Origin of the sequence: Streptomyces sp. NPDC021562 (assembly GCF_040640875.1) — a bacterium.
Lineage (GTDB): Bacteria > Actinomycetota > Actinomycetes > Streptomycetales > Streptomycetaceae > Streptomyces.
This window is the reverse complement of the sequence record NZ_JBFACN010000003.1, coordinates 420,227-509,859: the sequence shown is the minus strand read 5'-3', so window position 1 is coordinate 509,859 and position 89,633 is coordinate 420,227. Positions and strand designations below refer to the sequence as shown.

Below are 89,633 nucleotides of genomic sequence, written 5' to 3'. Positions count from 1 at the left end.
GGCCCGGCGGGGCCGGGCCGGGGGTTACGGCTGGGGGTGGTGTGGGGGGATGGGGGGGAGGGTGCCGGTGTTTTCGTACTCCGCCAGCATGTCGATGCGGCGGGTGTGGCGCTCCTCCTCGGAGAACGGCGTGTTCAGGAACGTCTCGACGAACTTCGTCGCCTCGTCCTGCGTGTGCATGCGCGCGCCCACCGCGACGACGTTCGCGTTGTTGTGCTGCCGGCCGAGCGACGCGGTCTCCTCGCTCCAGGCGAGGGCCGCGCGAACGCCCTTGACCTTGTTCGCGGCGATCTGCTCCCCGTTGCCGGAGCCGCCGATCACGACGCCGAGGGACTCGGGGTCCGCCGCCGTCCGCTCGGCCGCGCGGAGGCAGAACGGCGGGTAGTCGTCCTGGGCGTCGTAGATGTGGGGGCCGCAGTCCACGGGGTCGTGGCCCGCCGCCTTCAGCCACTCGACGAGGTGGTTCTTGAGTTCGAAGCCCGCATGGTCGGAGCCGAGATACACGCGCATGGGACGAGTGTGACATGGCGCCGAACGCGGGGCAGTGCGGGGGCCGGGCCCCACGAGGAGCGGGGCCCGGGGTGCCTGCGCACCCCGGGCCCCGCCGCGTCGAAGGCGTGTCAGCGCTTGTCGGCCAGCTTCCATGCCGTGGGCAGCGCACCCATCGCCAGGGCCGCCTTGAGCGCGTCGCCGATCAGGAACGGGGTGAGGCCGGCCGCGATCGCCGCGGACGCGGAGATACCGGCGGCGTAGGCCAGGTACGGCACGCCGATCGCGTAGATGACCGCCTCGCCGAGCACCATCGTGCCCGCCATGCGCAGCACGCCGCGGTCGGCGCCGCGCCGGGCCAGGGCGCCGACGATCGCGGAGGCGAGGATCATGCCCAGGATGTAGCCGAAGGAGACGGAGAGGCCGGAGGTGCCGCCCGCGAACCACGGCACGCCCACCAGGCCGGCGGCCGCGTACAGCGCGAGGGAGGCCACCCCGCGGCGGGCGCCCAGGCCGGTGCCGACCAGCAGGGCGGCGAAGGTCTGGCCGGTCACCGGGACCGGGGAGCCCGGGACCGGCACGGCGAGCTGCGCGGCGAGGCCGGTGAGCGCGGCGCCGCCGACCACGAGGGCGGCGTCGCGCACCCGGGACGCGGGCAGGAGGTCGGCGAGGACGGTGCCGGTACGGGCGGACGCGGCGGCGGTGCTCATGGGGTCTCCGCGGGGGTGAGGTCGGCGAGGACGGGGCAGGTCAGGGACGGACACCGTGACGCTATCCCGGCCCCGTCCGGGCCGAACACGTCAGCGGTCGACAAAGGCCGGAAGTGACGCTTGGTGGGCTCCCCACAAAGGGTGTGGGTTACACCGGGTACGGGGTGACGCCGATCACTGAGGCAGAGATGTTTCAGTCACGTCAACGGCGTTGAACAGCCCTGTGGAGTTCCCCTAATCGAACCCCAGCGGTCTGGTGGGATTCCCGCTCTCTGCCCTACTCTTCGGGACATGGTCGCCCAGTCCCTGAACCTCACGTCGCGTCGCTACGTCGACCTGCGACGGCAAGGGGCTGCCACCTGTCGCCGTCCGGCCTGAGGCCGCGCCGCGGGAGACCGGTCCGGCGCGCCTCGCACCCCGAGACGTGTCGGCCCCGTTCCCGAGGACGGTTTCCCCATGCCCCGTACCGCTCTGCCCCCGCCTGCCTCCCCGCCCCGTGACCGCCGGCGCAGCAGCGCCAGTGTGGTGCTCAGGTCGGTCCTGGAGCACGGGCCGGTCGCCCGCTCCACCATCGCCCGGCTGACCGGGCTGTCCCCGGCCTCCGTCACCGACTACTGCGCCCGTTTCACCGAACTCGGCCTGATCCGGGAGACGGAGGCACCGCAGCGCGTCAGGGGGGTGGGCCGGCCGCACGTCCCGGTCGACCTGGACGACTCGCGGTTCGTGGTCGGCGGGGTGCACGTGGCCGTGCCGTACACCACGGTCGCGCTGCTCGACCTGCGCGGCCGGGTCGTCGTACGGCGGGAGTTGAAGCACGCGGGCCGCACCGAGCCGCGGGCCGTGCTGGCGCGGGCCGCCACCGGGCTGGCCGCGCTCCTCGACGAGGTGCCCGGCAGCAGGCCGCTGGGCGTCGGGGTCGCCGTCGGCGGCTGGGTGGACCGGGACTCCGGGACCGTGGTCGAGCACCCGCTGCTGGGCTGGCGGGAGGTACCGGTGCGCGAACTGCTCGGCGCGGGCACCGGGCTGCCGGTCCATGTGGACGGGCACGCGCGGGCGTTGGTCAACGGCGAGCGGCTGTTCGGGCGGGCCCGGGGCAGCCGGAGCGTGCTGCACCTGTTCGTCGGGAACGTGGTCGACGCGGCGTTCGCCACCGGCGACGAGGTGCACCACGGCCCGCGCTCGCAGGCGGGCACGATCGCCCACCTCCCGGTGCCGGGCGGCACCGAACCCTGCGCCTGCGGACGCACCGGCTGTCTCCAGGTGGAGCTGGGCGAGCGGACGCTGGTCCGGCGGGCGCGGGCCGCCGGGATCGTCGACGCCGGCAATCCGATGGACGTCCTGGCGGCGGCGCGGGCCGGCGACCCGGTGGCGGTACGGCTGCTGGTGGAGCGGGCGCGGCTGACCGGGCGGGCGGCGGCGCTGCTGCTCGACGTCCTCAACCCGGAGAGCGTGGTCGTCACCGAGGTGGGCGCGCTGTACCGGGAGGACTGTCTGGCCGCGCTGCGGGAGGCGGTCGGGCCGCGGCGGGCGCCCGTGGCGCCGACCAGTTTCGGGGCCGGGGTGCTGGCGGTCGCGGGCGGTTCGGTGGTCCTCGACGTGCTGTACCGGGACCCGTTGAACGCGTCACCAGAGCTTATTTAATTCAGAAACTCGGAATATTGACAGTCGTCGCGCACGGCAAGGAACATCTTTCTCATGACCTGTCGCACTCTTTGTTGCTGACGTCCTGGCGCGCCCAAGGCGCGCGTTTCTCCGCGTGACACCTCTGTTTCCGGCCCTTCGTCGCCGGTCATTCACGCTGCCTTTCTCCCCCGCTTTTCTCCCCGGAGTACTCCCATGCCTTCTGCGTCCCCGTCCGGCGTCGACCGCCGGGTCTTCCTCACCTCACTGCTCGGCGCCTCGGCGGCCGTGGCCGGGCTGAGCGGCTGCGCGGGCGGCAGTGCCGCCGCCGACACCAAGGGCGCCGCCACCGCTCCGCTGGCCGCCAAGGTGCCGGCCGGCACCAGTCTGAAGATCGCCTCCTACCTGGGCCAGCAGCAGCTGCAGTTGAAGCTGGCGAAGTTGCCGAAGCTGCCGTTCACGGTGTCGAGCTGGCTGAACATCGGGGCCGGTCCCGATGTCATCAACGCGTTTCGCGCGAAGTCGCTGGACCTCGCGAACAACGCCGGCATTCCGCCGATCCAGGCGCAGTTCCAGGGTTTCGCGGCGAAGATCGTGGCGATCGACATCACCCGCAAGCCGAACTACCTGTTCGCCACCAAGCCCGGCAGCGACATCCGCACGGTCGCCGATTTCAAGGGCAGGAAACTCGCGTTCTCGCAGGGGCAGGCCCAGGGCGTCGTCCTGCTGCGGGCGTTGAAGGAGGCCGGGCTCTCCTACGACGACGTGCGGCTGGTGCCGCTGACCAGCAACCAGTTCCTCACCGCCCTGCAGTCAGGTCAGGTGGACGTGGCGCCGCTGGCCAACACCCAGGTGCCCGCCTACCTCCAGCAGTACGGCTCGAAGGGCGCCCGCACGATCACCACGGACGTCGTCGACCTGCTGAACCTGCTCTGGGCACCGCAGGCGGTCCTCGACGACCCGGCGAAGGCCGCCGCGATCGCCGCGTACATCCCGCAGTGGGCCAAGGGCCTGGTCTGGCAGTGGGAGCACCCGGACGTCTGGAACGAGGAGTTCTACGTCAGGACCCAGAACCTGACGCTCGCCCAGGCCCGGGGCATCACCAAGCTCGCCAACAAGCCGCTGTTCCCGCCGAGCTGGGACGAGGCGATCAAGTGGGAGCAGGAGACCGCCGACCTGCTGGCCCAGGGCGGCTTCGTGAAGAAGACCGACGTCTCCTCGCTCTTCGACCACCGCTTCGAGGGCCTCGCCGCGCAGGCCGTACCGGAGGAGTACCGCAAATGACCGCCGTGACCACCGGCACCGTGCCGGTTCCCGTCGCCGAGGACGACGAGACCCACCGGGTCCGCCCGCGGCGCCGCCTGTCCCCCGGCAAACGGCTGCCCGCCGCCCGGCTGGCCGGGCCCCTGGTCCTGCTGGCCGCGTGGGCGATCGCCTCCGCCGCCGGCCGACTGGACACGAGCGCGATCCCGGCGCCCTGGACGGTCCTGGACACCGCCGTCCGCCTGTGGACCGGCGGGACGCTGCGCACCGACATCCTGACCTCGGTCGAGCGCGCCGGGTACGGCTTCGTGATCGGGCTGGCCGCCGGGGTGCTGCTGGCCCTGGTCTCCGGGCTCACCCGGACCGGCGAGGCGCTGATCGACGGGACCGTGCAGATCAACCGGGCGATCCCCACCCTCGGACTCATCCCGCTGTTCATCCTCTGGCTCGGCATCGGCGAGACCTTCAAGATCGCCATCATCGCGATCGTCGTCTACATCCCGGTCTACCTGAACACCCATGCCGCGCTCTCCGCCATCGACAGCCGCTACGTCGAACTCGCCGAGGTGCTGGGCCTGTCCAGGTTCCGGTTCGTGCGGCAGATCGTGATCCCCGGCGCGCTGCCCGGATTCTTCGTGGGACTCCGGCTCGGCGTCACCGGCTCCTGGCTGGGTCTGGTCGTCCTGGAGCAGATCAACGCCACCAGCGGCCTCGGCTACATGATGTTCCAGGCCCAGAACTACGGGCGCAGCGACATCATCCTCGTCGGTCTGCTGATCTACGGCGTCTTCGGCCTGGTCTCCGACACCGTGGTCCGGCTCGTCGAACGGAGGGTGCTGTCATGGCGCCGCACACTGAGCAGCTGACCCGCCCCGCGGTCCGGCTGCGGGGACTGAGCAGGTCGTTCGGCGACCGTACGGTCCTGGACGGCATCGATCTGGACGTGCCGGCCGGGCAGTTCACCGCGCTGCTGGGGCACAGCGGCTCCGGCAAGAGCACCCTGCTGCGGGCGGTCGCCGGACTCGACCACGGGGTCACCGGCGGCGGCCGGCTCACCGCCCCCGACCGGGTCTCGGTGGTCTTCCAGGACTCCCGGCTGCTGCCCTGGCGCCGGGTGCTGGACAACGTGGTCCTGGGTCTCGACGGCAGGGACGCGTACGACAAGGGGCGCGCCGCGCTGGCGGAGGTCGGCCTCGGCGGCCGGGAGCGGGCCTGGCCGGGCGAGCTGTCCGGCGGTGAGGCGCAGCGGGCCGCGCTCGCCCGCTCGCTGGTCCGCGAGCCGGAACTGCTCCTCGCCGACGAGCCGTTCGGGGCGCTGGACGCGCTCACCCGGATCAGGATGCACCACCTGCTGCGCGAGCTGTGGAAACGGCACCGCCCGTCGGTCCTGCTCGTCACCCACGACGTCGACGAGGCGATCGTCCTCGCCGACCGCGTCCTGGTCCTGGAGAAGGGCCGGATCGGCGTCGACCTGACCATCGATCACACCCGCCCGCGGGACGAGTACCGCACCCGCCTGCTCGCCGCCCTCGGTGTCACGGAGGACCCCGCATGACCCGCACGCTCCACCTCAACGCCTTCCTCATGAACACCGGTCACCACGAGGCCTCCTGGCGCCTGCCGGAGAGCGACCCGCACGCGCACGTCGACCTCGCGCACTACGTGCGGCTGGCCCGGACCGCCGAACGCGGCACCTTCGACTCGCTCTTCCTCGCCGACGGACCGCATCTGTGGGGCAGCGTCGCCCAGCGGCCGGCCGGGGCCCTGGAACCGCTGACCCTGCTCACCGCGCTGGCGACGGCCACCGAGCACATCGGCCTGATCGCCACCGCCTCCACCTCCTACAACTCCCCCTACAACCTGGCCCGCAGGTTCGCCTCCCTCGACATCATCAGCGGCGGCCGGGCGGGCTGGAACATCGTCACCACGGCGGGCGCCGAGGCGGCCCGCAACTTCGGGATCACCGAGGAGCCCGCGCACGCGCAGCGGTACGCGCGGGCCGCCGAGTTCCTCGACGTCGCGCTGAAGCTCTGGGACAGCTGGGAGGACGACGCGATCGTCGCCGACAAGGCCTCCGGGGTCTGGGGTGACGACGCGAAGATCCACCCGCCCCGGCACCGGGGGCCGTACTTCGGTGTCGAGGGCGCCCTGAACGTGCCGCGTTCCCCGCAGGGCTACCCGCTGCTCGTGCAGGCGGGGTCCAGCGAGGACGGCAAGGCGTTCGCGGCCCGGTACGCGGAGGCGGTGTTCACCGCGCAGCAGACCATCGAGGACGCGCGCGCCTTCTCCAGCGACCTGAAGGCCCGGACGGCCGCGGCCGGCCGCGACCCCGGCCACCTCAAGGTGCTGCCCGGCATCGTCCCGGTGATCGGCTCGACGGAGGCCGAGGCGCGGGAGCTAGAACAGCTCCTGGAGGACCACATCGTGCACCGGCACGGCGTGGCCAACCTGGAGCGGCTGCTGCACCTGCCCGCCGGAACCCTGGAACTGGACCGGGAGCTGCCCGCCGAACTGCCGCCCGAGGACGCCATCGAGGGAGCCAAGAGCCGGTACACCCTGGTGGTCGAGCTGGCCCGGCGCGAGCGGCTCACCGTGCGGCGGCTGATCGGCCGGCTCGGCGGCGGCCGCGGCCATCTGACCTTCGCCGGGACACCGGACCAGGTCGCCGACGCCATCGAGACCTGGTTCACCCAGGGGGCCGCCGACGGCTTCAACATCATGCCGCCGGTGCTGCCCTCCGGCCTGGAGACCTTCGTGGACCACGTCGTACCGGTCCTGCGCGCCCGCGGCCTGCTGCGCGAGGAGTACGGACCGCGCCGCACCCTGCGGGAGCGCTACGGCCTCCCGCGCCCCGCCAACCAGTACACCACCAGCCCCGCGCTCGTCTGAAAGGAACCGTCATGTCCCTGGAGATCACCAAGATCACCGCGAACATCGGCGCCCGGGTCTCCGGCGTCGACATCTCCCGGCCCCTCGACGCGAAGACCGCGGCGGCCGTCCGCGAGGCCCTCAGCACCCACAAGGCGCTCGTCTTCGACGACGTGAACCTCGACGACGACAGCCACCAGGCGTTCGTCCGCACCTTCGGCGAGGTCACCACCGCCCACCCGACGGTGTCCTCCGTCGACGGCGTCCCGAACGTGCTGCCGGTGGACAGCGAACGCGGCCGGGCCGCCAACCACTGGCACACCGACGTGACCTTCGTCCTCAACCCGCCCCAGGCCACCACCCTGCGGTCGATCAGGGTCCCGCCGTACGGCGGCGAGACCCTGATCGCCAGCTCGGCCGCCGCCTACCGGGACCTGCCCGAGCCGCTGCGCCGGCTGGCGGACGGCCTGTGGGCGGAGCACACGAACGACTACGACTACGCCGTCGCCGACGAGGAGATCGACGAGCGGCAGGCCGCCCAGCGCGCCCAGTTCACGTCGATCACCTACCGCACGGTCCACCCGGTGGTCCGCGTGCACCCGCTGACCGGGGAACGCGGCCTGTTCATCGGCGGGTTCGCGCAGCGCCTGGTCGGCCTCCCGCCGTCCGACTCCCGCCGGATCCTCGACCTGCTCCAGGCGTACGTCACCCGTCCGGAGAACATCCTGCGGCACCGCTGGTCGCCGAACCAGCTCGTCATCTTCGACAACCGGATCACCCAGCACTACGCCGTCGACAACTACGACGGCCTGCCGCGCCGGCTGCACCGGGTGACCCTCGCCGGGGACGTCCCGGTCGGCGTCGAGGGCAAGGAGAGCTACTCGATCCAGGGCGACGCCTCGCACTACACGCCCGTAGCGGCGTAAGCACGCTCGGTGACCGGCCGGTCCGGATGGTGGGCGGCCTCCCCCCGCGGCGGGGAGGCCGCCCAGACTGTGGGCGTTTTTGCCCATCTCACGCATTGGACGAGCCGCGCCCATGCCGCACCGCAGCACCCCGGTCACCGCACCGCCGCGCACCCGGAACGACGACGACGTCACGCTCTCCCACGGCCTCAGACGGCGCCACCTGTCGATGATCGCCCTGGGCGGTGTCATCGGGGCGGGCCTGTTCGTGGGTTCCGGGTCCGCCATCGCCGCCGCGGGCCCGTCGGTGGTCGTCGCCTACGCCGTCTCCGGGCTCCTCGTGATGCTGGTGATGCGGATGCTGGGCGAGATGTCGGCCGCGTACCCGTCGTCCGGGTCCTTCTCGGCGCACGCGGAGCGGGCGATCGGGCCGTGGGCCGGGTTCACGGCGGGCTGGTCGTTCTGGGTGCTGCTGTGCACGGCGGTGGGCCTGGAGGGCATCGGCGCCGCGAAGATCGTGACGGGCTGGCTGCCGGGCACCCCGGAGTGGGCCTGGGTGGCCCTGTTCATGGTGGTCTTCTGCGTGACGAACCTGGCCGCGGTGCGCAGCTTCGGCGAGTTCGAGTTCTGGTTCGCGGCCCTGAAGGTCGGCGCGATCGTCCTCTTCCTCGTCCTCGGGGTGCTGGCCGTGGCCGGCGCCCTGCCCGGCACGCACTCCCCCGGCGCCTCGAACCTCACCGACTTCCTCCCGCACGGCGGCGAGGGCCTGGTCGTCGGCCTGCTCGCCTCGGTCTTCGCGTACGGCGGCCTGGAGACGGTCACCATCGCGGCCGCCGAGTCCGAGGACCCGGTGCGGGGCGTGGCGAGCGCGGTCCGCACCGCCATGTGGCGCATCGGCCTCTTCTACGTCGGCTCGATGGCCGTCGTCGTCACCCTGGTCCCCTGGGACGCGAAGGAGGTCGTGGCGAAGGGCCCGTACGTCGCCGCCCTCGACCACCTGGGCATCCCGGGCGCCGGCCAGGTGATGAACGTGGTGGTGCTGGTCGCCCTGCTCTCCGCGATGAACGCCAACGTCTACGGCTCCTCGCGGATCGCCCACTCGCTGGTGCGGCGGGGCCAGGGCCCGCGGGCGCTGGCGCGGGTGTCGTCGGGCGTGCCGCGGGTCGCCGTGCTGACCTCCTGCGTCTTCGGGTTCGTCTGCGTGGTGCTCAGCTACTGGCGCCCCGACGACGTCTTCCCCTGGCTGCTGAACATGATCGGCGGGGTGATCCTGGTCGTCTGGGTCTTCATCGCCGTCTCCCAGCTGCTGCTGCGCCGCCGGCTGGCCCGTACGGCCCCGGAGAAGCTGGTCGTGCGCATGTGGGCGTTCCCGTACCTGACCTGGCTGGCCCTGGCGGGCATGGCGGCGGTCTTCGTCCTGATGGCCCGCGAGCCCGGCACCCGCGTGCAGCTGTACTACACGGGCGGCATGACGGCCGTGCTGGCGGCGGTGGGAGCGCTGCGGCAGCGCCGGCGCGCGGAGCGCTGAATCCCGCCACCACGAGGCCCCCGCGTGCGACACGTGGGGGCCTTCCTGTTGCCCGGAGCAGGCTTCTTGTTGCTAACGTGTAGTTGCAAGCTCTTTGCAATAAGAACCCCGGAGGGGATCCACGCCCATGCCCGTCTACACGCTGCCGGAACTGCCCTACGACTACTCCGCGCTGGCGCCCGTGATCAGCCCCGAGATCATCGAGCTCCACCACGACAAGCACCACGCGGCCTATGTGAAGGGCGCCAACGACACGCTGGAGCAGCTGGCCGAGGCACGGGACAAGGGAAGCTGGGGGGCTGTCAACGGCCTGGAGAAGAACCTGGCCTTCCACCTCTCCGGGCACATCCTGCACTCGATCTACTGGCGGAACATGACGGGTGACGGCGGCGGGGGCGAGCCGCTGGCCGCGGACGGCGTCGGGGAACTCGCCGACGCGATCACCGAGTCCTTCGGTTCCTTCGCCGCGTTCCGGGCGCAGCTGTCCAAGGCGGCGGCCACCACCCAGGGCTCCGGCTGGGGCGTCCTCGCGTACGAGCCGCTGAGCGGCCGGCTGATCGTCGAGCAGGTCTACGACCACCAGGGCAACGTCGGCCAGGGATCGGTGCCGATCCTGGTCTTCGACGCCTGGGAGCACGCCTTCTATCTCCAGTACCGGAACCAGAAGGTCGACTTCATCGAGGCCATGTGGGCCGTGGTCGACTGGCAGGACGTGGCCCGCCGGCACGCGGCGGCGCGGTCGCGGGCGGATGTGCTGCTGCTCGCTCCCTGAGCGGCCGGACGTCCTGCCTCGTGATCGTCTTCTCACCGTTCACCGGGGCGGGCGGCACAAAGGGGGGAGCCCCCGCGAGGACGTGACTCGCGGGGGCTCCCCTTCGTTCCGGGACGTCAGACCAGGTTGCTGAAGTCGGGGCCCTTGGTGCGGGTCCGCTTGATCTCGTAGAAGCCGGGGACGGAGGCGACCGCGACGGTGCCGTCCCACAGGCGGGCCGCCTCCTCGCCCTTGGGGGCGGGGGTGACGACCGGGCCGAAGAAGGCGATCTGCTCGCCGTCGGGGCCGGGGACCGCGATCACCGGGGTGCCGACGTCCTGGCCGACCTTGTCGATGCCCTCCTTGTGGGAGGCGCGCAGCTGCGCGTCGAACTCGAAGTCCTCCTGGTCGGCGTAGTCGATCAGGTCGGCGGGCAGGCCGACGTCCGCGAGGGCGCCCGCGATGGCCTCCAGCGTCGGGCCCTCGCCGTTGTTGTGGATGCGGGTGCCGAGCGCGGTGTAGAGCGGGCCGAGGACGTCGTCACCGTGCTTCTGCCAGGCGGCGGTGACCACCCGGATCGGCTTCCAGGCCTTGGTCTCCAGCAGCTCGCGGTACTCCTCCGGCAGCTCGTCCAGCTTGGGCTCGTTGAGGACCGCGAGGCTCATGATGTGCCAGCGGACCTCGATGTCGCGGACCTTCTCCACCTCCAGCACCCAGCGGGAGGTCATCCAGGCCCAGGGGCAGAGCGGGTCGAACCAGAAGTCGACGGGGGTCTTGCCTGAGCTGGTCACGGTCTCGGACATGGCTCTCCTCGGAATGCAGTCCTTTTCCATCGGCAACACCGGCACCGGCGACCCCATTCCCGGGTGCCCGCCGTCAGGTGCTCATGGCAGGATCGGTGCTGTTCCGGCGTGCCGACAACGCCGTGTACCGACGACGAGGGAGTGCCGCCCGTGCCCGGTGAGAATCTGTCCCGCGACGAGGCCCGGGAGCGGGCCGCCCTGCTGTCGGTCGACGGCTACGACGTGTCGCTGGACGTGCGGTCCGCCGTCGGCGGGGACCCGGGCGAGCCGCGGACCTTCCGCTCGGTCACCACGATCCGCTTCCGCTGCAACGAGCCGGGCGCGGCCAGCTTCGCCGACCTGATCGCGCCGAGCGTGACCGCCGTGACCCTGAACGGCAAGGACCTGGACCCGGGCGAGGTCTTCGACGGCACCCGGATCGCCCTGGAGGACCTGGCCGAGGAGAACGAGCTGGTGGTGGACGCGCAGTGCGCCTACTCGCGGACCGGCGAGGGCCTGCACCGCTTCGTCGACCCCGAGGACGGCGAGGTCTACCTCTACACGCAGTACGAGCCGGCCGACTCCCGCCGGGTCTTCGCCAACTTCGAGCAGCCGGACCTCAAGGCGCCGTTCCGCTTCGAGGTGCGGGCGCCCGAGGGGTGGCCGGTGTGGAGCAACGGCGCCGGTGAACTGGCCGACGGGGTCTGGCGGTTCGCGGAGACCAAGCCGATCTCGACGTACATCACGTGCGTGGTGGCGGGCCCGTACCACTACGTGACGGACGCGTACACGCGCACGCTGCCCGACGGCACCGTGCTCGACATCCCGCTGGGCGCCCTGTGCCGCAAGGGGCTCGCCCCCTACTTCGACACCGACGACGTCTTCCTGGTCACCAAGCAGGGCCTGGACTTCTTCCACGACCACTTCGACTTCCCGTACCCCTTCGGGAAGTACGACCAGGCGTTCGTGCCCGAGTACAACCTGGGCGCGATGGAGAACCCGGGTCTGGTGACCTTCCGGGAGGAGTACATCTTCCGGGGCAAGGTGACCCAGGCGTCGTACGAGGCCCGCGCCAACGTGATCCTGCACGAGATGGCGCACATGTGGTTCGGCGACCTGGTCACCATGGCGTGGTGGGACGACCTGTGGCTGAAGGAGTCCTTCGCGGACTTCATGGGCACCTTCGCGAACGTCGGCGCGACCCGCTTCACGAACGCCTGGACCACCTTCGCCAACCGCCGCAAGGCCTGGGCGTACCGCGCCGACCAGCTGCCCTCCACGCACCCGGTCACGGCCGACATCCGCGACCTCCAGGACGCCAAGCTCAACTTCGACGGCATCACGTACGCGAAGGGGGCGAGCGTGCTGAAGCAGCTCGTCGCGTACGCCGGCCAGGACGCGTTCCTGGAGGGCGCCCGCCGCTACTTCAAGCGCCACGCGTACGGCAACACCCGGCTCGGCGACCTGCTGGCGGTGCTGGAGGAGACCAGCGGCCGGGACATGACCGCCTGGGCGGCCAAGTGGCTGCAGACGGCGGGCGTGAACGCGCTGACCCCGCAGGTGCTGCTGGCCCCCGACGGGCGGATCGACGAGCTGGCGGTGGTGCAGGAGGCGGCGGAGTCGCACCCCGAGCTGCGTCCGCACCGGGTGGCGATCGGCCTGTACCGCGTGACGGACGGCTCCCTGGTGAGGTACGCGCGCGCCGAGGCGGACGTCGACGGCCCGCGCACGGTGATCGCCGAGCTGGCCGGGGCCGAGGCACCGGAGCTGGTCCTGGTCAACGACGACGACCTGACGTACTGCAAGATCCGCTTCGACGCCACCTCGCTGGCCACCCTCCGGGACCGGCTGGGCGCCCTGACCGACCCGCTGGCGCGGGCCCTGTGCTGGTCGGCGCTGTGGAACCTGACCCGGGACGGGCTGCTGCCCGCGCGGGACTTCGTCGACCTGGTGCTGCGGTTCGCGGGCCGCGAGTCGGACATCGGGGTGCTCCAGATGCTCCAGGCGTGGGCCGAGTCCGCGCTGGTGCACTACGTGGCGCCGCGGTGGCGGGAGGCGGCCGGGCGGCGGCTCGCCGAGGGCGCCCTGCGGGAGCTGCGGCAGGCGGCGCCGGGCAGCGAGCACCAGCTGGCCTGGGCGCGGTTCTTCGCGTCGACCGCGGCGGACCCGGCCGACCTGCGTCTGCTCCAGGAGCTGCTGGCCGGCACGTCGACGATCGAAGGTCTCGACGTCGACCAGGAGCTGCGCTGGGCGTTCCTCGAACCCCTCGCCGCGCACGGACTGGCCGACGAGTCGGTGCTGGCCGCGGAACTGGCCCGGGACGACACCGCGTCCGGCAAGCGCCACCAGGTGCGCTGCCTGGCCGCCCGCCCCTCGGCGGCCGTCAAGGCGCAGGCCTGGGCGCAGGTCGTGGAGTCGCAGGCGCTGTCCAACGCGCTGGTGGAGGCGACCATCACGGGCTTCGCCCAGCCGTCCCGGCGGGACCTGCTGGCGCCGTACGCCGAGAAGTACTTCGAGGCGATCGCGCGGGTCTGGGAGGACCGTTCGATCCAGATCGGCATGGACGTGGTGCGCGGCCTGTACCCCTCGCTCCAGGACCGCCCGGAGACGCTGGAGGCGACGGACGCCTGGCTCGCGGCGCACGCGGACGCGCCCCCGGCGCTGCGCCGGCTGGTCCTGGAGGCCCGGGACGACCTGGCGCGCGCACTGCGCGGACAGGAGTGCGACGCACGGGCCGCGGACGCCTTCGAGAGCTGACCCTTGGCCAAGGGTTGCCCGCCAGGTGACCGTTACGCAATTCAGTCAATCATGCCCGTAACCCCTGGTCCCCACCCATCCGGACCAGGGGCTTTCGCCGCCTCTTCGGCATCCGAACACCCGTCCTTTAGTCCCGTGTTGTCCGCATTCATCGACGAACGTGTAACACCGGTTAGGGACGGGTCCGGCCCCGGGAATCCCGAGGCCATGACGCACAACACCCCGCTCTCCCCCCGCCCCCTGCGCCACCTCTCCGACGTCCACCGCCGGGTGCTCACCACGGCCCAGCTCCGCTCCCACGGCGTCCCGGCCACCGAGATCGCCGAACAGTGCCGGCCCGGCGGCCCCTGGCAACAACTCCTGCCGGGCGTGGTCATGCTCCACCCCGGCCCCCCGACCAGCGAGGAACGCCTGCACGGGGCCCTGCTGTTCGCGGCGCGCGAGCCCGCCCCCGGCGTCCCCGCCCAGCCGACCCCCGACTCCCCCCACCGCCCCGTCTACGCGGACACGATGATCACCGGCCTGGCGGCGCTGACCCTGCACGGCTTCTCCGCCACCCCGCCCCTGCTCTCCCTGGACCACATCGACGTGCTGGTCCCGCGCATGCGCCGGCTGCGCTCCACCTCCTACGTCCGGGTGCTGCGGACGCCGGCCCTCCCGGCCCCCGAGCCGGTGACGGGGCTGCCGGTCGCCCCGGTCCCGCGCGCCCTCGCGGACGCGGTCGCGGACCTGACCGACGCCGACTCCGTACGCCGGCTGCTGACCGAGGCGGTACGCGGCCGGCACTGCGAACCGGCGGCGGTGGTACGGGAACTGACCCGGGCGAAGCTGCTCTCCCGGCCCCACGTGGCCGACGCGGTGGACTCGCTCGTCGCCGAGGGACGGGCCATCGCGGAGGACCGCCTCTACCGGATGGTCCAGGAGCACGGCCTCCCCGACCCGGTCTGGAACGTGGACCTGCGGCTGCCCGGCGGCCCGCACCTCGGCGGCCTCGACGCCTACTGGCCCGAGCAGGCGGTCGCCGTCGAACTGGACATGCGCGCCCCGCGCCAGGACGAGGACGCCCTGTGGTCCGAGTACGCCCGCAAGCGCGAGCACCTGGAGCGGCTCGGGATCACGGTGGTGCACGTGACCCCGCGCAAGCTCCGCGAGTCGGCGGAGCAGCAGGCGGCGGTGATCCGCACGGCCCTGATGGCGGCGAACGACCGCGATCCGGCGGCGTACGTGGTGGTGCTGCCACGGTAACCGGGAGGGACGGGGGGCAGGGCGCCGGAGAAGGCCGTCGGTTCGGAGGGGGACCGACGGCCTTCTGCGGCGCCCGGGGCACGTCAGGAGCGGGGCGCACCGGGCGGGTCACTCGGGACGGGTCACTCGGGGTGGGTCGGCCCCGGGCCGTGGGCGGCCAGGCGGGTGTCGATCTCGTGGACGCCGCCCGACCACCCGCGTTCCCCTGTCCCGTCGTTCGGCAGGCTCGCGTACATCTTCCGTAAGGACAGGGCAAGTTCACTCGTCACCGGGTCGTCGGGCAGGCTCCGCCACTCGGTGCGGGCGCGTTCCAGGCAGAGCCGGGTCCGTACCGCGTCGAACCGCGGCGGATCGGCGTGGAAGCGGGCCGCGCTCAGCCACAGGCGCGCGGCGAGGCAGCCGTCGCCGGTGAGGTGGGCGACATGGGCGCGTACCTCGATCCAGTGAGTCGCCTCGGCCGACTTGGCGCCGTGCACCCGGACGGCGTGGTTCTCCAGGCGCCGGATGGCGGTCTCCGCCTCGGCGAGCCTGCCCAGCCGGGCGTCGCGCCAGATCCCGTCGTGGACGTCGTCGCCCGGAGCCGTCGTCAGCACCGGGTGCCGCAGCAGCGGATGCGGGCCTGGCGTGCGCTGTCCCGGCAGGTCCGGCACGGAGGGGGCCCGCCGCGCGTCCCCGACCACGACCACGGCCACCCCGAGCATGATCATGCAGAGTCCGGGCCAGGCGGCCCCCGTCGGCAGCTGCCCCAGCCAGAACCAGGCGACCAGCGCCGCCACCGGCGCCTCCAGCAGGAGCAGCACGCTGACCGCGGTGGCCGGGGCCCGGCCGAGGGCGAAGTTCAGCGAGAACAGGCCGAGGAGCTGCGGCAGCAGGAGCAGGCCCAGCAGGGCGAACCAGGCGTGCGCGGTGAAGGCGACCGGCGCGGTCCCGGTGACCAGGCACAGCAGCAGCGTCTCGACGGTGCACACCGAGAAGCACAGCACCGAGTACATCGGCGTGCTGACGTCGGGCCGGGCCTCCTCGCTCAGGGCGGTGTAGCCGGCCAGCGCGACGGCGCCGACGAGGGCGAGCACGTCCCCGGTCACCGCTCGCGCGCCGGTGCCGAGGTCCGCGCCGCTCGCGATCACGGCGCCGGTCACCGACACCGCCAGCCCCGCCCACGCGGCCCGGGAAGGGCGCCGGCCCTGCGCGGTCGCGATGAGGGCCTGCCACACCGGCTGGGTGGCCACCAGCCCGGTCGCCATCGCCACGCTCGTCAGCTGGGCGCCGGTCATGAAGGTGGCGAAGTGGGCGGCCAGTGCCGTCCCCGCGGCCAGTGCGAACCGGACCGCCCGGCGCTGCTCCCTGCGGACCAGGGCGCGTTCCCCGCTGCACACCCGCCGCACCTCACGGCGCCGGGCCAGCAGGAAGGCGGGGCCCAGGGTGAACAGGCCGAGGGCGTTGCGGCCGAACGCCAGCGCGAGCGCGGGAGCCGCGGCGTAGGCGGTGAGGGGGGCGGTGGCGGAGAAGGCGAGGACGGTGATCAGGACGGCGGCACCGGAGGCCGCGTCCAGCTTCGTGCGCATGGTGATGGGAGAACCTCGGGTGGGGCGGCGGTGGCTGATGCGATGTCAGCACACCGGGACGGCACCCGTGGATCATTGCCGCATACACCCCGAAACCGGGTGCGGCGGTCTGTATCATGACCGGCGCCCGAGGGGGCGCGCAACGCGCTCCCGGGTCAGGCCCGCACCCCGCCGGGGCGGCGCCCCGTTCGCTGCACGGACCCGCGCCCGTCCGCCCGCGACCGGCTCGCCACCCGCCCGGTACGCCCGGTACTACTGCCCGGTGACGCCCGGGCGCAGTTCGTCGCGTACGTCGGCGGCGACGTGGGCGAGGAGGTCGGCGTAGGCGGCGATCATGCGGGTGCGACTGAAGCGCTCGCGGCTCGCGGCCAGTGCCGGTGCGAAGGTCTCCCGGTCGGCCACCGCCGCCGACCAGGCGAAGGCGATCGCGTCGGGGTCGAAGGGGGTCACGAAGCCGTGGCCCTCGACGATCGAGGCGCTGTCGCCGACGTCCGTGGTGACCGGTACGGCGCCGCACATCATGCCCTCGATGAGGCAGAGCGGCGCCGCCTCGCCGGAGACGGAGGTGAGGGCGACCACGTCGGAACCGGCGTAGACCGCCTCCATGTCGTGCCGCACGCCGAGCAGGTGGACGCGGTCGCCGAGGGCGGCCCGGTCGGCGCCGAAGGCGATCTCCATGTCGGCCCAGAGCGCGGGGTTGTCGTCGGTCATCCCGGCCCCGCACATCACGACGTGCCCGCCGCCCTCGCGGGCCAGCCACGCCCGCGCCGCCCGCAGGAACAGCGGGACGTTCTTCATACCGGCGTAGCGGGCGGCGAAGACGACCACGGGGGCGCCGGCGGGGATGCCGAGGGACTCGCGGAAGGCGAGCCGTACCGCCGCGTCCGGGCGGAAGCGGAGCAGGTCGACGCCGTTCGGGATGACGTGCAGCAGCTCACCGGGGATCCCGGCGGCCTCGTAGGCGTCCCGGGTGGACTCGGCGCAGCACACGCAGGCCACGACCTTGCCTTCGGCGATGGCCGTCCTGAGCTCGTCCAGCGCCGGGCCCTGGTTCTCCGGGTCGGACCGGTGCAGGCAGACCACGACAGGGCGCCGGGGCAGGCCGCCCTGGTTGAGGAGCGCCAACGGCTGCTCCTTCAACGACAGGATGACGTCCGCGCCGGCCATGGCCCGGGCGGTGTCGGCCAGCTCCGGCCCGCTGAAGGCGGACGCCGCGACCGCGCCGTCCACGAGGCCCGCGGTACGGCCCAGGGAGGTGACGTCGACGCCGCCGGCCGTGAGGGCGCGGTAGCAGGCGTCGTCCTCCATGCGTTGCGTGGTGGCTTCCCGGTGGACCTCACCGTGCAGACTCAGCACGCGGTGCCACTGCTGTCCGCCCTCGACCAGGCCCAGCAGCACATCACTGTGCACGATCCGGGCGCCCCCGGAGAAGAATCCCTCGTAGACCGAGAGCACGCGAAGTCCGAGCCGAGAGCCCACACGATCACCAGCCTTGCACCACATCGAGCCAATCCCCGGGAACCGCGGGTTAGCCGTTATGAGGCGGTACGGATGTTTCATCCGGATGAACGGAACGTCTCGCCCCGGAGTCGTCTGCGTTTACACGCCGAGTGCCGGAACCGCTACCGCGCACACCTCTCCGAAACCCCGGCAGGCACCCCTCTGACCTGCTGTTTCACCGTCCGTACGGAGACGGTGACAGGGGCGGCGGGGACCGGTCCGTGGGCAAAGAATCGGCAAGCGCGGCGCCGGAACGTACGACGGTGCCGCGGTCGTCACCCCTTCTTGAGGACCAGCTCGGTGTTGCGGTCGGCCGCGGCGCCGCCCAGGGCCTTGCTGGAGCCGGGGGCGTTGAAGGCCAGCTCGCGGTAGAGGGCGGCCAGGCCGGTCTGGGAGAGGTCGCCGAAGTCGGTGCGGTGCGGGGCCGCCGACTCGATCAGCGTGGTGAACAGCGAGACCGTGCCGTCCTTGTTGTCCACCAGCTCGACCACCCGGGCGAGCTGCGGGTGGTCCACGTGCGAGGCGGTGGTGACCTCCCAGAAGGAGTTGCCGTTCGACGCCTTGTGCGGGGTGATGAGGTTGCGGTGGATGTGGCCGTTGACCCAGGCCAGGACGTTGGCGTGGCGGTTGAGCAGGGTGACCAGCTCGGCGCCGGTGTGGCGGCGGTCGCCCGGGTGGGCCGGGTCGGGGCGGGTGTTGGTCATCGTCTGGCTGGTGTGGTGGCTGAAGACGACCGCGTAGGAGTCCTTGTTCTCCTTCAGGGTGCGCTCCAGCCAGTTCAGCTGGGTCGTCCCGATGGAGCCGTCGTAGTGGCCGCCGGCGTCCGTCGTGTCCAGGCTGATGCCGATCACGTCCTCGGAGATGCGGAAGGCGTAGTACTGGGTGCCCGCCGCGAGGTTCGCCGAGGAGTAGCCGTGCCCGACCGGGCCGACCCCCTGGTAGGCGGGGTCCAGATGGGCCTTGAGGTAGTCCGCGGACGTGTACGGGGCGCGCTTCTCGTCCGCCGTCACCGACCGCGCCGACCTGGCGTGGGCCTTCAGAAAGTCGCGGTAGCCGCTGCCCTTGGGGTCCTGTGCCGTGCGGATGGAGTCCTGGAGCTTCTTGGCCTCGGCGTCGGTCACCGTCATCAGCTTCCTGCCGCCGATGGCCGCCTCCGCGAGGTACGGGTCGGCGTGCGAGCCGAAGCAGCCGAGCGGCAGGGCGTCGTGGTTGCCGACGGTGGAGTACCAGGGCAGGTCGAGGCCGGGGCTCTTCACCTCGCGGATCGCGGCGGCGAGGAAGCCCGCGAGGTGCGGGAAGCCGGCCGCCTTGTCGGAGTCGCGGACGGTGGAGTCGGCCTGCCAGTACATCTTCAGACCGGAGTTCTGCACCCCCTCGTAGTGCCGGGGGTCCCCGCTGTTGGGGGTCATCCGGCCGCCGCTCATCACCTTCATGAACCACTCCAGTTCGGAGTGGGCGTTGTTGTCGGTGTTGTCGCCGGTCGTCATCACGAAGTGCAGCGGGGAGCCGGTGACCGGGGCGCCGCGCAGCGCGTTGACCCGCTCCACCAGCGAGATCGCGCCGGGCACGGTGAGCGCCTCGTGCGGGCGCCAGGCGTGCCGGTCGTGGGCGCGCAGGTACTCGAGGCGCAGCGGGTGCTGGACGTCCATCAGGTGCAGGTCGGTGAACTGCACGAACGCGGCCAGTGCGGTACGGCGGCCGGCCCGGCCGCTCCTGGCGGCGGCGAGGTCGGAGCGCACCACCCGCGACCAGCCGGCGCCGTCCCCGAGCCGCCGGTAGCCGGAGCTGGTGCGGGGCGCGGCGACGGAGGCGAGCGTGGTGCCCTTGGTGTACGGCGCGAGGGGCGCCGCGGCGGCCTTGCGGCCCTCGGCGACCGGCTGCTGCTCCTCGGTGACGGCGGGGCGGGCCGCGCTGTCGGTGGGGTGCAGGGCGAGGCCGACGCCCGCGGAGAGCGAGACGGCTCCGGCGGCGGCGAGGACGGTACGGCGGTTGATCTCCAGTGCCTCGCGGCCCGTGCGGGCCGCGGAGGTGGCGACAGAGCGTATGCGCGACATGGCGCGATCTCCCCGAGTACGAACGCGTCGGCAGTGGTCGCGGGTGATCGCTTCCGCGAACTTCCCGCTCAATGTGGATCGTTGGCACCGGGAATGACCTGCGCGTAAACACGGCGGCAACGCGCAGCGCCGATCACCGTACGTGGATCAGGGGAGGTGGGGACCGGTCATGGGCCGGATCGCGGGTGGCCGGGGTCCGGCTACTCGGTGTTCATCTGGCGGGGTAGGGGACGGGCCCCGGCGCTCACGACTGCTCTTCTGCGAACCGGCCCGCCGCCGGCCTCTCCCGCCACAGCCGCAGGGCCACGTCGACCAGCCGGACGTGCCTCAGGTCCGGTACGGCGTCCAGGTCGTGCCAGGCGGCCATGTCGGTGGAGCCGTTCACCTCGTGCGTGAGCTGGCCGCCGACGATCTCGCCGGTGTAGATGATCCGCACGCCGTGGTGGTCGGTGGCGCGGGACAGCGGGGTGCCGGAGACGATGCGCTGGCGGAGGGAGTCGATGCCGAGCAGGCCGGTCACCTCGATGCGGTAGCCGGTCTCCTCCAGGAGTTCCCGGCGGACGGTGTCGTAGGGGTCCTCGCCGTGGTCCATGCCGCCGCCGGGCAGCACCCATTCGGGGGTGCCGTCGGCGGCGGGCGACCGGGCGAGCAGGATCTGTCCGTCACGGACGCACACGGCGTAGGCCGCCACCCTCAACTTCTCGCGCACACCGGCACGGTAGGGCCCGCGTCCGGCGGTGGCCACCGGGTTTCCCCGTACGGCGGGATCCTCACCGGGGCCTGTCGCAGGACAGGGTGCGCGACGCGGGCAGGTCGCGCAGGATCCGGGCCCGCTCCGGTGCGATCTGCGCCTCCCCCACGGCGTACCGGTCGGGCGCCTGCTGTCCGGCGCTGATGCCGACGAGGAGGCGGACCCCCGGGCGGATCCGGGTGCCGGTGCCGGGCGCGAGCGGGAACTCCACCTCCCCGGCGGTCTTCGCCGGCTTGTACGCGCGGGTCACGCGCAGGGTGACGCGTTCCCCGCCGGAGTGCGGGATCCCGTGCACGGCGGTCACCGTGCCCTCGACGACCAGGCGGGCGCAGGCGAGGTAGCCGGCGCCGGTGGTGTGCTCCGGGCTGCCCGCAGGACCGGGCGCGGTGCCGGTCGCCTGGTCGCCGGCGGCGGCCCCGTTCGACGTCGCGCCCGAGCCGCCGTGCGCCGCGAGCCAGCCGATGCCGAACACGGCCGAGGCGAACGCGGCGGCGAGGGCACCGGCGAGACCGAGGGCGCGGACGCCGGGGTGCCGCAGCGGACGGCGGCGCCCGGCCGCCGGGCGTGCCCGCACCCGTACGGGTGGCGGCCCGGCGAGCGCGTCGCCCACGATCCCGAGCTGCGCGCGCAGCAGGGCCACATCGGCGGCGGCGGCCCGGTACTCGTCCAGGAACCCGGGATCGGCCCGCTGAGCCTCGCTGAGCGGCTCCCCCAGCAGAACGGCGGACAACGCATCCCCCTCCACCCCCGACTCTCCCCGCCCGAAGCCCAACCCCTGCTCACCCCGACCGCCGTCCCCGTCCCGGCCGCCCCCGCCGTCGCCCCCGGCCCGGTCGTCCCGGCCCCCGGCCCCGGCCCGGTCGCTCCGGTCGTCGCACCGGTTTCGGTAATCGCTGCCCTTGCACCGGGCTCGGTCGGCGTCTTCGTCCTGGTCCCCACTCGCGGCATATCGGTCCCCGTCGTGCCGATGGCGGTCGTCGCTGCCCTCGGTCCCGGTGCGGGCGTCGTCCCGGGGGCGGGTGTCCGGGCCGGTGGGCCGGGGGCGGTTGTGGTTCCGGTCGCCGGGGCGGGTCCGCGGGGGCGTGTCGTCGGGGACGTCGCCTCCGGGGTGGGCTCCGTGTCGTTCCGGGCCGTCGTGTTCGGCGGACATGGTCACACCACCTCGTCCTCGTGCAGGCGGGCGCGCAGGGCCCGTACCGCCGTGTGCAGGCGGCTCTTGACCGTGCCCTCGGGGATGCCGAGCTCCTCGGCTATCCCGCGCACCGGCAGGTCGGCGTAGAAACGCAGGACGAGGATCTGGCGCTGGGCGTCCGGCAGTTCGTCCAGACCACGGGCGACGGCGACGGACAGCACGCTGCTGTCCTCCCCCACGGCGGGGTCGGGCCGGCGCAGGGCGGCCAGCCGTTCGCCGAGGCGTTCCTGGCGGCGCTTGGCGCGGTGCCAGTCCATGGCGAGGTGGGAGGCGACCACGGCCGCCCACGCCGAGACGTCCCGCGGTGCCTCCTGACCGCTCGCGGCCCGCTCCAGCAACCGCAGCCGTACCTGCTGTACCCCGTCCGGCAGGTCCGCCTGCGGCACCCCGCCCAGCGCGAGCACCGCCCGCACCCGGCGTTCCTGGTCCGCGTCCAGGGGATCACCGTGCCCGCCCCCCTGGCCGCGCCGGGCCCTTCCGCGCAGCACAACCCACCCCCTCACCGCGTTTCCCCTACGACGCCACGGCCCCCGGAAACGTTCGGCCGGACCGCGGATTTCTTCTTCCGAGGCGTACGTCACACCCCCGCGCGGCGCAGCACAGCTTGCGGCACGTCGGCCACGCGAAGGTAATTTCTGCAGCTCAGCGTGGGTGCGAGCGAGAGTTCCACAGGCCGGGCGGTCCGCTTCGCGGGCATGGCGCGCAAAGAATTGGACAGGCTGACCCGGGTCGGCCGCATGATGGAAAGGCCGCAGACACACGTCAACGCAGTCAAGGGAGTCACCGTGAGGGTCGGAATCGTCGGAGCCACCGGTCAGGTCGGCACGGTCATGCGCAGGATCCTCACGGAGCGCGCCTTCCCGGTGACCGAGCTGCGCCTGTTCGCCTCGGCCCGCTCCGCCGGGACCGTGCTCGACGGTGTGACGGTGGAGGACGCGGCGACCGCCGACTACACCGGCCTCGACATCGTGCTGTTCTCCGCGGGCGGGGCCACCTCGAAGGCGCTGGCCGAAAAGGTCGCCTCGCAGGGCGCCGTCGTGATCGACAACTCCTCCGCCTGGCGCAAGGACCCCGACGTCCCGCTGGTCGTCTCCGAGGTCAACCCGCACGCGATCGCGGACCGCCCCAAGGGCATCATCGCCAACCCGAACTGCACCACGATGGCCGCGATGCCGGTCCTGAAGGTGCTGGACCGGGAGGCGGGCCTGGAGGCGCTGGTCGCCACCACCTACCAGGCGGTGTCCGGCTCCGGTCTCGCGGGCGTCGCCGAGCTGCACGGCCAGGTGCAGAAGGTGGCCGCCGACGCGGAGAAGCTGACGCACGACGGCGCGGCGGTCGACTTCCCCGAGCCGCAGGTCTACAAGCGTCCCATCGCCTTCAACGTGCTGCCCTTCGCCGGCAACCTCGTCGACGACGGTCTGAACGAGACCGACGAGGAGCAGAAGCTGCGCAACGAGTCCCGCAAGATCCTGGAGCTCCCGGAGCTGAAGGTCTCCGGCACCTGCGTGCGCGTCCCGGTCTTCTCCGGGCACTCCCTCCAGATCAACGCGCGGTTCGCCCGGCCGATCTCGCCCGAGCGGGCGACCGAGCTGCTGTCCGACGCGCCCGGGGTCGAGCTGTCCGACATCCCGACCCCGCTGCAGGCCGCCGGCCAGGACCCCTCGTACGTGGGCCGGATCCGCCGCGACGAGACCGTGGAGAACGGGCTCGCGCTGTTCGTCTCCAACGACAACCTCCGCAAGGGGGCCGCGCTGAACGCCGTGCAGATCGCGGAGCTGGTGGCGGCGGAGCTGTCCGGGCGGTGAGACCGCCCGAAAGGGTGCCGCGGCCGGCCGTCGTGCGACCGCGGCACCGTGCCCGGCGAGGCGCTGACGAGCAATCTCTCGGGTTTTCCCTCGACGCCCCGGGCACTGTCCCGTGGAAGGATGGCGCAACCCACACATAACGAGGAGATGACCGCGTGCCTGGCACAAACCTGACTCGCGAAGAGGCGCAGCAGCGGGCGAAGCTGCTCACCGTTGACTCGTACGAGATCGATCTCGACCTCTCCGGCGCGCAGGAGGGCGGAACCTACAGGTCCGTGACCACGGTGCGCTTCGACGTCGCCGAGAGCGGCGCCGCTTCCTTCATCGACCTGGTGGCCCCGGCGGTCCACGAGGTCACCCTCAACGGTGACGCGCTCGACCCCGCGGAGGTCTTCGCGGACTCCCGGATCGCCCTGCCGGGCCTGCTGGAGGGCCGCAACGTCCTGCGGGTGGTCGCGGACTGCGCGTACACCAACACGGGCGAGGGCCTGCACCGGTTCGTCGACCCGGTCGACGAGCAGGCGTACCTCTACACCCAGTTCGAGGTGCCGGACGCCCGCCGGGTCTTCGCCTCCTTCGAGCAGCCGGACCTCAAGGCCACCTTCCAGTTCACCGTGAAGGCGCCGGCCGGCTGGACCGTGATCTCCAACTCGCCGACGCCCGAGCCCAAGGACGACACCTGGGTCTTCGAGCCGACGCCGCGCATCTCGTCGTACATCACGGCGCTGATCGTCGGCCCGTACCACTCGGTGCACAGCGCCTACGAGAAGGACGGCCAGAGCGTGCCGCTGGGCATCTACTGCCGTCCGTCGCTGGCCGAGTTCCTCGACGCGGACGCGATCTTCGAGGTGACCCGGCAGGGCTTCGACTGGTTCCAGGAGAAGTTCGACTACGCGTACCCCTTCAAGAAGTACGACCAGCTGTTCGTACCGGAGTTCAACGCGGGCGCGATGGAGAACGCGGGCGCGGTGACCATCCGCGACCAGTACGTCTTCCGGTCCAAGGTGACCGACGCTGCGTACGAGACGCGTGCCGAGACCATCCTGCACGAGCTGGCCCACATGTGGTTCGGCGACCTGGTCACCATGGAGTGGTGGAACGACCTGTGGCTGAACGAGTCGTTCGCCACCTACACGTCCATCGCCTGCCAGGCGTACGCGCCCGAGTCGCGCTGGCCGCACTCGTGGACCACCTTCGCCAACTCCATGAAGACCTGGGCCTACCGGCAGGACCAGCTGCCCTCCACGCACCCGATCATGGCCGAGATCCGGGACCTCGACGACGTCCTGGTGAACTTCGACGGCATCACGTACGCCAAGGGCGCCTCCGTCCTCAAGCAGCTCGTCGCCTACGTCGGCATGGACGAGTTCTTCCAGGGCGTGCAGGCGTACTTCAAGCGGCACGCGTACGGCAACACGCGCCTGTCCGACCTGCTGGGCGCCCTGGAGGAGACCTCCGGGCGCGACCTGAGCACCTGGTCGCGGAAGTGGCTCCAGACGGCGGGGATCAACGTCCTGCGCCCGGAGGTCGAGACGGACGCCGACGGTGTCGTCACCTCGTTCGCCGTCCGCCAGGAGGCCCCGGCGCTGCCGGCCGGCGCCAAGGGCGAGCCGACGCTGCGTCCGCACCGGATCGCGATCGGCCTGTACGAACGCGACGAGGAGACCGGCAAGCTGGTCCGCGAGGACCGCGTCGAGCTGGACGTGGACGGCGAGCTGACCGCCGTACCGCAGCTGGTCGGCCGGCGCCGCCCCGCGGTGTTCCTGCTCAACGACGACGACCTGTCGTACGCCAAGGTCCGCCTCGACGAGGAGTCCCTGCGTTTCGTCACCGAGCACCTCGGCGACTTCGAGTCCTCGCTGCCCCGCGCGCTGTGCTGGGCGTCGGCCTGGGACATGACCCGGGACGCCGAACTGCCCGCCCGTGACTACCTGTCCCTGGTGCTGTCGGGCATCGGCAAGGAGTCCGACATCGGTGTCGTCCAGTCGCTGCACCGGCAGGTGAAGCTGGCCGTCGAGCTGTACGCCGACCCGACGGCCCGCGAGGCGCTGCTCACCCGCTGGACCGACGCCACGCTGGCCCACCTGCGGTCCGCCGCGCCGGGCAGCGACCACCAGCTGGCCTGGGCCCGCGCGTTCGCGGCCACCGCCCGGACGCCGGAGCAGGTGGACCTGCTGGACGCCCTGCTGGACGGTGCGACCACGATCGAGGGCCTGGCCGTCGACACGGAGCTGCGCTGGGCGTTCGTGGAGCGGCTGGCGGCCGTCGGCCGCTTCGACGAGGAGGACATCGCGGCCGAGTACGAGCGGGACCGGACCGCCGCCGGCGAGCGCCACGCGGCCACCGCCCGCGCCGCCCGGCCGACCGAGGAGGCGAAGGCCGAGGCGTGGGCGTCGGTCATCGACTCCGACAAGCTGCCGAACGCCGTCCAGGAGGCGGTGATCAACGGCTTCGTCCAGACCGACCAGCGTGAGCTGCTGGCCCCGTACACCGACAAGTACTTCGAGGTCCTGAAGTCGGTGTGGGACTCCCGCTCGCACGAGATCGCCCAGCAGATCGCGATCGGTCTCTACCCGGCCCTCCAGGTCTCCCAGGAGACCCTCGCCAAGACGGACGCCTGGCTGGCCTCGGCCCAGCCGAACGCGGCCCTGGCCCGGCTGGTCTCGGAGTCCCGCGCGGGCGTCGAGCGCGCCCTGAAGGCCCAGGCGGCGGACGCGGCCGCGCAGTAGGCGGCACGGCGGCGGGGCACCCGGCGGTGACACCACCGGGTGCCCCGCCTCACTCGTGAAGTACGCATCCCCCATGGTGGGTTGAGTATCCGTGCTCACGTCCGGGGCGGCCGCCCGTTGCGAGGATCGACGCAACGGCGCGGCAGCGAGCGCCGGATCCGTTCGGCCCGGACAGCCCGGGCCGGCCCGAGCCAGTCACGGAGAACTCGCCATGTCCCGTCGTATCGCCCTGTCCGTCGTCGCCGGTGCCGTCGTGCTCGCGGGAGCCGGGGCCTTCGCCCTCGCCTACGCCGGCGACCGGGACCCCGTGCCCGCCCTGGCGCACAGCGCCGTCCACTACACCGCTCCCAGCAGCGGCCGGGACGGCTCGCTCTCCTTCACCACCGAGGTCAGCGCGCCCTCCGGGGTCAGCAGCCTGAAGGTGCTGGCCTGGCCGGAGCGGTCCGGGTTCGCCAAGAAGCAGCTGACCGCCGAGGAGATGGCCGCGGTGGAGTCGGCGACCTGCACGCCGGCCGGCGGTCACACCGTCCGCTGCGTGTACCGGGCTCCGGTGTCCGCCGCCGACGCGTCCTCCGCGCACGGCGCCTGGCACATCGCGGTGCTCGCCACGGCGAAGGACGGCCACACCGCCTTCGACACCAAGGCCGCCGGCTTCACCCTCGCCTGAGCCGGGCGGAACCTGCTCAGCCCACGTGGGCGGCCAGTGCCCTCTCGATGTCCGCCTGCCCGGCGTGCTCGGCCGCCCAGGCCGCGTAGCCGTCGGGGCGCACCAGGAGGGCCGTCCGGCGGCCGCTCCTCCAGCGGGCGGCGGCCAGGCGGTCCGCGCGCGCCGGGGCCACGTCGTACGGACCCGGGGTGACCAGGACGAACCGGCCGCCGCGCAGGGCCTCGTACAGACGCCCGCCGCCGGCCAGCGCGAGGTCGGGGACCCGGGCGCCGGTGAGGGGGTGGGCGCCCCTCGGCGCCGGGTACCGGTAGCCGATGCCGGTGACCTGGCCGATCGCCCGGCGGCGGACCGGGCCGAGGCGGCTCAGGGCGGTCGCGAGCGCGGCGCGCACCGGCAGCTGCCAGCCCTTGGCCATCGCGAGCCGGACGATCGCGCCGCTGCTGCGCAGGACCGTCCTGCCGACGGGGTGGCGTTCGCTCTGGTAGGTGTCGAGCAGGCCGGGGGCCGCGTGGCCGTGCAGGACGGCGGCGAGCTTCCAGCTCAGGTTGGCCGCGTCCTGGAGGCCCGTGTTCATGCCCTGGCCGCCCGCCGGGGTGTGCACGTGCGCGGCGTCGCCCGCCAGGAAGACCCGGCCGACCCGGTACCGGGGGACCTGGCGCTCGTCGCTGTGGAAGCGGGACATCCAGCGGGGGTCGTGCATCCCGTAGTCCCGGCCCAGCGCCAGCCTGGTGATCTCCTTGATCTCGTCGAGGTCGACCGGCTCGTGGTCGGGGACGTCGCGGCCGCGGTGCCAGCAGATGACCCGGTGGTAGCCGTCGCCGAAGGGCGCGAGGAACGCGAACGCGTCGCCCACCGCGCCGGCCGTGAGCACCGTCTCGGGCCGCTCGGCGAGCAGCACGTCGGCGAGGACCACGGACCGGATCGCCGACCGCCCCGGGAACGGCATCCCGACCGCCTCCCGCACCGCGCTGCGCATCCCGTCGGCACCGACGACGTACGCGGCGCGCAGGCCCTCGGCGCCCTTGATGTGCACGGTGACCCCGTCGGCGTCCTGGGTCAGCCCGGTCACCTCGGACTCGTGGCGGAAGTCGACTCCCGCCGCCACCGCCCGGCGCTCCAGCGCCTTCTCGACCTCGTACTGCGGGAGGACGAGGACGTGGCCGAAGCGGGAGGGGAGGGTGCCGAGGTCGAGGGTGAGGCCGTCGAAGAGGTCGAGGCGGGTGAGGGGGCGGCCGACCGCCTCCAGTTCGTCGGCGAGTCCGCGGGCGTCGAGCTGCTCCAGGGCGCGGGCGTGCAGGGCGAAGGCGCGGGAGAGGTTGCTGATGCCGTGGGGGCGCTTTTCGAGGAGAGTGACCGGGACGCCGGCGGTGGCGAGGTCACCGGCCAGGAGGAGGCCGGTGGGGCCGGAGCCGACGACGATCACGCGGGCGGTGCCACTGGTGCCGTGCATGGGGGCCTCCTTGATGCCGACGCTTGTGGGCCTACGGACGTTGGGCCCACGGGCGTTTGCCTACGCATGTTGGCCAACGGATGTTGGCCTGTGAGTGTTGGTCAACGCTTGTTGGCAAGCCTAGGCCGAGCCGGAGAGCGTAGTCAACACTTGTTGGCCCACAGCTGTTGGCCTACGATCGTTGGCATGACCGGCACTCCCAGTAAAAGCACAGAACCCGCCAGCGGCCCGCCGACGCGTCGCTCCGACGCCAGCCGCTCCGCGATCCTGGCCGCCGCGCGCGAGCGCTTCGCCACCGACGGCTACGAGCGCGCCACCATCCGCGCCATCGCCAGGGACGCCCGCATCGACCCCTCCATGGTCATGCGCTACTTCGGCACCAAGGACGGCCTGTTCGCCGCGGCCGTCACGCTCGACCTGCGGATGCCGGACCTCTCCGGGGTGCCGCGCGACGAGGTCGGGCACGCGCTGGTGGGCCACTTCCTGACCCTCTGGGAGGCGAACGAGGAACTCACCGCGGTGTTGCGGGTCGGCGTCACCAACGAGGCGGGGGCCGAGCGGCTGCAGGGCATCTTCCGGGAGCAGGTGGTGCCGGTGGCCCAGCGGGTGTGCCCGGACCCGGAGCAGGTGCGGACCCGGGCGGGGCTGTGCGCCGCGCAGCTGCTGGGGCTCGCCCTCACCCGCTACGTGCTGCGGCTGCCCCCGGTCGTGGAACTCGACCGGTCGGAGATCCTGGCGTGGCTCGGGCCGACCGTGCAGCGCTATCTGACCGCGCCGAGCCCCTGAGGAACGCGCCGAGGGCGCCGGTCGGCCCCCGTACGCCCCGTTGCGGTCCGTACGGAGGGCGACCGGCGCCCTCGGTGAAGAAGCGGAGAAGTGGTGCGGCGGAGGTCAGCCCTTCGCCTTGGCCTTCGTCGAGCCGGGCTTGACGACCCGGACCGTGGACTTGTCCAGCACCATCACCAGGCCGGCGATGATCCCGAACAGCACGAGCGGGGTCAGGACGTAGAGGCCCAGCGTCTCGATGACGCTCAGGCCCTTGCCGGGGTCGTCGCCGTCGTCACGCGTGAGCGCGAGGGCAGGGGACGACATGAGCAGCATCATCAGCGTCGTACCGGCAGCCAGGGCGCCGGCGCGCAGGGCGTTCTTCTTGTCCACGGTCCCCAAGTTAGCTGGCCGCCTTCGGGGACGCGCGCCCGGGGTCCCCCTAGCCGGCTCCGGGCGCCGTGCCGACCGCCCAGGGACCCGCCGCCACCCGCCGCCACCCGTCGCCGCGCCCCCCGAAGCGGTCCCCCGGTCAAGCGCCGGAAGCGCCGGAAGCGTCGACGGCGCCGGAAGCGTCGACGGCGGCGTCGTCCTCCCGGAGCACCTCCAGCAGCGCCCGTACCCGCTCCGACCCCTGGAGCTCCTCCAGGGTCACCGGGCGGCCCTTCGGGTCGGCGATGGGCAGGCGCCAGTTCGGGTACTGGTCCCAGGTGCCGGGGAGGTTCTGCGGTCGCCGGTCACCGATGGCGTCCGGGAGCCAGACGCCGACCATGCGGGCCGGGGTCCGGAGCAGGAAGCGGTGGACGGCACGGATCTCGGCCTCCTCGTCACCGACGTCGGTCCCGGCGAGCAGGCCGAGGCTGATCAGCAGCGCCAGCCACTCCGCCGTGTCGGCCTTGGCGTCCGCCCGTTCCTGGGCCAGCGGACGGGTCGACAGGCCGAGCCGGTCGCGGAGTTCGACGTGTTCGCCGGTGAGGCGGGCGGCGGTGGGGGGCAGGTCGTGGGTGGTGGCGGTGGCGAGGCAGTCGGCGCGCCAGCGTTCCGGGGGCAGGGGGCGGCCGTCGCCGTCCCAGTCCCGTTCGAACCAGAGGACGGACGTGCCGAGCACCCCGTGTCGCTGGAGCGTCTCGCGGACGCCCGGTTCCACGGTCCCCAGGTCCTCGCCGATCACCACGGCACCCGCCCGGGTCGCCTCCAGGGCCAGCAGGGCGAGCATGGCCTCGGCGTCGTACCGGACGTAGGTGCCTTCGGTGGGCGGGCTGCCCGCCGGGACCCACCACAGCCGGAACAGGCCCATCACGTGGTCGATGCGCAGGGCGCCCGCGTACCGGAAGAGGGCGCGCAGGAGGTCCCGGTACGGTGCGTACCCGGAGGCGGCCAGCCGGTCGGGGCGCCAGGGCGGCAGACCCCAGTCCTGTCCGCGGGCGTTGAACGCGTCGGGCGGGGCGCCCACGGACATCCCGGCGGCGAAGAAGTCGCGCTGCGCCCAGGCGTCGGCGCCCTGCGGGTGCACGCCGACGGCGAGGTCGTGCACGATCCCGACGGGCATCCCGGCCTCGCGGGCGGCGCGCTGGGCGGCGGTGAGCTGGGTGTCGGTGAGCCAGGCCAGCCGGGAGTGGAGGGCGACGCGGTCGGCGAGCCGGTCGCGAGCGCTCGCGGTCTCGGCCGAGCGGGGGTCGCGCAGCGGTTCGGGCCAGCGGTGCCAGTCGGGGCCGTGCCGTTCGGCGAGCGCGTACCAGGTGGCGTGGTCCTCCAGGGCCTGGCCCTGTTCGGTGCGGAAGGCGTCGTAGGCGGCCTGCCGTGCGGGGCTGAGCGGTACGGCGGCCACCGCTTCCAGTGCCTCGCGCTTCAGTTCCCACACCGCGTCCCGGTCGATGAGGGCGCCCTGGTCGAGGACGGCGGAGCGCAGCTGCCGGGCGCGTTCCGCGAAGGCGTCCTGCCGGTCGTACTCGGGGACCGACTCCAGCCGCAGGTGGACCGGGTCGGGGAAGCGGCGGGAGGAGGGGCGGTAGGGGGAGGGGTCGGTGGGGGCGCCGGGTACGGCCGCGTGCAGCGGGTTGACCTGCACGAAACCGGCGCCGGCGGTGCGTGCGGCCCAGTCGGCCAGGTCGGCGAGGTCGCCGAGGTCGCCCATGCCCCAGGAGTGCCGGGAGAGCAGCGAGTAGAGCTGGACGAGGAGTCCGTACGAGCGGGCGGCGGGGGTGGGCAGCCGGTCGGGGGCGACGACGAGGTGGCAGCGGGCGGTGCGGCCGTCGGGCGCGGTGGCGGTCACCTCGTGCACCCCGGGCGGCAGGTCCCGGGTGTCGCCGCGCGGCTGCCCGTCCTCCGTGCGCACCTCGACACGGGTGCCGGCGGGCAGGCCGAGGTCGATCGCGCCGGTGCCGGCCCAGTGGACGGCGGTCGGCGGCAGCAGCCGTTCGGCGAGGTGGCGTTCGCGGTCGGCGAGGGCGGCGCGGACGGCTTGCGGGCCGCTCGCGTCGACGCCCAGGGCGCCGAGCACGGCGATCACGGCGGACGGAGAGGCGGGGACCGTACGGCCGGGGGACGGGCTGTAGGAGGTGGCGACACCGTGCAGCTCCGCCAGCCGGGACAGCTCCCCGTCGAGGGGAGTGCCGAGGGCTTCGCTCATCTACAACCCCGGCTCGCTGGTCAGGGGGGCGGCGTCCGCGAGCGGCGGTTCACTGGTGAGGGGCTCGGCGTCGGGCAGCGGCGGCTCGCTGGTCAGCGGCGCCTGGACCCGGGCGGCCTCGGCGCTGAACACGCACCAGCAGGGTTCCTCCACGGTCCCCACCGGGGGTTTGAACTGGGCCGGGATCGGATGATGAACCGTTGCGGCCACGGTGGCCTCCTTGTCCTCACGTCGGGTGGCGCGGCGTGCGCCGCGTCAGGGCAGGCCTACCCCGTCGCCGCGGAGCCACTCCCGATGCCCCTCCCCCGCCACGCGAACCGTCCGCGTCCAGGTGATCGATAAAGAGGGTGTGAGACTGTTCCGCCCCATGGGGGGCCACCGGGAGGACGCCGGTCCGGCGACCGGCGACGCGGCGCTGCTGCGGGCCGTCGCGGCCGGGGACGCCGCCGCGCTCGCCGACCTGTACGACCGGCACGCGGGCTGGCTGCACGCGCGGCTGGCCCGGCGCTGCGCCGACCCCGAAGTGGTGCGGGAGGTGCTCCAGGACACCTTCGTCACGGTGTGGCGGTCGGCCGCCGGGCACCGCGGGCAGGAGGCCGGCGGCTGGCTGTGGACGATCGCCGCCCGCCGGCTGGTGGACGCCCGGCGGGCGCAGGAACGGGCGGCGCGGGCGGCGGCGGCCGAGACCCTGCCCGCTCCCGCCCCGGCGCCCTCCGCGGAGGAGCGGGTCCTGGCCGCCCTCGAGTACGGAGACGTGGGCACCGCCCTGGACCGGATCTCCCCCGAACTCCGCGAGGTGCTGCGGGCGACGGTCGTGGACGGCCTGACCACCCGCGAGACGGCCCGCCTGCTCGGCATACCCGAGGGCACGGTCAAGTCCCGGGCGGCCCGCGCCCGGGCGGAACTGCGCACGGCCCTGGACCGGCTGAACCCCGCACCGGCCGGAGGCCCCGCATGAAGCACACCTGGCGCCCCTCACCCGGCACGAAGCACACCTGGCACGCCGAGCCGGACACGAAACGCACCTGGCACGCCGAGCCAGGCGGGAAACGCACCTGGCACACCTCGCCGGGCACGGAACGCACCTGGCGCACCCCGTCCCGCACGGAGCACACCTGGCACGCCTCGGCCGACCTGGCGGCCCGCTACGCCGACGGCACCCTCCCGGAGGCGGACGCCTGGTCCCTGGAGAAGCACCTGGAAGGGTGCGGCGCGTGCGCGGCACGGGTGTCCGCGGCGGTGCGCGGGACACCGGCGGGGGCGGTCCTGGCGGACGTACGGGACTCGATCCTCACGACAGCCGCCAGGCGCCCACCGGGGACGCGACCGGCCCCCGCCGGCCCACGGTGGACGACCCGTCTGCGCCCCGCCCTCTGGTCCCTCGGCCCCGCCCTGCGAGGCACCTGGCTCGTCGCCCTCCTCTCCGTGACGCTCGGCGCCCTCCTGCTGAGCAGGGCCGCGGACTACGGTGCGACCCGCACTCTCCTGCTCGCCCTCGCCCCGGTCGTCCCCGTGGCGGGCGTCGCCCTCTCCTACGGCCGTCACACCGACCCCCTGCACGAGATCGCCACGGCCACCCCGTCCGGCGGCCTGCGCCTCGCCCTCACCCGCACCGCCGCCGTCCTCGGCGTCAGCCTCCCCGTCCTGACACTCACCGGCGCCGCGCTGCCCGCATCGGGCGCCCCCGGCGCCGCCGCCTGGCTGCTGCCGGGCCTCACGCTGACCCTCGGCGCCCTGACGCTCGCGTCGTTCGTCGGCTGCCGTACCGCGACCGCGGTGACCGGCGGCGGCTGGCTGGCCGCCGTCCTCGTCCCGGCCGTCGCCGCCCACGGGGGGCCGTTCACCACCCGGCTGGCGGGACAGCTGTCCGCCCGCTTCGACGGCGACCGGACCGGCTGGGCCGCCGCCGCCGTCGTGTGCGCCGCGCTGCTGGCGGCGCGCCGCAGCGCCTACGACCACATGGAGAACCGTTGAGCATCCGAGTGACCGGACTGCGCGTCCGGCATCGCAGAACCGTCGCCCTGGACTCGGTCGACCTCGCCCTCGGCACCGGGGTGCACGGGCTGCTGGGCCCGAACGGCGCCGGGAAGACCTCGCTGATCAGGGTGCTGGCCACGGTCGCCCGCCCGGCCGCCGGGACGGTGGAGCTGCTGGGCCGCGACACCGCCGGGCACCGCGCCCTCGGTGAGGTCCGGGCCCGGCTGGGCTATCTGCCCCAGGATTTCGGCTACTACCCGGGCTTCACGGTGCGGGAGTTCGTGGCGTACGTGGCCTGGCTGAAGCAGATGCCCGCGGCGGGTACCGACGCCGCGGTGGACCGGGCGGTGGCCCGGGTCGGGCTCGCCGACCGGGCCGACGCGCGGATCCGGACGCTGTCCGGGGGCATGGTCCGCCGGGTCGGCATCGCGCAGGCGATCGTCAACGACCCGGAGGTCCTGCTGCTCGACGAGCCGACGGCCGGACTCGATCCCGAACAGCGGGTGGAGTTCCGGGAGTTGCTGCGGGCGCTGGGTGCCTCGGCGACCGTGGTCGTCTCGACGCACCTGGTGGAGGACGTGGCGGCGGCCTGCACGGAGGTCACACTGCTGGACGCGGGCCGGGTCGCCTACCGGGGCACGCCCGAGGCGCTGGCCGCGCTCGGCGAGGTGTCCGACGGACCCGGCGACCATCCGATCGAGCGCGGCTACACGGCCGCGCTGCGGGCCCACCGCACGTCGGGGGCGCCGCGATGAGCGTCGTGGCGGGGACGAGGGGCCCGCTGCTCGCCGAGGCCCGCCGGGGTTTCGCCCCCTGGGCCGGGCTCACCGTGCTGCTGACGCTGGGGGTGGTGCTCGCGGCGTCGGCCGACCGGTGGCAGGGCGGCTGGGCGGCGACCGTCGCGGAGGTGCACCGGGCCCTGCTGATCGTGGTTCCGGCGGCGGCCGCGGCGGGCTGCTGGCAGGGCGGCCGGGAGCGGCGGCGCGGCACGGAGGAGCTGTGGGGGACGGCCGTCCGTCCGCCGCTGGCGCGTCTGCTGCTGTCGGCGCTGCCGACGGCGCTGTGGGTGGCCGCCGGGTACGCGGCCGCGGCGGCCGCGGCGCTGCTCGCCACCTGGCCGTACGCCCAGGGGGACGGTCCGCGCCCGGCCCTGCTCTGCGCGGACGCGTTCGTGTCGGGGGCGGCGGCAATCGTCGGTCATGTGGTGGGGCGGCTGGTGCCCTCGCGGCTCGCGGCTCCGCTGCTCGCGATGGCCGGGTATGTGGGGCTGGGGATGACGGCGACCGCGCACGGAGGGTCCGGGCGGTATCTCAATCCCGCGTTGCAGGTGCTGGATTCCTGGGCCCCGGTGTGGTGGCAGCCGCCGGTGACGGCGCTGTGGGCCGGAGGTCTGGCGGGGACGGCCGTGACGGCGTACGCGGCCCGGCGCCGGTGGGCGGCCCTGCTGCCGCTGACCGCGGCGGCCGCCGCGGGCATGCTGCTGGCGGGGACCGGGGCGGGACTGTGGCACACCGACCCGACGGCCGCCCGGCAGGTGTGCGACACGTCCGTCACCCCGGCGGTGTGCGTGAACGCCCGGTTCGCCGACGCGCTGCCGGAGATCCGCGAGGCGCTGTCCGGCGTCACGGGAAAGCTGAAAGGGGTCCGGAACCTGCCGGTGCGCTGGGAGGACCGGGACGGCGGGCCGCGCGGGGACGAGGCGTCGCTGCCGTCGCTGACACCGCTCGGCCGGTCGTTCGTGCGGGGGCGGCTGACCGACCCGGCGAGGTTCGCGTGGGAGGCCGCCCGGGCGCTGCAACTGCGCGGCGACTGCCCCGACGCGGTCGGCGCGGCCGACGACGCCGTCGTGAACTACCTGGCGCCCTTGCCTGCCCGGCGGCAGCACTTCGACGGCCTGGACGCCGGGGCCGGCCCGGAGCGCCGCGCGGAACTCGCCGGGCGCCGCGCCGCCCGGGCCCGCCTGACGGCGATGGGCGAGGGGGAGCGGCGGGAGTGGCTCTCGGCGTACTTCGCGGCGCGGGCGGCCTGCGACCCGAAGGGGGTGCCGGCGCTGTGACCGCGAGCCCGCTGGTGCTGTACGCCCGCTCCCGCACGCTCCCCACCACTGTCGCCGCGCTCACCGGGACAGCGGCGTTCGCCGTCTGGGCGGCGGCCTCGCTGGACGGCTACCTGGACCCGGACCGCCGGGTGCCGGTCGTCGCGCTGGCCCCGCTGCTGGCGGCCGCGGTGATCGGGGTGAGCCTGCACTCGCCCTGCGAAGAGCTGGACCGGACGGCCGTACGGCCGTGGTGGCCGCGGCGGCTGGCGCAGCTGGCCGGGCTGACCGCGCTCGCATCCGTCCTGCTGCCCCTGGCGGTGCTGGGTCATCCGGAGGTGTTCGGGCCGCCGGCCGTGCTCCGCAACACCCTCGGCTCCACGGGGCTGGTCGCGGCGGCGGCCGTGCTGCTCGGCGCCCGGCTGAGCTGGCTGCCCGCCTTCGGTTACGTCACTGCGGTGTACCTGGGCTCGGCGGGGGCGCACGGAAGCGCGGTGCCGGTGTGGGCGTGGCCGGTGCAACCGGGGTCGCAACCGGGCGCCTGGGCGGCGGCGCTGGGCGCCTTCGCGGTGGGCGGCGCGCTCTACGTCGTGCGCGGCGCACGTGCCGAAGGGCCCCGTGGCTGAGGCCGCCGCCACGGGGGATGCGAAAGCCCGGATCGTCAGGCGGAGATGCCGTCGATCCGGGCCAGGGCGTCGTCCGCGCCGTACGGCTGCAAGTAGGGCAGCCAGCGCGGGTCCCTGTGGCCGGTGCCGATGATGCGCCAGGCCAGGCCGGTGGGTGGGGCCGGCTTGTGCCGCAGCCGCCAGCCGATCTCGACGAGATGGCGGTCGGCCTTGACGTGGTTGCAGCGGCGGCACGATGCCACCACGTTGTCCCAGACGTGCTGACCCCCGCGACTGCGCGGGATGACGTGGTCGACGCTGGTTGCGACGCCACCGCAGTACATGCACCGGCCCCCGTCGCGGGCGAAGAGCGCCCTTCGGGTGAGAGGAACGGGCCCCCGGTAGGGAACCCGTACGAATCGCTTGAGCCGGACCACGCTGGGTGCGGGGACTGTGACGGTCGCGCTGTGCATATAGGCGCCGGAGTCCTCCAAGGCGACTGCCTTGTTCTCCAGGACGAGGACGAGCGCGCGGCGGAGCGGTACGACGCCGAGCGGCTCGTACGACGCGTTGAGGACCAGGACATGCGGCACGGGTGCCTCCTTGGGCGTCGGCGGCGCGTGGCTCGCGCCGGGACGATCTGTGGCCAGTCTCCCCTCTGGGCTGGTGGCCGCGCCACCATGTCCGCGTAACGGGCTGGGAGTGTTTTCGACCACATCGCATTCATCCCCCGGTCGACGCCCTGTTCAAGCGGGAGTGAGCGCGGTCTCTCCTTCGCGTATCGGTCCGGGCTCCACACGATGCCCCGTTAGTGTGGTGTTCCTGCTCGTCCGGTGACCTTTTCGTGACCTTGAACCGCCGTACCTGACCGTGATCGCCGCGCCGGAGGGCAGCACCGCACCGCCTGGAGGTACCCGCCGTGTCCTTGCCCGCCGTCCTACTGGTCGCCGGTACGTCGCCGTCGCCGTCCCCCTCGGGATCGTCGACCCCGGTGGTGCCCACGCTCCAGGACGCCCAGGAGAGCGCCACCAACGCGGCCAGCTGGGTCGAGCAGAACTGGTCGACCTGGCTGGCGATCGGTCTGAAGGTGCTGCTGATCCTGGTGATCGCGGTGGTGCTCAGAAGGGTCGTGCTGCGGGCGATCACCAAGCTCATCGACCGGATGAACCGGACGGCCGAGTCCGCGGAGGGCACCACCCTCGGCGGGCTGCTGGTCAACGCCGAGCGGCGGCGGCAGCGGTCGCAGGCGATCGGGTCGGTGCTGCGGTCGGTGGCGAGCTTCGTGATCCTGGGCACCGCGGCGCTGACGGTGCTGTCCGCCTTCCAGATCAACCTCGCGCCGCTGCTGGCCTCGGCCGGTGTCGCCGGTGTCGCGATCGGTTTCGGCGCCCGCAACCTGGTCACGGACTTCCTGTCCGGCGTCTTCATGATCCTGGAGGACCAGTACGGCGTCGGGGACACGATCGACGCGGGGGTGGCCTCCGGCGAGGTGATCGAGGTGGGCCTGCGGGTGACCAAGCTGCGCGGCGACAACGGTGAGATCTGGTACGTCCGCAACGGCGAGGTCAAGCGCATCGGCAACCTCTCGCAGGGCTGGGCGACCGCCGGGGTCGACGTCACGCTGCGGCCCAGCGAGGACCTGGACCGGGTCCGGGCCACGCTCGGCGAGGTCGCCGAGAAGATGGCGAAGGAGGAGCCCTGGAACGAGCTGCTGTGGAGCCCGATCCAGATCCTCGGCCTGGACTCCGTGCTGATCGACTCGATGGTGGTGCGGCTCTCCGCCAAGACCATGCCGGGCAAGGCGCTGACCGTGGAGCGGGAGCTGCGCTGGCGGATCAAGCGGGCCTTCGACGCGGCGGACATCCGGATCGTCGGCGGCGCCCCGACCGCCCTCTCCGAGGACGAGGCCGCGGATCCGGTGGCGGCGGTGGCGGCCCCGGCCGCCTTCGCGGACGCGGACTCCCCGCAGGTGGCGGCGACGACGCCGATACCTCCCCAGCGCTCGACGGCCCCCGGGAAGTAACGGAGCGGATCCCCCGCGGCCCCGCGCCCGACGGCCCGTCCGGTCCCCCGGACGGGCCTTTCGCATGTGCGCGACCCTCCCGCCCCAGGTAACGACTGGATTGCCGCACCCATGGTCTCTTGACGGCCCCCGTCCGGCGCCCTACGTTTCCAGCCAACAGGAAACTTTCCTAACAGTGATCAAGGGCGGCCGCCCGGACGCGTCACCCGGCTGGACGATCACCCTGGTCACTGGGAAACTGAGCGGCTGGAAAGGCAGGTGTCGAACCACATGGCAGGAACCGCCGGCACGCCGGGCACCCCTCGCGTGCTGCGCGCCATGAACGACCGCGCCGCACTCGACCTGCTGCTGGAGCACGGCCCGCTGTCCCGCACCCGGATCGGCAAGCTCACCGGCCTCTCCAAGCCGACCGCCTCCCAGCTGCTGGCCCGCCTGGAGGCGGCCGGGCTGGTCCTGGCCACCGGCACCAGCGAGGGCCGCCCCGGCCCCAACGCCCAGCTGTACGCGGTGAACCCGGCCGCCGCCCACGCCGCGGGACTCGACGTCACCCCGGAGCGGATCCGGGCCGCCGTCGCCGACATCACCGGCCGCACCGTCGGCGAGTACGCGCTTCCCACCCCGGGGCGCCGCTCCGCCCAGTCCGTCGTACGGCAGGTCACCGACGCCCTCGACGGCGCGGTGAAGGCGGCCGGGCTGGCCCGGGACGACATCCGCCGGCTGGTCATCGGCACCCCGGGCGCCTTCGACCCGAACACCGGCCGGCTGCGCTACGCCTCGCACCTGCCCGGCTGGCACTCCCCCACGCTGCTCGACGAGCTCGCCGCCGCGCTCCCGATGCCGGTCGAGTACGAGAACGACGTCAACCTCGTCGCCATCGCCGAACAGCGGCTCGGCGCGGCCCGCGGCCACGGCGACTTCGTGCTGCTGTGGAACGAGGAGGGCCTCGGCGCCGCCCTGGTCCTCGGCGGCCGGCTGCACCGCGGCTGGACCGGCGGCGCCGGCGAGGTCGGCTTCCTGCCGGTGCCCGGCACCCCGCTGGTGCGCCAGGTCACCAAGGCCAACAGCGGCGGCTACCAGGCCCTCGCCGGATCCCAGGTGCTGCCCGGACTCGCCGCGGAACTCGGCATCGAGGACCTGCCCACCGGGTCGCGCGCCGAGGCCGGTGCCGCGCTCGTCGCCCGTGCCGCCGACCACAGCACCGGACCGCACCGCGAACTCCTGAAGACCTACGCGACCCGGCTCGCCACCGGTCTCGCCTCCCTCGTCTCCGTCCTCGACCCCGAACTCGTCGTCCTCAGCGGCACCGTGCTCACCGCCGGCGGCGAGGTGCTGCGCGCCCTCGTCCAGGCCGAGCTGGACGAGCTGGCGGCCGCCCGGCCGCGGCTCGTCGTCGGCGACGTCCGTGAACACCCCGTGCTGCGCGGCGCGCTGGAGAGCGCGCTCGCGACCACCCGCGACGAGGTCTTCGACACCTCTCGCTGACCGGCCCCCGGTTCCCCCGCTTCCTCGTCCCGCCGCCCGCCCCTGGGAGACCCCGTCATGCCCACACGCACACCCTCGCCCGCCCGAAAGACGGCTTTCGCCCTCACTGTCCTGACCAGTTCGCTGGCCCTGCTCACCACCGCCTGCACCGGGCAGTCCTCCTCCGGTGCCTCCGACGACGCCTCCGCGACCACCACGATCAACTTCTGGCACGCCTGGAGCGCACCGAACGAGGTGAAGGCGGTCGACGCGCTGATCGCCGGCTTCGAGAAGGCGCACCCCAACATCCACGTCAAGGTCGTCAGCAACATGACCGACGACAAGATCAACCAGGCGCTGCGCTCCGGCGGCGACCAGGCCCCGGACGTCATCTCGTCCTTCACGACCAACAACGTGGGCAAGTTCTGCTCCTCGGGCGCGCTGGTCGACCTCAACCCCTTCTTCAAGAAGTCGGGCATCGATCCGCGGACGACGTTCCCGAAGGCGATGAACGAGTACACCCAGTTCGAGGGCGACCGCTGTTCGGTGCCGCTGCTCGGGGACGCGTACGGCCTCTACTACAACAAGACGGCGTTCAAGGCGGCCGGCATCACCAGCCCGCCGAAGACCTGGTCCGAATTCCAGACCGACGCCAAGAAGCTGACGATCACCCAGGGCGACAGTTACAAGCAGCTCGGATTCATGCCGGACTACCACGGTTGGGAGACCACGACCGAGCACTACCTCGGGCAGTTCTCGCCGACGTACTTCGACAGCAAGGGCACGTCGCAGGTGGCGAAGGACCCGGCCTTCGAGAAGGCGTTCACGCTCCAGAAGCAGCTGGTCGACCAACTCGGCGGCTACCAGAAGCTGGAGCGGTTCCGGGCCACCCTGGGCGACGAGTGGGGCCCCAAGCACCCCTTCCAGACCGGCCAGGTCGCCATGCAGCTCGACGGTGAGTGGCGGCTCGGCATGGCGCTGGACGCCAAGCCGAAGTTCGACATAGGGGTCGCCCCGCTGCCGGTCCCGGACGACCAGGCGGCCCAGTACGGCAAGGGCTACATCACCGGCACCATCGCCGGCATCGCCGCCACCAGCAAGAAGCAGAACGCGGCCTGGGAGTTCGTGAAGTACATCAGCACCGACACGGACGCGGTGGTGAACTTCTCCAACGCCATCCACAACGTGCCCTCCACGCTGGCCGCCCTCAAGTCGCCGAAGCTGACGTACGACCCGCGGTTCAAGACGTTCCTGGACATCGCCGCGAACCCGGACTCCACCACGGCGCCCGCCTCCGTCAACGGCGGCGTCTACCTGACGACCCTCCAGCAGCTCGGCTACGACTACGAGAGCGGCAAGGTCACCGACCTGAAGGCGGGCCTGAAGCAGGCCGCCGCGCAGATCGACACGGACATCGCGCAGGCGAAGTAGCGATGAGCACCCTCACGTTGGCGTCGAAGCGCAGGAGGCACGCCCTGCGCACGGCCGCTTTCATGTCGCCCTGGCTGATCGGCTTCGCGGTCTTCTTCGCGTATCCGCTGATCTCGACGGTCTACTTCTCGTTCATGCACTACGACGGTTTCAGACCGCCGACGTGGAGCGGGACGAAGAACTGGACCTACGTCTTCGAGCACTATCCCTACTTCTGGCCCGCGATGCGCAACACCCTGTGGCTCGTGGTCGTGATGGTCTCGCTGCGGGTCGTCTTCGGCCTCGGCATCGGCATGCTCATCACGAGGATCAAGACAGGTACGGGAGTCTTCCGCACCCTCTTCTACCTGCCCTACCTGGCGCCGCCGGTGGCCGCCACCATGGCCTTCGCGTTCCTCCTCAACCCCGGCACCGGGCCGGTCAACTCGATCCTGGAGAAGGTCGGCGTCCCGGCGCCGGGCTGGTTCAACGACCCCACCTGGTCGAAGCCGGCGCTGACCCTGCTGGCGCTGTGGGGCATCGGCGACCTGATGGTCATCTTCATGGCCGCGCTGCTCGACGTACCCGCCGAGCAGTACGAGGCGGCGGAACTGGACGGCGCGTCGGCCTGGCAGCGGTTCCGGTTCGTCACGCTCCCGAACATCTCGCCGATCGTGATGTTCGCGGTCGTCACGGGTGTCATCCAGACGATGCAGTACTACACGCAGCCGCTGATCGCCGGGAAGGTCGCCTCCGGCGTCATCCAGGGCGCGGGCACGCAGTTCGAGCCCGGGTATCCGGAGAAGTCGACGCTCACCCTTCCCCAGCTCGTCTACAACCTCGGTTTCCAGCGCTTCGACTACGGCTCCGCGTGCGTCGTCGCCCTCGTCCTCTTCGCCCTGTCCATGGCGTTCACCGCACTGCTGATGCGGCGCCGGGGCGGTCTCATCCAGGCAGGTGACTGACGATGACCCAAGTGCTGGAACGCCCCGCGGACCTGTCCCGCGAGCCGGTCTCCGCGGCCGCGCGCACCGCCCGCCGCAAGGCCCTGCTGAACTGGGTGGCGGTGCACTCGCTCGGCGTGGCCGCCGCCCTGTTCTTCACGCTCCCCTTCGTGTTCGTGTTCCTGACCTCGCTGATGAGCGACAGCCAGGCACTCAGCCGGGACCTGATCCCGCACACCTGGGAGTGGGGCAACTACCGGAAGGTCTTCGCCACCCCGGGCTTTGCGACCTGGTGGAAGAACACCCTGATCTACGCCGGCCTCGGCACCGTCCTGACCGTGGTCTCCTCGCTCCCCGTGGCGTACGCGCTCGCCAAGTTCCGGTTCCGGGGCCGCAACCTCTCCCTGATGCTGGTGATCTCGATGATGATGCTGCCGCCGCAGGTGGTCATCATCCCGATGTACCTCTTCTGGGCGAAGCAGCTGGACCTGTCCGGCACCCTGTGGCCGCTGATCGTGCCGATGGCCTTCGGTGACGCGTTCTCCATCTTCCTGCTGCGCCAGTTCCTGACGACGATCCCGAACGAGTACCTGGACGCGGCCAAGGTGGACGGCTGCGGGGATCTCAGGACCCTGCTCAGGGTGGTGGTCCCGATGGCGAGACCGGGCATCGCCGCCGTGGCGTTGTTCCAGTTCTTCTACGCCTGGAACGACTACTTCGGCCCCCAGATCTACGCCTCGGAGAACCCGGGCGCCTGGACCCTCTCCTACGGCCTGGAGTCGTTCAAGGGCATGCACCACACCGACTGGAACCTCACCATGGCCGCGACCGTACTGGTCATGGCTCCCGTGATCCTCGTGTTCTTCTTCGCCCAGAAGGCGTTCGTCGAGGGCGTCACGCTCACCGGAGTGAAGGGTTGACCAAGCATGCGGCATCTCCCCGGGGGACAACCCCCGGACCCCCGGCCGATCGATGCGATCGCCGGCACTCGGAAGCGGAGGATTCCCCGGTGAAACTCACTGTGGTCGGCGGAGGCTCGACCTACACCCCCGAACTCGTCGACGGCTTCGCACGCCTGCGGGACACCCTGCCGATCGAGGAACTGGTCCTGGTGGACCCGGCCGCCGAACGCCTGGAACTGGTGGGCGGACTGGCCCGGCGCATCTTCGCCAAGCAGGGACACGGCGGCCGCGTCGTCACCACCCCGGACCTGGACGCGGGCGTCGACGGCGCCGACGCGGTGCTGCTCCAGCTGCGCGTCGGCGGGCAGGCGGCCCGGCAGCAGGACGAGACCTGGCCGCTGGAGTGCGGCTGCATCGGCCAGGAGACCACCGGCGCCGGCGGCCTGGCCAAGGCCCTGCGCACGGTCCCGGTCGTCCTGGACATCGCCGAGCGCGTCCGCCGTGCCAACCCGAACGCCTGGATCATCGACTTCACCAACCCGGTGGGGATCGTGACCCGCGCCCTGCTCCAGGCCGGGCACCGGGCGGTCGGGCTGTGCAACGTGGCGATCGGCTTCCAGCGGAAGTTCGCACAGCTGCTCGGGGTCACGCCGTCCGAGATCCACCTCGACCACCTCGGTCTCAACCACCTCACCTGGGAGACGGCGGTCCGCCTCGGCGGCCCCGAGGGCGAGAACGTCCTGCCCAAGCTGCTCGCGGAACACGGCGAGACCATCGCCGCGGACCTGCGACTGCCGCCGGGCCTGCTCGACCGCCTGGGCGGCGTCATCCCCTCGTACTACCTGCGCTACTACTACGCGCACGACGAGGTGGTGCGGGAACTGCGCACCAAGCCGTCCCGGGCCTCCGAAGTCGCCGCGATGGAGCAGCGGTTGCTGGAGATGTACGGCGACCCGGCCCTGGACGAGAAGCCGGAGCTGCTCGCCAAGCGGGGCGGCGCCTACTACTCGGAGGCGGCGGTCGACCTGGCCGCGGCCCTGCTCGGCAGCGCCGGGAACCCCTACCAGGTGGTGAACACCTACAACGGCGGCACGCTGCCCTTCCTGCCCGACGACGCGGTGATCGAGGTGCAGGCGGCGGTCGGCCCGTCCGGCCCGAGGCCGCTGCCGGTCCCGGACGTCGACCCGCTGTTCGCCGGGCTCGTGGCGAACGTGACGGCCTACGAGGAGCTCGCCCTGGAGGCGGCCCTGCGCGGCGGCCGGGACCGTGTCCTGCGGGCCCTGCTCGCCCACCCCCTGGTCGGCCAGTACGAGTACGCCGACGCCCTGACCGACCGACTGATCGCGCACAACCGGGAGCACCTCGCGTGGGCCTGACCGCAAGTGTCCTCGCCATCGACGCGGGCAACAGCAAGACCGACGTCGCCGTGGTGGCGGCGGACGGCGAGGTCCTCGCCACGGCCCGCGCCGGGGGCTTCCGGCCGCCGGTGGTGGGCGTGAAGCAGGCCGTGGACGAGGTGGCCGCTGCGGTCGCCGAGGCGTACGCGGCCGCCGGGGTCAGCTCGGCCGCGCATGTCTCCGCCTGCCTCGCCAACGCCGATCTGCCGGTGGAGGAGGAACAGCTGGCCGCGGCGCTGGCCGCCCGTGGCTGGGGCGGCTCGGTGACCGTCCGCAACGACACCTTCGCGATCCTGCGGGCCGGCGTCGCCGAGCCCCGTGGCGTCGCCGTGGTGTGCGGGGCGGGCATCAACTGCGTCGGCATGCGCCCCGACGGCCGCACCGCCCGCTTCCCGGCGATCGGGCGGATCTCCGGTGACTGGGGCGGCGGCTGGGGCCTGGCCGAGGAGGCGCTGTGGCACGCGGCGCGGGCGGAGGACGGCCGGGGCGAGCCGACGGACCTGGCCCGCACCCTGCCCGCGCACTTCGGTCTGCCGTCCATGTACGCCCTGATCGAGGCCCTGCACCTGGAGCACGTCGCGTACGGCCGCCGCCACGAACTGACACCGGTGCTGTTCGCGACGGCGGCCGAGGGCGACCCGGTGGCCCGGGCGGTCGTGGACCGGCTGGCGCAGGAGGTGGTGGCGATGGCGGTGGTCGCGCTGACGCGCCTCGAACTGCTGGACGAGGAGACACCGGTGCTGCTGGGCGGCGGGGTCCTGACGGGCGGGCATCCGCAACTCGACGACGGGGTACGGGAACTGCTGTCCGCGCGCGCCCCGAAGGCGGTCCCGAGCGTGGTGACGGCCCGCCCGGTCCTGGGCGCTGCCCTCCTGGGCCTGGACGCGGTGGGCGCGGGCGCGGCCGTGCAGGAGAGGGTGCGCGCCCATTTCGAGGGGTGACCCGGAACTGACGTGACTGCAGCGCCCCTTCAGGGGCGCTGGGGGTACCCCCGGCCGAAGGCTGGGGGAGGAACTGCGCGACCGGCCCCCACCGGCCCGCGCCCCCCGAACGCACCGTCACCACCCCTCCGGAACCGAACCGATCCCCCCGGCGTATTCATGGGCAGGGGTTCCGCTGCGATCCGATCAAGATCCCGTGAACGCCGGTGCCGAAGGGCAGTCCGGGCGGCGATACTGGGCGGCGACCGGATGACCATGGGGGAGGTCGAGTGACACACCCGCCGACAAGCAGTACGGCGCCGCCAGGAGCGGGCCCCGCCCTGCCCGCTCCGGCCCCCCGGCCCGCCCCGCGCCGCTCCGCGTTCGTGGAGGGCGCCGACCGGCTGCGCGCGGCCGCCGTCACGGAACCCGGCCGGCTCCGCGTCATCGGCGCCGTACTCGCCGCGCTGATCGTCGCGTTCGGCGCCGTCACCGCCTGGCAGACGAGCGACCGCGCGGCCGCCGCCGACGACGTGCTGCACCGCAGCCAGCCGCTCAGTTCGAGCGCCGCCGACATATACCGGTCGCTGGCGGACGCCAACACCGCGGCGTCCAGCGGGTTCCTGGCCGGCGGCCAGGAGACGGCGGCCTCCCGCCGGACGTACGAGCAGGACATCCGCAACGCCGCGGCCGGTCTGGTCACCGCCGCCGCCAACTCCGAGCCCGGCTCCCCCGCCGAGGCGGCCGTCGCGAAGCTGAACACGCTGCTGCCGGAGTACAAGGGGCTGGTGGAGCGGGCCAGGGTCTACAACCGGCAGGGCTACCCGGTCGGCGGCGCCTACCTGCGCTACGCGAACGAGAAGATGCAGCAGGAGATGCTCCCGGCGGCGGAGGACCTCTACACGAAGGAGAACGCACGCCTCGCCTCGGACTACGCGGACGCGACGCCGTACCCCTGGGCGGCGATCGCCCTCGGTCTGCTGGCGCTCGCCGCGCTCGGCTGGGCCCAGCTGCGGCACTACCGGCGTACCAACCGGGTGCTCAACCACGGCCTGGTCGCGGCCTCCGCGGCGACCGTCGGCACGCTGCTGTGGCTGGTCGTCGGGCACAGCATCGCCCGCGCCGGCCTGGACGACTCCTACGACCACGGTGTGCGCTCGCTGAACGTGCTGCACGACGCCCGCATCGCCTCCCTGAAGGCGCGGGGGAACGAGAACCTGAGCCTGGTGTCGCGCGGCGCCGAGACAGTCCAGGTCGGCGGCCAGACGTACGACGCGTACTACTACGCCTTCGACAAGGACATGGACACCCTCGGCAAGGGCCTCACCCGGGCCGCGGCGCTCGCCGACGACTCGGCCGGCAGCAGGCCCGTGGTGTCGGCCGAGGCGAACATGAAGGTGTGGAAGGAGCGGCACGCGGCCGCCCGCCAGGAGGACGAGAGCGGCGACTACGCGGCCGCGCTGGCCAGGGTGATCGGTCCGAAGGACGCGACCGGCGAGTGCTTCGACAGTGTCGACGCCAACCTGAAGACCGCGCTGGACCACGAGCAGCGCGAGTTCCAGCAGCAGGCCACCGACGGGCGGGACGCGATGACCGGCCTGCCGATCGGTGCCGCCGTGCTGGGGGTCGCGGCCGCGGCGGGCGCGCTGTCCGGCATCGGGCGCAGGCTTTCGGAGTACCGGTGAGAGGGGGCGTGGCGATGTTCGTGCGGAGGGTGCGCATCTCCCTGCGCGGCTGGGGCGGGGTGGGCGCGATGGCGCTCGCCTGTGTCCTGGCGCTGGCGTTCGTGCTGCTGCTGCCGCTCACCCAGTCCCACGGCGAGGGCGGCGACGTCGGTTCCGGGGGCCAGAGGCTGGCCACCGGCCGCCAGGCACGGGCCGACAGCTGTGTGGACGCGCAGGCGCAGAACCAGACCTGGGCGCCGTCGGGCGCGGACGGCCCGACGATCGACGCCATCAAGGCCCGCACGGGCGCCGCCCGGAAGCTGGTCGTGGGCGTCGACCAGAACAGCTACCGGTGGGGCTACCGCAATCCGAACAACGCGGGCGGTGACCTGGAGGGTTTCGACATCGACCTGGTGCACCGGATCGCCCAGGACATCCTCGGTGACGCGAACGACGTGACGTTCAAGGCGATCCCTACCAGTCAGCGGATACCGGCACTTCAGCAGGGCCGGGTCGACATGGTGGTGCGCACGATGACCATCACCTGCGCGCGGCTGGACGACGTCGCGTTCTCCGCGCCGTACTTCAGGACCGGCCAGCAGGTGCTGGCCCCCAAGTCCTCGCCGGTCACCGGGTACAACGCGACGCTGGCGGGCAAGCGGGTGTGCGCGGCGGCCAGTTCGACCGCCCTCGACGACGTGACCGCCGACCGCAGGTCCGGCCGGGTGCCCTCCTCCGTCGCCGTCACCGTCGTGCCCAACCAGCTGGACTGCCTGGTGCGGTTGCAGCTCGGCGAGGTCGACGCGGTGATCACCGACGGCGCGCTCGCCGCCAGCCAGGCCGCGCAGGACCCGACGGTCGAGCTGAAGGGCGCGGCGTTCACCACCGAGTACTACGGCGTGGCGATGAACCGGAAGGCGACCGATCTGGTACGCCGGGTCAACCAGATCCTGGTGGAGTACCGGACCGACGGCTGGCAGGCCTCGTACACCAAGTGGCTTTCGGCGACACTGGGAGCGGACTCGACGGCGTCGAAACCGCCCGCGCCGCAGTATCTGCGCACGAGCTGACCCGCATCCGCGCGGCCATGCCCCGACGAGCGAGCGAGAGGTGATCGATGGGCGTCACGGACCCCACCGGGCCGGTGATGGACCGGGACGAGGTGGACCGTGCGCTGGCGCGGCTCGGCGCGGAGCACGAGGCGATCGAGACCTCGCTGCTCGCCCTGCAGGACCACGCGGGCCGCAGGCTCCTCGAAGGCGCCGAGCTGACCGGGACGACCCGGGAGCGGTGGACGGCCACCGAGGCGTCGATCAGCCTGCTGTGGGCGTACTTCGACGCCTACTCGGACGCGTTGCGCGACGCCCGGGAGATCCGGTCCCGGCGCCGCTGGTCGAGCCGTGAGGACCTGGTGGAGCTGACCGAGCTGCTGCGCGGCGAGTCGGTGACGGTGGCGGGCAGCGCGACGGCGACGGCGAACGCGCCGACGCTGCTGTCGGCGGCGGGCCGGCTCAGCGAGCGTTTCTCGCTGGCGGCGCTGGTCGACCGGATGAACGAGCTGTACGCGACGTCCCTGGACATGATCGTGACCGCCGACGCGGTGTGGTCGGCGCTGCCCGCGCGGATCGATTTACTCGCCGCGGAGTTGCAGCGCACCCGCAAGCTGGCGCACTCGGTCGGGGTGCGCCCGGGCGAGCACCCGGCGGGCGACGACCTGGAGCGGATCACCCGCATACTGACGAAGCTGCGCGAGGACGTGGTCTCGGACCCGCTGGCGTTCTGGGTTCCCACGCAGGGCAGTTCGGCGCCCGGCGGCGGCCGTCCGGACACCACGGTGTACGACCGGGAGGCGCGGGCGCTGGAGGAGGTGCGGCGGGAGATCGACGCCGTGCTGACGGTACGGCAGGACGCCGAGGCGCGGCTGATCAGGCTGCGGGACGTGCTGTCCCGCGCGGACCGCACCCTCTCCGAGGCGCGTACCGCGCGCGGTGAGGTCCTCGCGAAGATCGCGGCGACCGAGGTGCCGGTGGTCAGCGGTCCGCCGACCGCGCTCCAGGAGCAGCTGGCGACGGCCGCCGAGTACCGCAGGCAGGCCCAGTGGCACCGGCTGTCGCCGCTCCTGGAGTCGCTGGAGCAGAAGGCGGAGGACGAACTGCTGCGGGCCCGCGAGTCGTTGACGGCGGTCACCGCGCCGCTCGCGGTGCGCGCGGAGCTGCGCGGCCGGCTGGACGCGTACAAGGCGAAAGTGGCCCGGCACGGGCTGGCCGAGGACCCGTTCCTGATCGAGCGGTACGACGCGGCCCGGCGGATGCTGTGGAGCGCGCCCTGCGACCTCCGGGTCGCGGAACAGGCGGTGCTGCGGTACCAGCGGGCGGCGGCCGAGGCGCTGGGGGCGCCGCGGGTGCCGCAGCAGGGCGGGCCCGAGGACCGGAGGGGGGAGCAGGTATGAGCCAGGCGGGACAGTCGTGCCAGCGGCCGGGCTGCGAGGGGTCGTACGAGGACGTGGGCGGCGGCGAGCTGTACTGCGACACCTGCGGGCTCGCGCCGGTCGTCTCGGCGAAGGGGACCCTGGAGTCGCCGCCCACCGGGATGACGGCCGGCGGCCGGGACTCGGCGGGCAGCGGGAGCGCGCGTTCCACCGGCCGCAGCGCGCGGACGTCGTCGCAGTCGTCGAAGTCGCGCCGCTCGGTCTCCGGGCGGCTGTCGCGGTCCCTGTCGGGCGGGCCGACGGGGCGTTCGGTGTCGGTGCGCAGTTCGGGTGCGTCGACCGGCGCGTCGGGGCGCAGCCGGCTGGGCGCGGGCCTGGTGGCGGTGCCGCAGGTGCCGAGGCCGGACCCGCGCGAGATGGTCCTGGACAACCCGGAGGTGCCCGAGCGCAAGCGGTTCTGCTCGCGTTCGGACTGCGGGGCGCCGGTCGGCCGGGCCCGGGGCGAGCGGCCGGGCCGCACCGAGGGGTTCTGCACCAAGTGCGGCAACCCGTACTCGTTCGTGCCCAAGCTCAAGGCCGGTGACGTGGTGCACGGCCAGTACGAGGTCGCGGGCTGTCTGGCGCACGGCGGCCTGGGCTGGATCTACCTCGCCGTGGACAAGGCGGTGGCCGACCGCTGGGTGGTCCTCAAGGGCCTCCTGGACACCGGTGACCAGGACGCGATGGCCGCCGCGATCTCCGAGCGGCGGTTCCTCGCGGAGATCGAGCACGCGAACATCGTGCGGATCTACAACTTCGTCGAGCACCTCGACAAGCGCACCGGCTCCCTGGACGGCTACATCGTCATGGAATACGTCGGCGGCAAGTCCCTCAAGGAGATCGCCAACACCCGGCGCACCCCGGAGGGCCGCCGCGACCCGCTGCCGGTGGAGCAGGCGTGCGCCTACGGCATCGAGGCGCTGGAGGCCCTCGGTCATCTGCACAGCCGCAACCTGCTGTACTGCGACTTCAAGGTCGACAACGCCATCCAGACCGAGGACCAGCTGAAGCTGATCGACATGGGCGCGGTGCGCCGCATGGACGACGAGGAGTCGGCGATCTACGGCACGGTCGGCTACCAGGCGCCTGAGGTCGCCGAGGTGGGGCCGTCGGTCGCCTCCGACCTGTACACGGTGGGCCGCACGCTGGCGGTGCTCACCTTCGACTTCCAGGGCTACACGACGGTGTTCGTGGACTCGCTGCCCGACCCGGACACCATCGAGGTCTTCCGGCAGTACGAGTCGTTCTACCGGCTGCTGGTGCGGGCCACCGACCCGGACCCGGCCCGCCGGTTCGCCTCCGCGCAGGAGATGGCCGAGCAGCTGACCGGGGTGCTGCGGGAAGTCGTGTCGGTGCAGACCGGGCAGGCCAGGCCCGCCCTGTCGACACTGTTCGGGCCCGAGGTGAAGGTCACGGACACGGAGTTGTTCCCGAGGCTGGCCGGGGACGTGTCCCGGCTGGGCACCCGGCCGGTGGCCTCCCGAACGCTCGCGCTGGAACCGCCGGGAGCGCGGACGGCCCCCGACGGCGCGGCCGGCTCCCTGGTGAAGGCCGTCGCCACGCCGGCCGCCGGGCTCGCCCTGCCGGTTCCGCTGGTCGACCAGAGCGACCCCAACGCGGGTTACCTGGCGGGCCTGATGATGACCTCGGCGCCGGGCGAGCTGCTCGGGGCGCTGGCCGCCGCGCCCACGCAGACCGTGGAGACCCGGCTGCGGGGGATCCGCGCCCGGCTGGAGGGCGACGACCACGAGGCCGCCCTGACCGCGCTGGGCGAGCTGGAGGACGAGCGGCCCGACGACTGGCGGGTGGTCTGGTACCGAGGCGTGGCGGCCCTGGTCACCGGGGACTTCGAGGGCGCGGCGCTGTCCTTCGACGCGATCTACGACGCGTTCCCCGGCGAGAGCGCGCCCAAGCTGGCGCTCGGGCTCTGTGCGGAGGTGCTGGGCCAGCTGGACAACGCGGCCGAGTACTACCGGCTGGTGTGGGCGACCGACCCGAGCTTCGTGAGCGCCGCCTTCGGGCTGGCGCGGGTGCAGCTGGCGGCCGGGGACCGGCGGGGTGCCGTGCAGACGCTGGAGTCGGTGCCAGAGGCCTCGATCCACTACACGGCGGCCCGGGTGGCGGCTGTCCGGGCGCGGCTGCGGCACCGGACCGCGGCGCCGGACGACGCGCCGTTCCTGGACGACCTCACGGCCGCCGCCGGGCAGATCGAGGCGCTGGACGCGTATGGTCTGGACCCCGCGAGACGTGAGCAGTTGTCGGCGGAGGTGCTCGGCTGCGCGCTGGACTGGATACTCTCCGGGGGCCAGGGCGTACAGTCCGCGACCGGTGGCCGGGTGCTGCTCGGCAGCGGTCTGGACGAGCGGGGCCTCCGCTTCGGCCTGGAACGCTCGTACCGCACGCTGGCCAGACTGGCGACCGGCGGTGAGGAGAGGATCGACCTGGTGGAACGGGCCAACCGTTACCGCCCCCGGACGTGGGTGTAGTTGATGTCGCAGATGCCCCAGCAGGCCGCACCGGCGAAGTGCCCGAGCTGCGCGGAGCCGCTCGAATCGGGTGATCTCTTCTGTGGTGCGTGCGGGTACGACCTGTCGGCCGTGCCCGCCGCGCCGCCGGACCACCCGACCCTCACCATGGGCGCCTCCGGTGTGAACTGGCCCCCGCCCGAGCCGGAGAGCTCCTCGACGCCCGCTGCCCCGCACCTGCCGACGGATCTGCCCGGCACCGACTCGGGCGGCACGCCGCTGCCCGGTTCGCCGCCGCACGGCTCGCCGGTGTCACCGGCGTCCGGGGTGCGGTTCGACCGTCCGCCGGAGCCCGACGAGGACTACCCGCTGCAGGCGCCGGACCCACGGGCGGCCGCCTCCGCCGCCGAGAACGCCGAGAGCGCCGAGGCCGCCGGGTCCGCCGGGGCGGCGAAGGTGTGCGTGGCCTGCCGGGCGGGCCGCGTCGACGACGACGGCTACTGCGAGAACTGCGGGCACGCCCAGCCCCGCGAGCGCGACCACATGGAACAGGAGGCGGGTCCGGTGGCCGCGGTCAGCGACCGCGGTCTGCGCCACCACCGCAACGAGGACGCGTTCGCCGTCGGCCGCACCGCGCTGCCCGACGGCACCCCGGCGGTGCTCGCGGTGGTCTGCGACGGCGTCTCCTCGGCGACCCGCCCCGACGAGGCCTCCATGGCCGCGTCCCGGGCCGCGGGCGAGTCCCTGCTCGCCGCGCTCCCGCAGGGCACCCATCCGCAGGCGGCGCTGCACGAGGCGATCGTCGCCGCGTCCCACGCCGTCAACGCGCTGGCCGACGAGCCCACCTCGGCCCGCGAGCACACCCCGCACCAGAACGCGCCCGCGTGCACGATCGTCGGCTCGGTGGTCACCTCGGGCCTGCTGGTCGTCGGCTGGGTCGGCGACAGCCGCGCCTACTGGGTGCCGGCGGACCGCAGTGCACCGCCGGCCCGGCTCACCGAGGACGACTCCTGGGCCGCGCAGATGGTGGCGGCGGGCCTGATGAGCGAGGCGCAGGCGTACGCCGACGAGCGGGCCCACGCGATCACCGGCTGGCTCGGCGCGGACGCCTACGAACTGGAGCCGCACACCGCGTCCTTCAAGCCGGACCGGCCCGGTGTGGTGGTGGTGTGCACCGACGGCCTGTGGAACTACGCGGAGACGGCCGAGGAGATGTCCGAGATCGTCCCCGCGGACGTGGCGCTGCGCCCGCTGCACGCCGCCCGGGTCCTGGTCGGCCACGCTCTGGACGGCGGGGGCCACGACAACGTAACAGTGGCGCTGCTGCCGTTCCCGGCGCCGCCGCAGGGGGCAGGATCCGCCTGAGGCCGCCGCAAAACGGCCGTAAACGGGAGAGCGGAACGGGGCAGCGCAGGGGAAGCACGGGCGGGCCGGAGGGGACCGGTCCGCACACAGTCAGCACCCAACACGCGTGGGTGGAGGGGGACCGGAGCAGTCATGGCCAATTTCTCGAAGTCGAACGTGCCGCAGTTCTCGGTGGACGTGTACCAGAACGAGTACCTGCCGGACGGGGGCCGCGAGGTCAACGCGATCGTCACGGTCACCTCGACCGGCGGCGGCACCGTCGGGAGCTCGGTCGGCGCCTCGTACGCGCCCGGGCAGGGGCCGTCGGCCGGGGTGGCGATCATGGTGGACTGCTCGGGTTCGATGGACTACCCGCCCACCAAGATGCGCAACGCCCGGGACGCCACGGCGGCCGCGATCGACACCCTGCGCGACGGCACCCACTTCGCGGTGGTGGGCGGCACGCACGTGGCCAAGGAGGTCTACCCGGGCGGCGGGCGGCTCGCGGTGGCCGACCGCACCACCCGGGAGCAGGCCAAGCAGGCCCTGCGCAGGCTGAGCGCGGGCGGCGGTACGGCGATCGGGACCTGGCTGCGCCTGGCCGACCGGCTGCTGTCCTCGGCGGACGTCGCGATCCGGCACGGCATCCTGCTCACCGACGGCCGCAACGAGCACGAGTCGCCGGAGGACCTGAGAGCCGCCCTGGACTCCTGCGCCGGACGGTTCACCTGTGACGCCCGCGGGGTGGGCACCGACTGGGAAGTGAAAGAAGTCACAGGGATAGCCTCCGCGCTGCTCGGCACCGCGGACATCGTCGCCGACCCCGCGGGCCTGGCCGCCGACTTCACGCAGATGATGGAGACGGCGATGGGCAAGGAGGTCGCCGACGTCGCGCTGAGACTGTGGACCCCGGTCGGCACGACCATCAAGTTCGTCAAGCAAGTGGCTCCCACCGTGGAGCAGTTGACCGACCGGCGCACCGAGGCCGGGCCGCGCGCCGGGGACTATCCGACCGGCTCCTGGGGTGACGAGTCGCGCGACTACCACGTCTGCGTGGAGGTCCCCTCGGCCGGCCTCGGCCAGGAAATGCTCGCCGCGCGGGTCTCGTTGGTGGTCCCGCAGCCCGACGGCAGCGTCCAGAACCTGGGCGCACAGGGCCTGATCAGGGCGGTGTGGACGGACGACATGGCCGCCTCGACCTCCATCAACCCCCAGGTCGCCCACTACACCGGTCAGGCCGAACTGGCGCAAGCCATCCAACAGGGGCTGGACCTACGCAAAGCGGGCGATATGGACGGAGCAACCGCCAAACTGGGCCGGGCCGTTCAGTTGGCAAGCGCTTCCGGTAACGCGGATACTGCGAAACTGCTTGCGAAGGTGGTGGACGTGGTCGACGCCGCGACGGGTACTGTGCGACTGAAAGCGAAGGTTGCGGAGGCCGACGAGATGACTCTCGAGACACGGTCCACAAAGACTGTTCGTGTAAAGAAGTGACCTGAGAGCAGACCCGGCGGTGTCCGCAGGACACCCAGCAGTGTGCGCAGGACACCCAGACAGGCTCAGGACGAACCTGACAGAGAGGGAAGCACCGACATGCCGACCTGCCCGAACGGACACCAGTCGGGTTCCGACGACTGGTGCGAGGTGTGCGGTCACCGCATGGCCGGTGCCGTACCTCCGCCGCCCCCGCCGACCTCCGGCGGCGGCTACGGCTTCCCGCCGCCCGCGCCGGGCGCCCCGGCCGGCGGGCCCGCGGGCGGCCCCGGCGGCCGTCACCTCTCCGCCGTGCCGAACGGCTCCGATGCGGAGCTGTGCCCGCAGTGCCGTACGCCCCGTGAGGGGGGCGCGCCGTTCTGCGAGGAGTGCCGCTGGAACTTCCTGACCAACACGGCGACGTCGTACACCCCGGCCGCGCCGCGCCCGTCGGGCCCCGGCCAGGGCGCGCCCACCTTCCGGCCGCCCGCCCCGCCGTCGTACGGCGGCAACACCGACTCGTACGAGTACCAGGGCTCGCGCCCCTCGCAGGTGAACCGGCCTGCCGAGCCGATCCCGTCCTTCGGCAGCGAGCCCTCGGGCCCGACGCCGTTCGCGGGCGAGCGCGGCGGCCCGCCGGCGTTCGGCGACCGCGGCCAGTCGGGTCCCCCGCAGTTCAGCGGCGACCGCGGCCAGTCCGGGCCCCCGCAGTTCAGCGGCGAGCGCGGCCAGTCCGGGCCCCCGCAGTTCGGCGGCGAGCGCGGCCAGTCCGGTCCGCCGACCTTCGGCGAGGACCGCGGCAACTCCGGTCCCCCGCCCTTCGGCGGCGAGCGCGGCCAGTCCGGCTCCCCCGCCTTCGGGGGCGACCGCGGCCAGTCGGGCCCCCCGCAGTTCGGCGGCGACCGAGGGGGCCAGTCCGGGCCGCCGACCTTCGGCGAGGACCGCGGCAACTCCGGCCCTCCCCCCTTCGGCGGCGAGCGCGGCCAGTCCGGCTCCCCCGCCTTCGGGGGCGAGCGCGGCCAGTCGGGCCCCCCGCAGTTCGGCGGCGACCGCGGCCAGTCCGGGCCGCCGCCCTTCGGCGGTGAGCGCGGGCCTTCGGCGTTCGGTGGCAGGCCGGGCCAGAACCCCGGCGGCGGCTCCTCCGCGTTCGGCGGCGCCCCCGGCACCGGTCAGGCCTCCGGCCCCTACACCCGCGACCCCGGCGGCCCCGCGGCCGGCCCCTTCGGCGGCGACCCGTCCCGCCCGCCGGTCCCGCCGCCGCCCGGCGGCCCCGGCGCGACCGCCGCAGGCGCGCCCGGCACCTTCCAACAGTCGGCCCCGCCCGGCTTCCCGCAGGAGACCACCCGGCCCCCGGCCGGCGGCCCGTCCTTCGGCGGCGGTGACGACGACTGGGTGATCTCCCCGCCGTCCGGCGGACCCGGCGCCCCCGGCGCCCGCCCCGGCGGCTACGGCTACCCGCAGCCCGGTTCCGCCCAGGCCCCGGGCTCCGGCTTCCCGCAGGCCCCGCAGGGCCCGGCGACCTGGACGGCCACGATCGGCCCGGACCGCGAGTACTTCATGGCGATGATGCAGCGCTCGGGCCCCGAGGCGGCCGGCCTCAACCTGCCCGCGTACTCCCCCGAGCAGCAGCGCACCCTCACCGGCAACCAGGTCACCATCGGCCGCCGTCGGCACTCCACCGGCGACACCCCCGACATCGACCTGTCGGTGCCGCCGGAGGACCCGGGCGTCTCGCACCAGCACGCGGTCCTGGTCCAGCAGCCGGACGGCAGCTGGGCGGTCGTCGACCAGAACTCGACGAACGGCACCACGGTGAACGGCGGCGAGGACCCGATCCAGCCCTTCGTCCCGGTGCCCCTCCAGGACGGCGACCGGGTGCACGTGGGCGCCTGGACGACGATCACCGTCCGACGGGGCTGAGCGCGGCGCCCCGCAGTGGGCGTCAGACCGGGAGCGGCCAGACGAACGGCCCCTCCCGGTCGTCCAGCCACAGCCACTCGCCGCCCTCCTCCACCGTCACCCCGTACCGCTCCCGCCCCGGCCTGCCCTCCGCCGCCCACACCCCGTAGGCCTCCTTCGCCGTGAGCACCCCCCGGGTCAGCTCCGCCAGGAACTGGAAGGACTCGTCCCCGAGGGCCCAGGTCGGCACCCCGCCCGCATCCCCCGCCGCGGCCGCCCTCGCCACCCCCCGCAACGGCACGAAGAACGCCGCCGAGGCCAGGAACCGCCCCTCGGCACGCCCCGCGCCCTCCACGGCCAGCGCCAGCAGCCCCGTGGCCACCGGGGAGAGGATCCGCGCCCCCGGCACGCACTGGCCGACCCAGGCCCGCGGCACCCCCGGCAGCGCGCACGTCGCGATGATCCGCTCGTACGGCGCCCGCTCCGGCACCCCCCGCGCCCCGTCCCCCGTGACGACGGCCGGCCGGTACCCCGCCGACGCCAGGTGCCGCCGCGCCGACTCGACGATCTCCGGCTCCACGTCCACGGTCGTGACCAGGCCGTCGTCCCCCAGCCGGTGGGCCAGCAGCGCCGCGTTGTACCCGGTGCCCGCGCCGATCTCCAGCACCCGGTCGCAGTCGGCCACCCGCAGCGCCACCAGCATCCGCGCCATCAGCGACGGCTGGCTGCTGGAGGACAGCAGCTCACCGTCGCGCAGCCGGGTGGCCAGCGGAACGTCCTCGTACGCGCCCCGCACCCACCGCTCCCGCGCCGCCGGATCGGGACTCTCGCCCCACCGGCGCTCGTACCCGCGCACCCCTGCGACGTAGTAGTACGGCACGAACAGGTGCCGGGGCACCGCCTCGAAGGCCGCCCGCCACACCGGCTGCGCCGCCCAGACCCCCTCGGCGTCGATCTCCCGCACCAGCGCGGCCCGCGCGCCGGCGGCGAGCTCCTCGGTCTGCGCGTCGTAGGGGCCCATGCCTCCAGCCTAGGCACCCGGCGGCCGGCAGGTCCTAAGCCTCGAGTCCTGGGTCACCCCGTCTGAGACCATGTACGGGTGAGAGAGATTCGGCGCGGCACGCTTCAGGAGAAGACCTTCTACGAGCTGGTCGGCGGGGAGGAGACGTTCCGCCGGCTGGTCCACCGTTTCTACGAGGGCGTCGCCGAGGACGAGCTGCTGCGGCCGATGTACCCGGAGGAGGACCTGGGTCCGGCCGAGGAGCGGCTCACCCTGTTCCTCATGCAGTACTGGGGCGGCCCCACGACGTACAGCGACAACCGCGGTCACCCCCGGCTGCGGATGCGGCACGTCCCGTTCACGGTGGACCGGGCGGCGCACGACGCCTGGCTGCGGCACATGCGGGTGGCGGTGGACGAGCTGGGGCTCGCCGAGGAGCACCGGGAACAGCTCTGGAACTACCTCACCTACGCGGCCGCCTCGATGATCAACACCCCGGACTGACCCGCTCCCCGTACGAACAGTCTCTCAGCGGACGCTGACGCCCAGCGACCCGAGTCCCGCGCGGCGCACGGCGATCGACCCGAACGGCGTCCGCAGCCGCAGCCAGGCCCCCGCCGACAGCAGGACCGCCTCGTCGGCCGGGCCGGCGGGCCGCAGGAAGCCCAGCGACTGGGCCGCGTGCACGGCCCGCACCGGGAGCCCGGTGGCACCCACGGTCCGGGACCAGATGTCCCGGCCGATCCGGTCCAGCGCGTCACGGGTACGGCCGTCCGGCGCCAGCTCGTCCGTGCGGGAACGGAACTCACGCACCGCGGCGGCCACGGTGGCGCGCAGCGCCTGCGGCGCGGGCAGGCCGGGCTCGGGCTGCCAGCCGCCCCGCGGGGGCAGCACACCGGCCCACGGCGGTCCGGTCACGGCCCCGGGCACGGCGGCCGTACCGGCCTGCTCGTCCACGGACTCCAGCAGCTCCCCCGCGGACACGGTCACGTCGAGGGTGACGTCGAGACCGTCCTCGTACGGCTTGGCCAGGCGCACCGCGCGGACGGCCAGCACCTCGAAGGACGGCGGCCGGCCGAAGACGGCGAGCGCGGTGCCGGCCGCCTGGAGGCGGACGGCGGCGGAACGGTCGTAGCGCAGCAGTCGGGAGAGGAAGGCCGCGAGGTCGGCCGCCTCCCCGTCGTCGGCCAGGTGGAGATCCGTCATGCGGCGACGGCCTCCTCCTTGTCGTCGTCCCGGTACTCTGCGAGGAAGTCACGCTCCTCGGCGGTGAGCCGGCGCGGCCGTCCGGACTCGAAGTCGAACGGCACGACCACCGTCGAGGCCCGGACGTAGACCAGGTCGTCGTCCTTCACCTCGTAGGTGACGGTGAAGGACGCGGCCCTGATCTCGGTGACCCACAGCTCGATGTCGACCGGGTGGTGCCGGTGGACGAGCTGCCGCTTGTAGTCGATCTCGTGGCGCGCCACCACCGACCCCTGCTTGAACTCCTTGTCCGGCCGGAACAGCCAGTCGATGCGGGCCTCCTCCAGGTAGCGGACGAAGACCGCGTTGTTGACGTGGCCGTACGCGTCCATGTCGGACCAGCGCAGGGGGCAGCGGTAGATGTGGCGCAAGACCGATCAGCCCCGGGTCAGCTTCTTGTAGGTGGCACGGTGCGGACGCGCGGCGTCCGGACCGAGCCGCTCGATCTTGTTCTTCTCGTACGACTCGAAGTTGCCCTCGAACCAGAACCACTTGGAGTCGCCCTCGTAGGCGAGGATGTGGGTGGCCACCCGGTCCAGGAACCACCGGTCGTGGGAGACGACCACGGCCGCGCCCGGGAACTCCAGCAGCGCGTTCTCCAGGCTGCCGAGGGTCTCGACGTCGAGGTCGTTGGTCGGCTCGTCGAGGAGCAGCAGGTTGCCGCCCTGCTTCAGGGTGAGGGCCAGGTTCAGCCGGTTGCGCTCACCGCCGGACAGCACGCCGGCCGGCTTCTGCTGGTCGGGGCCCTTGAACCCGAAGGCGGAGACGTAGGCGCGGCTCGGCATCTCGACCTGGCCCACGTTGATGTAGTCGAGCTCGTCGGAGACGACCGCCCACAGGGTCTTCTTCGGGTCGATGTTGGCGCGGCTCTGGTCGACGTACGAGATCTTGACGGTCTCACCGACCTTGATGGTGCCGGCGTCCGGGGTCTCCAGACCCTGGATCATCTTGAAGAGCGTGGTCTTGCCGGCGCCGTTGGGGCCGATGACCCCGACGATCCCGTTACGGGGCAGGGTGAAGCTCAGGTCATCGATCAGGACCTTGTCGCCGAAGCCCTTGGTGAGGTTGTTGACCTCGACGACGATGCTGCCGAGCCGCGGGCCCGGCGGGATCTGGATCTCCTCGAAGTCCAGCTTCCGCATCTTGTCGGCCTCGGCGGCCATCTCCTCGTACCGCGCGAGACGGGCCTTGGACTTGGCCTGGCGCCCCTTGGCGTTGGAGCGCACCCACTCCAGCTCCTCCTTGAGCCGCTTGGCGCGCTTGGCGTCCTTCTGGCCCTCGACCTTGAGACGCGCCTGCTTGGTCTCCAGGTACTTGGAGTAGTTGCCCTCGTAGCCGTGCAGCCGGCCGCGGTCGACCTCGCAGATCCAGCCGGCCACGTTGTCCAGGAAGTACCGGTCGTGGGTGACGGCCACGATGGTGCCCTCGTACTTGGCCAGGTGCTGCTCCAGCCAGTTCACCGACTCGGCGTCGAGGTGGTTGGTGGGCTCGTCGAGGAGCAGCAGGTCGGGGGCCTCGAGCAGCAGCTTGCACAGGGCGACGCGGCGCCGCTCACCACCCGAGAGGTTGGTGACGGGCCAGTCGCCGGGCGGGCAGCCGAGGGCGTCCATGGCCTGCTCCAGCTGGGCGTCGAGGTCCCAGGCGTTGGCGTGGTCCAGCTCCTCCTGGAGCTTGCCCATCTCGTCGAGGAGCGCGTCGGAGTAGTCGGTCGCCATCAGCTCGGCGATCTCGTTGAACCGGTCGAGCTTGCCCTTGACCTCGGCGACACCCTCCTGGACGTTCTCCAGGACGGTCTTCTCCTCGTTGAGGGGCGGCTCCTGGAGGAGGATGCCGACGGTGTAGCCCGGGGAGAGGTACGCGTCACCGTTGGACGGCTGGTCCAGCCCCGCCATGATCTTCAGAATGGTGGACTTGCCGGCACCGTTCGGGCCGACCACACCGATCTTCGCGCCGGGCAGGAAGTTCAGCGAGACGTCATCAAGGATCACCTTGTCGCCGATTGCCTTGCGCGTCTTGCGCATGGTGTAAATGAACTCAGCCAAGAGAAACCGTCCGGCAGCTTGAAATCTGGCAGTGGGCAGATACATCCCATCTTGCCTGACGTCCAGCCTCTGGTGTTAACCCGTTCGCTCCGGGGGCTGTGAGCTGGGGGTTCGCCGGTGACGTCGATCACCTGCCGTCACTGTCTGCCGCTGTCTGTCGCTGTCGAGCGGCCTCGGGGAGCCTTGGACGGCCCAGGGACGGCCCGGGAAGCAGAGTCCTCTCACCGCTCCGGAGCTATCGTGCCGCTGTGACAAGCGCAGCGGACCGCCCCATCCTCTTCCTCGACGTCGACGGTCCGCTGATCCCGTTCGGTTCATCGGGTGGTCCGCTGCGAGCCGCTTTTTCCGGCTCCTCAGCGTCTCTCGATCAGGGGAACCCGCTGCTCAATCGGCTTGATCCCGAAATCGGACCGCGCCTCCTGGCCCTGGGATGCCATCTCGTGTGGGCCACGACATGGATGGAGGATGCGAACGAGGCGGTCGCACCACGCCTCGGACTGCCGAAGCTCCGCGTGGTGGAGTGGCCGGACTCCGGGAGCGACGATGAGCCCCGCGGCCTGCACTGGAAGACCCGTCCTTTGGTCGAGTGGGCCGACAGCCGGCCGTTCATCTGGGTCGACGACGAAATCAGCGCCATGGACCGTGTCTGGGTCTCTGCGCAACACCCCGGGGCGTCGCTGCTTCATCGCGTCGACCCGACCAAAGGGCTCATGGACGCCGACTTCTCCGCGCTCTCCGCTTGGCTCGACGCCGAGGGCGCCGGCTAACGGTTGATCTGGATCTCGTACACGATTTCGCAGTGAGCCGCGGGCACCACGATGTCCGCCGTCTCCACAGGCCGCCCTTGATCGCTGTAGTAGGTCCGCCGGATGTGGGTGACGAGAGCGGCCTTCTGAATACCCAGGAGCGATGCCTCCTCGGCGGTCGCCTGCCGGGGCTCGGGCTGTTCCACGGCATGGCTGACGGTGACCCCGATGGCAGCCATGCGGTTCACGACGCCCGTCCCGGCGTGGGGGCCTCCCTCAGGGAGGACGACGAGGGTGCCGGCAGTGAGGTCGTAGGGCTCCCAACTCGTAGAGAGCTGCACGGGTCTGCCGTTGGCGAGGAACTCGTACGCGGTCCGCACGCACAGGTCGCCTTCGGCGATGCCCATCGCCCTCTGACAACGCGGCCGCGGCGGTCCTCCTCGGCGCTCGAACGCGCACGTGTGGAACTCCACGTAATTCCCCATCAGCAGCATGAGGTTCCCCAGACAAACGTTCGAGCACGGCGATGGGTGTCGTCTGTGCTCCCGCCCGGATAATCCTGAGACGGCCTGCAGCACGTCGGCATCTTCCCCGACCGCACCGCGCTGATCCGCCTGGTCGGCGCCGCGCTGGCCGAGCAGAACGACGAATGGACCGAGGCCCGCCGCTACACGGGACTCGACCTGCTGGCCAAGGCCCGCCTCCACCCGATCGAGTCAGAAACCGACGAGACCACCCTGCCCACCGAACTCACCGCATAGCCTCAAAACGAGATCACCGAGTGGCCGTCGATACACCACTCCAGCGGACGTGACCTGGAGAAGACTCCGCACTGTGATGGGCCTTTGAGGCGGTGCGGCGGGGGTTCATGGCTCAGTGGCCCCCTCCGCCAGATCCTTGATCGCGTTGAGGCGGTGTTCCCACTGGGCGGTGAGGGTGTCCATCCACCGCGTCGTCCGCCTCAGTGGTTGCAGGTCGGCTTCGTAGCGGACCTCGCGTCCGGCCCGGTGTGCGCGAACCAGTCCGGCGCGGTCGAGGACGGCCAGGTGTTTGGCCACCGCCTGGCGGGTGATGGGGAGGCTTGCCGCCAGGGACGTCGAGGTCGCGCCGCCTTCGCGGGCAAGGACGGTCAGGACCTCTCGGCGGATCGGGTCGGCCAGGGCCACCAGGACCTCATCGGGGGCCCGTTCGCCCTCGGTGGTGCGGGTCATGCCGTGCTCTGTTCGCAGTCCGCGCGCAGTTGGTCGAGCTTGCCGGGCCAGTTCTGGCTGTTGGCGCGGTGCCGGTCGGTGGCCTCCTCGGTGAGCAGTCCGAGGTGCGCGAAGCCGCTTTCGATCATGGTGAGCCAGGTGCCTTCCGTGGAGTCGTCTTCGGTCAGGGTGAACTCGACCAGGGTGGCGTTGGAGCCGTCCGGTTCCTCGCCTGCGGCGCCTTGAGACCACCGCCAGGACAGGAGGCGCGGAGGTTCGACTGTCTGGATCCGAGCGGGAATGGCGCCGTGGATGCCGTGGTCGAAGACCAGGAGGCCGCCGGGGCGCAGGTCGATCTTGACCGGCTCTCCATTGCCGAACCAGCGGCCGAGGAAAGCGGGCTCGCTCAGCACGGACCAGACCCGTTCTCTGGAGGCATTGATCAGGATGGCGCGTTCGATCGTGTTGGGGATCACTGCAACCTCATCTCATCCGGATGCGCTACCCAAAGGTTGCACATCCGAAGGTGCACACGCAACCGATTGGTTGCGCGTGGAGTAAGTGGCCGCCTGCGTCCCGGCAAGCTTCGAGCGCCTGCTACGCAGTCATTCCGTTAGGAGTTCTTAGACCGCGTTTGAGATCTGCCGTAGAGCCGACCGAGGCCGGAGGGTTGGCAGGACGATCCCGTCTTGGTGATCGGTACGATCGGCAGGTGGGAGGGGATGGGATGTTGCAGGTTCTGTACAGCGGGGAAACCAGAGAGCTCGAGCTCTCTGGGACGCGTCAAGGGCTGCTGGCGTTCGGGCAGTTGCTGCGGGGGAAGGCCGGAAGCTGTGATCTCTCGGAGGACCGGCGCCCCTTTCCCTACGAGAGGTCGCTGTCCGAGATCGCGTTCCAGGAGGATCCAGAGCGGGCGACCGTTTCGATTGTCACGGAAGCCCAGATCCTGAGGATCCAGGGAGCGCGGAAGCTCTCGACCTCCTCGCCGACAACATCGAGGGCTTCGCCTCCGAGGCGGATGCAAGCGATCATCGCCACGTCGACTCCCCTACATACGACTACATCGCGCCAGAGTCGGACCCGCTGGTGATTGCGTTCATGAAGTGAGCGGAGAGCCTTCGGCCGTACCGCGGTTGAGTCCATGGGCCTCAGTGCGAGAGAGCGATCGTGGGCATGGCCGGGTTGCCGGTCGACTTCATGGGGCCCGGCATGGCCTGGCCGGAACTGCTGTCCGTTGCTCGGCAGTCGGCAACAGAAGGCACTGGTGATGCTGACGCCCGTCTCTTGCTGCTCTTCCCCACACTCGGCGACGCGCTGCTTCCCGACGATGCAGCCGCGGCCCTCACCCCTGCGCTCGCGGCTCTGACCCTGATCGAAGAGCCCGCCGAGGTGGCAAGGATGCTCCTTGAGAACCAGGGCCAATGGGCTCCCGCTCGGTGGAGGTCGGCAGGCGGGGTCTGGATCAACTACGGTGTGCACTCCTACCGAAACCCAAGCAACGCCTTCTCTCTGTCCGAGGGGCGCCTCCTGGAGATCAGTAGTGCTCTGCACGGCGGGAGCTGAGCACCGCTTCAGGAGTTCGATCCGGACACGCCTCGGCTGCGGCAGGCGCTTGGCGGGATGCCACCGTGCAGGGCTCGGCGTGCAGGAGAGCTTTCCTCGTGGCTATGCGGCCGTAGTACAGCCATTCCCACGCTTCCTGGGACGCGTCGGAGTGGAGCGCTAGTGAGATGGTGCGGAGTGCAATGGCGAACAGCTCGGCGGTGACTGTGTAGCCTCCGTCGCTCTCGTGGACGACGACGCGATGGGCGATCGCGCTGGCCAAGCCCAGGCCTCGGCCGTGTTCGGCTTCCTGGTCCTGGCGCTTGATCTTCGGTGCTGTTCAGACGGCTCCGTAAAGGGGAGCCGCGCAGGATGTCGCGGTCCAGGGCGCGGGTTCGACGGCTGCTCTGGCCGCCTTTTCCCTTGACGGTCGCCGTCCTGGCACCGGTCCTCCGCAGCCGTGGCTGGACCACTCGCCCACACGTCGGTCGCCTCACGGCAGTGGCACGCGTGGTGGGAGCCATCGGCAAAGGCCGCACCGACGGCGCGCGCTCTGTCCGGCCGGCAACTCCCGCGCGGTCGCTCAACTCCCTTAATTCTCAGGCGTCGGCCTGCGCCATCCCATACGATCCCCTCGCCGCCCGAACACCTGTGTGCATCACGGCATCGTGCGCGGGCACCCAAACGGGAGGGACCACTTGACCATGTTCTTCGGCGTGCGATTGCGTACCGTCCTCGCTTCTCTGGGAACCCTCGGACTGGCACTGACCGCCGCCGCGTCACCGGCGAGCGCGGTCGGCGGGACACCCACCACGCCCACTCAGCTGTTCACCAACTACCAGAGCTGCTCGACCGACGCGGACCAGCCCACGTACATCTGGGGCGGAGGCAATCTCATCGTCGAGGGCATTCCCGGGAGCACCGACGCCAGCGACAACTCCCAGGTCAGCGTGGAGTATCAGGTCTGGCCGATCACCGACCCGGCGCAGACCACGACGTTCACCCGCGACCACGCCACACCTGGTTTCGAGGCCAGTGGCGTCCTGCCCGCGGGGTCGCTCGCCGAGGGGCAGATCTACGCGTGGCGGGCGCAGACAGTGGCCGGGGGCACGGCCTCCGACTGGTCGGCCCCCTGTTATGTCACGACCGACAACAGCCGCCCGGCGAACGCCCCTACCGTCTCCTCGCCGAACTACCCGCCGGACAAGTGGAACCAGGGCGGTGAGCCGGTCAAGTTCACGCTGAGTGCCAATGGCGTCGACGATGTCACCGGGTTCGAGTACTCCTGGCAGCAGGACCTCCCGGTCATCACCACGACCATCGGCGACCACGGCATACCGCAGCCCCTCGACCCGTACTCGGACCCGGAACACTTCACGCGCGCCGACACACTCGGCGGTTCGGCCACGCTCAGCCTGGTCCCGCCGAGCGGCTCCGCCGGTCCGATGACCCTGTGGGTGCGAAGCCTGGACCGGGCCTACAGCCCGTCGGACATCACCAGCTACAGGTTCTACGTCAGCTCCACGGCTCCCACCGCCACTCCGGCCGTCCCGTCACCCGAGTTCGGCAAGCCGACCACGTTCACGATCCGGCCCAACTCAGCTCTCCAGCAGACGAGTCCGGTCGTCAGTTACTCCGTGCGGACCATCGGCGGTCAGAGCGACAAGACCGTCGACGTCGCGGCGGCGGCGGACGGCACGGCGAAGGTGAAGCTCGCGCTGGACGGTCTCTACGGCGAAAGTCTCTGGGTGACCAGCAAGAGCGCGAACGGCTGGGTCAGCGACGCCGCCTCGTGGAGCATCAGCTACGACACCACTCCCACCGTGGCTTCGGACGCCTACCCCGAGAACGGCTCGGGCGGCGGGGCGGGCGTCCCGGGCACCTTCACGTTCACGCCGAAGGTGAAGGGCGTCGTGAGCTACACGTACTCCTTCAACGGAGACCCGGAGGTCACGGTCGCGGCGGGCGCCCACCACACCGCGAGCGTCGACTGGACGCCGACCTCAAACGGCGCCTACGACCTCACGGTCTACGCGACCACCCGCTCCGGCATAGAACTCGCGCCCTACTACTACTCCTTCACCGTGAACTGAGAGAGGATGCGCCCGCTCCCCCCTCTGTTGACCGTGGCCGACCCCTGTGTCCGGCAGGGCGGTGGCACACAGCATTTGGTCAGGCAGCATCAAGTACGGGCTGATGCTGAGCTGTGATCGAGCCGGCTTGCTGTATCGCTTGCTCCCTGGTGTCCTGAATTATTGGTTCGCTTGCGGTTGCAGCAAATGAGCCCGCTGAACTACGCAGCGGTAAAATCGCAGGTCAGGATTGCCCCCGGCAGGATGTGGTCTGGCAGGCTGTGCTCGTGGACGATCTCATCGGCACCCAGGTGCCGCGCCTTCGCCTGTACGAGCCAGTCGAAGCGGTTGCGGCACTGGAACGGGCTGTGCCCGAGTTGGCGGGCCACCGTCGCTCAGCCCCTGCAGACATCAACTGGCTGATGGTCCAGGCAGATCTTGGCGTAGGCCTGCCGGACGACTACAAGTTGCTCTGCGAGCTCTTGCCGGCGTTCGCGCTGGACGACTTCCTGCTCCTCGGCGGACCGCAGCCTGGCACGGAGGCGGCGTGGGTGCAGGGCACTCGCGAGGAGCTGGAGATCGTCGCCGAGTGGTGCGCTGAAGCCGACCTGGCCGTCCCGCTCCAGCCGTATCCGGCCGCAGGTGGTCTGCTGCCTTGGGCTGCTTCCAACGAAGGCGACATCTTCCTTTGGAAGACGGGCCCGGCCGATCCCCGGGACTGGATGGTCACCGTCGCCTCCCGTAACGGCGGGTGGTGGCACTACGCGGGCGGGGCGGTCCAGTTCTTGGCTGACCTGGTCAGTGGCGCGCTGGAACCGTGGGGGCTGCCAAGCGTGCACCCCGCGGTGAGCTGGGTCATGCGCTGAGTCGGCAACAGCCGATCAGGGCCGCGGCTACAGACGGTGGTCAGCCGGTCGTCGCGTTCACCGGTGTCCGCCTCGGCTTGGCGGACCCAGCCACGCAGGGCCTCCTTGTGAATGCCCGGGTGTGATCAGTGGGCGTGGTTGAAGGTCAGCGGAGGGTTGGCGTTGGCGGCGAGGGTGTGGGCGAAGTCCGGCCACCAGGCACCGGCGGGCGGATCCTCGACGCCGCCGTACTCGGGGTCTCCCGGTCCGGCCGTGCCGCGGTGGCAGGTGCCGTCGGACTGGCCGATGGTCTTCACGTACAGGTACGCGTCGGCCAAGGGGACGCCGGTCCGCGTCGTGGGGCGGTTGCCGACTCCACGGCCCGGGGCGTTGCACCAGGATTCGTCGTCGGTGTACTTGCCCGGCGGGGCGGTCCACGCACCCCGTCCGTTTCGGCTGGTGTCCAGGACGTAGTGGGTGAGCCGGTCGGTAGAGGGTGTGCCGACGTTGCTGTCGTACCAGGCGTCGGTCCAGTGCCAGGTCGAAGGGTCGTCGGACTCGACCGCGTCGCCCGGGAGCCCGTCGTTGGGGGCAGCCGAGGAGTAGTACTGGCTGGCACACTGGTCGGCCAGCCCGGCGGGGTCATGGGATTCGGTGGCGTACCAGACGCATTTGGACACCCATGTGCCATAGCGGTTGAGCTGGTCGGTCGGCTGGTAGTTCGAGATGTTGAGGGCGAATCCCTGCGCCTGTTGCAGGCCCGCGTCGATCAGCCGGCCGGTGATCTCGCCGACGGCCTGCCATTTGCTGTTGCCGGCGTCAAGGTAGACGGAGGTCGCCGGGTCGGCTTCCAGGGTGCCCACGGCCGATCTGACCTCGGCGATCCGGGCGGTGGTGAGCGAACCTGTCGGGTCGGCGTCCGGGCCGCAGTCCTTGGGGAGCAGCGCGAGTGAGTCCGGTTCGACGATGACGACTGCCTTGTAGGTGCCGATGGCTCTGGCGACAGCCTTCACCCAGGCGTCGTAGGCGGCCGAGTCGGCCGCGCCGCCGGCCGAATAGGAGCCGCAGTCGCGACCAGGAACGTTGTACAGGACCAGCAGCGGGACGGAACGGGTCGCCTTCGCGGCCCTGACTATGCCTCGGACGCGATCGCCGACCTGCTGGGGGGTCCCCTCGGTCAGCCAGACCGCCTCCGGCCAGCTGGCGAGTTCGGCCATGTTGCGCGCGTCGGTCAGACGGCCGGCCCGCAGGTCGGAGAGGGCCTGGTGAGCGGCTTCGCTGCGTGGATCGACGTAGAAGCGTGTGCCGCCGCCCAGTGTTCGGCTCGGTGCTGGTCCGGGGGCGGCCTGGGCGCCGGGGGCGGCCTGGGCGCCGGGGGCGGCCTGGGCGCCGGGGGCGGCCTGGGCGCCGGGGGCGAGGCCCGTCACCACGAGAGCCGCCGCACAGGCCGCAAGGGCCAGTCGGCGGAGCGCTCTGCCATTGATCATGGGGGGGAGTCTCCCTTCCAGTACGTGGGTGTGGGTGTGCCGGGCGACCGCACCGACGGAGCCTCGAATCAAGGCTCTCCGCCATGCGGCGCACCATTGGGAGCGCTTCCAGATTGGTGATGATTGAGTGCACCAGGGCCCGTGTCAAGACTGAAGTGGGTGATGTACACGGCTGAATGTGGAACGAAGACGTGCCGTCGCCTCATCTCGCCCTCTGCATTCACACACTGAACTCGGAGACCCGCGACGTCCGGATCAGCACTGTCTTCAGTTCAATCGAGCTCACTCACCGAAGCGATCGGCCCGTTCTTGTTCAACAGTTGAAGTCGGAGCTATTGACAGGAGGTTACGGCACTGTCATGTTCACCGTCGTCGGAGCGAAGTGCCACCTCCACTGGAAGCGCTTCCAAAACGCCTCCACGCCGAGCAACGGAGCTCACCATGCCAGCTGGTCTCTTCACGTCGGTCCGCAGCGCGGTCACGTTGGTGGCGGCGTGCCTGCTGCTGCCCTTCTCCGCTCACCCGGCGCATGCCAGTTCCTGGGGGAGTCCCCAGACCGTCAACTCGTGGAACGTCATCAACGGGAGGTGGACCGCCAACAACGAGCTGGAGACGTACACGCCGAACTGCGTCTGGTACGACGGCGGCACCCTGATGATCAAGACATACAAGGCCGCCAACGGGACCTACTACTCGGGTCGCGTGGAGTCGAAGGCGCTCTACGGCTACGGCACCTACAGCTTCACCGCGAACATGCCCGACGGACGCGGGCTGCTCCCGGCGGTGTGGGCGGCCTACCTGAACCCGTGGCTGCCCGAGTTCGACGCCGCCGAGATCGTCGGCCAGAACAACCGCACCGTGTACCAGACACTGCACGACCAGAACAACGCGCAGACCCAGTACTCGAAGAGCAACTCCTCGGGGTGGACGAACGCGTTTCACACGTATTCGTTCACGTGGTGGCCCGACCACGTCGACTTCGCGGTGGACGGCACCATCACGGGCTCGAAGCGCTACACCACGCCGGCCGGCACCGGCATGCACTTCATCGTCGATACGGCGGTGGGAGGCGACTGGCCCGGCAATCCGGACAACTCGACCTGGGCAACGGCGGACGGCGCCCGCTACCTGAAGGTCTCCTCGATCACCTACACGCCGTACTACCCGTGACCTGACCGGCGGTCGTCCTCCGGGACGGCCGCCGCCCGTGCGGGATCCCGCGGCTGGTCCGCACGGTCAGGCGCTGGACCGCACCACCAGATGAGCCGGCAGCAGCAGGGGAGTGGGGTCCGCGCCCTCGATGACACCGACCAGCATGCGGGCCATCTCCCGTCCCAGGGCACGGATCGGCTGGTGAACGGTGGTCAGCGGCGGGTGCACGATCCCCGCCACAGGGAGATCGTCGAAGCCCACGACGGCGACGTCCTGCGGAACCGAGCGGCCGCCTGCGCGCAGCGCACGCAGGGCCCCCGCCGCCATGTTGTCGTTCGCTGCGAACACCCCGTCCACGGCGGGATGTCTCTCGAGCAGCCTGGCCATGGCCGCGGCCCCGCTGGGCTCGTTGAAGTCCCCGGCCTCGGGGGCGTGCGGCCTCCTCCCGGCGAGCAGTAGGGCTTCCCGGTATCCCTGGTAGCGTGCACGGCCCACCTCCGTGTCCAGCGGCCCGCAGATGGTGGCGATGTCGGTGCGTCCGCCGGCGAGCAGATGCTCGGTTGCGCGCCGTGCGCCGGCGACGTTGTCTATGTCCACGTACCAGCGCGGGTCGGCGCCTCCGGGGCGTCCGCCGAAGACGACCGGCAGCTCCGTCTCCGCTGCCAGGTGCGCCAGGGGGTCGTCGGCGTGCAGCGCCATCATCATCACGCCGTCCACGCCTCGGGACCACAGCAGGTCCCTCACCCGCTTGCGGCCCCGGTCGGAGGCGGCCAGGCAGAGCATGAGATGCAGATCGGCCTCTTCGAGGACACTGGAGACTCCGGCGATGACCTGTCCGAAGAAGGGGTCCGCGAGCACTGAGGGATCGTGCTGCGAGATGACGAGAGCCGCCGCTCCCGCCTGGCGCGTGGCCAGCGCCCGGGCCTTGGGGTTCGGCACGTATCCGAGTTCCCGTACGGCCCGCTCCACCGCCTCGCGTTTGGCGCGGCTGACATGCGGAGCGTTGTTGAGTGCCCGGGACGCGACGGAGCGGGAGACCTCGGCGAGCGCGGCCACCTCGTCGAGCGTCGGCCGTCCCGACCGCGAGACCTCATTCATCACGTGCCCCTTCATGTCACCGCGTACGTGGAAGCCCTTCCATTCTTCTACGACGGGGGTGGGCAACGCGGCGTCGTGATCCGCGTGCGGGTGTCAGAGCTGGGTCCGGGGGGGGAACGCGGTGCGCGCTGCCCGTCTGGGCAGGAAGTCCCGGATCTGACCGAGATCAAAGTCGGCGGCCGATGACGAAGCTGCCGGAGTGATGGAAGTCCGGTTCTCGACTCCGCACGCGGAGTCCTCCAGGACAGCACAAGGACGGCCGTGGAAGACCGTGCCTGCCGACGCATCACTGCCGATCCCCCGGAGCGGTGCCCGCCGGCGGAGGCGACGGTGCGGCGGCTGCTGGGCCGTAAGAGCCACTTCAGTTCGGCAGGCAGGAGCTGAATCGGTCGAGCAGTTCGCGTGCGGCAGGGCTCTTCGCGTCGAAGGTCTGGCCCTGTTGTCCGGCAGGAAGACCCGGTCCCCAGAGACGGGCACCGTGGCAGCGGAAGCAGAAGGCTATTTCGAAGAGTTGACGGGTGGAGCTGTGCGCCCGGATCCCCCAGCCCGGGAGGAAGCAGCGGTACAGCTCACCTTCTGGGAGGTCGGCGATCAGGGACAGGGCCTGCTGGGCCTGGTCTCCCTCCCAGAGCGCGGCAGTGTCGCCGGCCAGGTCCTGCGAGCTGAGGTGCCGGAGGGGGTCGGTGATGCGGACGACCTCGATGAGCTCGGTCTCGCCATGGTTCAGCGGCAGTTGCATGCCCCCAGACTCTACGATCGCCGTCTGTATGATCCGGGCCGCGGCGGTCCCCGGCGAGGATGCCCTGCCCCTCCTGCGGCGCCTCCCTCACAGGGGGCGGACATCGGGCACGGTGTCAGGGAAGCGGGGAAGTCGGGGACCGGCGCACCATCGGGTCATGCTCGTGTCCTGGGCGTCTGCTCCGGACGGGCCGAGATCTTGCGGATGCCCCGGCGGCCGGTCACCCTGGCTGGATGGGGGGCATCCTGGTGCGGAGGGCGGCGCGGGCGCTGCGGTGGTCGGTGTGGTGCGCGGTGGCGACAGCCGTCCCGTTGGGGCTTTCGCTGCTGTCGCAATGGTTCCTGGTCTTCGTGTGGCGCGAGGGTTTCCACGTTCCCATCCTCTTTCTCATCCTGGGGTGCCTGCCGGTCTATCTCGGCGTGCCGGTGCTGATGTTCCGGTACGCCAAGAGGCACCGGGCCGAGCGGGTCGGCAACGGGAGGGCCGCGGTCTGGTTCGTCGGTGTCGCCGTCGTGTTCCTCGGCGTGTTCAGCGGTGTCATGGGAGGTGGGGCGGACGGCGACCAGCAGGCTTTGCACGACCGGGGGGTGACGGCCACCGGCGTGATCACGAGGGCCGAGGACGTGACGGCCGACAATGGCCACGTCACCGGAGTGGATACCGATGTCCGCCTGGCCGACGGCACGACGGTCAACGTCTTCGCCGACGTCGAGGACCACCCGCAAGTCGGCCGCACCGTGCAGGTCACGTCCGATCCTCGGGGAAAGGCCGACGCACGGCTCGGGCCGCGGCCGCCCGTACCCGGCACGCTGGGCGAAAAGGTGACCCTCGCGATACTGATCGCCGGCCACCTCGTGACAGCGAGCAGTATCGCCGGCCCGTTCAGCGAAGCCCTCGGCCCGCGCAGGCCGCGCCGCCGGCGCATCCCGGCCGACGAAAGGCCCTCCTACGGGCTGGAGCCCACTCCCGAGGGGTGATCGGACGCCAGGTCGGCCGTTGGGCTGCCGCTGCGGGTACGGGAGTCAGTCGGTCTGTTCGGATTCGCGTTGGCGGAGGATCACCAGGACCGCGCCGCCGATGACCACCAGGCCGATGGCCACGCCGGTGATCACGCCGGTGGCGGAGTCGCCGCCGGTGGCGGCCAGGTTGGCGGTCGTGGTGCCGCCCACCGAGGCGGGGCTGGGTTCGCTGAGGGTCTGGGTGGTGAGGCCGGCGTCGGTGCCCTGGGTCTTGCAGTCGAAGACCCCGGTGAAGCGGCGTTCGAGGTCGTGCGGGCCGGTGATCGTGAAGTCGTAGGGCTGGTCCTCCTGGAGCGGGACGGTCACCGTGCGCCTGGTGTCGGCGGCGATCGTGTACTCGGTGTTCATCAGCTCGAAGGTGAACGGCTCGTCCCCGGTGTTGGCCGCGGTGACGTCCAGGCCTCGCCGGGCGCAGTCCTTGTCCGCCGACAGCGCCAGTACGGCGCCCTGGTCCGCCCAGGTCGCGTTGGCGGTCGCGGCGACCGTGGACTCGCTGGAGCCGGCCAGGATCTGGGTCTGGCTGCGGCCGTCCGAGGCGAGGGCGCGGCCGACCGGGACGGTGGTGGACGCCTGGAGGGTCAGCTCGGCGGAGCCGTCCTGGGCGTCGTCGGGGACCTTGAAGTAGAGCTCGGTGCCGTTCTGGGCGGTGGTGACGGGCTTGCCCGTCCTGTCGGTGATCCGGACACCGCTGAGCGCGGCGTCGGCCGGCGGGACCACGGTGACGGTGCGCGCGTTGGTGCGGACCGTCACCGGGCCGAGCAGGGCGCCCGGGCGGCCGGAGACGGCGGACGGGGACAGCGTGAGGGAGGCCTGCGGCTCGTTCTGGCCGTCGGCGCTCTTCTCCAGGTAGTCGGCGAGCTTCTCGGCCTGCGGGTCGACGGCGTCCACGTCCGCGCCGTCCGAGTAGCGCCAGATCGCCACCTGGGTGCCGGCTGCCGCGTCCTGCTCGGTGAGGCTGCCGGCCCCGGCCTTGCGGGCGAGCGCGGCGAGGTCGTTGACCTGCGGGTAGGAGTTCTGCAGGATCCAGCGGATCTTGCCCGCGTTCTTGTTGGCGCCCAGCGAGGTGCCGCTCCACGACGTCTCGTGGTACTTGGCGTCCCGCTGCGTGGGGTTGTGCAGGTCGACGCAGTACGTCTGGAGCATGCCGCCGCCGTCCACGGACATCTCGAACAGGCCCGCGGCCACCTGTTCGTCGCCGCTGTCACCGTGCACCACGGCCTCGCCGTAGGTCTTCAGGCCGTTCATGGTGGCGGACGCGCCGCTCTGGCTCTGCGTGGTCCCGTCGTCGGCCGCCGCCCGGCCGGCACCGGTCAGCACCGCGGCGGCCACCAGACCGGACGCCAGTGTCACGGCGGCGAGGCGGCCCACGCCTCTCGCGGACACGGTCGTGCCGGAGTGCCTGGTGGACGCGCGGGGCGCCGAGGGACCAGAGAACGCAGCGAGCACAGAATTCCCCTTCGAGCAGGACCCGTTGGACGCGGGGGGGGTGGTCCCACCAGCAGAATCAGCGGCCCCAGGGGCCTTGCCCGGCATCCTATGGATCAGCCGGACCCGCCTTTCGCGGTGAGATGGTCGGATGAGCGATCCGAGCCGCAATCGTTATCGCGGAAGCGCGAACGGGCCGTTCTTGTCGACAAATCCATCCGGTCGTGCCGGTGGGCATTTCGGAGCGTATTCGCCGACAAGCCGTCAAGAAGCGGCCGGAGGGGGCGGATTCACGTCGCCGGTACCGGTTCCGGGGATTCCGCCGGCGTCTCCCACTCCGGTTCCGGGCTGGGCGGTGCGGGGGCCGCCGTGTCCGGCTTGGCGGGCCTCCGGAAGGCCGTCGTACCGCGCGCGAGGTCGTGGCCGATCGCCACGGCGTCGATGTCGGCGGAGGTCCACTGCTGGCCCTCCCGGGTCTCGGTGCGCACCTTCAGCCGGCCCTGTACGACGACCGGGTCGCCCACGGACAGCGAGGTCGCCGCGTTGGTGGCGAGCTGCCGGTTGGCCCACACCGTGAAGAAGTTGGTGTGGCCGTCCGTCCAGGTGCTCTTCTCGCGGTCCCAGTAGCGCGCGGTCACCGCCAGCCGGAACCGTGCCGACGGCCCCGCCGCCAGCTCCCGGTACACCGGCCGCGTCGCCACGTTGCCCACCGCGCAGACCATCGTCTCGTTCATCACGAACCCCTCCCTCGTCCGGCCGCCGCGGCCGGGCGGATGCCCGCACGGGCCCGTCCCGTACGGCTGTGTCCACCGCGGCGACCGGGCCGGGACCTCGCCCGTCGTGATCGCCGCGGGACCAGAGTGCCGCCGCCGGGCCGGGCCCGTGGGGAGCTGTGGACGGCCGTCCGGGCTGTGGACAACTCCACCACCCGGACGGGTGATCCACGTCCTCCGGGACAGGGACAGCCTCAGCCCACTCCGGCACCGGTCCGAGCGACCCTCGCGTACTGCTCGCGGACCTCCTGGTACCGCAGCAGCTCCGCCGCCACCGGATCCAGCACCCGGGCCCGTCCGCAGCCGGCCGCCGCCTCCCGCAACCGGCGTTCCGCCTCCAGGCCGTACCGCCGGGCCGGTCCCCGTGCCGCCATCCGGCAGCCCCACTCGACCAGCGGTCCGCCGACGATCCCGGAGACCATCAGCAGCACCGGAACCCCCAGGTTGGGCGCCGTCAACCCGGCGATCTGCCCCACCAGCCACAGCCCACCGACCACCTGAAGAAGCGTCATCGCGGCCTGCGCGAGCACCGCCACCGGCCACCAGCCCGGGCGCGGGGGCCGCCCAGGCGGCAGTCCCGCCCGTGCCGCGAGTTCGTCGAGCGCCTCCGGCAGGCCCTGCGAGCCGCGCAGGGCCGCCTCGCGCACCGCCTGCGCCCAGGGTGCCGGCAGCCCGGCCGAGGCCCGCTCGGAGACGGCGCGCACCGCATGCTCGACCCGCTGCCGTGCGGTGGCCTCCTCCTCCGGCGGCGCCGGTTGCAGGCGCCCCGTGGGGGGTCCACCGCGCCCCTGGTGCCAGCGCCACAGCCGCAGCCAGGGGGTGCCGCAGGCCCGGTTGGCGTTGCGCCGCCAGGCCCGCTCGGCGGCGTCGCCCGCGGCGGTGGCGCCCACCGCGTCCGCGAGCCGCGCGGCGAACTCGTCGCGCGCCTCTTCCGTGAGTCCGGGGCGCCGCCCGGTGGCGTAGACGGGCCGCAGCCGGGCCGCGGCGGCGTCCACGTCGGCCGCGACCCGCCGGGCCGCCGCGCCCCGCTCGGACACGAACTGGCCGAGCGCCTCGCGCAGTTCGCCGACGCCGTCGCCGGTGAGCGCGGACAGGGCGAGCACGGTGGCACCCGGGTCGCCGTACTCGCCGAGCGCCACGCCGTCCTCGTCGAGCAGCCTGCGCAGATCGTCCAGGACCTGGTGGGTGGCCTCGCCGGGGAGCCGGTCGGTCTGGTTGAGGATGACGAACATGACCTCCGCGTGGCCGGCCATGGGCCGCAGATAGCGCTCGTGGAGGACGGCGTCGGCGTACTTCTCGGGGTCGACGACCCAGATCACCGCGTCGACCAGTTTCAGGATCCGGTCGACCTGTTCGCGGTGCTGGACGGCGGCCGAGTCGTGGTCGGGCAGGTCGATCAGGATCAGTCCGCGGAGCTGGGCGTCCGCCTCCGGGTTGTGCACGGGGCGGCGGCGCAGCCGGCCCGGGATGCCGAGCCGGTCGATGAGGGCGGCGCTGCCGTCGCTCCAGCTGCACGCGATGGGAGCGGCGGTGGTGGGCCGGCGTACGCCGGTCTCCGAAATGGCCACGCCGGCGAGCGCGTTGAAGAGCTGGGACTTGCCGCTGCCGGTGGCGCCGGCGATGGCGACGACGGTGTGCTGGCCGGAGAGCTTGCGCCGGGCGGCCGCCTCGTCCAGGACCCGGCCGGCCTCGGCGAGGGTGTGGCTGTCGAGGCGGGTGCGGGAGAGGCCGACGAGTTCGCGCAGGGCGTCGAGGCGGGAACGCAGGGGGCCCTCGTACGCCAGTGGGACGGGGGTGGGGGCGCCCGGGCCCCTGGTCTCCACGACGGGGACGGCCGGTTTGGCGGTGGCCTCGGTGCTGCGGCGGGCGATGAGGCCGTCGTCCCAGACGTCGTCGGCCGCGCCGGGGGATTCGGCCGGGGCCGGGGTGCCGTCGGCGTCCGGGGTGTCGCCGGTGCGCTCTCGCCGGCCCTGGACGCGTTGGTCCCGTACGCGCGCGTGCGGCACGTTCTCCGCCTCGACGGTCATCTCCACCAGGTCGGCGAGGTCCGCGTCGGCGTCCTCGTCGGCGTGGTCCGCGTGCGCGTGCGCGTCGGAGTGCGGGGCGGCGTGCGGGTCGGCGTGCGTGGGCGTGTTCGCGGGGATGTGCGGGTTCGTGTGTGTGCGCGCGTTCGCGGACTTCTCGGCTCCGCCGTCCCGGCCGTGTGGCTCGACCGTCGGGGCATCCGGTCGGGCGTCCGGCGGGGCGTCCGGTGCGGGGCCGCGCACGGAGTCCTGGGTGGAGCCCCGCGCCGGGTTGCGCGCCGGGTCCGCGGCGGGCTCCCTGACCGGGTCCCTGAGAGGATCGTGGGCACGGTCCCCGAGGGAATCTCTGCGCCGGCCCCGGACAGGACCCGGAACTTGGTCCAGGCGGGCGTCGGGGGCCTGGTCCCTGCCGAAGCCAGGGGCCTGGTTCCGGCGGGATTCTCCGGTTTGTTCCCGGAGAGGCGCCCTTCCCTGCTCCCGGACAGCGTCCCGACCGGCCGAGTCCCGTCCGGCCGAGTCCCGTCCGGCCGAGTCCCGTCCGGCCGAGTCCCGTCCGGCAGAGTCCCGTCCCGCGGAGCCCTCACCCCGATCGGGGGCGGAGCCCCGGTCCTGGTCCCGGACGGAATCCCGGCCCTGGTCCCGGACGGGACCCCGGCCCTGTTCCCTGGGTGCTTCCGGTGCGGGGTCCGCGGCCGGGTGGTTCGGGGTGGTCGGGGCGGGGTCTACGTCGCTGGGGTAATCACTGGTGTGATCCATGCGTTTCAGGTGATCCCTGTGGTCGTGGTCAGTGACGGCGGTCACCGGTCACCTCTCCTTCTGGAGGACGGACAGGGCGGCGATGAGTTCGGCCTGGGGTTCGGGATGGATGTCGAGGGCGTCGAGCGGGGCGAGTCGGCGCTCGCGTTCGGTGAGCAGCACGCGGTCCACGTGCTCGGTGAGCAGCCGTCCCCCGCGGTCGCGCAGCCGCAGCGCACCGTGCGCGCCGATCCGTTCGCCGAGCCGCTCCCCCGCCGCCCGGGTGCGGCGCCCGCCGAGCAGCGCGGTGGCGACCAGGGCGGCGACCGTCTCGGGGTCGGGGGCGACGCTGCGGTCGAGCTCACGCACCTCGTCCTCGGCGTACTCCTCCAGCTCGCGCCGCCAGCGCCGGACGGCGAGTCCGATGCGGTGCTCGGCGCTCTCCAGGGACGGGTCCCGGTCGGAGAGCCCCGGGGCGGCGGAGGCGGGTTCCCGGCGCCAGGCGTCGTCGATCCGCTCGTCGGCCGCGGTGACGGAGCACAGCAGCAGCGCGGCGAGGCTCTCCACCAGGGCGTCCAGCAGTTCGCCGGGGGTGCAGTCGAGGGGGAAGGCGCGCCAGCGTTTGAGGGCGTCGCCGGCCAGGACGGCGCCGCTCTGCAGCCGGCCCCGCACGCGCGCGTGCTCACTGTCGTACGCCGCGTCGACGGCGGAGGTCAGGCGCAGGGCGGCGGCGTACTGGGCGGCGGCGGCACCGGCCAGTTCGGGCATCCGGGCCTTGAGGGAGTCGAGGACTCCGTGGGCGGTGCGGGCCAGGGTCTGCCGGCGGGCGCCGGGGTCCTGCGCCTGGTGCACGAGCCACGCGCGCAGCGGGGCGACGGCGGTGCCGGGGAGCAGTCCGCCGCCCCAGGCCGACTCGGGCAGCTCGGGCACCGTGAACCGGGGTACGTCGCCGAGTCCGGCCTTGGTGAGCAGCGCGCCGTACTGCCGGGAGACCTCGGAGACGACCTGGTGGGGCACCCGGTCGAGGACGGTCACCAGGGTGACGTCGTACTCCTTGGCGGTGCGCAGCAGGTGCCAGGGGACGGCGTCGGCGTAGCGGGCGGCGGTGGTCACCATCACCCAGACGTCGGCGGCGCACATGAGTTCCGCGGCGAGGACACGGTTCTCGACGACCAGGGAGTCGATGTCGGGGGCGTCGAGGAGGGCGAGGCCGCGCGGGAGGCTGTCGGCGGTCTCGATGCGCAGCACGTGCCGGGGGTCCTCGGCGGGCAGGATGGGTTCGTCACCGGGGTCCCGGTGCGGTTCCCACACCCGGGCGAGGTCGGGCAGCACGCGCATCCCGCTGAACCAGTGGTGGTCCTCCGGATGACAGACCAGCACCGGTGTGCGGGTGGTCGGGCGCAGCACGCCCGCCTCGCTGACCCGGCGCCCCACGAGGGAGTTGACGAGGGTCGACTTGCCGGCGCCGGTGGATCCGCCCACGACGGCCAGAACCGGCGCTTCGGGCTCTTTGAGGCGGGGCACCAGATAGTCGTCGAGTTGGGCGAGGAGTTCGTCGCGGTTGGCGCGCGCGCGTGCGGCCCCCGCCAGGGGCAGCGGGAAGCGTGCGGCCGCGACACGGTCGCGCAGGGCGGAAAGTGTGTCGAGCAGCTGAGGCCGTACGTCCAAGGTCACCACATGCGAAGAATGCCCAATTTTAGGGGAATTCTGAAGCATATAGACATGTCTGCGCGCCGATAGAACACAACGGACGGAAGGGACGACTGGGACGGAGGCACAGTCCAGGCATAACGAGTGCACAACACCCGGTGCGTCGGACGTCAAAAGCGATGCACGATTCGTACCTGCCTGCGATTATCAGGACCGCTTCACTGAACCTCCACATTGAGCCACGGAGGCGAAGCGACAGGGACAAGGAGCGGGGAGTTCTATCCTTGTCCCCGGCAACGTCACGGACCGGCCCGCACCAGGGCAGTTCGTACGAGGCCAGCACACCCGGCCCCCGTAGCTCAGTGGATAGAGCAGGCGCCTTCTAAGCGCTTGGCCGCAGGTTCGAGTCCTGCCGGGGGCGCAGGTCAGGTTCGATGCGGGCGGGGACGCGCCGGTCATGGCGCGTCCGTCGCCGGTCCCCCGCCAAAAGGGCTGGTTGTCGACGCCCCCCCCCGGAGCGGTCAGGCGAGGCTGCCCTGTTCGCAGACCCGGCGGGCGACCTCGTGGAGTTTGATGTTGTTCTCCTGCGAGTAGCGGCGCAGCACGGCGAACGCCTGCTCCTCGGTGAGCTGGTGGCTCCCTATGAGGATGCCCATGGCCTCGCCGATCAGGTGGCGGGTGGCGACGGCCCGCTCCAGCTGGGCGTGGGTACGCGCGCTGGAGAAGGCGACCGCGGCGTGGGAGGCCAGCAGCCAGCCGGCCAGCTCGCCGGCTTCGGTGAAGGCGCCCGGCCTGCGGGAGTAGACGTTCAGCGCGCCGAGTTCCTCGTCCTCCGTGTACAGCAGGAAACCCATCATGCTGCCGACGCCGAGCCGGTGGGCCGCGGGACCGTAGGCGGGCCAGCGCGGCTGCTCCTCGTTGAAGTCCGGGATGCGGAAGACCCGCTCCCCCTCCTTGGTGCGGACCGCGTCGAAGCAGGGTCCCTCGCCCAGCCGCTCCTGCAGCCGGTCACTGTCGACGACCAGCTGCTCCGTGGGGGCGAGCGACTGCACCTTGCCGCCGTGCAGCACCAGGATGCCGGCCGCGTCGCAGCCCTCCACGAGCTCCACGGCCGAGGCGGTGATCCTCGCCAGGGTGGCGTCGACCGACTCCTGCGCCAGCAGGTCCCGTGCCATCGACGCCAACTGCTGCGCGAACCGAGCCCAGTCCATCTCCTGTGCCACCTCCGGGTAGTCGCGCCCCAGCATGGCACGCCGACGGCCGGGGCGCGGGGCAGGAAGCACCCGGGGCGCCCGGGCGGGCCGCACGGGCGCGACCGCCGGGTACGGCGGCGGCGCCCGCCCCCGGCCCTTGGAGTGATCGTCCGGTGATCGGCGTGACCAGCCACAGGTGGCGGCGTTGAAAGGGGAGTGCGGCGGCTGGTCCTGCCGGCGCACTCCCCGAGCAACAAGGCAACCAAAGGAGAACGTGATGTCTCGCATCGCGAAGGCCGCCGTCGTAGCCCTCGGCACCGGCGCCGTGGTGATCGGCGGAGCCGGCCTGGCCCTGGCCGACGCGGGCGCCAACGGCGAGGCCGTCGCCTCGCCCGGCGTGCTGTCCGGGAACGTCATCGAGGTCCCGGTCAACATCCCGGTGAACGTGTGCGGCGACACGGTCGACGTGATCGGTCTGCTGAACCCGGCGTTCGGCGACCACTGCACGAACGAAGGCCACCTCAAGAGCGGCGACGGCAAGAACGGCGGCTACGGCTCCTGAGCCACCGCCCACGAGGAGCCCCGGCGCCCGGCGCACCGGGGCTCTTCCCGTCCCTCCAGGGAAGCCTCACGGGAACCGGCAGACCCGAGCGCCTCACGGGCACCGGCAGACCCGAGCGCCGCCTCACCGGTACCGGTAGCCCCGCGACCCCTCACGCGTACCGGTAGATCCGGCTCATGTCCTCCAGGGACTCCGGGGTGACGTCCCACGGGGGCAGTTTCTCGGTGCGGGCGACGATCCTGCCGTGCTGCGGGTCGCGGGGGCCCGGCGGCTTCGCCGGAAGGTAGCGCTGCCCCCGGTGCCGGGACTTCCAGCGCTCCCACTGGAGGTCGACGAAGGCGTGGTGGAACCAGAAGACGGGGTCGTTGACGGAGGCCCCGCCCGCCATCGCGCCGCCGACCCAGCGGTGCACCCGGTTGTGGTTGTGCCAGGACGCCTTGCCACTGCCGGCGCCCCAGCCCTCCAGCTTGTTGCGGAAGCCCCGGGTGGCCGTCGAGTCCCACGGCGCGACGTCGTAAACGGGGTCCGCCAGCGCCCGGTCGAGTTCGGCCCGGGTGGGCAGGTCGAAGGGGTCGCGGGCACGGCCCAGGTCCCGGGTGAGGAACTCGCCGTCGGTGACACCCTCCCTGATGGTCCAGTGGCCCGCCGCGTAGGCGAAGGGACCGGTCATCACCTGCTGGTCGCGGGCCCGGCCGGTCCCGCCGAGCAGGTCCTGCGTCCACGGCACCCCGGACGCCGAACGGTTCCTCGTCCAGTCCCAGTACGGCACCGTCACCGACGGGTCCACCCGGCGCAGGGCACGCTCCAGGTCGAGCAGGAAGCGGCGGTGCCAGGGCAGGAAGGAGGGCGTCATGTGGGCGGCGCGCAGTCCGTCCTCGCCGTCGGGGGTGTAGTACTCGATGTGCGTCCGCACGAAGTCGTCGTACTCGCCCCGCCGCTTCACCTCCAGGAACGCCTGGACGAGCCGCTTGCGCTCGGCCGCGGTCAGCCTGCTGACGTCCTTACGCACGTACGCCATGCGCCGCCCCCGTGTGCATGTGTCCCCCGCCCATCGGGCCCGGCGCCACATCGCGCAGCCGCTGCCCCGGGCCCATCTCGTCGACGGCCGCCCGGGTCGCCGCCAGCGGGGTGGGGTACGAGCTGTAGTGGTCGACCATGCTGAGCCAGCTTCCGTCGGCCCGCCGCATCAGGTGCAGCGGCCGGCCGTCCACGGTGACCTGCCACTCGCCGTCGCCGGCGGCCGGTCCGGCCGCCGGTACCAGGGCGCCCCGGATGCGGCGGCCGCGGTAGGTCTCGTCGAAGGAGGTGCCCGCCGGGCCGCCCGCCGGGAGCACCGGGCGGGACGCGGCGACGACCGGGGCGAGGGCCAGGGCGGCCGCGGAGGCGAACAGCCCCCGGGTCAGCTCGCGCCGCGTCGGTCCCCCCGGCGCGGCTCTGCCGGGCCGCCCGGATCCCGGCTCCGCGCCCACCGCCACACCACCGACTCCGACGACCATGCTCACTCCTCGTCCGGTTCACCGACCTGTGTCGGTACCGGTAACCGTCCGAGGGGCCGCCCGGTCACCGCCGCGCCGTCATCCGGCCCACGGAACGGCCGAAAGCGCTCGTACGGCGGTGCTCACTTGCCGGGGCCGGCCCCCAGGTCGCCGCCGACGACCGTCTGCAGGACCGGGCCGAGCACGCCGATCTCGGGCGTCTTCAGCTGCGGCATGCCGTAATGCTGCGGGTCGGGCGCGGTGAGGGGGGCGTCCAGGGCCAGGCCGGGGGTGAGGGTGCGCAGGTCGGAGGCGGGGAGGTCGACGCCGACGTGGTCGAAGCCGGGGCCGAGGGCGTGCGGCAGCGGGACCCTGAGGTCGACGCCCGGCAGCACGCCGTTCAGCGGCACCCGCGGCAGCGCGTGCTCCGGGATGAGCCGTCCCTGGACGTAGCGCGGCGTCTCGGGAACGCCGGGGATCAGCAGCGGCAGCTCCACACCGAGCTGGGGCATCTCCATGTGGAGGGACTTCTCGACGCCGTCCAGGGGCACCGGCACGGGGACGGTGCCGGTCGCGGCGGCGGGCGTGGCGCCGGCGCCCACGGCGACGGCGACGCCCGTGACGACGGCGGCGAGGGTTCCTCGGGTGGTCGGCTTCATGTCAGGTACGGGCCTTTCGGATACGGGAGGAGCGACGTCCGTACCGGGTAACGAGCCACTGTCGGCATCAGCTCACAATTCGCCCGGGTGCAGCATTAGTGGGCTGTTCACCAGCCGGCCGGTCACCGGTCCGCTCTTCGGTGATTCCGGAATTCCGCTGTTCAGCCCGTCCAGAAATCCCACCATCGGGTCAGGATCAGCATGCCGACGACGCCGGTGTGCAGGAGGGGGAGCACCCAGGTGAACTCGTCGAGGAAGGCGCGCAGCCGGTGCGGCGCGGGCAGGAACCGGTGGCGTACGGCGAAGGAGGTGACGTACCAGAACAGGAGGATGGTGGCGACCCAGGCCAGGCAGCACCACAGGCACAGCGCGTCGATCCGGTACAGCGACTCGAACTGCAGCCAGGACACGAAGCCGATGCCGAGGGCGCAGCCGGCGGTGAAGGTGAGCCAGTACCAGGCGGGGAAGCGGGCGCCGGCCAGCAGGCTGATGCCGACGCAGATCACGACGGCGTAGGCCACCAGGCCCAGCATCGGGTTGGGGAACCCGAACACCGAGGCCTGCCGGCTCTTCATCACGCTGCCGCAGGACACCACCGGGTTCAGGCTGCACCCGGGCACGAAGCGCGGGTTCCTCAGCAGTGCGAACTCGTCGAGGGTGATGACCCAGGAGGCGAGCAGACCGGCCGCGCCCGCGGCCGCCGTCAGCAGTGCGAAGCCCCGGCCGGTGCCCGCGGCTCTCGCTATCAGCCGCGCAGGCTGCGGGCGGGCAGCACCACGTGGGCGGCGGCCGTCAGGGTCTCCTCGGCCCCGGCGAACTCCTTCAGGGCCTCGGGTGTGACGGGCTTGCCGGGCTCGGCGGCGGGCCAGGGGCGGGTGGTGAACACCAGGTAGGCGTAACCCCGTTCGGCGACGGCGGCGAGCCACTCCTCGGGCGCGGGGCACTGGGCGTTGAGCGGGGCCAGGCTGAGAACCGCGTGGCCGGCCTCGACGAGCAGGGTGACGGGCAGACCGGGGCGGTCGGTGCCGTCGACGAGGTCGCCGCCGACCGGCAGTCCGTTGTTCTCCAGCAGCGCCCCGACGGCGGCCGCGGTGGCCTCGGGACCGCCTTCGGCGTCACCGAGGGAGTAGGCCAGCAGGTAGGGCATGTCGCTGCCGTCGGGGGCCTCGCCGCTCCAGGCCAGCACGGAGAGCGTGCCGAGGTCGGCGGGGCGGAAGGGGCGGGTTTCGCTTGGGGTTGAGGTCACCGCGTGACCCTATCGACGGGCCGTGGGGCGGCCGGGTGCCCGCTCACCCGACCGGCGGACGCCGGCCGGCCGGGCCACACGAACGAGGGACACCCCTCGGTGTCCCTCGAACGGCCCATCGACGGTCCCGGCCCGGGGCGTCTCAGCCCTGCAGCGGCAGACCGCCCAGCAGCGGGTTGTGCTGGTTGAGGGCGCCGGTCGCGGTCTTGACCGTGTTGAGCGGGGAGCGCTTGTTCTCCGTGCTGAGCGCGTTCGACTGGTGCCGCAGCGGCATCGCCTGGTTCAGGTCCAGGCCGTCCTTGGTGAGGGTGTTCACGGCGCCGTTGAGGCTGGTGGGCGTGAGATCGGCGGAGTTGGAGGCGAACGCGGGCGCGGCGACGCCGGCGAGAGCCACGGAACCGGCGACGACGGCGACGGCCTTCAGCGACTTCATCATGTTCCTTTCTTCGGCGGCTTTCGCAACGCAAGCCGCCCGGGGGACTTCTGACGTCGTGTCTAACGACGTCCGGGCGAGCCGGAAACCCCGCTCCCGGAAGAGATGCCGGCAGACGTGCGCCTGCACGGCGACGCGGGGAAAGCGGACCGGCCGTCCACCCGCGGAATGCGCGGGCGGACGGCCGGCCGGACGGAACTGCCCGCGTCAGTCGTTGAGGCAGGTGTCGCCGAAGGCGGGGTTCAGCAGGCCGATCACGTCGACGGTGTCGCCGCAGACGTTGACCGGGACGTGGACCGGAACCTCGATGACGTTGCCGGACACCACGCCCGGGGAGTGGGTGGCGGCACCGTTCGCACCGCTGTCGGCGGCAGCCACACCGGCACCGCCGGCAACGGCCGCCACGGCGGCGGTGGACAGGACCAGGCCCTTCGCGATACGCGACATGGAGAGGTCTCCTTGGGGTCGAGACAAACATTCGGGCGGATGCCCAGCGCTGTGTCAACGCGTGGCACCGGCCCGGGTTGTGCCGCCAAAGGAGTGATCCCCGGGGAGCCGCCTTCACCACTCCGACACACTTGTCCGGTTTTGGCGAATTAATACGGATAGCGACTAGAGTTGCCAACCGCCTGACTTACCCGTATTGGCAGCACATCGCACTCTTGCCGTGTCCCCCTCTCCCGGAAAGAGCGAAGCCGGTCATGCGCAATCCCCTGGGCCCGCGGCCGCGCCGTGCGGCGGCACCGCACGCTCGGCCGAACGGGCGACCCGGTCCGCGTGGCGCCGACGACCGGGCGGGTGCGGTGCCCTACAACGGCGGCCGGAGGCCCACCGGCGACTCGCTCACCCTGACCACCGCCGACCGCTCGGCGGCCCCGCTCCGCCGCCACGCCGATCCGGCGGGCGACGTACTCGACTCCACGATCGACGGACCCGGCCCGGTACGCCCCCCGCGTGAGCCCGCGTACGCCCGGACGCTCGGCCGTGTCCCGGATGTGTTCGATCTCGGCACCGGTCTCGGCCAGGGCGGTGACCAGCCGACGTTCAGGCTCGTTTCCCAGCCCGACGCGGCGTGGGCGGGCGCGCTCCTCGCCGCCGCGGACGTGCAGTAGTGCGGCGCGTTCCCGCCCGCAGTCCCGAGCGCCCCCGTGAGCGAGGAATCCCCGTATGCACCGATCAGCCACCGACCCTCGGCCACGGGTCCTGCACCTGACGCAACCCGTCGAGGGCGGGGTGGCCCGGGTTGTCCTGGACCTGGTGAAGGCCCAGCTCACGGCCGGGCTGCGGGTCACGGTGGCCTGCCCCGGCGGAGAACTGGCGGCCCGCGCGCGGGACCTGGGCGCCGAGGTGCGCGAGTGGTACGCGGACCGCTCCCCGGGCGCCGGTCTCCCGGACGAGGTACGACGGCTCGCGCGCCTGCTCGACGAGGTACGGCCCGAACTGGTGCACGCGCACAGCGCGAAGGCGGGGCTCGCCGGACGGCTGGCCGTGCGCGGCCGCGTCCCGACCGTGTTCCAGCCGCACGCCTGGTCCTTCGAGGCGGTCGACGGCGCCACAGCGGCGCTGGCGCTCAGGTGGGAGCGGTGGGGCGCGCGCTGGGCGCACCGGGTGGTGTGCGTCAGCGAGGCCGAGCGCGCGACCGGCGTGCGCGCCGGGATCCGCGCGCGCTACACCGTGGTCCCGAACGGCATCGACACCGCCCACTTCACCCCCGGTCCCCCCACCCCGGACGAGCGGTCCACCGGGGCTCCCCTGGTGGTCTGCGTCGGACGGCTGTGCCGGCAGAAGGGACAGGACCTGTTGCTGCGGGCCTGGCCCGAGGTGCTGCGGCGGGTGCCGGGGGCCCGGCTGGCGCTGGTCGGCGACGGCCCCGACCGGGACGCGCTCGGCCGACTCGCCCCCGCGCGCGTCGAGTTCACGGGCGCCGTCGCGGACGCCCGCCCCTGGTACCGGGCCGCCGACCTGGTGGTGCTGCCCTCCCGCTGGGAGGGCATGGCGCTGGCCCCGCTGGAGGCGATGGCCTGCGGGCGGCCGGTGCTGGTCACCGACGTCGACGGCGCCCGGGAGAGCCTGCCGCCCACGCACGCCGCACACTGCCTCGTCCCGCCGGGACGGCCGGGCGCGCTGGCCGGGGCCGTGGCCGGGCTGCTGCTCGACCCGGAGCTGCGCGCGTCGCTCGGCGACCGGGGGCGGCGGCACGTCCAGTCCACCCACGACGTGCGGAGCACGGCGGAGGCGGTCGCGGAGCTGTACCGCGAACTCCTCGGCGGGCGCCCGCTCGTGTCCTTCGAGCGCAGGGAGTCCATCCACTCGTGACCGCGGAAAGCACCGTCCCCTCCCCCGGCCCGCAGCCACGGGACCACGCACTCTCACCCGTCTCCGTGCTGCCGGCCCGCGCCGTCGGCGGCTTCCGGTTCCCGCCGCGGCGCCCGCGCGCGCGGCAGGCCTCCCCGGTGCCGCTGCTGACCGCCGACCTGTGCGCCGCCCTGCTCGGCGCGCTCGCCCTGGACGCGGCCGTACGCCGGCCCGTGCTGATCGGACTGCTGGTGTCCGGGGCGATACTGCTGCGCCCGCCCACGCCCCGGCGGACGGCAGGCGTCCTGGACGAACTCCCCGCCGTCTGCGGCCGGATCGCCGTCGTCTGGCTGGGCCTGGCCGCCGCCCTGGCCGCCTGGGACCCGGACCGCGCGCTGTCCGCGCACGTCCTGCTGCTGGGTTTCGCGCTGCACGCGGCGGCGGCCGGCGCGGGCCGCGGACTGGTCCACCGGCGCCGCCGCGTCGCCCTGCTGCGCCGGCCGCGCGCCGCGCTGGTCATCGGCCCCGCCGCGACCGCCCAACGGGTCGCCGCCGCCGTGCTGCGCCACCCGGACTGCGGGGTACGCCCGGTCGGCGTGGTCGCCGAGCACCCCGACGGCCCCGGGGGCCTGCCCGTGCTCACCACCGGGCAGGAGGTCGAGCGGGCCCTCATCCAGAACGGGGTCCGGGCCGTCCTCACCGTCCACCCCGCCGTCCGCACCGAACAGGGCCCGCTGCTGCGGGCGCTCGCCGAGTCGGGCTGCGTGGTCTGGGAGGTCGAGGCCGACTCACCGGCGTACGAGATGCGCGACCAGCTCGCCGGGTTCTCCTGCCGCCGGCTGGACATGGGGTCGCGGCGGCGCGGCAGCGTCGGCAAGCGGATCCTGGACATCGTCGTGTCCGGGACGGCGCTCGTCCTGGTCAGCCCGCTGCTCCTGGTGTGCGCCGCGGTGCTGCGGCTCACCGACGGGCCGGGGGTCGTCTTCCGGCAGGAGCGCATCGGCAAGGGCGGCCGTCCCTTCACGCTGCTGAAGCTGCGCACCCACCGCCCGGTCGACGAGCACGAGGCCGCGACCCGCTGGAGCGTCGCGGGCGAGGTCCGCATGAGCCGCTTCTGCCGGTTCCTGCGCCAGACCTCGCTCGACGAGCTGCTCCAGCTGTGGAACGTGCTGTGCGGCGACATGAGCCTGGTCGGCCCGCGCCCCGAACGGCCCTTCTTCGTCGGGCAGTTCAGCCAGGCCTACCCGGGCTACGCGGCCCGCCACCGGATGCAGACGGGGATCACCGGACTCGCCCAGATCCACGGGCTGCGCGGCGACACCTCCATCGAGGACCGCGCCCGCTTCGACAACGCCTACATCGACGACTGGTCGCTGTGGCAGGACGTCTGCATCCTGCTGCGCACCGCGGCCGCGCTCGTGCGCTCGACGGGGAGCTGACGATGAGTTTCGCACTGTCGCCGGCCAGGCCGCTGCGGCTGCCGCCGGTCCTGGCCGCGGTCGCCGTGCTCGCGGTCCTCGCGCTGCCGCTCGCCCCGGGCGGCGCGGAGGGCGGCGCGGGACCGGCGGACGCGGTGTCCGCGCTGGTCGTGCTGTACGCCGCGCTGCGGGTGGTCCGGGAGCGGCGCCGCCCGCTGTCCGCCACCGCCGCCGTGGTCCTCGGCATGCCGGTCGTGGGGCTCGCGGTGGCCGCGACGGGCGCGGCCTCGCCGGGGGCGGGGCTGACCGGTCTGGGCCGCTACCTCCAGGTGTTCGTGCTGGTGCCGGCCGCCGTGCTGCTGCTGGTCCGGGACCGCGCCGACTTCCGGCTGCTGGCCTGGTCGTTCGTGGGCCTGGCGGGCTGGCAGGGCGCGGTCGGGGTGCACCAGTACGTCACCGGGACCGGGGCCTCGTACCAGGGTGAGGAGATCCGCGCGGTCGGCACGTTCGGGCCGCAGGACGTGATGGGCATGGCCACGGTGGTGGCCTTCGGCCTG

Annotated in this window: 82 protein-coding genes, 1 tRNA gene and 2 pseudogenes (1 of these 85 cut by a window edge); 47 read left to right on the top strand and 38 right to left on the bottom strand. The window is 72.6% G+C overall.

What is annotated here, in order from left to right:
- Positions 1–24: 24 nt before the first annotated feature.
- Positions 25–510 carry a ribose-5-phosphate isomerase gene (locus AB0G52_RS06985; RefSeq protein WP_361334426.1) on the bottom strand — a complete coding sequence of 162 codons (486 nt, stop codon included), beginning with the start codon at positions 508–510 and terminating at the stop codon, positions 25–27.
- 110 nt (positions 511–620) lie between these two features.
- Entirely contained in the window at positions 621–1,199 is a 579-nt protein-coding gene (locus tag AB0G52_RS06980) for a biotin transporter BioY (RefSeq protein ID WP_358972726.1), read from the bottom strand.
- Between the two features lie 456 nt (positions 1,200–1,655).
- Between AB0G52_RS06980 and AB0G52_RS06975 the strand changes: the two genes are divergently transcribed.
- From AB0G52_RS06975 to AB0G52_RS06940, 8 genes are all read left to right on the top strand, one after another.
- Positions 1,656–2,840, top strand: coding sequence for an ROK family protein (locus tag AB0G52_RS06975; protein WP_361334423.1), 1,185 nt, complete (start codon positions 1,656–1,658; stop codon positions 2,838–2,840).
- Between the two features lie 195 nt (positions 2,841–3,035).
- Positions 3,036–4,103, top strand: coding sequence for an ABC transporter substrate-binding protein (locus AB0G52_RS06970; protein WP_361334420.1), 1,068 nt, complete (start codon positions 3,036–3,038; stop codon positions 4,101–4,103).
- The gene (locus tag AB0G52_RS06965) at positions 4,100–4,948 is read left to right on the top strand and encodes an ABC transporter permease (protein ID WP_361334418.1); all 849 of its coding nucleotides are present in this window, start codon (positions 4,100–4,102) and stop codon (positions 4,946–4,948) included. The genes AB0G52_RS06970 and AB0G52_RS06965 overlap by 4 nt, the downstream gene beginning before the upstream one ends.
- Positions 4,924–5,637: an ABC transporter ATP-binding protein gene (locus tag AB0G52_RS06960; RefSeq protein ID WP_132886837.1), complete on the top strand. Its 714-nt coding sequence runs from the start codon at positions 4,924–4,926 to the stop codon at positions 5,635–5,637. The genes AB0G52_RS06965 and AB0G52_RS06960 overlap by 25 nt, the downstream gene beginning before the upstream one ends.
- Positions 5,634–6,971: an LLM class flavin-dependent oxidoreductase gene (locus AB0G52_RS06955; protein ID WP_361334415.1), complete on the top strand. Its 1,338-nt coding sequence runs from the start codon at positions 5,634–5,636 to the stop codon at positions 6,969–6,971. The genes AB0G52_RS06960 and AB0G52_RS06955 overlap by 4 nt, the downstream gene beginning before the upstream one ends.
- A gap of 11 nt (positions 6,972–6,982) precedes the next feature.
- Positions 6,983–7,876, top strand: coding sequence for a TauD/TfdA family dioxygenase (locus AB0G52_RS06950; protein WP_361334412.1), 894 nt, complete (start codon positions 6,983–6,985; stop codon positions 7,874–7,876).
- Between the two features lie 112 nt (positions 7,877–7,988).
- Positions 7,989–9,383, top strand: coding sequence for an amino acid permease (locus tag AB0G52_RS06945; protein ID WP_361334409.1), 1,395 nt, complete (start codon positions 7,989–7,991; stop codon positions 9,381–9,383).
- 127 nt (positions 9,384–9,510) lie between these two features.
- The gene (locus AB0G52_RS06940; protein WP_132886841.1) at positions 9,511–10,155 is read left to right on the top strand and encodes a superoxide dismutase; all 645 of its coding nucleotides are present in this window, start codon (positions 9,511–9,513) and stop codon (positions 10,153–10,155) included.
- 116 nt (positions 10,156–10,271) lie between these two features.
- On the opposite strand, the gene AB0G52_RS06935 is transcribed toward AB0G52_RS06940, so the two are convergent.
- Entirely contained in the window at positions 10,272–10,937 is a 666-nt protein-coding gene (locus AB0G52_RS06935) for a DsbA family protein (RefSeq protein ID WP_132886842.1), read from the bottom strand.
- A 150-nt stretch (positions 10,938–11,087) separates the two neighbouring features.
- Between AB0G52_RS06935 and pepN (AB0G52_RS06930) the strand changes: the two genes are divergently transcribed.
- Complete coding sequence (pepN, locus tag AB0G52_RS06930) at positions 11,088–13,673, top strand: aminopeptidase N (protein ID WP_361334405.1); 2,586 nt, start codon at positions 11,088–11,090, stop codon at positions 13,671–13,673.
- 207 nt (positions 13,674–13,880) lie between these two features.
- A complete protein-coding gene (locus AB0G52_RS06925; protein ID WP_361334402.1) occupies positions 13,881–14,918 on the top strand; it encodes a hypothetical protein in 1,038 nt (345 codons plus the stop codon).
- A 122-nt stretch (positions 14,919–15,040) separates the two neighbouring features.
- Here AB0G52_RS06925 and AB0G52_RS06920 read toward each other — a convergent pair whose 3' ends face one another.
- The 6 genes from AB0G52_RS06920 to AB0G52_RS06895 form a co-directional block, all read right to left on the bottom strand.
- Positions 15,041–16,483 (bottom strand): DMT family transporter, encoded by a 1,443-nt coding sequence (locus tag AB0G52_RS06920; protein ID WP_361334399.1) that lies wholly within the window; start codon positions 16,481–16,483, stop codon positions 15,041–15,043.
- 252 nt (positions 16,484–16,735) lie between these two features.
- The gene (locus tag AB0G52_RS06915) at positions 16,736–17,938 is read right to left on the bottom strand and encodes a glycosyltransferase (protein ID WP_361334496.1); all 1,203 of its coding nucleotides are present in this window, start codon (positions 17,936–17,938) and stop codon (positions 16,736–16,738) included.
- Positions 17,939–18,258: 320 nt separating this feature from the next.
- Complete coding sequence (locus AB0G52_RS06910) at positions 18,259–20,037, bottom strand: TIGR03767 family metallophosphoesterase (protein ID WP_361334396.1); 1,779 nt, start codon at positions 20,035–20,037, stop codon at positions 18,259–18,261.
- A 244-nt stretch (positions 20,038–20,281) separates the two neighbouring features.
- Positions 20,282–20,746, bottom strand: coding sequence for an NUDIX hydrolase (locus tag AB0G52_RS06905; protein ID WP_361334393.1), 465 nt, complete (start codon positions 20,744–20,746; stop codon positions 20,282–20,284).
- A 61-nt stretch (positions 20,747–20,807) separates the two neighbouring features.
- Positions 20,808–21,518 (bottom strand): hypothetical protein, encoded by a 711-nt coding sequence (locus AB0G52_RS06900; RefSeq protein WP_361334390.1) that lies wholly within the window; start codon positions 21,516–21,518, stop codon positions 20,808–20,810.
- 422 nt (positions 21,519–21,940) lie between these two features.
- A complete protein-coding gene (locus tag AB0G52_RS06895) occupies positions 21,941–22,468 on the bottom strand; it encodes a sigma-70 family RNA polymerase sigma factor (protein ID WP_361334493.1) in 528 nt (175 codons plus the stop codon).
- A gap of 297 nt (positions 22,469–22,765) precedes the next feature.
- Between AB0G52_RS06895 and AB0G52_RS06890 the strand changes: the two genes are divergently transcribed.
- The 3 genes from AB0G52_RS06890 to AB0G52_RS06880 all read left to right on the top strand — a co-directional run bounded on the left by AB0G52_RS06890 (position 22,766) and on the right by AB0G52_RS06880 (position 27,181).
- The gene (locus AB0G52_RS06890) at positions 22,766–23,785 is read left to right on the top strand and encodes an aspartate-semialdehyde dehydrogenase (protein WP_361334387.1); all 1,020 of its coding nucleotides are present in this window, start codon (positions 22,766–22,768) and stop codon (positions 23,783–23,785) included.
- Positions 23,786–23,940: 155 nt separating this feature from the next.
- Positions 23,941–26,514 carry an aminopeptidase N gene (pepN, locus tag AB0G52_RS06885; protein WP_361334384.1) on the top strand — a complete coding sequence of 858 codons (2,574 nt, stop codon included), beginning with the start codon at positions 23,941–23,943 and terminating at the stop codon, positions 26,512–26,514.
- 211 nt (positions 26,515–26,725) lie between these two features.
- A complete protein-coding gene (locus AB0G52_RS06880) occupies positions 26,726–27,181 on the top strand; it encodes a DUF5707 domain-containing protein (protein WP_361334381.1) in 456 nt (151 codons plus the stop codon).
- 16 nt (positions 27,182–27,197) lie between these two features.
- On the opposite strand, the gene AB0G52_RS06875 is transcribed toward AB0G52_RS06880, so the two are convergent.
- Positions 27,198–28,631 carry an FAD-dependent monooxygenase gene (locus AB0G52_RS06875; protein WP_361334378.1) on the bottom strand — a complete coding sequence of 478 codons (1,434 nt, stop codon included), beginning with the start codon at positions 28,629–28,631 and terminating at the stop codon, positions 27,198–27,200.
- A 186-nt stretch (positions 28,632–28,817) separates the two neighbouring features.
- Here AB0G52_RS06875 and AB0G52_RS06870 point away from each other — a divergent pair, with 186 nt between their 5' ends.
- Positions 28,818–29,417 carry a TetR family transcriptional regulator gene (locus AB0G52_RS06870; protein ID WP_361334375.1) on the top strand — a complete coding sequence of 200 codons (600 nt, stop codon included), beginning with the start codon at positions 28,818–28,820 and terminating at the stop codon, positions 29,415–29,417.
- Between the two features lie 105 nt (positions 29,418–29,522).
- On the opposite strand, the gene AB0G52_RS06865 is transcribed toward AB0G52_RS06870, so the two are convergent.
- The 3 genes from AB0G52_RS06865 to AB0G52_RS06855 all read right to left on the bottom strand — a co-directional run bounded on the left by AB0G52_RS06865 (position 29,523) and on the right by AB0G52_RS06855 (position 32,235).
- Complete coding sequence (locus AB0G52_RS06865; RefSeq protein ID WP_132886855.1) at positions 29,523–29,789, bottom strand: hypothetical protein; 267 nt, start codon at positions 29,787–29,789, stop codon at positions 29,523–29,525.
- A 139-nt stretch (positions 29,790–29,928) separates the two neighbouring features.
- On the bottom strand, positions 29,929–32,025 hold the full coding sequence (gene malQ / locus AB0G52_RS06860) for a 4-alpha-glucanotransferase (RefSeq protein WP_361334372.1): 2,097 nt from the start codon (positions 32,023–32,025) through the stop codon (positions 29,929–29,931).
- Positions 32,026–32,235, bottom strand: a complete 210-nt coding sequence (locus AB0G52_RS06855; RefSeq protein ID WP_361334499.1) for a hypothetical protein — start codon at positions 32,233–32,235, stop codon at positions 32,026–32,028. It abuts the gene before it with no gap.
- A 157-nt stretch (positions 32,236–32,392) separates the two neighbouring features.
- Between AB0G52_RS06855 and AB0G52_RS06850 the strand changes: the two genes are divergently transcribed.
- The 5 genes from AB0G52_RS06850 to AB0G52_RS06830 are packed head-to-tail and all read left to right on the top strand — an operon-like array spanning position 32,393 to position 36,663.
- Positions 32,393–32,983: an RNA polymerase sigma factor gene (locus tag AB0G52_RS06850; protein ID WP_361334490.1), complete on the top strand. Its 591-nt coding sequence runs from the start codon at positions 32,393–32,395 to the stop codon at positions 32,981–32,983.
- Positions 32,980–33,999, top strand: a complete 1,020-nt coding sequence (locus AB0G52_RS06845) for a zf-HC2 domain-containing protein (RefSeq protein WP_361334369.1) — start codon at positions 32,980–32,982, stop codon at positions 33,997–33,999. Before AB0G52_RS06850 ends, AB0G52_RS06845 begins: the two co-directional genes overlap by 4 nt.
- Before the next feature lie 8 nt (positions 34,000–34,007).
- Positions 34,008–34,757, top strand: a complete 750-nt coding sequence (locus AB0G52_RS06840) for an ABC transporter ATP-binding protein (RefSeq protein ID WP_132887064.1) — start codon at positions 34,008–34,010, stop codon at positions 34,755–34,757.
- Complete coding sequence (locus tag AB0G52_RS06835) at positions 34,754–36,058, top strand: hypothetical protein (RefSeq protein WP_361334368.1); 1,305 nt, start codon at positions 34,754–34,756, stop codon at positions 36,056–36,058. The genes AB0G52_RS06840 and AB0G52_RS06835 overlap by 4 nt, the downstream gene beginning before the upstream one ends.
- Positions 36,055–36,663, top strand: a complete 609-nt coding sequence (locus AB0G52_RS06830) for a hypothetical protein (RefSeq protein ID WP_132886859.1) — start codon at positions 36,055–36,057, stop codon at positions 36,661–36,663. Before AB0G52_RS06835 ends, AB0G52_RS06830 begins: the two co-directional genes overlap by 4 nt.
- Positions 36,664–36,698: 35 nt before the next feature.
- On the opposite strand, the gene AB0G52_RS06825 is transcribed toward AB0G52_RS06830, so the two are convergent.
- Positions 36,699–37,235, bottom strand: coding sequence for an HNH endonuclease (locus tag AB0G52_RS06825; protein ID WP_046734416.1), 537 nt, complete (start codon positions 37,233–37,235; stop codon positions 36,699–36,701).
- A gap of 326 nt (positions 37,236–37,561) precedes the next feature.
- On the opposite strand from AB0G52_RS06825, the gene AB0G52_RS06820 reads away from it, so the two are divergent.
- From AB0G52_RS06820 to AB0G52_RS06755, 14 genes are all read left to right on the top strand, one after another.
- Positions 37,562–38,665 (top strand): mechanosensitive ion channel family protein, encoded by a 1,104-nt coding sequence (locus tag AB0G52_RS06820; protein ID WP_361334364.1) that lies wholly within the window; start codon positions 37,562–37,564, stop codon positions 38,663–38,665.
- A gap of 270 nt (positions 38,666–38,935) precedes the next feature.
- Entirely contained in the window at positions 38,936–40,147 is a 1,212-nt protein-coding gene (locus AB0G52_RS06815; protein ID WP_361334361.1) for an ROK family transcriptional regulator, read from the top strand.
- A gap of 57 nt (positions 40,148–40,204) precedes the next feature.
- Entirely contained in the window at positions 40,205–41,557 is a 1,353-nt protein-coding gene (locus tag AB0G52_RS06810) for an ABC transporter substrate-binding protein (protein ID WP_361334358.1), read from the top strand.
- Positions 41,558–41,559: 2 nt separating this feature from the next.
- Positions 41,560–42,501: a sugar ABC transporter permease gene (locus tag AB0G52_RS06805; protein ID WP_361334355.1), complete on the top strand. Its 942-nt coding sequence runs from the start codon at positions 41,560–41,562 to the stop codon at positions 42,499–42,501.
- A 2-nt stretch (positions 42,502–42,503) separates the two neighbouring features.
- Positions 42,504–43,400 (top strand): carbohydrate ABC transporter permease, encoded by an 897-nt coding sequence (locus AB0G52_RS06800; protein WP_132886864.1) that lies wholly within the window; start codon positions 42,504–42,506, stop codon positions 43,398–43,400.
- Between the two features lie 89 nt (positions 43,401–43,489).
- Positions 43,490–44,758, top strand: coding sequence for a 6-phospho-beta-glucosidase (locus AB0G52_RS06795; protein WP_132886865.1), 1,269 nt, complete (start codon positions 43,490–43,492; stop codon positions 44,756–44,758).
- Positions 44,749–45,720 (top strand): BadF/BadG/BcrA/BcrD ATPase family protein, encoded by a 972-nt coding sequence (locus AB0G52_RS06790; protein ID WP_361334351.1) that lies wholly within the window; start codon positions 44,749–44,751, stop codon positions 45,718–45,720. The genes AB0G52_RS06795 and AB0G52_RS06790 overlap by 10 nt, the downstream gene beginning before the upstream one ends.
- A 320-nt stretch (positions 45,721–46,040) precedes the next feature.
- Complete coding sequence (locus AB0G52_RS06785; protein ID WP_361334487.1) at positions 46,041–47,384, top strand: hypothetical protein; 1,344 nt, start codon at positions 46,041–46,043, stop codon at positions 47,382–47,384.
- 14 nt (positions 47,385–47,398) lie between these two features.
- Positions 47,399–48,433 (top strand): glutamate ABC transporter substrate-binding protein, encoded by a 1,035-nt coding sequence (locus tag AB0G52_RS06780; RefSeq protein ID WP_132886867.1) that lies wholly within the window; start codon positions 47,399–47,401, stop codon positions 48,431–48,433.
- 47 nt (positions 48,434–48,480) lie between these two features.
- Positions 48,481–49,812, top strand: coding sequence for a hypothetical protein (locus AB0G52_RS06775; protein WP_361334348.1), 1,332 nt, complete (start codon positions 48,481–48,483; stop codon positions 49,810–49,812).
- A complete protein-coding gene (locus AB0G52_RS06770; protein ID WP_361334345.1) occupies positions 49,809–52,316 on the top strand; it encodes a tetratricopeptide repeat protein in 2,508 nt (835 codons plus the stop codon). Before AB0G52_RS06775 ends, AB0G52_RS06770 begins: the two co-directional genes overlap by 4 nt.
- 3 nt (positions 52,317–52,319) lie before the next feature.
- On the top strand, positions 52,320–53,660 hold the full coding sequence (locus AB0G52_RS06765) for a PP2C family serine/threonine-protein phosphatase (protein ID WP_361334342.1): 1,341 nt from the start codon (positions 52,320–52,322) through the stop codon (positions 53,658–53,660).
- A 132-nt stretch (positions 53,661–53,792) separates the two neighbouring features.
- Positions 53,793–55,133: a VWA domain-containing protein gene (locus AB0G52_RS06760; RefSeq protein WP_132886871.1), complete on the top strand. Its 1,341-nt coding sequence runs from the start codon at positions 53,793–53,795 to the stop codon at positions 55,131–55,133.
- Between the two features lie 99 nt (positions 55,134–55,232).
- Complete coding sequence (locus tag AB0G52_RS06755; protein WP_361334339.1) at positions 55,233–57,032, top strand: FHA domain-containing protein; 1,800 nt, start codon at positions 55,233–55,235, stop codon at positions 57,030–57,032.
- Between the two features lie 22 nt (positions 57,033–57,054).
- Here AB0G52_RS06755 and AB0G52_RS06750 read toward each other — a convergent pair whose 3' ends face one another.
- Entirely contained in the window at positions 57,055–58,032 is a 978-nt protein-coding gene (locus AB0G52_RS06750; protein ID WP_132886873.1) for a methyltransferase domain-containing protein, read from the bottom strand.
- A 78-nt stretch (positions 58,033–58,110) separates the two neighbouring features.
- On the opposite strand from AB0G52_RS06750, the gene AB0G52_RS06745 reads away from it, so the two are divergent.
- Positions 58,111–58,515, top strand: coding sequence for a globin (locus AB0G52_RS06745; protein ID WP_132886874.1), 405 nt, complete (start codon positions 58,111–58,113; stop codon positions 58,513–58,515).
- A gap of 24 nt (positions 58,516–58,539) precedes the next feature.
- Here the strand turns inward: AB0G52_RS06745 and AB0G52_RS06740 are convergent, their stop codons facing one another.
- From AB0G52_RS06740 to ettA, 3 genes are read right to left on the bottom strand one after another with little or no spacing between them, the layout of a single operon-like run.
- On the bottom strand, positions 58,540–59,217 hold the full coding sequence (locus AB0G52_RS06740) for a hypothetical protein (RefSeq protein WP_132886875.1): 678 nt from the start codon (positions 59,215–59,217) through the stop codon (positions 58,540–58,542).
- Complete coding sequence (locus AB0G52_RS06735; protein WP_132886876.1) at positions 59,214–59,627, bottom strand: thioesterase family protein; 414 nt, start codon at positions 59,625–59,627, stop codon at positions 59,214–59,216. The genes AB0G52_RS06740 and AB0G52_RS06735 overlap by 4 nt, the downstream gene beginning before the upstream one ends.
- A gap of 6 nt (positions 59,628–59,633) precedes the next feature.
- Positions 59,634–61,298, bottom strand: a complete 1,665-nt coding sequence (gene ettA, locus AB0G52_RS06730; RefSeq protein WP_132886877.1) for an energy-dependent translational throttle protein EttA — start codon at positions 61,296–61,298, stop codon at positions 59,634–59,636.
- A gap of 248 nt (positions 61,299–61,546) precedes the next feature.
- Here ettA and AB0G52_RS06725 point away from each other — a divergent pair, with 248 nt between their 5' ends.
- A complete protein-coding gene (locus tag AB0G52_RS06725; RefSeq protein WP_361334333.1) occupies positions 61,547–62,065 on the top strand; it encodes an HAD domain-containing protein in 519 nt (172 codons plus the stop codon).
- Here the strand turns inward: AB0G52_RS06725 and AB0G52_RS06720 are convergent.
- Entirely contained in the window at positions 62,062–62,529 is a 468-nt protein-coding gene (locus tag AB0G52_RS06720) for a UTRA domain-containing protein (RefSeq protein WP_361334484.1), read from the bottom strand. The two genes, AB0G52_RS06725 and AB0G52_RS06720, sit on opposite strands and share 4 nt — an antisense overlap.
- A gap of 93 nt (positions 62,530–62,622) precedes the next feature.
- Between AB0G52_RS06720 and AB0G52_RS06715 the strand changes: the two are divergent.
- Positions 62,623–62,805, top strand: a pseudogene (locus AB0G52_RS06715) (IS256 family transposase); the annotation flags it as partial.
- Between the two features lie 105 nt (positions 62,806–62,910).
- On the opposite strand, the gene AB0G52_RS06710 reads toward AB0G52_RS06715, so the two are convergent.
- The 3 genes from AB0G52_RS06710 to AB0G52_RS06700 form a co-directional block, all read right to left on the bottom strand.
- On the bottom strand, positions 62,911–63,255 hold the full coding sequence (locus AB0G52_RS06710) for a metalloregulator ArsR/SmtB family transcription factor (protein WP_132886879.1): 345 nt from the start codon (positions 63,253–63,255) through the stop codon (positions 62,911–62,913).
- A complete protein-coding gene (locus AB0G52_RS06705; RefSeq protein ID WP_361334329.1) occupies positions 63,252–63,710 on the bottom strand; it encodes an SRPBCC domain-containing protein in 459 nt (152 codons plus the stop codon). The genes AB0G52_RS06710 and AB0G52_RS06705 overlap by 4 nt, the downstream gene beginning before the upstream one ends.
- Positions 63,711–64,098: 388 nt before the next feature.
- On the bottom strand, positions 64,099–64,272 hold the full coding sequence (locus tag AB0G52_RS06700; protein ID WP_361334326.1) for a hypothetical protein: 174 nt from the start codon (positions 64,270–64,272) through the stop codon (positions 64,099–64,101).
- A gap of 129 nt (positions 64,273–64,401) precedes the next feature.
- On the opposite strand from AB0G52_RS06700, the gene AB0G52_RS06695 reads away from it, so the two are divergent.
- Complete coding sequence (locus AB0G52_RS06695) at positions 64,402–64,797, top strand: hypothetical protein (RefSeq protein WP_361334323.1); 396 nt, start codon at positions 64,402–64,404, stop codon at positions 64,795–64,797.
- Positions 64,798–64,984: 187 nt separating this feature from the next.
- Here AB0G52_RS06695 and AB0G52_RS06690 read toward each other — a convergent pair.
- Positions 64,985–65,116: pseudogene (locus AB0G52_RS06690) on the bottom strand (ATP-binding protein); the annotation flags it as partial.
- Between the two features lie 376 nt (positions 65,117–65,492).
- Here AB0G52_RS06690 and AB0G52_RS06685 point away from each other — a divergent pair.
- Together AB0G52_RS06685 and AB0G52_RS06680 are read left to right on the top strand one after the other, a co-directional pair.
- Positions 65,493–66,869 (top strand): hypothetical protein, encoded by a 1,377-nt coding sequence (locus tag AB0G52_RS06685; RefSeq protein WP_361334321.1) that lies wholly within the window; start codon positions 65,493–65,495, stop codon positions 66,867–66,869.
- A 266-nt stretch (positions 66,870–67,135) separates the two neighbouring features.
- On the top strand, positions 67,136–67,714 hold the full coding sequence (locus AB0G52_RS06680; protein ID WP_132886882.1) for an SMI1/KNR4 family protein: 579 nt from the start codon (positions 67,136–67,138) through the stop codon (positions 67,712–67,714).
- A gap of 125 nt (positions 67,715–67,839) precedes the next feature.
- On the opposite strand, the gene AB0G52_RS06675 is transcribed toward AB0G52_RS06680, so the two are convergent.
- Positions 67,840–69,180 carry a glycoside hydrolase family 6 protein gene (locus tag AB0G52_RS06675; protein WP_361334318.1) on the bottom strand — a complete coding sequence of 447 codons (1,341 nt, stop codon included), beginning with the start codon at positions 69,178–69,180 and terminating at the stop codon, positions 67,840–67,842.
- Positions 69,181–69,621: 441 nt separating this feature from the next.
- Here AB0G52_RS06675 and AB0G52_RS06670 point away from each other — a divergent pair, with 441 nt between their 5' ends.
- A complete protein-coding gene (locus AB0G52_RS06670) occupies positions 69,622–70,350 on the top strand; it encodes a glycoside hydrolase family 16 protein (protein WP_132886884.1) in 729 nt (242 codons plus the stop codon).
- A 66-nt stretch (positions 70,351–70,416) separates the two neighbouring features.
- On the opposite strand, the gene AB0G52_RS06665 is transcribed toward AB0G52_RS06670, so the two are convergent.
- A complete protein-coding gene (locus tag AB0G52_RS06665; RefSeq protein ID WP_361334315.1) occupies positions 70,417–71,430 on the bottom strand; it encodes a LacI family DNA-binding transcriptional regulator in 1,014 nt (337 codons plus the stop codon).
- Positions 71,431–71,791: 361 nt separating this feature from the next.
- Positions 71,792–72,169 carry a hypothetical protein gene (locus AB0G52_RS06660; RefSeq protein ID WP_361334312.1) on the bottom strand — a complete coding sequence of 126 codons (378 nt, stop codon included), beginning with the start codon at positions 72,167–72,169 and terminating at the stop codon, positions 71,792–71,794.
- Positions 72,170–72,402: 233 nt separating this feature from the next.
- On the opposite strand from AB0G52_RS06660, the gene AB0G52_RS06655 reads away from it, so the two are divergent.
- Positions 72,403–73,146 carry a hypothetical protein gene (locus tag AB0G52_RS06655; RefSeq protein WP_361334309.1) on the top strand — a complete coding sequence of 248 codons (744 nt, stop codon included), beginning with the start codon at positions 72,403–72,405 and terminating at the stop codon, positions 73,144–73,146.
- Between the two features lie 45 nt (positions 73,147–73,191).
- Here AB0G52_RS06655 and AB0G52_RS06650 read toward each other — a convergent pair whose 3' ends face one another.
- The 4 genes from AB0G52_RS06650 to AB0G52_RS06635 all read right to left on the bottom strand — a co-directional run bounded on the left by AB0G52_RS06650 (position 73,192) and on the right by AB0G52_RS06635 (position 79,822).
- Entirely contained in the window at positions 73,192–74,571 is a 1,380-nt protein-coding gene (locus AB0G52_RS06650; RefSeq protein ID WP_132886887.1) for a Cys-Gln thioester bond-forming surface protein, read from the bottom strand.
- Between the two features lie 332 nt (positions 74,572–74,903).
- Positions 74,904–75,347: a single-stranded DNA-binding protein gene (locus AB0G52_RS06645; RefSeq protein ID WP_132886888.1), complete on the bottom strand. Its 444-nt coding sequence runs from the start codon at positions 75,345–75,347 to the stop codon at positions 74,904–74,906.
- 233 nt (positions 75,348–75,580) lie between these two features.
- Positions 75,581–77,653 carry a YfjP family GTPase gene (locus AB0G52_RS06640; RefSeq protein WP_361334305.1) on the bottom strand — a complete coding sequence of 691 codons (2,073 nt, stop codon included), beginning with the start codon at positions 77,651–77,653 and terminating at the stop codon, positions 75,581–75,583.
- 561 nt (positions 77,654–78,214) lie between these two features.
- Positions 78,215–79,822 (bottom strand): dynamin family protein, encoded by a 1,608-nt coding sequence (locus tag AB0G52_RS06635; RefSeq protein WP_361334302.1) that lies wholly within the window; start codon positions 79,820–79,822, stop codon positions 78,215–78,217.
- Between the two features lie 321 nt (positions 79,823–80,143).
- Between AB0G52_RS06635 and AB0G52_RS06630 the strand changes: the two genes are divergently transcribed.
- Positions 80,144–80,216: transfer RNA gene (locus tag AB0G52_RS06630), tRNA-Arg, on the top strand.
- 100 nt (positions 80,217–80,316) lie between these two features.
- Here AB0G52_RS06630 and AB0G52_RS06625 read toward each other — a convergent pair.
- Positions 80,317–81,006, bottom strand: coding sequence for a GAF and ANTAR domain-containing protein (locus tag AB0G52_RS06625; protein WP_132886891.1), 690 nt, complete (start codon positions 81,004–81,006; stop codon positions 80,317–80,319).
- A 259-nt stretch (positions 81,007–81,265) separates the two neighbouring features.
- Between AB0G52_RS06625 and AB0G52_RS06620 the strand changes: the two genes are divergently transcribed.
- A complete protein-coding gene (locus AB0G52_RS06620) occupies positions 81,266–81,550 on the top strand; it encodes a chaplin (RefSeq protein ID WP_132886892.1) in 285 nt (94 codons plus the stop codon).
- 151 nt (positions 81,551–81,701) lie between these two features.
- Here the strand turns inward: AB0G52_RS06620 and AB0G52_RS06615 are convergent, their stop codons facing one another.
- From AB0G52_RS06615 to AB0G52_RS06585, 7 genes are all read right to left on the bottom strand, one after another.
- A complete protein-coding gene (locus AB0G52_RS06615; RefSeq protein ID WP_361334298.1) occupies positions 81,702–82,568 on the bottom strand; it encodes a tyrosinase family protein in 867 nt (288 codons plus the stop codon).
- Positions 82,552–83,046 (bottom strand): tyrosinase family oxidase copper chaperone, encoded by a 495-nt coding sequence (locus AB0G52_RS06610; RefSeq protein ID WP_132886894.1) that lies wholly within the window; start codon positions 83,044–83,046, stop codon positions 82,552–82,554. Before AB0G52_RS06610 ends, AB0G52_RS06615 begins: the two co-directional genes overlap by 17 nt.
- A 122-nt stretch (positions 83,047–83,168) precedes the next feature.
- Positions 83,169–83,684 (bottom strand): hypothetical protein, encoded by a 516-nt coding sequence (locus tag AB0G52_RS06605; RefSeq protein WP_132886895.1) that lies wholly within the window; start codon positions 83,682–83,684, stop codon positions 83,169–83,171.
- A 161-nt stretch (positions 83,685–83,845) separates the two neighbouring features.
- Positions 83,846–84,430 (bottom strand): vitamin K epoxide reductase family protein, encoded by a 585-nt coding sequence (locus AB0G52_RS06600; RefSeq protein ID WP_361334481.1) that lies wholly within the window; start codon positions 84,428–84,430, stop codon positions 83,846–83,848.
- A complete protein-coding gene (locus tag AB0G52_RS06595) occupies positions 84,430–84,930 on the bottom strand; it encodes a DUF5949 family protein (RefSeq protein ID WP_132886897.1) in 501 nt (166 codons plus the stop codon). Before AB0G52_RS06595 ends, AB0G52_RS06600 begins: the two co-directional genes overlap by 1 nt.
- Positions 84,931–85,072: 142 nt before the next feature.
- Positions 85,073–85,363, bottom strand: coding sequence for a hypothetical protein (locus tag AB0G52_RS06590; protein ID WP_132887068.1), 291 nt, complete (start codon positions 85,361–85,363; stop codon positions 85,073–85,075).
- A 207-nt stretch (positions 85,364–85,570) separates the two neighbouring features.
- The gene (locus AB0G52_RS06585; RefSeq protein ID WP_132886898.1) at positions 85,571–85,810 is read right to left on the bottom strand and encodes a chaplin; all 240 of its coding nucleotides are present in this window, start codon (positions 85,808–85,810) and stop codon (positions 85,571–85,573) included.
- A 254-nt stretch (positions 85,811–86,064) separates the two neighbouring features.
- Between AB0G52_RS06585 and AB0G52_RS06580 the strand changes: the two genes are divergently transcribed.
- The 4 genes in view from AB0G52_RS06580 to AB0G52_RS06565 are tightly spaced (at most 55 nt apart) and all read left to right on the top strand, a layout consistent with a single transcriptional unit that may run on beyond the window.
- Positions 86,065–86,475 (top strand): hypothetical protein, encoded by a 411-nt coding sequence (locus AB0G52_RS06580; protein ID WP_361334293.1) that lies wholly within the window; start codon positions 86,065–86,067, stop codon positions 86,473–86,475.
- 55 nt (positions 86,476–86,530) lie between these two features.
- The gene (locus AB0G52_RS06575; protein ID WP_132886900.1) at positions 86,531–87,679 is read left to right on the top strand and encodes a glycosyltransferase; all 1,149 of its coding nucleotides are present in this window, start codon (positions 86,531–86,533) and stop codon (positions 87,677–87,679) included.
- Positions 87,676–89,097, top strand: coding sequence for an exopolysaccharide biosynthesis polyprenyl glycosylphosphotransferase (locus AB0G52_RS06570; protein WP_132886901.1), 1,422 nt, complete (start codon positions 87,676–87,678; stop codon positions 89,095–89,097). The genes AB0G52_RS06575 and AB0G52_RS06570 overlap by 4 nt, the downstream gene beginning before the upstream one ends.
- 2 nt (positions 89,098–89,099) lie before the next feature.
- On the top strand, positions 89,100–89,633 hold the 5' end (the start) of the coding sequence (locus tag AB0G52_RS06565; protein ID WP_361334289.1) for an O-antigen ligase family protein. The gene runs 756 nt beyond the window's last position; only the first 534 of its 1,290 coding nucleotides appear in the window; its start codon is at positions 89,100–89,102; its stop codon lies beyond the right edge, outside the window.

What these genes read in the sequence shown, in the direction of transcription:
- AB0G52_RS06660 (WP_361334312.1), bottom strand. Translation starts at nt 72,169, where the DNA reads ATGCAACTGCCGCTGAACCATGGCGAGACCGAGCTCATCGAGGTCGTC.
- AB0G52_RS06920 (WP_361334399.1), bottom strand. Translation starts at nt 16,483, where the DNA reads ATGCGCACGAAGCTGGACGCGGCCTCCGGTGCCGCCGTCCTGATCACC.
- AB0G52_RS06580 (WP_361334293.1), top strand. Translation starts at nt 86,065, where the DNA reads ATGCGCAATCCCCTGGGCCCGCGGCCGCGCCGTGCGGCGGCACCGCAC.
- AB0G52_RS06770 (WP_361334345.1), top strand. Translation starts at nt 49,809, where the DNA reads ATGAGCCAGGCGGGACAGTCGTGCCAGCGGCCGGGCTGCGAGGGGTCG.
- AB0G52_RS06775 (WP_361334348.1), top strand. Translation starts at nt 48,481, where the DNA reads ATGGGCGTCACGGACCCCACCGGGCCGGTGATGGACCGGGACGAGGTG.
- AB0G52_RS06605 (WP_132886895.1), bottom strand. Translation starts at nt 83,684, where the DNA reads ATGAAGCCGACCACCCGAGGAACCCTCGCCGCCGTCGTCACGGGCGTC.
- AB0G52_RS06765 (WP_361334342.1), top strand. Translation starts at nt 52,320, where the DNA reads ATGTCGCAGATGCCCCAGCAGGCCGCACCGGCGAAGTGCCCGAGCTGC.
- AB0G52_RS06850 (WP_361334490.1), top strand. Translation starts at nt 32,393, where the DNA reads ATGGGGGGCCACCGGGAGGACGCCGGTCCGGCGACCGGCGACGCGGCG.
- AB0G52_RS06880 (WP_361334381.1), top strand. Translation starts at nt 26,726, where the DNA reads ATGTCCCGTCGTATCGCCCTGTCCGTCGTCGCCGGTGCCGTCGTGCTC.
- AB0G52_RS06805 (WP_361334355.1), top strand. Translation starts at nt 41,560, where the DNA reads ATGAGCACCCTCACGTTGGCGTCGAAGCGCAGGAGGCACGCCCTGCGC.
- AB0G52_RS06935 (WP_132886842.1), bottom strand. Translation starts at nt 10,937, where the DNA reads ATGTCCGAGACCGTGACCAGCTCAGGCAAGACCCCCGTCGACTTCTGG.
- AB0G52_RS06980 (WP_358972726.1), bottom strand. Translation starts at nt 1,199, where the DNA reads ATGAGCACCGCCGCCGCGTCCGCCCGTACCGGCACCGTCCTCGCCGAC.
- AB0G52_RS06645 (WP_132886888.1), bottom strand. Translation starts at nt 75,347, where the DNA reads ATGAACGAGACGATGGTCTGCGCGGTGGGCAACGTGGCGACGCGGCCG.
- AB0G52_RS06675 (WP_361334318.1), bottom strand. Translation starts at nt 69,180, where the DNA reads ATGATCAATGGCAGAGCGCTCCGCCGACTGGCCCTTGCGGCCTGTGCG.
- AB0G52_RS06955 (WP_361334415.1), top strand. Translation starts at nt 5,634, where the DNA reads ATGACCCGCACGCTCCACCTCAACGCCTTCCTCATGAACACCGGTCAC.
- AB0G52_RS06960 (WP_132886837.1), top strand. Translation starts at nt 4,924, where the DNA reads ATGGCGCCGCACACTGAGCAGCTGACCCGCCCCGCGGTCCGGCTGCGG.
- AB0G52_RS06755 (WP_361334339.1), top strand. Translation starts at nt 55,233, where the DNA reads ATGCCGACCTGCCCGAACGGACACCAGTCGGGTTCCGACGACTGGTGC.
- AB0G52_RS06655 (WP_361334309.1), top strand. Translation starts at nt 72,403, where the DNA reads ATGGGGGGCATCCTGGTGCGGAGGGCGGCGCGGGCGCTGCGGTGGTCG.
- malQ (WP_361334372.1), bottom strand. Translation starts at nt 32,025, where the DNA reads ATGAGCGAAGCCCTCGGCACTCCCCTCGACGGGGAGCTGTCCCGGCTG.
- AB0G52_RS06740 (WP_132886875.1), bottom strand. Translation starts at nt 59,217, where the DNA reads ATGACGGATCTCCACCTGGCCGACGACGGGGAGGCGGCCGACCTCGCG.
- AB0G52_RS06810 (WP_361334358.1), top strand. Translation starts at nt 40,205, where the DNA reads ATGCCCACACGCACACCCTCGCCCGCCCGAAAGACGGCTTTCGCCCTC.
- AB0G52_RS06620 (WP_132886892.1), top strand. Translation starts at nt 81,266, where the DNA reads ATGTCTCGCATCGCGAAGGCCGCCGTCGTAGCCCTCGGCACCGGCGCC.
- AB0G52_RS06615 (WP_361334298.1), bottom strand. Translation starts at nt 82,568, where the DNA reads ATGGCGTACGTGCGTAAGGACGTCAGCAGGCTGACCGCGGCCGAGCGC.
- AB0G52_RS06925 (WP_361334402.1), top strand. Translation starts at nt 13,881, where the DNA reads ATGACGCACAACACCCCGCTCTCCCCCCGCCCCCTGCGCCACCTCTCC.
- AB0G52_RS06945 (WP_361334409.1), top strand. Translation starts at nt 7,989, where the DNA reads ATGCCGCACCGCAGCACCCCGGTCACCGCACCGCCGCGCACCCGGAAC.
- AB0G52_RS06780 (WP_132886867.1), top strand. Translation starts at nt 47,399, where the DNA reads ATGTTCGTGCGGAGGGTGCGCATCTCCCTGCGCGGCTGGGGCGGGGTG.
- AB0G52_RS06965 (WP_361334418.1), top strand. Translation starts at nt 4,100, where the DNA reads ATGACCGCCGTGACCACCGGCACCGTGCCGGTTCCCGTCGCCGAGGAC.
- AB0G52_RS06870 (WP_361334375.1), top strand. Translation starts at nt 28,818, where the DNA reads ATGACCGGCACTCCCAGTAAAAGCACAGAACCCGCCAGCGGCCCGCCG.
- AB0G52_RS06815 (WP_361334361.1), top strand. Translation starts at nt 38,936, where the DNA reads ATGGCAGGAACCGCCGGCACGCCGGGCACCCCTCGCGTGCTGCGCGCC.
- AB0G52_RS06845 (WP_361334369.1), top strand. Translation starts at nt 32,980, where the DNA reads ATGAAGCACACCTGGCGCCCCTCACCCGGCACGAAGCACACCTGGCAC.
- AB0G52_RS06665 (WP_361334315.1), bottom strand. Translation starts at nt 71,430, where the DNA reads ATGAATGAGGTCTCGCGGTCGGGACGGCCGACGCTCGACGAGGTGGCC.
- AB0G52_RS06975 (WP_361334423.1), top strand. Translation starts at nt 1,656, where the DNA reads ATGCCCCGTACCGCTCTGCCCCCGCCTGCCTCCCCGCCCCGTGACCGC.
- AB0G52_RS06575 (WP_132886900.1), top strand. Translation starts at nt 86,531, where the DNA reads ATGCACCGATCAGCCACCGACCCTCGGCCACGGGTCCTGCACCTGACG.
- AB0G52_RS06750 (WP_132886873.1), bottom strand. Translation starts at nt 58,032, where the DNA reads ATGGGCCCCTACGACGCGCAGACCGAGGAGCTCGCCGCCGGCGCGCGG.
- AB0G52_RS06670 (WP_132886884.1), top strand. Translation starts at nt 69,622, where the DNA reads ATGCCAGCTGGTCTCTTCACGTCGGTCCGCAGCGCGGTCACGTTGGTG.
- AB0G52_RS06835 (WP_361334368.1), top strand. Translation starts at nt 34,754, where the DNA reads ATGAGCGTCGTGGCGGGGACGAGGGGCCCGCTGCTCGCCGAGGCCCGC.
- AB0G52_RS06950 (WP_361334412.1), top strand. Translation starts at nt 6,983, where the DNA reads ATGTCCCTGGAGATCACCAAGATCACCGCGAACATCGGCGCCCGGGTC.
- AB0G52_RS06585 (WP_132886898.1), bottom strand. Translation starts at nt 85,810, where the DNA reads ATGTCGCGTATCGCGAAGGGCCTGGTCCTGTCCACCGCCGCCGTGGCG.
- AB0G52_RS06940 (WP_132886841.1), top strand. Translation starts at nt 9,511, where the DNA reads ATGCCCGTCTACACGCTGCCGGAACTGCCCTACGACTACTCCGCGCTG.
- AB0G52_RS06710 (WP_132886879.1), bottom strand. Translation starts at nt 63,255, where the DNA reads ATGACCCGCACCACCGAGGGCGAACGGGCCCCCGATGAGGTCCTGGTG.
- AB0G52_RS06760 (WP_132886871.1), top strand. Translation starts at nt 53,793, where the DNA reads ATGGCCAATTTCTCGAAGTCGAACGTGCCGCAGTTCTCGGTGGACGTG.
- AB0G52_RS06720 (WP_361334484.1), bottom strand. Translation starts at nt 62,529, where the DNA reads ATGGGGAATTACGTGGAGTTCCACACGTGCGCGTTCGAGCGCCGAGGA.
- AB0G52_RS06970 (WP_361334420.1), top strand. Translation starts at nt 3,036, where the DNA reads ATGCCTTCTGCGTCCCCGTCCGGCGTCGACCGCCGGGTCTTCCTCACC.
- AB0G52_RS06625 (WP_132886891.1), bottom strand. Translation starts at nt 81,006, where the DNA reads ATGGACTGGGCTCGGTTCGCGCAGCAGTTGGCGTCGATGGCACGGGAC.
- AB0G52_RS06985 (WP_361334426.1), bottom strand. Translation starts at nt 510, where the DNA reads ATGCGCGTGTATCTCGGCTCCGACCATGCGGGCTTCGAACTCAAGAAC.
- AB0G52_RS06590 (WP_132887068.1), bottom strand. Translation starts at nt 85,363, where the DNA reads ATGAAGTCGCTGAAGGCCGTCGCCGTCGTCGCCGGTTCCGTGGCTCTC.
- AB0G52_RS06910 (WP_361334396.1), bottom strand. Translation starts at nt 20,037, where the DNA reads ATGTCGCGCATACGCTCTGTCGCCACCTCCGCGGCCCGCACGGGCCGC.
- AB0G52_RS06875 (WP_361334378.1), bottom strand. Translation starts at nt 28,631, where the DNA reads ATGCACGGCACCAGTGGCACCGCCCGCGTGATCGTCGTCGGCTCCGGC.
- AB0G52_RS06610 (WP_132886894.1), bottom strand. Translation starts at nt 83,046, where the DNA reads ATGGTCGTCGGAGTCGGTGGTGTGGCGGTGGGCGCGGAGCCGGGATCC.
- AB0G52_RS06800 (WP_132886864.1), top strand. Translation starts at nt 42,504, where the DNA reads ATGACCCAAGTGCTGGAACGCCCCGCGGACCTGTCCCGCGAGCCGGTC.